Origin of the sequence: Bradyrhizobium sp. 139, from assembly GCF_023074175.1 — a bacterium.
In the GTDB taxonomy this organism is placed as follows: domain Bacteria; phylum Pseudomonadota; class Alphaproteobacteria; order Rhizobiales; family Xanthobacteraceae; genus Bradyrhizobium.
This window is the reverse complement of record NZ_JADPKS010000158.1, coordinates 1-98901: the sequence shown is the minus strand read 5'-3', so window position 1 is coordinate 98901 and position 98901 is coordinate 1. Positions and strand designations below refer to the sequence as shown.

At 64.4% G+C, this 98901-nt stretch carries 106 protein-coding genes, 1 pseudogene and 1 riboswitch; of the genes and pseudogenes, 45 read left to right on the top strand and 62 right to left on the bottom strand.

What is annotated here, in order from left to right; genetic code table 11:
- Window positions 1–189: 189 nt before the first annotated feature.
- On the bottom strand, window positions 190–2400 hold the full coding sequence (gene purL, locus IVA80_RS34165; protein ID WP_247439519.1) for a phosphoribosylformylglycinamidine synthase subunit PurL: 2211 nt from the start codon (window positions 2398–2400) through the stop codon (window positions 190–192).
- A gap of 183 nt (window positions 2401–2583) precedes the next feature.
- Between purL and IVA80_RS34160 the strand changes: the two genes are divergently transcribed.
- Both IVA80_RS34160 and IVA80_RS34155 read left to right on the top strand, forming a co-directional pair.
- Window positions 2584–3063 (top strand): PaaI family thioesterase, encoded by a 480-nt coding sequence (locus IVA80_RS34160; RefSeq protein ID WP_247439518.1) that lies wholly within the window; start codon window positions 2584–2586, stop codon window positions 3061–3063.
- Between the two features lie 76 nt (window positions 3064–3139).
- Window positions 3140–4105 (top strand): DMT family transporter, encoded by a 966-nt coding sequence (locus tag IVA80_RS34155; RefSeq protein ID WP_247439517.1) that lies wholly within the window; start codon window positions 3140–3142, stop codon window positions 4103–4105.
- A gap of 10 nt (window positions 4106–4115) precedes the next feature.
- Here the strand turns inward: IVA80_RS34155 and IVA80_RS34150 are convergent, their stop codons facing one another.
- A complete protein-coding gene (locus IVA80_RS34150) occupies window positions 4116–5471 on the bottom strand; it encodes a Gfo/Idh/MocA family oxidoreductase (protein ID WP_247439516.1) in 1356 nt (451 codons plus the stop codon).
- A gap of 138 nt (window positions 5472–5609) precedes the next feature.
- Window positions 5610–6515 carry a LysR substrate-binding domain-containing protein gene (locus IVA80_RS34145; protein WP_247439515.1) on the bottom strand — a complete coding sequence of 302 codons (906 nt, stop codon included), beginning with the start codon at window positions 6513–6515 and terminating at the stop codon, window positions 5610–5612.
- 285 nt (window positions 6516–6800) lie between these two features.
- Here IVA80_RS34145 and IVA80_RS34140 point away from each other — a divergent pair, with 285 nt between their 5' ends.
- Both IVA80_RS34140 and IVA80_RS34135 read left to right on the top strand, forming a co-directional pair.
- The gene (locus IVA80_RS34140; RefSeq protein WP_247439514.1) at window positions 6801–7823 is read left to right on the top strand and encodes a TRAP transporter substrate-binding protein; all 1023 of its coding nucleotides are present in this window, start codon (window positions 6801–6803) and stop codon (window positions 7821–7823) included.
- Window positions 7820–9700: a TRAP transporter large permease subunit gene (locus IVA80_RS34135; protein ID WP_247439513.1), complete on the top strand. Its 1881-nt coding sequence runs from the start codon at window positions 7820–7822 to the stop codon at window positions 9698–9700. Before IVA80_RS34140 ends, IVA80_RS34135 begins: the two co-directional genes overlap by 4 nt.
- A gap of 38 nt (window positions 9701–9738) precedes the next feature.
- Here the strand turns inward: IVA80_RS34135 and IVA80_RS34130 are convergent, their stop codons facing one another.
- The 3 genes from IVA80_RS34130 to purQ form a co-directional block, all read right to left on the bottom strand.
- Complete coding sequence (locus IVA80_RS34130; protein WP_247439512.1) at window positions 9739–10482, bottom strand: tetratricopeptide repeat protein; 744 nt, start codon at window positions 10480–10482, stop codon at window positions 9739–9741.
- Window positions 10483–10659: 177 nt separating this feature from the next.
- A complete protein-coding gene (locus tag IVA80_RS34125) occupies window positions 10660–11649 on the bottom strand; it encodes a tripartite tricarboxylate transporter substrate binding protein BugD (protein ID WP_247439511.1) in 990 nt (329 codons plus the stop codon).
- On the bottom strand, window positions 11646–12347 hold the full coding sequence (gene purQ, locus IVA80_RS34120) for a phosphoribosylformylglycinamidine synthase subunit PurQ (protein ID WP_247439510.1): 702 nt from the start codon (window positions 12345–12347) through the stop codon (window positions 11646–11648). The genes IVA80_RS34125 and purQ overlap by 4 nt, the downstream gene beginning before the upstream one ends.
- Window positions 12348–12515: 168 nt before the next feature.
- Between purQ and IVA80_RS34115 the strand changes: the two genes are divergently transcribed.
- Window positions 12516–13532 carry a magnesium and cobalt transport protein CorA gene (locus tag IVA80_RS34115; protein ID WP_247439509.1) on the top strand — a complete coding sequence of 339 codons (1017 nt, stop codon included), beginning with the start codon at window positions 12516–12518 and terminating at the stop codon, window positions 13530–13532.
- A 12-nt stretch (window positions 13533–13544) separates the two neighbouring features.
- On the opposite strand, the gene IVA80_RS34110 is transcribed toward IVA80_RS34115, so the two are convergent.
- The 3 genes from IVA80_RS34110 to purC are packed head-to-tail and all read right to left on the bottom strand — an operon-like array spanning window position 13545 to window position 14834.
- On the bottom strand, window positions 13545–13799 hold the full coding sequence (locus IVA80_RS34110) for a hypothetical protein (protein ID WP_247439508.1): 255 nt from the start codon (window positions 13797–13799) through the stop codon (window positions 13545–13547).
- 11 nt (window positions 13800–13810) lie between these two features.
- On the bottom strand, window positions 13811–14053 hold the full coding sequence (gene purS, locus IVA80_RS34105) for a phosphoribosylformylglycinamidine synthase subunit PurS (protein ID WP_247439507.1): 243 nt from the start codon (window positions 14051–14053) through the stop codon (window positions 13811–13813).
- Between the two features lie 13 nt (window positions 14054–14066).
- Window positions 14067–14834 (bottom strand): phosphoribosylaminoimidazolesuccinocarboxamide synthase, encoded by a 768-nt coding sequence (gene purC / locus IVA80_RS34100; protein ID WP_008974302.1) that lies wholly within the window; start codon window positions 14832–14834, stop codon window positions 14067–14069.
- Between the two features lie 309 nt (window positions 14835–15143).
- Here purC and IVA80_RS34095 point away from each other — a divergent pair, with 309 nt between their 5' ends.
- Complete coding sequence (locus IVA80_RS34095) at window positions 15144–15467, top strand: DUF1476 domain-containing protein (RefSeq protein ID WP_247439506.1); 324 nt, start codon at window positions 15144–15146, stop codon at window positions 15465–15467.
- 66 nt (window positions 15468–15533) lie between these two features.
- Here the strand turns inward: IVA80_RS34095 and cynS are convergent, their stop codons facing one another.
- The 7 genes from cynS to IVA80_RS34060 form a co-directional block, all read right to left on the bottom strand.
- A complete protein-coding gene (gene cynS / locus IVA80_RS34090) occupies window positions 15534–16022 on the bottom strand; it encodes a cyanase (RefSeq protein WP_247439505.1) in 489 nt (162 codons plus the stop codon).
- A 15-nt stretch (window positions 16023–16037) separates the two neighbouring features.
- On the bottom strand, window positions 16038–16961 hold the full coding sequence (locus tag IVA80_RS34085; protein ID WP_247439504.1) for an ABC transporter ATP-binding protein: 924 nt from the start codon (window positions 16959–16961) through the stop codon (window positions 16038–16040).
- A gap of 4 nt (window positions 16962–16965) precedes the next feature.
- A complete protein-coding gene (gene ntrB, locus IVA80_RS34080; protein ID WP_247439503.1) occupies window positions 16966–17808 on the bottom strand; it encodes a nitrate ABC transporter permease in 843 nt (280 codons plus the stop codon).
- Between the two features lie 169 nt (window positions 17809–17977).
- A complete protein-coding gene (locus IVA80_RS34075; RefSeq protein WP_247439502.1) occupies window positions 17978–19360 on the bottom strand; it encodes a CmpA/NrtA family ABC transporter substrate-binding protein in 1383 nt (460 codons plus the stop codon).
- A gap of 117 nt (window positions 19361–19477) precedes the next feature.
- The gene (locus tag IVA80_RS34070) at window positions 19478–20356 is read right to left on the bottom strand and encodes a sulfurtransferase (RefSeq protein ID WP_247439501.1); all 879 of its coding nucleotides are present in this window, start codon (window positions 20354–20356) and stop codon (window positions 19478–19480) included.
- Between the two features lie 47 nt (window positions 20357–20403).
- Complete coding sequence (locus IVA80_RS34065) at window positions 20404–21579, bottom strand: acyl-CoA dehydrogenase family protein (RefSeq protein ID WP_247439500.1); 1176 nt, start codon at window positions 21577–21579, stop codon at window positions 20404–20406.
- A 36-nt stretch (window positions 21580–21615) separates the two neighbouring features.
- The gene (locus tag IVA80_RS34060) at window positions 21616–22158 is read right to left on the bottom strand and encodes an OsmC family protein (protein ID WP_247439499.1); all 543 of its coding nucleotides are present in this window, start codon (window positions 22156–22158) and stop codon (window positions 21616–21618) included.
- A 260-nt stretch (window positions 22159–22418) separates the two neighbouring features.
- Here IVA80_RS34060 and IVA80_RS34055 point away from each other — a divergent pair, with 260 nt between their 5' ends.
- Window positions 22419–23084, top strand: coding sequence for a TetR/AcrR family transcriptional regulator (locus tag IVA80_RS34055; RefSeq protein ID WP_247439498.1), 666 nt, complete (start codon window positions 22419–22421; stop codon window positions 23082–23084).
- Window positions 23085–23189: 105 nt separating this feature from the next.
- On the opposite strand, the gene IVA80_RS34050 is transcribed toward IVA80_RS34055, so the two are convergent.
- Window positions 23190–24737 carry an alpha/beta fold hydrolase gene (locus tag IVA80_RS34050; RefSeq protein WP_247439497.1) on the bottom strand — a complete coding sequence of 516 codons (1548 nt, stop codon included), beginning with the start codon at window positions 24735–24737 and terminating at the stop codon, window positions 23190–23192.
- 148 nt (window positions 24738–24885) lie between these two features.
- On the opposite strand from IVA80_RS34050, the gene mddA reads away from it, so the two are divergent.
- Genes mddA through IVA80_RS34035 form a run of 3 tightly spaced genes read left to right on the top strand, consistent with a single transcriptional unit; the run spans window position 24886 to window position 27423 of the window.
- Window positions 24886–25665, top strand: coding sequence for a methanethiol S-methyltransferase (gene mddA, locus IVA80_RS34045; RefSeq protein ID WP_247439496.1), 780 nt, complete (start codon window positions 24886–24888; stop codon window positions 25663–25665).
- The gene (locus IVA80_RS34040; protein ID WP_247439495.1) at window positions 25662–26639 is read left to right on the top strand and encodes an NADPH:quinone oxidoreductase family protein; all 978 of its coding nucleotides are present in this window, start codon (window positions 25662–25664) and stop codon (window positions 26637–26639) included. Before mddA ends, IVA80_RS34040 begins: the two co-directional genes overlap by 4 nt.
- A gap of 28 nt (window positions 26640–26667) precedes the next feature.
- Window positions 26668–27423, top strand: a complete 756-nt coding sequence (locus IVA80_RS34035; protein WP_247439494.1) for a hypothetical protein — start codon at window positions 26668–26670, stop codon at window positions 27421–27423.
- A gap of 85 nt (window positions 27424–27508) precedes the next feature.
- On the opposite strand, the gene IVA80_RS34030 is transcribed toward IVA80_RS34035, so the two are convergent.
- Window positions 27509–28717 (bottom strand): TrmJ/YjtD family RNA methyltransferase, encoded by a 1209-nt coding sequence (locus IVA80_RS34030; RefSeq protein WP_247439493.1) that lies wholly within the window; start codon window positions 28715–28717, stop codon window positions 27509–27511.
- Window positions 28718–29054: 337 nt separating this feature from the next.
- On the opposite strand from IVA80_RS34030, the gene IVA80_RS34025 reads away from it, so the two are divergent.
- Together IVA80_RS34025 and IVA80_RS34020 are read left to right on the top strand one after the other, a co-directional pair.
- Window positions 29055–30269, top strand: coding sequence for an NADP-dependent isocitrate dehydrogenase (locus IVA80_RS34025; RefSeq protein ID WP_247439492.1), 1215 nt, complete (start codon window positions 29055–29057; stop codon window positions 30267–30269).
- Window positions 30270–30373: 104 nt separating this feature from the next.
- A complete protein-coding gene (locus IVA80_RS34020; RefSeq protein WP_247439491.1) occupies window positions 30374–30868 on the top strand; it encodes a DUF3455 domain-containing protein in 495 nt (164 codons plus the stop codon).
- Window positions 30869–30888: 20 nt separating this feature from the next.
- Here IVA80_RS34020 and alaS read toward each other — a convergent pair whose 3' ends face one another.
- Entirely contained in the window at window positions 30889–33567 is a 2679-nt protein-coding gene (alaS, locus tag IVA80_RS34015) for an alanine--tRNA ligase (RefSeq protein ID WP_247439490.1), read from the bottom strand.
- 223 nt (window positions 33568–33790) lie between these two features.
- Window positions 33791–33881, top strand: a riboswitch (glycine riboswitch).
- Between the two features lie 142 nt (window positions 33882–34023).
- Between alaS and gcvT the strand changes: the two genes are divergently transcribed.
- The 3 genes from gcvT to gcvP all read left to right on the top strand — a co-directional run bounded on the left by gcvT (window position 34024) and on the right by gcvP (window position 38588).
- Entirely contained in the window at window positions 34024–35172 is a 1149-nt protein-coding gene (gene gcvT / locus IVA80_RS34010; protein ID WP_247439489.1) for a glycine cleavage system aminomethyltransferase GcvT, read from the top strand.
- A 10-nt stretch (window positions 35173–35182) separates the two neighbouring features.
- Window positions 35183–35551 (top strand): glycine cleavage system protein GcvH, encoded by a 369-nt coding sequence (gene gcvH, locus IVA80_RS34005; protein WP_247439488.1) that lies wholly within the window; start codon window positions 35183–35185, stop codon window positions 35549–35551.
- Window positions 35552–35708: 157 nt separating this feature from the next.
- Entirely contained in the window at window positions 35709–38588 is a 2880-nt protein-coding gene (gcvP, locus tag IVA80_RS34000) for an aminomethyl-transferring glycine dehydrogenase (protein WP_247439520.1), read from the top strand.
- 129 nt (window positions 38589–38717) lie between these two features.
- On the opposite strand, the gene IVA80_RS33995 is transcribed toward gcvP, so the two are convergent.
- From IVA80_RS33995 to recA, 5 genes are all read right to left on the bottom strand, one after another.
- Complete coding sequence (locus IVA80_RS33995; protein WP_247439487.1) at window positions 38718–39323, bottom strand: hypothetical protein; 606 nt, start codon at window positions 39321–39323, stop codon at window positions 38718–38720.
- A gap of 5 nt (window positions 39324–39328) precedes the next feature.
- A complete protein-coding gene (locus IVA80_RS33990; RefSeq protein WP_247439486.1) occupies window positions 39329–39682 on the bottom strand; it encodes a hypothetical protein in 354 nt (117 codons plus the stop codon).
- 63 nt (window positions 39683–39745) lie between these two features.
- Window positions 39746–40744 carry a hypothetical protein gene (locus tag IVA80_RS33985; protein ID WP_247439485.1) on the bottom strand — a complete coding sequence of 333 codons (999 nt, stop codon included), beginning with the start codon at window positions 40742–40744 and terminating at the stop codon, window positions 39746–39748.
- Window positions 40745–40755: 11 nt separating this feature from the next.
- The gene (locus IVA80_RS33980; protein ID WP_247439484.1) at window positions 40756–41742 is read right to left on the bottom strand and encodes a hypothetical protein; all 987 of its coding nucleotides are present in this window, start codon (window positions 41740–41742) and stop codon (window positions 40756–40758) included.
- A 104-nt stretch (window positions 41743–41846) separates the two neighbouring features.
- Window positions 41847–42935 (bottom strand): recombinase RecA, encoded by a 1089-nt coding sequence (gene recA, locus IVA80_RS33975; RefSeq protein WP_247439483.1) that lies wholly within the window; start codon window positions 42933–42935, stop codon window positions 41847–41849.
- A 230-nt stretch (window positions 42936–43165) separates the two neighbouring features.
- On the opposite strand from recA, the gene IVA80_RS33970 reads away from it, so the two are divergent.
- Window positions 43166–43354: a hypothetical protein gene (locus tag IVA80_RS33970; RefSeq protein WP_247439521.1), complete on the top strand. Its 189-nt coding sequence runs from the start codon at window positions 43166–43168 to the stop codon at window positions 43352–43354.
- Between the two features lie 695 nt (window positions 43355–44049).
- On the opposite strand, the gene IVA80_RS33965 is transcribed toward IVA80_RS33970, so the two are convergent.
- A complete protein-coding gene (locus tag IVA80_RS33965) occupies window positions 44050–44289 on the bottom strand; it encodes a DUF2798 domain-containing protein (RefSeq protein WP_247439482.1) in 240 nt (79 codons plus the stop codon).
- Window positions 44290–44902: 613 nt separating this feature from the next.
- Between IVA80_RS33965 and IVA80_RS33960 the strand changes: the two genes are divergently transcribed.
- The gene (locus tag IVA80_RS33960) at window positions 44903–45136 is read left to right on the top strand and encodes a hypothetical protein (RefSeq protein WP_247439481.1); all 234 of its coding nucleotides are present in this window, start codon (window positions 44903–44905) and stop codon (window positions 45134–45136) included.
- 8 nt (window positions 45137–45144) lie between these two features.
- Here IVA80_RS33960 and IVA80_RS33955 read toward each other — a convergent pair whose 3' ends face one another.
- Both IVA80_RS33955 and IVA80_RS33950 read right to left on the bottom strand, forming a co-directional pair.
- Window positions 45145–45399 carry a hypothetical protein gene (locus tag IVA80_RS33955; protein WP_247439480.1) on the bottom strand — a complete coding sequence of 85 codons (255 nt, stop codon included), beginning with the start codon at window positions 45397–45399 and terminating at the stop codon, window positions 45145–45147.
- 104 nt (window positions 45400–45503) lie between these two features.
- Entirely contained in the window at window positions 45504–45800 is a 297-nt protein-coding gene (locus tag IVA80_RS33950) for a hypothetical protein (RefSeq protein ID WP_247439479.1), read from the bottom strand.
- A 364-nt stretch (window positions 45801–46164) separates the two neighbouring features.
- On the opposite strand from IVA80_RS33950, the gene IVA80_RS33945 reads away from it, so the two are divergent.
- Complete coding sequence (locus tag IVA80_RS33945) at window positions 46165–46659, top strand: PaaI family thioesterase (protein ID WP_247439478.1); 495 nt, start codon at window positions 46165–46167, stop codon at window positions 46657–46659.
- Between the two features lie 76 nt (window positions 46660–46735).
- Here the strand turns inward: IVA80_RS33945 and IVA80_RS33940 are convergent, their stop codons facing one another.
- Entirely contained in the window at window positions 46736–47029 is a 294-nt protein-coding gene (locus IVA80_RS33940; protein ID WP_247439477.1) for an HdeA/HdeB family chaperone, read from the bottom strand.
- A gap of 181 nt (window positions 47030–47210) precedes the next feature.
- Here IVA80_RS33940 and IVA80_RS33935 point away from each other — a divergent pair, with 181 nt between their 5' ends.
- Window positions 47211–47471, top strand: a complete 261-nt coding sequence (locus IVA80_RS33935) for a PilZ domain-containing protein (RefSeq protein ID WP_247439476.1) — start codon at window positions 47211–47213, stop codon at window positions 47469–47471.
- Window positions 47472–47499: 28 nt separating this feature from the next.
- Here the strand turns inward: IVA80_RS33935 and IVA80_RS33930 are convergent, their stop codons facing one another.
- Complete coding sequence (locus IVA80_RS33930) at window positions 47500–49548, bottom strand: pyrroloquinoline quinone-dependent dehydrogenase (RefSeq protein WP_247439470.1); 2049 nt, start codon at window positions 49546–49548, stop codon at window positions 47500–47502.
- Window positions 49549–49779 carry a hypothetical protein gene (locus tag IVA80_RS33925; RefSeq protein ID WP_247439469.1) on the bottom strand — a complete coding sequence of 77 codons (231 nt, stop codon included), beginning with the start codon at window positions 49777–49779 and terminating at the stop codon, window positions 49549–49551. It abuts the gene before it with no gap.
- A gap of 153 nt (window positions 49780–49932) precedes the next feature.
- On the opposite strand from IVA80_RS33925, the gene IVA80_RS33920 reads away from it, so the two are divergent.
- Entirely contained in the window at window positions 49933–50337 is a 405-nt protein-coding gene (locus tag IVA80_RS33920; RefSeq protein WP_247439468.1) for a hypothetical protein, read from the top strand.
- Between the two features lie 109 nt (window positions 50338–50446).
- Window positions 50447–50779: a hypothetical protein gene (locus IVA80_RS33915; protein ID WP_247439467.1), complete on the top strand. Its 333-nt coding sequence runs from the start codon at window positions 50447–50449 to the stop codon at window positions 50777–50779.
- Between the two features lie 57 nt (window positions 50780–50836).
- Here the strand turns inward: IVA80_RS33915 and IVA80_RS33910 are convergent, their stop codons facing one another.
- Window positions 50837–51304, bottom strand: a complete 468-nt coding sequence (locus IVA80_RS33910) for a DUF6691 family protein (RefSeq protein ID WP_247439466.1) — start codon at window positions 51302–51304, stop codon at window positions 50837–50839.
- A gap of 5 nt (window positions 51305–51309) precedes the next feature.
- A complete protein-coding gene (locus IVA80_RS33905) occupies window positions 51310–51738 on the bottom strand; it encodes a YeeE/YedE family protein (protein ID WP_247439464.1) in 429 nt (142 codons plus the stop codon).
- A 179-nt stretch (window positions 51739–51917) separates the two neighbouring features.
- Between IVA80_RS33905 and IVA80_RS33900 the strand changes: the two genes are divergently transcribed.
- A complete protein-coding gene (locus IVA80_RS33900; RefSeq protein ID WP_247439462.1) occupies window positions 51918–53087 on the top strand; it encodes a GNAT family N-acetyltransferase in 1170 nt (389 codons plus the stop codon).
- 4 nt (window positions 53088–53091) lie between these two features.
- Here IVA80_RS33900 and IVA80_RS33895 read toward each other — a convergent pair whose 3' ends face one another.
- From IVA80_RS33895 to IVA80_RS33880, 4 genes are all read right to left on the bottom strand, one after another.
- Window positions 53092–53298, bottom strand: coding sequence for a type II toxin-antitoxin system HicA family toxin (locus tag IVA80_RS33895; RefSeq protein ID WP_247439460.1), 207 nt, complete (start codon window positions 53296–53298; stop codon window positions 53092–53094).
- Complete coding sequence (locus IVA80_RS33890) at window positions 53295–53498, bottom strand: type II toxin-antitoxin system HicB family antitoxin (RefSeq protein ID WP_247439458.1); 204 nt, start codon at window positions 53496–53498, stop codon at window positions 53295–53297. Before IVA80_RS33890 ends, IVA80_RS33895 begins: the two co-directional genes overlap by 4 nt.
- Window positions 53499–53555: 57 nt before the next feature.
- A complete protein-coding gene (locus IVA80_RS33885; protein ID WP_247439457.1) occupies window positions 53556–54221 on the bottom strand; it encodes a DsbA family oxidoreductase in 666 nt (221 codons plus the stop codon).
- 66 nt (window positions 54222–54287) lie between these two features.
- Window positions 54288–55109 (bottom strand): helix-turn-helix transcriptional regulator, encoded by an 822-nt coding sequence (locus IVA80_RS33880; protein ID WP_247439455.1) that lies wholly within the window; start codon window positions 55107–55109, stop codon window positions 54288–54290.
- A 101-nt stretch (window positions 55110–55210) separates the two neighbouring features.
- Here IVA80_RS33880 and IVA80_RS33875 point away from each other — a divergent pair, with 101 nt between their 5' ends.
- Both IVA80_RS33875 and IVA80_RS33870 read left to right on the top strand, forming a co-directional pair.
- The gene (locus tag IVA80_RS33875; RefSeq protein WP_247439454.1) at window positions 55211–55441 is read left to right on the top strand and encodes a hypothetical protein; all 231 of its coding nucleotides are present in this window, start codon (window positions 55211–55213) and stop codon (window positions 55439–55441) included.
- Between the two features lie 36 nt (window positions 55442–55477).
- Entirely contained in the window at window positions 55478–55876 is a 399-nt protein-coding gene (locus IVA80_RS33870) for a hypothetical protein (protein ID WP_247439452.1), read from the top strand.
- A 48-nt stretch (window positions 55877–55924) separates the two neighbouring features.
- Here IVA80_RS33870 and IVA80_RS33865 read toward each other — a convergent pair whose 3' ends face one another.
- Complete coding sequence (locus tag IVA80_RS33865) at window positions 55925–56500, bottom strand: SET domain-containing protein (RefSeq protein ID WP_247439450.1); 576 nt, start codon at window positions 56498–56500, stop codon at window positions 55925–55927.
- A 115-nt stretch (window positions 56501–56615) separates the two neighbouring features.
- Here IVA80_RS33865 and IVA80_RS38805 point away from each other — a divergent pair.
- Window positions 56616–56823 (top strand): annotated as a pseudogene (locus tag IVA80_RS38805) (hypothetical protein); the annotation flags it as partial.
- Between the two features lie 45 nt (window positions 56824–56868).
- Here the strand turns inward: IVA80_RS38805 and IVA80_RS33860 are convergent.
- Window positions 56869–57576 (bottom strand): WHG domain-containing protein, encoded by a 708-nt coding sequence (locus IVA80_RS33860; protein WP_247439448.1) that lies wholly within the window; start codon window positions 57574–57576, stop codon window positions 56869–56871.
- 106 nt (window positions 57577–57682) lie between these two features.
- Here IVA80_RS33860 and IVA80_RS33855 point away from each other — a divergent pair, with 106 nt between their 5' ends.
- The 6 genes from IVA80_RS33855 (at window position 57683) to IVA80_RS33830 (ending at window position 61474) form a co-directional block, all read left to right on the top strand.
- A complete protein-coding gene (locus IVA80_RS33855; RefSeq protein ID WP_247439446.1) occupies window positions 57683–59080 on the top strand; it encodes a carotenoid oxygenase family protein in 1398 nt (465 codons plus the stop codon).
- A 115-nt stretch (window positions 59081–59195) separates the two neighbouring features.
- Complete coding sequence (locus IVA80_RS33850; protein ID WP_247439444.1) at window positions 59196–59453, top strand: hypothetical protein; 258 nt, start codon at window positions 59196–59198, stop codon at window positions 59451–59453.
- 75 nt (window positions 59454–59528) lie between these two features.
- The gene (locus IVA80_RS33845) at window positions 59529–60104 is read left to right on the top strand and encodes a hypothetical protein (protein WP_247439443.1); all 576 of its coding nucleotides are present in this window, start codon (window positions 59529–59531) and stop codon (window positions 60102–60104) included.
- A 12-nt stretch (window positions 60105–60116) separates the two neighbouring features.
- Entirely contained in the window at window positions 60117–60671 is a 555-nt protein-coding gene (locus tag IVA80_RS33840) for a septation protein IspZ (protein ID WP_247439441.1), read from the top strand.
- 102 nt (window positions 60672–60773) lie between these two features.
- On the top strand, window positions 60774–61070 hold the full coding sequence (locus tag IVA80_RS33835; protein WP_247439439.1) for a hypothetical protein: 297 nt from the start codon (window positions 60774–60776) through the stop codon (window positions 61068–61070).
- Window positions 61071–61090: 20 nt separating this feature from the next.
- Window positions 61091–61474, top strand: a complete 384-nt coding sequence (locus IVA80_RS33830; protein WP_247439436.1) for a hypothetical protein — start codon at window positions 61091–61093, stop codon at window positions 61472–61474.
- Here IVA80_RS33830 and IVA80_RS33825 read toward each other — a convergent pair.
- Complete coding sequence (locus tag IVA80_RS33825; RefSeq protein ID WP_247439435.1) at window positions 61452–63107, bottom strand: fumarate hydratase; 1656 nt, start codon at window positions 63105–63107, stop codon at window positions 61452–61454. The two genes, IVA80_RS33830 and IVA80_RS33825, sit on opposite strands and share 23 nt — an antisense overlap.
- 209 nt (window positions 63108–63316) lie before the next feature.
- Here IVA80_RS33825 and IVA80_RS33820 point away from each other — a divergent pair, with 209 nt between their 5' ends.
- The 3 genes from IVA80_RS33820 to IVA80_RS33810 all read left to right on the top strand — a co-directional run bounded on the left by IVA80_RS33820 (window position 63317) and on the right by IVA80_RS33810 (window position 65048).
- Entirely contained in the window at window positions 63317–63790 is a 474-nt protein-coding gene (locus IVA80_RS33820; RefSeq protein ID WP_247439433.1) for a hypothetical protein, read from the top strand.
- Window positions 63791–64082: 292 nt separating this feature from the next.
- Entirely contained in the window at window positions 64083–64256 is a 174-nt protein-coding gene (locus tag IVA80_RS33815; protein ID WP_211385317.1) for a hypothetical protein, read from the top strand.
- 117 nt (window positions 64257–64373) lie between these two features.
- Complete coding sequence (locus IVA80_RS33810; RefSeq protein ID WP_247439431.1) at window positions 64374–65048, top strand: isoprenylcysteine carboxylmethyltransferase family protein; 675 nt, start codon at window positions 64374–64376, stop codon at window positions 65046–65048.
- A 54-nt stretch (window positions 65049–65102) separates the two neighbouring features.
- On the opposite strand, the gene IVA80_RS33805 is transcribed toward IVA80_RS33810, so the two are convergent.
- The 10 genes from IVA80_RS33805 to flgB form a co-directional block, all read right to left on the bottom strand.
- On the bottom strand, window positions 65103–65810 hold the full coding sequence (locus tag IVA80_RS33805; protein ID WP_247439428.1) for a glutathione S-transferase: 708 nt from the start codon (window positions 65808–65810) through the stop codon (window positions 65103–65105).
- A gap of 77 nt (window positions 65811–65887) precedes the next feature.
- Entirely contained in the window at window positions 65888–66568 is a 681-nt protein-coding gene (locus IVA80_RS33800) for a lectin (protein WP_247439427.1), read from the bottom strand.
- A 146-nt stretch (window positions 66569–66714) separates the two neighbouring features.
- Window positions 66715–67707 carry a TIM44-like domain-containing protein gene (locus IVA80_RS33795; RefSeq protein ID WP_247439425.1) on the bottom strand — a complete coding sequence of 331 codons (993 nt, stop codon included), beginning with the start codon at window positions 67705–67707 and terminating at the stop codon, window positions 66715–66717.
- Between the two features lie 252 nt (window positions 67708–67959).
- Window positions 67960–70542: a PAS domain-containing protein gene (locus IVA80_RS33790; protein WP_247439423.1), complete on the bottom strand. Its 2583-nt coding sequence runs from the start codon at window positions 70540–70542 to the stop codon at window positions 67960–67962.
- 154 nt (window positions 70543–70696) lie between these two features.
- The gene (flhB, locus tag IVA80_RS33785) at window positions 70697–71776 is read right to left on the bottom strand and encodes a flagellar biosynthesis protein FlhB (RefSeq protein WP_247439421.1); all 1080 of its coding nucleotides are present in this window, start codon (window positions 71774–71776) and stop codon (window positions 70697–70699) included.
- 173 nt (window positions 71777–71949) lie between these two features.
- Window positions 71950–72720 carry a flagellar biosynthetic protein FliR gene (fliR, locus tag IVA80_RS33780; protein ID WP_247439419.1) on the bottom strand — a complete coding sequence of 257 codons (771 nt, stop codon included), beginning with the start codon at window positions 72718–72720 and terminating at the stop codon, window positions 71950–71952.
- A gap of 17 nt (window positions 72721–72737) precedes the next feature.
- Complete coding sequence (gene fliQ, locus IVA80_RS33775) at window positions 72738–73001, bottom strand: flagellar biosynthesis protein FliQ (RefSeq protein WP_247439417.1); 264 nt, start codon at window positions 72999–73001, stop codon at window positions 72738–72740.
- A gap of 166 nt (window positions 73002–73167) precedes the next feature.
- Window positions 73168–73476, bottom strand: coding sequence for a flagellar hook-basal body complex protein FliE (gene fliE / locus IVA80_RS33770; RefSeq protein ID WP_247439415.1), 309 nt, complete (start codon window positions 73474–73476; stop codon window positions 73168–73170).
- Between the two features lie 16 nt (window positions 73477–73492).
- On the bottom strand, window positions 73493–73918 hold the full coding sequence (flgC, locus tag IVA80_RS33765; protein ID WP_014494020.1) for a flagellar basal body rod protein FlgC: 426 nt from the start codon (window positions 73916–73918) through the stop codon (window positions 73493–73495).
- A gap of 18 nt (window positions 73919–73936) precedes the next feature.
- The gene (gene flgB / locus IVA80_RS33760) at window positions 73937–74341 is read right to left on the bottom strand and encodes a flagellar basal body rod protein FlgB (protein ID WP_097658028.1); all 405 of its coding nucleotides are present in this window, start codon (window positions 74339–74341) and stop codon (window positions 73937–73939) included.
- Between the two features lie 348 nt (window positions 74342–74689).
- Between flgB and IVA80_RS33755 the strand changes: the two genes are divergently transcribed.
- Together IVA80_RS33755 and fliP are read left to right on the top strand one after the other, a co-directional pair.
- Window positions 74690–75670, top strand: a complete 981-nt coding sequence (locus tag IVA80_RS33755) for a flagellar biosynthetic protein FliO (protein WP_247439413.1) — start codon at window positions 74690–74692, stop codon at window positions 75668–75670.
- Entirely contained in the window at window positions 75667–76425 is a 759-nt protein-coding gene (gene fliP / locus IVA80_RS33750) for a flagellar type III secretion system pore protein FliP (RefSeq protein ID WP_247439411.1), read from the top strand. Before IVA80_RS33755 ends, fliP begins: the two co-directional genes overlap by 4 nt.
- A gap of 174 nt (window positions 76426–76599) precedes the next feature.
- Here the strand turns inward: fliP and IVA80_RS33745 are convergent, their stop codons facing one another.
- The 6 genes from IVA80_RS33745 to fliL form a co-directional block, all read right to left on the bottom strand.
- Window positions 76600–80310: a tetratricopeptide repeat protein gene (locus tag IVA80_RS33745; protein WP_247439409.1), complete on the bottom strand. Its 3711-nt coding sequence runs from the start codon at window positions 80308–80310 to the stop codon at window positions 76600–76602.
- Between the two features lie 222 nt (window positions 80311–80532).
- On the bottom strand, window positions 80533–80763 hold the full coding sequence (locus IVA80_RS33740; RefSeq protein ID WP_247439407.1) for a hypothetical protein: 231 nt from the start codon (window positions 80761–80763) through the stop codon (window positions 80533–80535).
- Between the two features lie 390 nt (window positions 80764–81153).
- Window positions 81154–81915 carry a flagellar protein FlbB gene (locus tag IVA80_RS33735; RefSeq protein ID WP_247439405.1) on the bottom strand — a complete coding sequence of 254 codons (762 nt, stop codon included), beginning with the start codon at window positions 81913–81915 and terminating at the stop codon, window positions 81154–81156.
- A gap of 9 nt (window positions 81916–81924) precedes the next feature.
- Entirely contained in the window at window positions 81925–82371 is a 447-nt protein-coding gene (locus tag IVA80_RS33730) for a DUF6468 domain-containing protein (protein ID WP_247439403.1), read from the bottom strand.
- A complete protein-coding gene (fliM, locus tag IVA80_RS33725) occupies window positions 82368–83570 on the bottom strand; it encodes a flagellar motor switch protein FliM (protein WP_247439400.1) in 1203 nt (400 codons plus the stop codon). The genes IVA80_RS33730 and fliM overlap by 4 nt, the downstream gene beginning before the upstream one ends.
- Window positions 83571–83589: 19 nt before the next feature.
- Window positions 83590–84090, bottom strand: coding sequence for a flagellar basal body-associated protein FliL (gene fliL / locus IVA80_RS33720; RefSeq protein WP_247439399.1), 501 nt, complete (start codon window positions 84088–84090; stop codon window positions 83590–83592).
- A gap of 382 nt (window positions 84091–84472) precedes the next feature.
- Here fliL and flgF point away from each other — a divergent pair, with 382 nt between their 5' ends.
- Genes flgF through flgH form a run of 4 tightly spaced genes read left to right on the top strand, consistent with a single transcriptional unit; the run spans window position 84473 to window position 87960 of the window.
- Entirely contained in the window at window positions 84473–85234 is a 762-nt protein-coding gene (gene flgF, locus IVA80_RS33715) for a flagellar basal-body rod protein FlgF (RefSeq protein WP_247439398.1), read from the top strand.
- A gap of 16 nt (window positions 85235–85250) precedes the next feature.
- Window positions 85251–86039 (top strand): flagellar basal-body rod protein FlgG, encoded by a 789-nt coding sequence (gene flgG, locus IVA80_RS33710; RefSeq protein ID WP_247439397.1) that lies wholly within the window; start codon window positions 85251–85253, stop codon window positions 86037–86039.
- A gap of 10 nt (window positions 86040–86049) precedes the next feature.
- Entirely contained in the window at window positions 86050–87189 is a 1140-nt protein-coding gene (flgA, locus tag IVA80_RS33705; RefSeq protein WP_247439396.1) for a flagellar basal body P-ring formation chaperone FlgA, read from the top strand.
- Window positions 87190–87192: 3 nt separating this feature from the next.
- On the top strand, window positions 87193–87960 hold the full coding sequence (gene flgH, locus IVA80_RS33700) for a flagellar basal body L-ring protein FlgH (RefSeq protein WP_247439395.1): 768 nt from the start codon (window positions 87193–87195) through the stop codon (window positions 87958–87960).
- A gap of 282 nt (window positions 87961–88242) precedes the next feature.
- Here the strand turns inward: flgH and IVA80_RS33695 are convergent, their stop codons facing one another.
- The 3 genes from IVA80_RS33695 to IVA80_RS33685 form a co-directional block, all read right to left on the bottom strand.
- Window positions 88243–89022 (bottom strand): fumarylacetoacetate hydrolase family protein, encoded by a 780-nt coding sequence (locus IVA80_RS33695; protein ID WP_247439394.1) that lies wholly within the window; start codon window positions 89020–89022, stop codon window positions 88243–88245.
- A gap of 522 nt (window positions 89023–89544) precedes the next feature.
- On the bottom strand, window positions 89545–89910 hold the full coding sequence (dksA, locus tag IVA80_RS33690) for an RNA polymerase-binding protein DksA (protein ID WP_247439393.1): 366 nt from the start codon (window positions 89908–89910) through the stop codon (window positions 89545–89547).
- 215 nt (window positions 89911–90125) lie between these two features.
- A complete protein-coding gene (locus IVA80_RS33685) occupies window positions 90126–90737 on the bottom strand; it encodes an NAD(P)-dependent oxidoreductase (protein WP_247439392.1) in 612 nt (203 codons plus the stop codon).
- Window positions 90738–90885: 148 nt separating this feature from the next.
- On the opposite strand from IVA80_RS33685, the gene IVA80_RS33680 reads away from it, so the two are divergent.
- Window positions 90886–91257 (top strand): helix-turn-helix domain-containing protein, encoded by a 372-nt coding sequence (locus IVA80_RS33680; RefSeq protein WP_247439390.1) that lies wholly within the window; start codon window positions 90886–90888, stop codon window positions 91255–91257.
- Between the two features lie 3 nt (window positions 91258–91260).
- Here IVA80_RS33680 and IVA80_RS33675 read toward each other — a convergent pair whose 3' ends face one another.
- Window positions 91261–91674 (bottom strand): flagellar assembly protein FliX, encoded by a 414-nt coding sequence (locus tag IVA80_RS33675; RefSeq protein ID WP_247439388.1) that lies wholly within the window; start codon window positions 91672–91674, stop codon window positions 91261–91263.
- A 270-nt stretch (window positions 91675–91944) separates the two neighbouring features.
- Between IVA80_RS33675 and IVA80_RS33670 the strand changes: the two genes are divergently transcribed.
- The 4 genes from IVA80_RS33670 to IVA80_RS33655 all read left to right on the top strand — a co-directional run bounded on the left by IVA80_RS33670 (window position 91945) and on the right by IVA80_RS33655 (window position 94465).
- Complete coding sequence (locus tag IVA80_RS33670; RefSeq protein ID WP_247439386.1) at window positions 91945–93069, top strand: flagellar basal body P-ring protein FlgI; 1125 nt, start codon at window positions 91945–91947, stop codon at window positions 93067–93069.
- Window positions 93069–93437 carry a flagellar assembly peptidoglycan hydrolase FlgJ gene (flgJ, locus tag IVA80_RS33665; protein WP_247439384.1) on the top strand — a complete coding sequence of 123 codons (369 nt, stop codon included), beginning with the start codon at window positions 93069–93071 and terminating at the stop codon, window positions 93435–93437. Before IVA80_RS33670 ends, flgJ begins: the two co-directional genes overlap by 1 nt.
- An 11-nt stretch (window positions 93438–93448) precedes the next feature.
- Window positions 93449–93946 (top strand): hypothetical protein, encoded by a 498-nt coding sequence (locus tag IVA80_RS33660; RefSeq protein WP_247439382.1) that lies wholly within the window; start codon window positions 93449–93451, stop codon window positions 93944–93946.
- A 159-nt stretch (window positions 93947–94105) separates the two neighbouring features.
- Window positions 94106–94465: a hypothetical protein gene (locus tag IVA80_RS33655; protein WP_247439380.1), complete on the top strand. Its 360-nt coding sequence runs from the start codon at window positions 94106–94108 to the stop codon at window positions 94463–94465.
- A gap of 158 nt (window positions 94466–94623) precedes the next feature.
- On the opposite strand, the gene flaF is transcribed toward IVA80_RS33655, so the two are convergent.
- From flaF to IVA80_RS33640, 3 genes are all read right to left on the bottom strand, one after another.
- Complete coding sequence (gene flaF / locus IVA80_RS33650; RefSeq protein ID WP_247439379.1) at window positions 94624–94992, bottom strand: flagellar biosynthesis regulator FlaF; 369 nt, start codon at window positions 94990–94992, stop codon at window positions 94624–94626.
- A gap of 289 nt (window positions 94993–95281) precedes the next feature.
- Window positions 95282–97564, bottom strand: a complete 2283-nt coding sequence (locus IVA80_RS33645; protein ID WP_247439378.1) for a DUF1522 domain-containing protein — start codon at window positions 97562–97564, stop codon at window positions 95282–95284.
- Between the two features lie 244 nt (window positions 97565–97808).
- On the bottom strand, window positions 97809–98901 hold a 1093-nt coding region (locus tag IVA80_RS33640; protein WP_247439376.1), incomplete at its 5' end, for a DUF1522 domain-containing protein.

Here is a 98901-nt window from a genome sequence, read left to right as displayed (position 1 = left end):
CCATCGCGTTGATCCCGTACAGAAGCAGGTTCCCGGCAAGCGGATGACGCAAAAAGGGATTGACTAACCAAGGCCCGTTACAGAAGCCCGGATGGAGCGAAGCGAAATCCGGGGTGTCTTGCCGTTGGGCATAGTCCCGGATTGCGCTTCGCTCCATCCGGGCTACGGGTCTGAGCTTGCAGAAGCGCCTCAGGCCGCCTTCCCGCCCATATACTCCGGCAGCCAGCGCTCGAACGATTTCCGCAGCGTATCGATCGCGACCGGCGGTTCGCCCGCGATCGCGATCGCATCGCCCCCGGTGGTGCCGATCCGCACGCAGGGCACCTCGCAGCCGCGCATCTTGGCGAGCACGCGGCCGGCTTCCGTTTCCGGCACGGTGACGAGATAGCGCGCCTGGTCCTCGCCGAACCAATAGGCCTGCGGCACGAGCGCGGTGGGCGCCGCGAGCAGCTTCGCACCGATGCCGCTCGCCATCGCCATCTCGGCGAGCGCGGTCAGGAGACCACCGTCGGAGAGATCGTGCACGGCGGTCGCGGTGCCCGCATGGATCATGCCGCGCACGCAGTCGCCGTTGCGCTTCTCGGCAGCGAGATCGACCGGCGGCGGCGCGCCCTCCTCGCGACCGCAGATGTCGCGCAGGTAGACGGACTGGCCGAGCCAGCCATGGGTCTCGCCGACCAGGAGAATCGCCTCGCCCTCGGCCTTGAAGGCCAGCGAAGCGGATTTGGTGAAATCGTCGAGCAGGCCAACGCCGCCGATCGAGGGTGTGGGGAGGATCGCGCGGCCGTTGGTCTCGTTGTAGAGCGAGACGTTGCCGGACACGACCGGGAAGTCCAGCGTGCGGCAGGCTTCCGAGATGCCCTTCAGGCAGCCGACGAACTGGCCCATGATCTCGGGCCTTTCAGGATTGCCGAAGTTGAGATTGTCGGTGATCGCGAGCGGCTTGCCGCCGACCGCGGTAATGTTGCGCCAGGCTTCTGCCACGGCCTGCTTGCCGCCTTGATAAGGATCGGCCTCGCAATAGCGCGGCGTGACGTCGACGGTCAGCGCCAGCCCCTTCGGCCCGTCCTGCACGCGCACGACGGCGGCATCGCCGCCGGGACGCTGCATGGTGTTGCCGAGGATGACGTGGTCGTATTGCTCCCAGACCCAGCGCTTGCTGCACATGTCGGGCGTGCCGATCAGCTTCTCCAGTGCTGCGCCGACACCCATCGGCGCCGGCACCTCTCGCGCGTGCACGACCGGCAGCGCCGCAGAGGGAATATGCGGGCGGTCATAGAGCGGCGCTTCATCGCCGAGCTCCTTGATCGGCAGATCGGCCATGACGTCGCCGCCATGCTTGACGACAAAGCGCTTGCTCGGCGTGGTGTAGCCGACGACGGCGAAGTCGAGCCCCCATTTCCTGAAGATCGCCTCGGCCTCCTGCTCCTTCTCGGGCTTGAGCACCATGAGCATGCGCTCCTGGCTCTCCGAGAGCATCATCTCGTAGGCGCTCATGCCGGTCTCGCGCGTCGGCACCGCGTCCAGATCGAGGTCGACGCCGAGGTCGCCCTTGGCGCCCATCTCGACCGCCGAACACGTGAGCCCCGCCGCGCCCATGTCCTGGATCGCGATGACGCAGCCCTTCTCCATGATTTCGAGACAGGCCTCGAGCAGCAGCTTCTCGGCGAAGGGATCGCCGACCTGCACGGTCGGGCGCTTCTCGTCGGACTTGTCGTCGAACTCGGCCGAGGCCATCGAGGCGCCGTGGATGCCGTCGCGGCCCGTCTTGGAGCCGAGATAGACGATCGGCATGTTCACGCCGGAAGCGGCCGCATAAAAGATCTTGTCGGTGTCGGCGAGGCCCACGGCCATCGCGTTGACGAGGATGTTGCCGTCATACCGCGTATGGAAGCGCACCTGGCCGCCCACAGTCGGCACGCCGAAGGAATTGCCGTAGCCGCCGACACCGGCGACAACGCCGGAGACCAGATGCCGGGTCCTGGCATGCTCGGGCGCGCCGAAGCTCAGCGCGTTGAGGCAGGCAATCGGCCGCGCGCCCATGGTGAAGACGTCGCGCAGGATACCGCCGACGCCGGTGGTCGCGCCCTGGTATGGTTCGATGTAGCTCGGGTGGTTGTGGCTCTCCATCTTGAAGACCACGGCCTGGCCGTCGCCGATGTCGATCACGCCGGCGTTCTCGCCGGGGCCCTGGATCACCCAGGGCGCCTTGGTCGGCAGCCCGCGCAGATGGATGCGCGAGGATTTGTAGGAGCAGTGCTCGTTCCACATCGCCGAGAAGATGCCGAGCTCGGTGAAGGTCGGCTCCCGCCCGATCAGCTTCAGGATGCGCTCGTACTCGTCGGGCCTGAGCCCGTGGGCGGCAACCAGTTCGGGAGTGATCTTGGGTTCGTTCTTCATGGATTCGGGGCTTTCGGCGGGCTTTGGCCGTTCTTAGGAACATCGGGGGCTCACGAAAAGCCCTTTATGGCGCATTTTCCCGCTGTCCCACATTTTGCAGCCGGGGAGTGCGGGAACAGGAATTGCAAGGCGCAGACGGATCGGATTTAAGGACTAAAGACCCGTAATTGAAGGCCCATTTCCTTGCACGAATTGACCAAAGCGCCCCCGCCCCGCCGTCCCGACCTCCACATCGCCGCCGAGGGGGAGTTCAAGGGCTGGCGAACCTGGATTCGCGACAGTTTCGAGAGCCATATCGGCCCGTTCTGGCACAAGATCGAGGACGATGGCAGCGTCCGCAGTGCCTTCCGGGTCGAGAAAAAGCACCTCAACGGCTCCGGGAACGTCCATGGCGGCTGCTTCATGGCGTTCGCCGACTATTGCCTGTTCGCGATCGCCACCCACGAGTTGGATGGCCCGGCCGTGACGACGAATTTCGCCTGCGATTTCCTCGATGCGGCACGCGAGGGCGAAATGATCGAATGCGTCGGCGAAGTGTCCCGCGCCGGCGGCTCGCTGATCTTTTTGCGCGGCAAGCTGACGTCAGGCGGACGGCCACTGTTCACCTTCTCCGGCACGATCAAGCGGGTGAAGCGGAAGCCCGCACTCCAGGCAAACGCATAGCTCGACGCCTTCCCTTTTCGCGGCCCCTCGCCCAGAATTGCAAGAAGCGCCGTCGCGCCGGGGAGCAGGAACAAAGGTGCCGCAGAGCACATCAAGGGCGGGCCGCACGGCGGCCTCCGCAGCATCGCCGTTGCTGTCCATGGCCGCCACCGGCGCACGCAACTGGCGCGACTATGCCCTGCTGTTGGCGCTCGCCTGCTGCTGGAGCTCGACCTATCCGCTGGCCAAGCTCGCGCTCGACACGATCCCGCCTGTTACCTTCATCTCGGTGCGCTCGCTGATCGCGGCCGCGTTCCTGTTCGCGATCCTGTGGATGCGCGGAATCAGCCTGCCGACGGATGTGAAGGCCTGGAAGCTGTTCGCGATCCAGCAGCTGATCAACTCGACCTTTCCGTTCCTGATCATCACGTGGTCGCAGCTCTATGTGCCGGCATCGAACACGGTGGTGCTCGCCTCGACGACGCCGATCTTCGCCTTCCTGATCACCTCGCTGATCACGCGGCACGAGCCCGCGACGTTGCTGAAGCTCGCGGGCGCGATCCTCGGCCTTGCCGGTACCATCGTCATCGTCGGCCTCGACGCGCTGCGCGGCTTCGGCAGCGAGATCGTGGCGGAGATCGCGATCCTGCTCGCCACCATCTCCTTTGCCTGTGCGACGATCTTCGGCCTCCGCCTCTCCGAATACGATCCGATGGTGGTGGCCACCGGTTCGCTGCTGTTCGGCGGCCTCGTGCTGCTGCCGCCCTCGCTCATCATCGACCAGCCCTGGACCCTGCACCCGACCCCGACGGCGATCGTCGCCACCATCGTCATGGGCATCGTCTCCAGCGCGCTGGGGCTGATGCTGTTCTACGTCTGCCTCGGCCGGCTCGGCACGCTGACCACGAACGCGCAAGGGTACCTGCGCATCCCGATCGGCGTGGGGCTCTCCGTGCTGCTGCTCGGCGAGAGCGTGCCGTCAAACCTGGCACTGGGGCTATTGCTGGTCATGGCCGGCGTCGCCGCGATGACGGTGCCGGCCGAACGACTGAAGCTGCGCTAGCGAGCGCCGATCAGGCAGCCATGTTGGGTTGCCGGAAAGCCGCTTCCATCTCGCGGCGCACCCGCACGGCGAGACTGTTGGGATCGTACTCCACGTCCTCCCATCTCAGGCGCTGACCTTCCGCAATGTCGGTCTTGAGCTTGACCTGATGGGCGAGGCCGAGCGGCAGATAGCCCTGCTTCAGAGAGGCGTCGGCCGGGGTCTGCTTACCCCACACGCAGAATCCGCCCTCACCGTCGAGCATCTCGCCGGCTTTTAGCTTGCGCTTGGCGGTCGCCACCACGTCCGAATTGAACGCGATCGGCGCACCGGTCGGCTCCTTGCGCAGCGCAGCGGAAGCCACGGAGATACCGAGCTCGAGCCCGATCATATGGATCGGCCGGTACAACGAGGCGTATTTGCCGGTCTTGTCCGGCAGCATGCTGTATTCGCGGAAGCATTCCTCGGAATAGGCGCTGTCGGTCTCGAACACGACATAGGTGCCCATCACGAGGCTCTGAGGGACGTCGGTGCCGTCACGATAGACCGAGGAAGTGACCTCGGTGACGCCCGACTTCTCCAGCATGCCACCGTCGGATTTCGGCTTGCAGATTTCGGCGTGCTCGAACCGCGTTGCCGGCGGAAACGACAGGCCCTCGCTCTGCGCATGCAGCCCGGTCGCATTGCACACCGCCGTCATTTCGATGCCCGACTTGGTGCCGTCGACGAAGGAGTTGAACATCTTCGGGTTGATCGAGTTGCGATCCTTGATCTTCATGTATTTGTCGAGGATGTCCCAGACCGCATCCGGCGTCGACTGGTGATAGGTCGGGTGATAGCGCGTACCCTTGCCGGCGGCGACGACCTTGAAGCCGGCGGCACGCGCCCAGTCGACGTGATCGGCGATCAGCGCCGGCTGGTCACCCCAGGCAAGTGAATAGACGACGCCGGCCTGCTTCGCCTTGCGCGCCAGGATCGGACCCGCGACTGCGTCCGCCTCGACATTGACCATCACAATGTGCTTGCCGTTCTCGATCGCCTTCATCGCAAAGCGGATGCCGGCGCCGGGATCGCCGGTCGCCTCGATGATGACCTCGATCGCCGGATGGGTGATCAGCGCGTCGGCGTTGTCGGTGACGACGGTGCGGCCATGCTTGAGCGCGTCGTCGATCGTGGCAGCCGCGTATTGCTCTTCCGGCCAGCAACCGAGCTTGAGCTGCGCACGGGCGCGGGCGGTGTTCAGGTCGGCAACGCCGACGAGATGCATGCCGTCGGTCTGGCGCACCTGCGACAGGAACATCAGGCCGAATTTTCCGGCCCCAATCAGGCCGATGGTAACAGGCTTGCCGGCTGCCTTGCGCTCCAGCAGCATGCGATGGAGATTCATCTGGATTTCCTTAAGCGTTCCTCGGGTGACAGCGTTGTTGCGGCCATGACGTCCGGCCGCGCCCGCCTTGCACGGAAACGTTAGGCAGCGGCGACTCCGAGGGCAATTCAGATTATCTGCCGCGACGATGTAGGCGCGCTAAACAATCCGTGCGCTTTGCCCCGCGCTCCAGGCGTCGCGCTCCGCGCGCAGCCAGTCGAGGAAGATGCGGGTCTTGCGGTGGCGCAGATGGCCGTGCGGGCAGACGATCCATTGCGTGGTCAGCGCGACTTCCGGGGGGTCCTTCACGGGGCAAACCAGGCGGCCGTCGCGTAATTCGCGCCAGGCCAGCAGCTCGCTTTCCAGCCCGATGCCAAGGCCGTCGACGGCAGCGTCGATCGCCATGTGGCTGCGGTCGAACAGCACGCGTTTCCAGCGCTCCGCAGGCTCGATGCCGGCCTCCATGAACCAGCGCGGCCATTGCATCTGCGATTTCACCGAATGGATCAGCCGGTGCTCGAGCAGGTCCTGGGCTACGAGGCTGCCCGCCGCAAAGGACGAAGGCGCACACAGCGGAAAGAATCGCTCCTTGCCCAGGCTTTCAACGAACAGACCGGCCCAGCCGCCTTCGCCGTGGCGGATCTCCAGGTCGACATTTTCCTTGCGGAAATCGGTCGGCTCATTGGTGCCGTCGAGCCGCAATTCGATGTCCGGATTGGCATCAACGAAGCTCGCAAGCCGCGGTAGCAGCCATTTGCTCGACACGCTCGGGGCTGCGCGCACCGTCAATGTGGTGGCGGAGCGGATGCCGCGGACATGCTGCGTCACGTCGGTGACGTGCTCGATCTCGCGGCTGATCATCTCGAAATAGCGCTCACCGGCCTCGGTCAGCGTGATGTTACGCCCGACCCGCGAGGTCAGCGCCGTGCCGAGGTGCAGCTCGAGAGCCTGGATCTGCTGGCTGACGGCCGAAGGCGTCACCCGCAATTCGTCCGCCGCACGGGAAATGCTGCCCGCGCGCGCCACCGCGTGGAAGACAATGATGGCGCGGAACGGTATCTGCATCAGGAAACCTTTTAGGCCAGCTAAAGTGACGGCGAATATAATTCAATTGTCGTGCATGACCAGCGATCTAGGCTTCAGGTTCAAGGCAGCCCGCGACAGACGGGTGCTGATAGAGGAAACAAGACGGGCGCAGAGCGTCGGTCCGCCCGGGGGGAAGGAACGCAAGGCGAGGCCCTTTCACCAGCTACAGCGATTTTGACGACACCGGCGCGGCAAAGCCTGCGCGCGGCAACGAGCACGTGCGCCGAAAAAGGCGCCGCCAAAGACCATCAGGGAGGACCAACGATGTCGGGCAAGGGCCACAGGATTTCACGGCGCAACTTCATGGTCGCAGCTGCGGCCGTTCCACTGGTCGCGATCCGCACCCGGCCGGCGCAGGCCGCGGAGTTCGAATACAAGCTCGCCACCGGCCAGTCGCTGACGCAGCCGATCAACACCCGCCTCGATGAGGCCGTAAAGCGGATCAGGGAAGCGAGCGGCGGCCGGCTGGAGATCAAGTTCTTTCCCGCCTCGCAGCTCGGCTCGGACACCGATCTCCTGACCCAGATCCGCAGCGGCGGCGTCGATTTCCTCAACATCGCGGGCTCCGTCCTCTCGACGGTGGCGCCGATCGCCGGCATCGCCAATGTCGGCTTCGCGTTCTCGGATTACGGCCAGGTCTGGAATGCGATGGACGGAGACCTCGGCAAGCTGATCGCAAGCCAGATCGAGAAGACCGGCGCGCTGGTGATGGCCAAGCCCGCCGACAACACGTTCCGGCAGGTTTCGTCGTTCACCAAGCCGATCAAGACGCCCGCCGATCTCGCCGGTTACCGCATCCGCGTGCCGGTGTCGCCGATCTTCACCTCGCTGTTCAAGTCGCTGGGCGCCAACCCGACCTCGATCAACTTCAACGAATTGTACACGGCGCTCCAGACCCATCTCGTCGACGGCCAGGAGAACGGTCTCGTTACCATCGAGGCCGGCAAGATCTACGAGGTGCAGAAATACATCTCCGAGACCAACCACATCTGGGATCCATTCTTCATTCTCGGCAACCGCCGCTCGGTCAAGGCGCTGCCCGACGAGTTGCAGGCGATCGTGCGGCGTGAATTCGACCAGGCCGCGATGGAGCAGCGCGCGGATACCGCAAAGCTCAATCTGACACTGAAGGATCAGCTGACCGCCAAGGGCATCACCTTCGAGGTCTCGGACAAGGAGGCGTTCCGCAAGGGGCTGTCGGCCGCAGGCTTCTACAAGGAATGGCGCGGCAAGTTCGGCGAGGACAATTGGAAGATTCTGGAGGCCGCGGCCGGAGCGCTGGCATGAGCGCGGTGATCGGCATCCCGGAAACGGTGACGCTCGGCGAGGCGCGGCCGTTGCGCGGACGCTGGCTGGAGCAGTCGCTGCGCTGGCTGGTGGAGGTTCCGGCGGCGATCGCCGTGGTCGCCGAGGTCGTCATCCTGTTCGCTGGCATCGTCGCACGCGGAATCTTCCACCGGCCGATCATCTGGTCGGACGAGCTCGCATCCATCCTGTTCCTGTGGCTGGCTATGCTCGGCAGCGCGATCGCCGTGCAGCGCTCGGCGCATATGCGCCTGACCTTCTTCACGTCGTACCTGTCGCCGCGTGCGGAGGCCTGCGCCTCGACGCTCGCGGCCGGCGGGGTTGCGCTGTTCCTCGCGATCATCCTGCATCCGGCGCTGGACTATGTGGAGGATCAGGCCTTTGTGGAGACGCCGGCGCTGGGCTGGTCCGGCATGGTTCGTGCTGCCGCCATCCCGGTCGGGTGCATCATCGCGCTCGCCAGCATCTGCCTCACCCTCGTCAAGCGATCCGCGAAGGACCTGCTTGCCGTCGCAATCCTGTTTGCGGCGATTGCTGGCCTGCTCTATTTCGTAGGTCCCTCGCTGAAGTCGCTTGGCAACTGGAACCTGCTGATCTTCTTCGTCGGTCTGCTTGGCTGCGCCGTGATGGCGGGCGTGCCGATCGCGTTTTCCTTTTGTCTTGCGACCGTCGCTTTCCTGCTGACCACGACACGGACGCCGTTGCTGGTCGTGGTCGGGCGGATCGACGAGGGCATGAGCTCGCTGATCCTGCTGGCGGTGCCGCTGTTCGTGCTGCTGGGACAACTGGTCGAGCAAACCGGCATGGCGCGCGTCATGGTCGCGTTCCTCGCCTCTGTGCTCGGCCATGTCCGGGGCGGGCTCTCCTATGTGATGCTGGGCGCCATGCTGCTGGTCTCGGGCATCTCCGGCTCGAAGACCGCCGATATGGCGGCGATCGCGCCGGTGCTGTTTCCCGAAATGCGCAAGCGCGGCATGAAGGATGGCGAGCTGGTCTCGCTGCTCGCGGCATCAGGCGCGATGAGCGAGACCATTCCGCCGTCGATCGTTCTGATCGCGATCGCCTCCGTCACCGGCGTGTCGATCGCGGCACTGTTCACCGCCGGCATCCTGCCGGGGATCGTGCTGGCGATCGTGCTCGCCTTCGTCGCGCGCTACCGGGCGGGCGCAGAGGAGAACGCCGCGCTCAAGGTCGCGCGGGCACCGATGTCTGTCGTGGCGAAGACGTTCTGGGCGGCGCTGCCGGCATTGGCCTTGCCGTTCCTGATCCGCAGCGCGGTGGTCGAGGGCTATGCGACCGCGACCGAAGTCTCGACGATCGGCATCGCCTATTGCCTCGTGCTCGGCCTGGTCATCTATCGTGGCAGCCTGACCTGGAAGAATGTGCTGCCGATGCTGGTGCAGACGGCCTCGCTGTCCGGCTCGATCCTGTTCATCGTGGGGGCTGCGAGCGCGATGGCATGGGCGCTGGCGCAATCCGGCTTCTCACATGATCTGGCGGCGCGTATGGCCGGCGTGCCCGGCGGCGCCTGGGGCTTCCTGTTGATCTCGGTCGTCGCCTTCATCGTGCTCGGCAGCGTGCTGGAGGGCATCCCGGCCATCGTGCTGTTCGGTCCACTGCTGTTCCCGGTGGCAGCAACGTTCGGGATCAACGAGGTGCACTATGCGATGGTGGTGATCCTCGCCATGGGCCTCGGCCTGTTCGCGCCGCCGTTCGGCCTCTGCTATTACGCCGCCTGCAGTATCGGCGGCGTGTCGCCGGACGCCGGCATGCGCCGAATCTGGATCTATCTCGCCTGGCTGTTCCTCGGCCTGCTGCTGATCACCTTCGTGCCCTGGATATCGCTGGTGTTTCTGTGAGATTCTCAGGCTGAAGCCATTCGGCCTGGTCCACCTCTTCAGGTCGAGAGCTGCTTCTCGGCGATCGACAGCCACTCGGCCTGCGCCTCGCGCAGATATTTTGGCGCGCGCCGCATCTGGATCAGGAGCTCGTTGAAGACCATTCGCGCCTCGGCGCTGCGGCCGACCATCTGGAGCAGCATGCCGTAGCGCACCCGCGCTTCGGCGCCGGGGAAATAGCCGGAGACGGCGTGGTATTCTTCCAGCGCCTCGTCGAGCCGGCCGACCTCGGCAAGCGCGCGGGCGTAGAGCAGATGCGCGTCGGCGGAGTCGAAGTCCGGCCACTGCTTCTGGAGATCGTCCAGCGTCGCGAGCGCGTCGGCCGGACGCTTCGCGGAAAACTCGGCTTGCGCCTTGCCGAGCGCATAAGCGGGATCGTGGCCCATCGGCAGCTTCAGGACGTGGTCGTAATGCGCTTCCGCTTCACTGAATCTGCCGATCTTCGCGCACTCTTCCGCCAGCGCGGCGCGGTTGGCGATGGTGTCGGTGGCCGCCAGCCGATCGGAAAGCTCGCGATAGCGCTTCTCGGGATCAAGGCGATTGGCAACGCGCTGCCGCGCCTGCCGTGCGCCGGGGCTGGAAAACCATTCCGGGATGAGCTCGACCGCGATATAGGCGGGCGCCCCCATCATCGGCACCAGCAGGATGATGAAGGCCCAGGGCCGTAACCGCCCGGTTCGCGAAGCGTGATAGATCAGCGTGATATCAAGCAGCAGAACGACCAAAGCGACGGCATGTGACATCCAGGAGCACAACGACAACGCACGCTTCCTGATATCGCAACTGACGCGGTGAAACAACTTTTAGTTGTCTACACCGGCAGAAATCAGCGAACCCGGACCCGCGCGCCTTGATGACGGCGAGGAGTCAGTCGCTTCAAATGCGATCGAGGTTCATGAGATCACAGCCAAAGGCTGCAACTACTTGGCGTCGTCCGCCAGCATCTTCCGGTATTTTCCGACGTCGCGCGTCACCAGCTTCTGGAGCACCTCAGGCGAGTGCTCGTCGGGATCGGGCGCAACGGTCGACAGATCGGCAAAACGCTTCTTCACCGCGTCGGTTTCCACGGCGGTGCGCGCGGCGGCGTTCAGCCTGGCGATGACGGCCTGCGGCGTGCCCTTGGGCGCGAACAGGCCGTTCCAGCCCTGCGCCTCGAATTCCGCAAGGCCCGCCTCGGCAGACGTCGGCAGGTCGGGCAGCGTGGCCAGCCGCACGGTCGAGCCGACGACGAGCCCTCTCACCAGCTTCTCGTTGATCGATTGCGAGACGGAGGCGGCGGCGTCGCAGACGCCGTCGATCTGGCTGCCGACCGCATCGGTGAGCGCAGGCGCAGCGCCGCGATAGCCGACCAGCGTCGCATCGATGCCGGCGGCCGTCACAAAGCTTTTGCAAATGAGGTAATTTGACGAGCCGACGCCGGCATGGCCGAGATTGATCTTGCCCGGATTGGCCTTGGCGTAGGCGATGAACTCTTTCAGGTCTTTCGCGGGAAAATCCTTGCGGAGCGCGATGATGCCGAACGTCTTCGCCACCATCGCGATCGGCTTGAAGGAGTCCGGCGTGAACGGCAGCTTTGGATAGATCGTGTAGGTCGCGGCATTGGTGCCGGCATTGCCGATCGCGATGGTATAGCCGTCCGGCTCGGCGCGGGAGGCCCGCGCCAGCGCGGTCGAGCCGCCGGCGCCGGCGACGTTCTCGATCACGATGGTCTGGCCGAGCGCGATGCCCATCTGCTCGGCGACCGTGCGCGCGATCACATCCGAGGTGCCGCCGGCCGCGAACGGCACGATCATGGTGATCGGGCGCTTGGGGAAGTCCTGCGCGAACGCGGCACCAACCGTAAGCGAAACGCTCGCGAGCGACAGCGCCGCGATCGCGGCGAGAGAACGCTTCAGCACGAACGAGATCACGCGGCCTTTTCCAGATGCTGGACCAGGCCCGCGAACAGGCCGCGGCCGTCGGTGCAGCCCATGATGTCTTCGACGTGGTTCTCGGGGTGCGGCATCATGCCGAGCACGTTGCCGCTGTCGTTGACGATGCCGGCGATGGATTGCGCCGCGCCGTTGATGTTGCTGATATCATCGATCGCACCGTCGGCCGAGCAGTAGCGATAGAGCACCCGCCCCTCGCCTTCGAGCCGCTTGATGGTCTCTTCGTCCGCCGCGTAATTGCCCTCGCCATGGGCGATCGGCACGCGGATCACCTGCCCCGCATTGTAGCCGCGGGTGAACGGCGTGTCGGAACGCTCGACGCGCAGATGCACGTCGTGACAGATGAATTTCAGCCGCGCGTTGCGCATCAAGACGCCGGGCAGCAGGCCGGACTCGCAGAGGATCTGAAAACCATTGCAGACACCGAGCACGAGGCCGCCCTTGGCCGCATAGTCGCGCACCGCGTCCATCACCGGCGACCGCGCCGCAATCGCACCACAGCGAAGATAATCGCCATAGGAGAAGCCGCCCGGCACCACCACGAGATCGGTGCCGCCAGGCAGCGAGGTCTCGGCGTGCCACACCATCGCGGGCTCATGGCCCGAGATCAGCCTCAGTGCGCGCGCCATGTCGCGCTCACGGTTGATTCCGGGAAAGACGAGGATGGCGGCTTTCATGGCAGAGGTTCCGACGGTGGCGGGAATCGGGGTTGGCAGCGGGCCAATTCGTGAAGAGACATAACCATTTGACGGGGATTTTACCAGTGCTAGCCTCGTGAGAGGGCCTTGTACACAGGCCATGGCCGCACGCCGTTTGGCCCGATGGATTTGCCCGGGATTGAAGCCATGAACGTCCCGTCGCTGCCCACATCCCCCTCCGAGCCGGTGTCCGCCGACGGCGTCGTCGCCGCCGGCGCCTATGTCGACGGCCGACGCGTCGCCAACATCGTCATCAGCGAGGCCTCGAGCTGGCGGGCAAAACCTGGGCACGTGGTCTGGATCGGACTGCATGAGCCCGACATGGCGCTGCTCGGCGCGGTGCAGAAACAGTTCGACCTGCACGAGCTCGCGATCGAGGACGCCAACCACGCCCACCAGCGTCCCAAGATCGAGCAATATGGCGAGGCCCTGTTCATCGTGGCGCGCACCGCGCAATTGATCGAGGGCCGGATCGCCTTCGGCGAGACCCACATCTTCGTCGGCGAAGGCTACCTGGTCTCGGTGCGCCACGGCGCTTCGACGTCCTACACGCCGGTGCGCGAACGCTGCGAAAGCTGCCCGCGGGCGCTCGCGCGCGGCGAGGACTACATCCTCTACGCCATCCTCGATTTCATCGTCGACAACTACTCGCCCGTGCTCGAGAGCATTCACGAGGAGGTCGAGGGCATCGAGGACGACGTGCTCTCTAAGCCGATCAGCAAGGGGCAGATCGAGCGGCTTTACATGCTGCGCCGCGACCTGCTGCGGCTCAGAACCGCGATCGGCCCGCTGGTCGAGGTCTGCCGCCGGCTGGAGCATGACGAGCTTGCGATGGTGCGGCAGGCCATGCAGCCGCTGTTCCGCGACGTCACCGACCACGTGCGGAACATCCAGGAGCGCATCGATTCCATGCGCGAAGTGCTGGCCTTCGCGTTCGAAGCGAGTCTCCTGGTCGGCCAGGCGCAGGAGACGGCGGTCTCCAAGAAGCTTGCCTCCTGGCTCGCCATCATCGCGATCCCGACCGCGCTCGCCGGCATCTACGGCATGAACTTCAAGCACATGCCGGAGCTGGACTGGGAGTACGGCTATTACATGCTGCTCGGCGTGATGCTGACGGCGTGCGGCGCGCTGTATTGGCAGTTTCGTCGTGCCGGATGGCTGTGAGCCAGGCCGATCTCACCGAACCGCTGCATCGCTGAGTTCAAACCGCTGCTCGATACGATCGAGCCGCCCTTCATGCCTCACCAGCGTGGCATGAATTCCGGAAATCTCCTGAAAGACGCTGGTGATCTCCTGACGAGCCGCGTTCTGAGAAGTTCGCAGCGCCGACATTTCCTGCTTCATTTCATCGATCTTGCCATCGACCTGCGCCAGCCGCGCCTGGATCGATTTCAACACCTCGAACATCAGCTCTGCCGCCACGTCCGGCATTTTGCCTACTCTTATGCTTTCACCTCGATCGCATAATTTTCGATCACGGTATTTGCCAGCAGCTTGTCGGCGGCGTCCTTCAACGCCGCCTCCGCCTTGGCCTTGTCCGCGCCGGCAAGCTCGATATCGAACACCTTGCCCTGACGGACGCTGGCGACGCCGTCGACGCCGAGCGACTTCAGCGCGCCTTCGATGGCCTTCCCCTGGGGGTCGAGGATGCCCGTCTTCAAGGTAACGGTGACACGTGCCTTCACGTCCAAAACCCCTTTAGCTCTTCACCAGCACCGGGCCGGAGCCCGCCGGACGCTCGTTCTCCATGAGGATGCCGAGGCGCTTTGCGACTTCCGTATAGGCCTCGAGCAGGCCACCGAGGTCGCGGCGGAAGCGGTCCTTGTCGAGCTTCTCGTTCGACTTGATGTCCCAGAGACGGCAGGAGTCCGGGGAGATCTCGTCGGCGACGATGATCCGCATCATCTCGTTTTCGAACAGCCGGCCACACTCCATCTTGAAGTCGACGAGGCGGATGCCGATGCCGAGAAAGAGGCCGGTGAGGAAGTCGTTGACGCGGATGGCGAGCGCCATGATGTCGTCGATCTCCTGCGGCGTGGCCCAGCCGAAGGCGGTGATGTGCTCTTCCGACACCATGGGGTCGTTGAGCTGGTCGTTCTTGTAGTAGAATTCGATAATCGAACGGGGCAGCTGCGTGCCCTCCTCGATGCCGAGGCGCTGCGACAGCGAGCCGGCGGCGACATTCCGCACCACCACTTCGAGCGGCACGATCTCGACCTCGCGAATCAGCTGCTCGCGCATGTTGAGGCGGCGGATGAAATGGGTCGGCACCCCGATGTCGTTGAGGTGCTGAAACAGGTACTCCGAGATCCGGTTGTTGAGGACACCCTTGCCCTCGATCACCTGATGCTTTTTCGCGTTGAACGCGGTGGCGTCGTCCTTGAAGTGCTGGATCAGGGTACCGGGCTCGGGGCCTTCGTAAAGAACCTTTGCCTTGCCTTCATAAATGCGACGCCGACGGCTCATGGGGATGTACCGTGTTTTGTTGAAATCCATATATTTGGTGTGCTCCGGTTTACGAGAACTACGACCCACGGCGGAGCTGCCGTGAATGGCCTGGAACCCACGGAAACAGAACGGGAACCACGCCTTCAGGCAACCTATCCGATTGGCTGTCCCAGCACAATCGATCCGGTCCATCCGATGCCAACTTATACCGCCTTGCCTGCGGCTTAACGGCCCGTTGTCTTGCCGATTCGTGCTCCTTATCTAGGCATGCGCCGGGGCTCTCGCAACGAGGTCTCGGGATCCAGTCAGCAGGGAATTGAAAAAGGCATGAGCGAGATCAACAAGCGGCAGGAAGGCTTTGAGAAGAAGTTCGCCCTCGACGAGGAGCAGAAATTCAAGGCGGAAGCCCGCCGCAACCGGTTGCTCGGCCTGTGGGCGGCCGAAAAGCTCGGCGTCACCGGCGACGCCGCCACCGCCTACGCCAAGGAGGTGATCGCGGCCGATTTCGAGGAGGCCGGCGATGCCGACGTCCTGCGCAAGGTCATGGCCGATTTCGCCGCCAAGAACGTCGCCGTCACCGAACAGGCGATTCGCGCCAAGATGAGCGAGCTGCTCGCGGTGGCTGCGGCCGAGGTGAAGGCGGGGAAATAGGCCCATAGAGAGTGGCGAATGGCGAATAGCCCCTATTCGCCACTCGCAATTCGCCACTCGCTCCGATCATCCCTCCTTGAAGCCGTACTCCGGCACGTTGCCGCTGGCGCCATAATATTTGTACGGCAGGAACTTGCCGCTCATCGTGATTTTGACGCGGTCGCCCTTCGGATTGGCAACGCGCTCGATTCCCATGTCGAAATCGATCGCCGACATGATGCCGTCGCCGAATTCTTCCTCGATCAGCGCCTTCCAGGCCGGGCCGTTGACCATCACCATCTCGTAGAAGCGGTAGATCAGCGGGTCGGTCGGCGGCATCGGCGTGCCGGTGCCGCGCATCGGCACCTCGTTGAGCATCGCCGTCTCGGCCTTCGACAGGCCGAACAACTCGCCGGCGTTCGCGGCCTGCGGTTTTGTCAATTTCATCTGGCCGAGAATGGCGCCGACGATCAACACCTCCGCGTAACCGCCGACCTGGTCGCAGATGTATTTCCAGCTCCAGCCCTTCTCGCGCTTGATGTCGAGCAGCTTCTCGGTGAGGTCTTCGCGTTTCATGTCAGGGTCTCCCTTTTAGGCAGTCATACCGGGGCTGGCCCCGGGTATCCGCGTCTGTCGTTGCTCGTCGCCGCTGACTGCGATCGTCAATCCCGGCTTGCCAATGTGTACCACGGGCACGTTGCGCGGATCGTGATCGGGCTTCTCGGCGGCGAAATTCTTGCTGCGGCTGACCAGAAAATCGATGATGTGGTTGCGCAGCGCGTAATAGAGCGGATGGCGGTGCAGATCGGTGCGGCCGCGATCCTTCGGCAGCGGATTTTCGACCACCTCCGCCAGCACCGCGCCCGGACCGTTGGTCATGAGAAATATCTTGTCGGCCAGATAGATCGCCTCGTCGACGTCATGGGTGATCATGAACGCGGTCTGCCCGGTCTCCAGACAGATGCGCCGCACCTCGTCCTGGAGCGTGCCGCGCGTCAGCGCGTCCAGCGCCGAGAACGGCTCGTCCATCAACATGATCTTCGGCGTGATCGAGAGCGCCCGCGCAATGCCGACGCGCTGCTTCATGCCGCCGGACAGTTCCGAGGGACGCTTGTGCTCGGAGCCGGTCAGGCCGACCAGATCGATGTAGGTCTGCGCATGCGCCTTCACCCTGGCGCGATCCCAGCTGCGCCATTTCGAGCTGACGGCATAGCCGACATTGCCGAGCACGGTGCGCCAAGGCAGCAGCGCATGGCTCTGGAAGATCACGGCGCGGTCGAGGCTCGTGCCGGAAATCGCCTGCCCATCCACGATCACGGCACCCTCGCTCGGCGCATCGAGGCCGGCGAGGATGTTGAGCACCGTGGTCTTGCCGCAGCCGGAATGACCGATCGCGCAGGCGAACTCGCCGCGCGCCATCGACAGCCACAGGTTCTCGAACACGGCGATGGTCGCGCCGCCGGCGCCCGGATAGCGCCTTGCGATGGCTTCGATGGAGATGAACTTTTCGGTCACCGGCCTACTCCGGAAACGTGACCATGCGCGTGAAGCGCGCGAGGATCTGGTCGAGCAGCATGCCGACGATCCCGATCAGCAGGATCGCAATGATCACGTTGGTAATCGAGAGGTTGTTCCACTCGTTCCAGACGAAGTAGCCGATGCCGGTGCCGCCGACGAGCATTTCGGCGGCGACGATCACGAGCCAGGCGATGCCGATGGAGATGCGCATCCCCGTCAAGATCGTCGGCGCCGCCGCCGGCAGGATTACGGTGAAGGCACGCCTGAGGGTGCCGACCTCGAGCGTCCGGGCAACATTGATCCATTCCTTGCGCACGCCGGCGACGCCAAAGACGGTATTGAGCAGCATCGGCCAGATCGAGCAGATGAAGATCACGAAGATCGCGGAGATCGAAGAATCCTTGATGGTGTAGAGCGCGAGCGGCATCCAGGCCAGCGGCGAGATCGGTTTGAGCACCTGGATGAAGGGATCGAGCGCCTTGCTCAGCAGCGGCGACATGCCGATGATGAAGCCGAGCGGGATGGCGACGAGCACGGCGAGCAGATAGCCGGCGCCGACGCGCGCAATGGAATAGACAAGCTGGATGCCGAGCCCCTTGTCGTTCGGTCCGTTGTCGTAGAACGGCCGTCTCAGATGCTCCCAGAGTTTTGCACCGACATCGAGCGGCCCCGGCATGGCGGATTTGCCCTGCGTCGCGGTCAGCCCCATCAGCTTGGCGTATTCCGGGCTCATCGTCGCGACGGTGCCGGTCGAGCGCGTGGCGAGATGCCAGATACCGAGAAACGCGGCGAGCAGCACGATGGAGACGAGGCCCGCGCGGAGGCGGAGGGAGGTATTGGTCATCTCCCTCTCCCCGTTCTTACGGGGAGAGGGTTGGGGTGAGGGGCATGCTTCCGCAAATTCGGTAAAAGACGGACTCGCGGAGGCTCCCCCTCACCCGGATTGCATCTGACGATGCAATCCGACCTCTCCCCGCAAGCGGGGCGAGGTGAAGCGAGAGCGCGCATCATCCTCACGACGCCTTCCTGATCTTGAAGCTCGCGACGTAGTCCTCCGGCTTCCCCGGATCGAATGTCTTGCCCATCACCGCAAACGACTTGTAGGCGCTCGTGGGCGGCGTCAGACCCATTTCGGTCATCAGCTTCCTGGTGTCGGTCGCCAGATACACCTGCTCGGCGACCGCCTTGTAGTCGACGTCGCCCTTGATTTGGCCCCAGCGCTTCATCTGCGTCAGCATCCACACTGCGAAAGACTGCCAGGGGAACGGGTCGAAATCGACGCGCTTTTCATCCGTCTTCACGCCGCCGAGGCCGTCGGCATAGGTGCCGGTCAAGACCTGCTCCAGCACGGTGACCGGCGCGTTGATGTAATTCGCCGGCGCGATCGCCTCCGCAATCTGTTTGCGGTTCTCCGCCTTCGACGCATAGGCGGTCGCATCGACGATCGCGCGCGTCAGCGCGGCAAAACTGTTCGGCGCCGTCGTGATGAACTCGCGGCTCGCGGCGAAGCTGCAGCAGGGATGGCCGTCCCAGATCTCCTTGGACAAGAGGTGCATGAAGCCGGCGCCGTCATAGATCGCACGCTGGCAGATATTGTCCGGCGCAAGGAAACCGTCGATGTTGTCGGCGCGCAGGTTCGCGACCATTTCCGGCGGCGGCACCGAACGCAGCTGTACGTCGGTGTCGGGGTCGATGCCGTGCTCGGCGAGATAATACCGCAGCAGATAATTGTGCATGGAGTAGTCGAACGGGATCGCGAATTTCAGGCCCTTCCAGTCCTTCGGATCGCGCTTGTCCTTGTGCTTCATCGCCAGCACGATGCCCTGCCCGTTGATGTTCTCGATCGCGGGCACGGCAAAGGGAATGGCGTTGGCCCCTAAGCCGAGTGAGATCGCGATCGGCATCGGCGCCAGCATGTGGGCGGCGTCGTATTCCTTGTTGATGGTCTTGTCGCGGATCACGGCCCAGCCGGCGGTCTTGACCACGTCGACATTGAGGCCGTGCCTGGCATAGAAGCCGAGCGGCGCCGCCATGATAATCGGCGTGGCGCAAGTGATCGGGATGAAGCCGACCTTGAGATCCTTTTTCTCGGGCGTGCCGGCCTGCGCAAACACTTCGGTCGCCGTCTGAAGCGGAAAGAACTGCGACAGCGCGGCAAGCGCGGTCGAGGCCCCGACCGACTTGAGGAACGCGCGCCGCGCCACATCCTGCGGAAATATCGCGCGCATCACGGCGGACGCCACCACGCCCTCGTAACGCTTCTCCTCGCTCTCGACCGGTTCGCAACGGAACGCCAGCGAGGCCTGCTCATGCTCCGCCGCTGAATTGTGCCGGCCGCAAACACAGCCCGACTGAAGGTTGCGGTTGGCATCGAACGGATCGTCGAACGTGGACATGCTGCTGCCCCCTTTGTCACACGGCGCGAGGGACGTCGTTGTCCGCCGCGTCAGGTCAAAATTCCATCGTGGCCCGGCTACGTCTTGCGCAGCCGGGCCACGGGAAACATGCAGGTTCTATGCCGCCTTGCCCGTTACCTGGGCAGCCACCGGCAGCCCCTGCTCGATCGGCAGCGACGGATCGCGCGACCATTCGTTCCAGGAGCCGAAATACATCCGCACGTCCTTCACGCCGGCGTTCTTGAGCGCGAGGAAGGTGTTCGAGGCCCGCGCGCCCTTGAAGCAGTAGAGATAGACCGGCGTGGTCGTCGAGATGCCAACGGTGGCGCATTCCGCCAAGATCTCGTCCTTGGACTTGAAGCGCGGGCCCTCGGCGGTCGGCTTCATCATGCGATACCATTCCAGCCACACCGCGCCGGGGATGCGGCCCTTGCGCGGGCAGAAATCCCTGCCATAGGGCGACGAGCTGTCGCCGATCCACTCGTCGACATCGCGCACGTCGAGGATGGCGATGCCGGGCTTGCCGACGGCCCCCAACATGGTCTTCGCATCGATCAGGATCTCGCCGGCTTCAGGCACGACCGCGAACGAGGCCTTCGCCGGCGCCGGGACATCCTTCGTCACCGGGAATCCCGCGGCCGACCAGGCGTCGAATCCGCCATGCAGCACCTTGATCTTGGGATAGCCGAGCATGGTCAGGAGATAGTAGCCGCGGCAGGATTGGCCGAAGCCGGAATTCATCGACTGCTCGTAGATGACGGCCGTTTCCATGCCGGAGAGGCCGGCGCCGCCGAAGGCGTCGGCGAATTTTGTCTTGAGTTCGCTGATGCCCTCCGGCGTCGAGGTCGCCAGAAAAGTGAAAATCTCATGCACGTTGACGGCGTTGGGCAAGTGCCCGGCGGCATAGGCGTCGGGATTGCGGGTGTCGACGACGACACACGGTTCTAGCTTCAAGAGATCGGCAAGTTCGACGGCGGTAATCAGGACGTCAGTCATGGCAGCCTCTCGGTTGAGGTTGGGGTCTTCGGGGTGGACTCGCAAAATCAGGAATCGGCGAGCATCTTGCGCAGCTGCTTGGTGGCGGGCGTGACGATCGCGACGAAATAGGCTTCGCGCAGGCGCCGCTGCACGCGGTGGCTTTTGAGATAGCCGCGCGCGCCACAATGCAGCATCGCCGCATGCGCCGCCGCGACGCTGGCCTCTCCGGCGCGCAAGCGCAGCGCGATCACCTTGCGCCAGTAGGTCTCCTCTTGATTGTAGGGATCGCGCGCCAGCGCCATCGTCTCCGTCTCCAGCTCCGCGGCGAGATCGCGGAGATGCACCGGCTGCTGCGGCAGATAGCGGTTGATGTGGCCGAGGGGGCCACCGACCTCGTCCATGATGTTGATGCAGTCCCTGATGACGCCGAGCGCCATGCCGGCCTGGAGCAGGATGAAGCCGGCGCGGATCTTCTTCACAAAAGGCCCCGCGGGATCGGCGAGGATCAGCTCATCCGGCACGAAGACGTCGCGAAACTGCACGCCATAGGTGCCGGTGCCGTCCATGGCGAGGAACGGCTTGCACGGCGTCAGCGTGATCGCGGGATCGGAGCAGTCGGCCAGGAACATCACGGTGCCGGGCTCGTCCCTTACGATGCCGGGCTCGTCCCTTACAATGCCGGGCTCGTCCGTTACGATGCCCGGCTCCTCCTCGCGCTCGAAGATGGTGCCGAAATAATGGTCGGCGCCGAGATTGGAGACCCAGGGCAGCGCGCCGCGCACGATGTAGCCGCCCTCGACCTTGCGTCCTTTCAGCTTGAGCCTCTCGATCCCGAAAAAGCTCTTCATTGGGTTGGAGAGCCCGGTGCCGCCGAGCAGCCGGCCGGTCGAAAAGCCGTCGCCGAAGCGTTTTGCCAGCTTCATGTTGGTCGAGTTCGCCGCGTACCAGACCAGCGTGTTCTGGCACCAGGCCATGAACGCCGTGGCGCCGCAGACCTCGCCGATCGCCGCCATCGCCTGGATGGCGCAGCGCAGATCGGCGGGACCTTCGTGGGCCATGTGACTGCCCCAGGCGCCGACCTCGCCGAAGCGGCGCAGCACCTCGGCCGGATAGACCGAACCGTCGTCGATGCCTGCGGCGAGCGGCGCGAGCTGTTCGCGCGCGATCCGCGCCACCTCGCCGGCGATGGATGGTGCGGGCTGATCCAAAACTTCGGCCCGTGATAAAGCCAGTGAACCCATGATCGTCTCCCGCACCTTTTCCACTGCCGCCGACCGCTAGATGCCGACCTCGAGATTGACCGGTCGGGTGAAGGTGTTGGCGACCGGCGACCATTGCTTCACATGGGCGACCAGCGCGTTGATCTCGTCCTGCGAGATGCCCTCGCATTCCATGTCGACCTTGACGCGGACGTCCGTAAATCCAACCGGCTTGTCAGAGACATCGCCGGTGCCCCAGACTGCGGTGATGTTGAGATCGCCTTCGAGCTCGAGCTCGAGCTTGTTGACGATCCAGCCGCGGTGCACGGCGTTGGCGTGCAGGCCGACGGCGAGACATGAGCCGAGCGCGGCGAGCGAGGCCTCCGACGGATTTGGCGCGGTGTCGTCGCCCAGGAGCCCCGGCGGCTCGTCGACGATATAGGGCGGCAAATTGCGGATGTAGTTGGCGTGGCGGAATTTTCCTTCCGCGACCGTCTTGCACTTCAAGGTCTTGATGATCTTCGGATTGGCCTTGCCGCTCGCGATCAGTTGCTCGAGCCCATTCTTGTCGATGGGCGCGAGGCAGCCCGTCAGCACTGTTTTTTGAACGACGGCAGTCATCATTTTCTCCCTGGCAGCCGTGGAAAACGGCAGGATACCGAACGGTCTGTTTTCTTGCATGGACCGTGCCAGACCCGGCCAAAAACAAAACGCAAGGCATTGGAGCCGCTTAGCGAGCCCTGCCTGCGGATTGATCAGCCGACCTTTGCTCAAAGGCGATGCAGATGAGCTTTGTCTTGCGAATCTTTTCAGCGCCGAACAGATGCGGCTTGCTGATGCGGCGCGGCTGCGGGTAAGTTGGACTCATGGCCAGGCCTTCAATGAACAAGTCCTCACTGAACAAGACGTCAAGGAAGAACTCCCATTCGCTCCACGCCGTTGCCGGCGAAGACGAATCCGCGCGCGGACGTCTGCTGAGCGCCGCGACGCATCTGTTCTGCAAGTTTGGAATCAACGCCACCGGCATCGATGCGATCATCGAGGAGGCCGGCACCGCAAAGACCACGCTCTATAAATTGTTCGGCTCCAAGACCAATCTCGTCAACGCGGTGCTGGAGAGCGAAGGCAGGCAGTGGCGCGAATGGTTCATCGGCGCCATGGAAGATGGCGGCGGCGACGCGCAAGCCAAACTCACGCGCATCTTTCCGGCGCTGAAGAGCTGGTTCGGCGAAGAGCGCTTCTACGGCTGTCCCTTCATCAACGCAGTCGGCGAGCACGACAAGGACGCCAAGCAGTTCCGCAACATCGCGCTGAAGCACAAGAAGATCGTGCTCGGCCACATCGAGAAGCTCGCCGGCGAGCTCGGATCGAACGAGCCCGTCGTGCTCGCGCACCAGCTCGGCCTCATCATCGACGGCGCCATCGTCGCCGCGATGATCTCGCGCGACCCGGGCGTGGCGGATACGGCGGCGCTGACTGCAGGCCCCCTGCTCGGACAGTGGAAAGCGAAGAAGAAGCGCGCAGCAGATCAGCTCGAAGCGGTGTGAGGTTGTACGCGGGCCTCGTAGGGTGGGCAAAGGCGCAAAGCGCCGTGCCCACCACTTCTGTCTCGGAACGCTTGAAGATGGTGGGCACGCTTCGCTTTGCCCACCCTACAAGATCCGTTTCATAAATCCCTTGATCGCCTCCAGCACCGGCTGCTGATCGCCCGCAAAAAACCAGTGATCACTGCCGTCGAGCTCGACGAACTCCGCGCCGCTGATCCGGCTCGCCATGTCACGCCCGGCCGCGATCCTCACGGCGTTGTCGTCCCGCCGGTGCAGCACCAGCGTCGGCATGGCGATGTGCGCCAGAAGGTGTCGCACGTCGGCATCGCGAAATGCCTCGAGCACGGCCGAGATGCCGCCGGGACTGGACGCCGCACGCAATAATCCCGCCCACCAGGCGCGTGCCTGGGGATCACCAGCAAGGCTCGGTGCGAAGGTCTCGATCCCGGCCGGACCGCCCCATTGGGCGATGAGCTGGCGGCTCCAGGCGTCATACTGGCTGGCGCGCAAGGCGTGCGGATAGTCCTGTGACCAACAGCCCTTGGCCAACGCGCCGAACAGGATGAGCCCGGCCACGCGGCGCGGCTCATCGACCACAAACTTGATGCAGGCCGGCCCGCATTCGGATGCGCCGAACAGCACGACGCGGCGCGAGTCCGCCGCCCGCAGCACGGTGCCGATATCCTCCGCGGTAACATCGATACCAGGGGCTGATCCGACCCGGTCGGACAGCCCGATCCCGCGACGATCGAAAACAATCAGTCGCCCAAGCTTCATCAATGACGTCAGAAACGTGCGGCTCGCCGGATGCTCCCAGGCGCGCTCCACATGCGAGACGAAGCCGGGCATGACCAGGATATCGAGCGCGCCGCTTCCATAGGTCTGATAGGCGAGATGCACGCCGACGCCCTTCACATAGCGCGTCGCCGGAACGGCATCGCGCAGGAGCGCCGCCGCAGGAGTCATGAGCGCCTTGGTCTCGGCTTCCGGCGCGACGCCAAGCTCATCGCGCAGCCGCTGCATCAGCGCCGCGTAGTGCCGCTCCGCCGCGCTTCGGTCTCCGGCCAGCAGCAGGCTACGGATCAGGTGCCGGCCATACAATTCGCTGAGCGGATCGAGCTCGACCAGACGTCCCGCATGCGCGGTCGCTGCAAAATGATCGCCGGCGGCATTCTTGTCCTGCACGAGGCGCTCCAACGCGTTCACGAGCCGTCCCCGCAGCGCCTCCCGGCGAAAGAACGCCCAATCGTCGAATTCGGGACAGTCGTCCGGAGCGAAGCCCGCCAGGAAGTCACCCCGATAAATCAGGCAGGCTTCTTCGAAGGCACCGCGGTCGCAGGCGCTCTCGAACAGATGCGTGTCGATCTCCAGTTCGACCTCTGAAGACCATCGCATGCTGGTTCGGTCGGTCTCGAACACCGGCTGGCCGAGTGTGAGCTCAACGCGGTGAAGCAGGCGCCGCAGTCGCGCAAGGCCGGTCTCGCGGTCGGTCTCGGGCCACAGCAGCGTGGCCATGACGTCCCGCGCGACCGCGCTCTTGGTTTCCGCGAGATAGACCAGCAGCGCAAGACCCTTGCGCAGGTTCAGCTTGATCGGGCGGCCGTTGGCATGGACCTCCGGGAACCCGAACGTCCCGAGCGAGAAAGCCGTCATGAAAATCCTCTCTCCCCGGCCGGCGCCCCCGGGGGACGCACAGGGGACGGTCCAGCGCTAACGGTCGGGGCAGATCGAGCCCGCTCGCCAGCGAGCGATTCAGGCTCCTGCATGCGGCACCGCTGCATCAGGCACAATAGGAAAAACCATGGTCGCGCGCCTCGCAATCCCGCTCTACGCCATCGTGAGCTACGGCGTATTCACGGCTTCATTCCTCTACGCGCTCGGTTTCGTCGGCAATTATGTCGTGCCGAAGTCGATTGACGTCGGCAGCCACACGAATTTGAGCGAGGCCATCGTCGTCGACCTGCTGCTGCTCGGCCTGTTTGCAATCCAGCACAGCGTCATGGCGCGCCCGGCCTTCAAACGATGGTGGACCAAATTCCTTCCCGTGGCCTGCCAGCGCAGCACCTACGTGCTGCTCTCCAGCCTGATCCTGCTGCTGCTGTTCTGGCAGTGGCGCCCGATCCCGACGCCGGTCTGGCAGGCGAGCGGAATTGCAGCCTGGGTGCTGACCGGCGTGCATTGGCTCGGCTGGCTGATCGTGCTGGCCTCGACCTACATGATCGATCATTTCGATCTGTTCGGCCTGCGTCAGGCCTTCTTCGCGTTGCGCGGGGCCGAGATGCCAGGTCAATCCTTCAGGACGCCGCTGCTTTACAAGATCGTGCGGCATCCGCTCATGCTGGGCTTTCTGCTCGCCTTCTGGGCCACGCCCGAGATGACCGCCGGCCATCTGCTGTTCGCGGTCGCGAACACGGCCTACATCCTGGTCGCCCTGCAGTTCGAGGAACGGGATCTGGTCACCGAGTTCGGCGCGACCTACCAGCAATATCGCCGCCGCGTTCCCATGCTGGTGCCGCGCATTTTCGGTCACCGCCGTACGGAAGATCTCGAGCCGCCTCGGCCTGTTGGAGTGCCCCGATGAGAGCAGTTCTGTGCAGTTCGTTCACGGGCCCTGCGGACCTGCGCGTAAGCGAGATCGAACCGCCCAAGCCCGCCGGCGACGAGATTCTCATCGACGTCCATGCGGCCTCAGTCAGCTTCATGGACCAGTTGCTGGTGTCGGGGCTCTACCAGATGCGGCCGCCGACGCCCTTCGTGCCCGGCACGGAAGCATCCGGTGTCGTTGTCGCGGTTGGGGACAAGGTCAAGGCATTCGCGCCCGGCGATCGCGTGGCGTGCAGCAGCTGGATCGGCGGCTACGCCGAACGGATGACTGCCAAGGAATCGAAAAGCGTACGGCTGCCCGATAGCGTCGCCTTCGAACCCGCGGCGACGGTCCTGCACAATTACGGCACGGCCTGTTATGCGCTGGTCGAGCGGGCACGGGCGCAACGCGGCGAAACCCTGTTCGTCACCGGCGCCGCCGGCGGAGTTGGCCTTGCCACCGTCGATCTCGGCCGCCATCTGGGCCTGTGTGTCGTCGCCGGTGTCGGCTCCGATGACAGGGCAGCCCTGGTGCGCGAGTACGGCGCCAGCGAAATCATCAATTATCGCAGCGAAGATCTGCGCAACCGTATCAAGTCGATCGCATCAGGAGAAGGCATCGACATCGGCTTCGACAATATCGGCGGCGCGATCTTCGAGCAGATGGCCCGGTCGATGAGGTGGGGCGGACGGCTGATGCCGATCGGCTTCACCAGCGGCGAGATTCCACAGATTCCGATGAACCTGCCGCTGCTGAAGAACTATTCCATCCTCGGTGTCTTCGCCGGCGCCTGGACGGAGAAATTTTCCGCCGATGCCGCGCGTATGAACGCGACGCTGATGCAATTGCTGGCCGGCGGAAAAATCCGTCCGCACATCGATCGCGTCCTCCCTTTGGAGGAGGCCGGAGATGCCATGCGCGCCGTAGCCAACCGAACGGTTCAGGGGCGAATTGTCCTCAAGATCAGATAAAGTGCACCGGGAAGAGAGAACAAAACCGATGACACCGATCATCATCGACAAACGCTTTTGCGGTCCTCCCAACTCGGGCAACGGCGGCTATGTCTGCGGCCGGCTGGCCCGCCACATCCCCGGCGGGGCGGAGGTGACGCTGCGCGCACCGCCGCCGCTGGAAAAGCCGCTCGATGCGATCGCGACGGATGACGGCACATGGGAGCTTCGCGATGGCTCCCGTGTCGTCGCAACCGGGCGGGCGGCAAGTATCGAGCTTGCGCGGCTGGAGACAGCCAGCTTCGAAGAGGCATGTGCCGCCGAATTGCTGGCGCGGGTCAAGCCGCACGAGCACCCCCTGCCGACATGTTTCGTGTGTGGCCCGGCAAGGGCGAAAGGCGATGGCCTGCGCATTTTCGCCGGGCCGCTCGGGCGTTCTGCGCACAACGCCGTTCTCGCAGCGCGTTGGGCTCCGAATTCGAATCTGGCCGCCGAAGACGGCTTGATCGCGCCAGAATTTCTCTGGTCGGCGCTCGATTGTCCCACCGGCTTTGCCTGCAATTACAACCAAGAGAGCGGCAGCTTCGACCGGACGCCGCTCCTGCTCGGACGAATGTCGGCCCGGATCGAAGTCCGGCCGCGCCCCGGCGAACGCTGCGTCATCACGGCCTGGTCAACCGGCCGCGACGGCCGCAAACGCACGGCCGAGGCCGCCGCTCATGATGAAGCCGGGAAATTGCTGGCCGTCGCTCGGGCGACATGGATCGCGGTCGAACGCGACGTGCAACTCGGCCGCACTTCGTAGGGTGGATTAGCGTTAGCGTAATCCACCACTTTGGTCGTCGCGCGAGAAGAGGTGGGTTACGCTAACGCTAACCCACCCTACAAAACTACGAAGCGTCCGGTCCTTCCGCGATCATCCCCTGCAACCTCTCCAACTCCGCTTCCAGATCGCGCTCAACATCTGCCGCCCGCATCTCGATCACGCGATAGTCCCGCGCCTCCAGCCACGCCCGCCGCGACGCGCGGTCGGCGGCGATGGTCTCGCCCTCGCCCGCGTTGACCAGCTCGATCGCGATCCTGTGCGCGAACGAGACAAAATCCGGGATGTGCCGCCCCACAGGGGTCTGACGCTTGAACTGACCTGCGAAGCGGCGGTCGCGGGTCAGCGCCTGCCACAGCAGGCGCTCGGCATCCGTCGGGTTGCGGCGGAGCAGGCGGGCGAGACCGCGCACCGTGCTGCCGCTGTCAGGCACCCCGCCGCCCTGGCCGTGCTCGGCCAGCAGCGCGCGCAGGCGCGTCGCCTGCTCGCCGTCGAGCACGCCGCCCTTGGCCGGGCCCTTGCGCCCTTCCGCGATCGCCATCACCACGCCGTGCAGGGTGTGCATGTCCTGCTTGGTCGGCTCCATCCGGCTGAAAATGTTGCGCAGGTTGACCAGCATGGTGTCGCGCTTCTCGGCCGGGCGCAAAAATTCGACCCGGTCGAGCTCCCGGATGAGATTGTCGAAGAAGGCCTGCATCTGGTGCTGCGAGGCGCGCTCGGAGCGTTCCGGCATGGCATGCGGCAGCTCGCCGGACGTCGCACGCTTGAACCATTCATAGCCGACCAGCAGCACGGCCTGGGCAAGGTTAAGCGAGGCAAAGCCCGGATTGACTGGGAAGGTGATGATGCGGTTGGAGAGCCCGACCTCCTCGTTGGTCAGGCCCCATCGTTCCCGGCCGAACAGGATGCCGGCCTTGCCTCCTGTGGCGAGGTGCCCGGATATCTCGCTTGCTGCGGCTTCCGGCCCCACCACCGGCTTGGCCTGGTCGTGGGGGCGCGCGGTGGTGGCGAACAGCAGGTCGAGGTCGGCGACGGCCGCGCCGACCGTGTCGAACAATTCGACCTTTTCCAGAATGTAGTCGGCGCCGGCCGCAGCCCGCTGTGCCGCGATGTTGGGCCAGCCGTCGCGGGGGTTGACGATGCGCAATCGGCTCAGCGCGAAGTTGCCCATGGCGCGCGCGGCCATGCCGATATTCTCGCCGAGCTGCGGCTCGACCAGGATCACGATGGGGCCGTCGAGGGAAAGGCCCGCCTTGCTCTTGTCAGTCCCCGACATCTCGTTTCGCTTTCACGCTGGTTCACAAGGCCTTGGAGAGGCCGCCTCAGGAGTTGATTCAAGCCGGCTGCCCGGCCGCTTTGCCCGCTCGCCTGTCGTTTGCCTGTCCTGACAAAATTCTCAAGGGAAATAACGGGTTGGAATCGACTTTTGAATCTCGCCGGAAACTTGACGCGGACCCGGCCGAGGGGGTGGGCCGCGGCCCCCCATCTGCGGAAGCTGGATGAGCTAAAAGTGCATAATCCCTTGGCTTTCGCCCGCTGCAGTCAGGTGCTAAGAGGCGGCGGATATTCCCGTGGCGCGCCAAAAGCGCCGTTCCCAAGAGGCTTCCCCGATCATGGCAAAAATCAAGGTGTCCAACCCCGTCGTCGAACTCGATGGCGACGAGATGACCCGGATCATCTGGCAGTACATCAAGGACAAGCTGATCAACCCGTTCCTTGACGTCGAGCTGCTCTATTTCGACCTGGGGATGGAGTACCGCGACGAAACCAACGATCAGGTCACGATCGATGCCGCCGAAGCCATCAAGAAGGTCGGCGTGGGCGTCAAGTGCGCCACCATCACCCCGGACGAGGCCCGGGTGAAGGAGTTTGGCCTCAAGCAGATGTGGAAGTCGCCGAACGGCACCATCCGCAACATCCTCGGCGGCTGCATCTTCCGCGAGCCGATCATCTGCAAGAACGTGCCGCGCCTGGTTCCCGGCTGGACCAAGCCGATCATCATCGGCCGCCACGCCTATGGCGACCAGTACCGCGCCACCGACATCAAGTTCCCCGGCAAGGGCACGCTGACGATGAAGTTCGTCGGCGAGGACGGCACCGTGATCGAGAGGGAAGTGTTCAAGACCCCGGGCGCCGGCGTCGCGATGCAGATGTACAATCTCGACGATTCCATCATCGACTTCGCCCGCGCCTCGCTGAACTACGGCCTGCTGCGCAACTACCCGGTCTATCTCTCGACCAAGAACACGATCATGAAGGTCTATGACGGCCGCTTCAAGGACATCTTCCAGGACATCTACGACCGCGAGTTCAAGACAGAATTCGAGGCCAAGGGCCTGACCTACGAGCACCGTCTGATCGACGACATGGTGGCCTCGGCGCTGAAATGGTCCGGCGGCTATGTCTGGGCCTGCAAGAACTACGACGGCGACGTGCAGTCCGACACCGTCGCGCAGGGTTACGGCTCGCTCGGCCTGATGACCTCGGTGCTGCTGACCCCCGACGGCAAGACGGTGGAAGCCGAAGCCGCCCACGGCACCGTGACCCGCCACTACCGCGAGCACCAGAAGGGCAAGGAGACCTCGACCAACTCGATCGCGTCGATCTTCGCCTGGACGAGAGGCCTGTCGCACCGCGCCAAGCTCGACAACAATGCCGAGCTCGCCAAGTTCGCGAACACGCTCGAGAAGGTCTGCGTCGACACCGTCGAGGAAGGCTACATGACCAAGGACCTCGCCCTGCTGGTCGGCGCCGACCAGCGCTGGCTGTCGACCACCGGCTTCCTCGACAAGGTCGCCGAGAACCTCGGGAAGGCGCTGACGGCGTAAGCTGCCAACCGCAATTTCGCCCGACTGGGCCAAACATCATCACGGGCCGCGCCTTTGAGCGCGGCCCGTTTCTTTTTTGAGACCCCCCGCACGGAGATGCGACCATGTCGATCAAGCTTGCCGTCCCATGCCTGATGCTGCTCGCTGGACCGGCTGCGGCCGCAGAGCCGCTCTCGGAAGCCCTTGCCGCGCCCGGCGAGACCATCGTGCTCAGCGTCCACGCCGAGGGTGCGCAGGTTTATGAATGCAAGGCCGGCACCGACGGCAAGCTCGCCTGGACATTCCGCGAGCCAATCGCCACGCTGCTCGCCGACGGCAAGACGATCGGCCGGCACTATGCCGGGCCGAACTGGGAGCACACCGATGGCAGTGCCGTCGCCGGCAAGGCCATCGGCAATGCGTCCGGCACGACCGCCGCCGATATCCCCTGGCTGAAGCTGGAGGTCGCCGCACATCGCGGCAGCGGCGTCCTGACGCCCGTCACTACCGTCCAGCGCATCAACACCCATGGCGGCAAGCTCGACGGCACCTGCGACAAGGCCGGCGAGTTCAAAAGTGCGCCCTACTCGGCCGACTACGTTTTCCTGCGCAAGAGCTGACGAACGAGGCGCACTGCGCTTTAAGCGCCGGTCATGGCTTTTTCGATCGCTGTGAGCGCGGCCGCCGCGTTGGCGCCATCGGGGCCGCCGGCCTGCGCCATGTCGGGCCGGCCGCCGCCGCCCTTGCCACCCAGCGCCTCGGAAGCGACGCGCACGAGATTCACGGCATTGAAGCGCGACGTCAGGTCCGCGGTGACGCCGACCACGATTCCGGCCTTGCCGTCCTCGGTGACGCCGACGATGGCAACCACGCCGGAGCCGATCTGCTTCTTGCCGTCATCCGCAAGGCTCTTGAGGTCCTTCATCTCGATGCCCTCGACCGCGCGCGCCATCAGCTTGACGTCACCGACCTCGCGCACGGCCGCGGCCGCGCCATTGCCGGCGGAGGCACCGCCGCCCATCGCGAGCTTCTTGCGCACGTCGGACAATTCGCGCTCGAGCTTCTTGCGCTCGTCCATCAGCGCGACGATCCGCGCCGGCACGTCGTCGATCGAGGTGCGCAGCTCGTTTGCCGCGGTCTTCGCCAGCGCCATGGTGTCGTTGGCATGCTTGCGCGCATAATTGCCGGTCAGCGCCTCGATGCGGCGCACGCCGGAGGCGACCGCGCTCTCGCCGGTCAGCGTGATCAGGCCGATATCGCCGGTGCGCCTGACATGCGTGCCGCCGCAGAGTTCGACCGACCAGCCGAGCGCATTGGTGCCGCGCTCGCGCGCAGTCCTTCCCATCGAGACGACGCGAACCTCGTCGCCATACTTTTCGCCAAACAGCGCGCGCGCCCCCGCTTCGCGGGCCTCGTCCACGCCCATGACGCGGGTCGTGACTTCGTCGTTCTCCAGCACCACGTCGTTGGCGATGTCCTCGACGCGGGCAAGCTCCTCCGCCGTGATCGGCTTCGGATGCACGAAGTCGAAGCGCAGCCGGTCGGGCGCGACCATCGAGCCGCGCTGGGCGATGTGGTCGCCGAGCACCTGGCGCAGCGCCTCATGGATGAGGTGGGTGGCCGAGTGATGCGCGCGGATCGACGAGCGGCGCGAATGATTCACCTCGAGCTGCAGCGCGGTGCCGAGCTTCACTTCGCCACTCTCCACCGTGCCGATGTGGACGAAGAAATCGCCGAGCTTCTTCTGGGTGTCGGTGACGCGGACCTTGATCCCGCCCTCGCCTAGCAGCACGCCGGTATCGCCGATCTGGCCGCCGGACTCCGCGTAGAACGGCGTCTGGTTCAGCACGATCGCGCCAGTCTCGCCGGCCTTGAGGCTGCCCGCTTCCTTGCCGTCCTTCACCAGTGCGGCGACGACGCCCTCGGCGCTCTCGGTCTCGTAGCCCAGAAATTCGGTGGCCCCGAGCTTCTCGCGCAGCGGGAACCAGATCGCTTCGGAGGCCGCCTCGCCCGAGCCCTTCCAGGACTCGCGCGCCTTGGCCTTCTGACGCTCCATCGCGTCGGTGAACGAAGCCTGATCCACGCCGATGCCGCGCGACTTCAGCGCGTCCTGCGTCAGGTCCAGCGGGAAGCCATAGGTATCGTAAAGGGTGAAGGCGACGTCGCCGTCGAACATGTCGCCTTTCTTCAGGGACACGCTCTTCTCGTCGAGGATGGCAAGGCCGCGCACCAGGGTCTTGCGGAAGCGGGTCTCTTCCAGCCGCAGTGTTTCCTCGATCAGGTTTTCCGCGCGCATCAGTTCCGGATAGGCCTGGCCCATCTCGCGCACCAGCGCCCAGACCAGGCGATGCATCAGCGGCTCTTTCGCACCCAACAGCTGCGCATGGCGCATCGCGCGGCGCATGATCCGGCGCAGCACATAACCGCGGCCCTCGTTCGAGGGCAGCACCCCGTCCGAGACGAGGAAGGCCGAGGACCGTAGATGGTCGGCGATGACGCGGAACGAGGCGACGGTCTTCTCGTCCGGGCCGCTTCCCAAAGCGGACGCGGTCGCATCGATCAAATGACGGAACAGATCGGTCTCGAACACGCTGTCGACACCCTGCATGATGCAGGCCATGCGCTCGAGGCCCATGCCGGTGTCGATCGAGGGACGCGGCAGCGGCACGCGCTCCTCTTTCGTCACCTGCTCGTACTGCATGAACACCAGATTCCAGAATTCGAGAAAGCGGTCGCCGTCCTCCTCCGGCGAGCCCGGGGGACCGCCCCAGATGTGCTCGCCGCGATCGATGAAGATCTCCGAGCACGGACCGCACGGGCCGGTGTCGCCCATCGCCCAGAAATTGTCCGACGTCGGAATCCGGATGATCCGGTCGTCGGAGAAGCCGGCGATCTTCTTCCACAGGCCGGCCGCCTCGTCGTCGGTGTGGTAGACGGTGACGAGCAGCTTGTCTTTCTTGAGCCCGAATTCCTTGGTGATCAGCGTCCAGGCGAGCTCGATCGCGCGCTCCTTGAAATAGTCGCCGAACGAGAAATTGCCGAGCATCTCGAAGAAGGTGAGATGGCGCGCGGTGTAGCCGACATTGTCGAGGTCGTTGTGCTTGCCGCCGGCGCGCACGCATTTCTGCGAGGTGGTGGCGCGCTGGTAGGGACGCTTTTCCATGCCGGTGAAGACGTTCTTGAACTGCACCATGCCGGCATTGGTGAACATCAAGGTCGGGTCATTGCGCGGTACCAATGGCGAGGACGACACGATCTCGTGGCCGTTCTCGGCAAAGAAGTTCAGAAAGGTCGACCTGATCTCGTTGACGCCGCTCATGTTCATCCAATCGGGTGTGCTTGGACCCGCTTCCCAGCCATCCAAAGCGCAAGTTTGGGCTGATATCTGCGGGCCAAAGCGCTTTTAGACAAGGCCAGCTTCGCTGTCCAGAAACTGTGCAGGCAGATCAGAGGGTTGCCGCAGGCGCGCAATCACGGTTGAAAGGCGAAGCCGCCGCGTTGACAGGCTTGGCCGGGCTGTGGTCTGTACCTATCTGTATCGTACGGCCACGTCGGGAGAGACCGGCTTTAGGCAGCCGGCGCCGAAGGAGCAACCGCCCCGGAAACTCTCAGGCAAAAGGACCGCGTGGCTTTGACAGCATCTGGAAAGAGGCGCCGACGGGCTTAGGCCCGGACAGCGTCCGCCGACGGGATAATACTCTCAGGCACAGCGACAGATGGGGCTTCTGGTGGTGTCCGTGGGGAATTGTCCCCGGGAACCGCCGAGGGCCCTGTGATGCTTTCGCGCGACGACCAATATTCCCTGAAAAAGACGCCCCTTCACGGGCTTCATGTCTCCCTCGGCGGCAAGATGGTGCCGTTCGCGGGCTATGACATGCCCGTGCAATATCCGGCCGGAGTCCTGAAGGAGCACCTTCATACCCGCAGCGCCGCCGGCCTGTTCGACGTCTCCCACATGGGCCAGCTCGCGCTCCGCCCGAAATCCGGGAGGATCGGGGACGCCGCCCGCGCGCTGGAGCGGCTGGTGCCGCAGGACATCGTAGCGATTGCACCGGGCCGGCAGCGCTACGCCCAATTCACCGGTGCGGATGGCGGGATCCTCGACGATCTCATGGTCGCCAATTTCGGCGATCATCTGTTCCTGGTCGTCAACGCCGCCTGCAAGGAAGCGGACGAAGCGCATCTGCGCGCACACCTCTCGGATGACTGCATCATCGATTCGCTGACGGAGCGTGCGCTGATCGCGCTGCAGGGCCCGAAGGCGGAAGCCGTGCTGGCGAAATTGTGTGCGGAGGCGCCGGCCATGAAGTTCATGGACGCCGGCCCGCACAAGGTTGCCGGCATCGCGTGCTTCGTCTCGCGCTCGGGCTACACCGGCGAGGACGGGTTCGAGATCTCGGTTTCTGCTGGCGACGCCGAGCGCCTCGCCAAGATACTTTTGGAAGATCCCGACGTGCGGCCGATCGGGCTTGGCGCCCGCGACAGCCTGCGGCTGGAAGCCGGGCTCTGCCTCTACGGCCACGACATCGACACCGCGACCACGCCGGTCGAGGCCTCGCTGGAATGGTCGGTGCAGAAGAGCCGCCGCACCGGCGGCACCCGCGCCGGCGGTTTTCCCGGCGCCGAAAAGATCCTCGCTCATTTCGACCAGGGCGCGTCCCGCCGCCGCGTCGGCCTGCGCACCGAGGGCCGTGCGCCGGTGCGCGAGGGCGCGCTGCTGTTTGCGGATGCGACTTCGGTCGAGCCGGTCGGAAAGGTCACATCGGGCGGCTTCGGCCCGAGCCTGAATGCGCCGGTCGCGATGGGCTACGTGCCCACGAGCCAGAGCGCGCTCGGCATAAAACTCTTCGCCCAAGTGCGCGGCCAGCGCTTGGCCGTCCAGGTCGCCGCCATGCCATTCGTGAAAAACACTTACAAACGCTGAGGACAAGAAAATGACCACGACGCTGTACACCTCCGACCATGAATGGCTCGCCATCGACGGCGATGTCGCCACCGTAGGGATCACCGATTACGCGCAGTCCCAGCTCGGCGATGTCGTGTTCGTCGAACTGCCCAAGGTCGGCCGCACCCTGAAGAAGACCGAAGCCGCCGCCGTCGTGGAATCGGTGAAGGCCGCCTCCGATGTCTACGCGCCTGTTACGGGCGAGGTGACCGAGACCAACGCCGCGCTCGCCGCCGAGCCCGCGCTGGTGAACTCGGATGCGCAAGGCGCAGCCTGGTTCTTCAAGATCAAAATTGCCGACAAGAGCGAGCTCGGCGGCCTCATGGACGAAGCCGCCTACAAGGCGCACACGGCGTGAGGATATGACCCGAGCAGCCGCCCCACACTCACTGTCATCGCCCGCGAAGGCGGGCGATCCAGTACGCCGCGGCCCATCGGCTCAGTCACGAACGCCTGCATTTACTGGATGCCCCGCCTTCGCGGGGCATGACAACGGAATCTAGCGAGGACCCATGATGACCGCGCACCGCAAATCCAACGGCGACACCGCCAGTTTCGTTCGCCGCCATATCGGCCCCTCCGCGCGCGATGTCGCTGCGATGCTGGAGACTGTCGGCGCGAAAAGCGTCGACGCACTGATGGCGGAGACGCTGCCGGCCTCGATCCGGCAGGCCGCCCCGCTCGATCTCGGCAAGCCGCTCAGCGAGACCGAGGCGATCGCGCATATGGGCGAGCTCGCAGCCCAGAACCAGGTCTTCACCTCGCTGATCGGCCAGGGCTATTCCGGCACGATCCTGCCTGCGGTGATCCAGCGCAACATCCTCGAGAACCCGGCCTGGTACACGGCGTACACGCCCTACCAGCCCGAGATCAGCCAGGGCCGGCTGGAGGCGCTGCTCAACTTCCAGACCATGATCTGCGATCTCACCGGGCTCGACATCGCCAACGCTTCGCTGCTCGACGAGGCGACGGCGGCGGCGGAAGCGATGGCGCTCGCGGAGCGGCACTCGAGGGTCGAAGCGAAAGCCTTCTTTGTCGACAAGGACGTGCATCCGCAGACGCTCGCCGTGATGCGCACCCGCGCCGAGCCCTTGGGCTGGACCCTTATCGTCGGCGATCCTCTCACCGATCTCGACAAAGCGGACGTGCTTGGCGCGCTGCTGCAATATCCTGGAACCTCGGGCACCGTGCGCGACCTTAGGCCCGCGATCGCAACGCTGCGCGCCAAGGGCGCGCTCGCGATCATTGCCGCCGATCTCCTGGCACTGACATTGCTCGCTTCGCCCGGCGAGTTAGGGGCCGACATCGCGATCGGCTCGGCGCAACGCTTTGGCGTGCCGATGGGCTATGGCGGACCGCACGCCGCCTATATGGCGGTGCGCGATGCGCTGAAGCGCTCGCTACCGGGCCGCATTGTCGGCCTTTCCGTGGACTCGCGCGGGATGCCCGCCTACCGCCTTGCGCTGCAGACCCGCGAGCAGCACATCCGCCGCGAGAAGGCGACCTCCAACATCTGCACCGCGCAGGTGCTGCTGGCCGTGATCGCCTCGATGTATGCGGTCTATCACGGCCCCGAAGGGCTGGCGCAGATCGCGCGCAACGTGCATCGCCGTGCGGCCGTGCTCGCCGCCGGCCTGCGCAAGCTCGGCTTTGCGCTACAGTCCGACAGCTTCTTCGATACGCTCAGCGTGGACGCCGGCGCCAAGCGCGCCGAGATCATTGCGCGTGCCGCGGCCGAAACGATCAATCTCGGCATCGGCGAGACGGCGTTACGGATCGCGCTCGACGAGACCACGACGCCCGCCACCGTCGAGGCGGTCTGGCGCGCGTTCGGCGGCCAGCTCACTTACGCCGAGATCGACGCCACCACGCGCGAGGCGCTGCCGGAGGCGCTGAAGCGCACCACCGGCTTCCTCACCCACCCCGTGTTTCATGCGCATCGCTCGGAGACCGAGATGCTGCGTTACATGCGCAAGCTCAGCGATCGCGACCTCGCGCTCGACCGCGCGATGATTCCGCTCGGCTCCTGCACGATGAAGCTGAACGCGACCACCGAGATGATGCCGCTGACCTGGCCCGAATTTTCCAGCCTGCACCCGTTCGCCCCGCGCGAGCAGGCCAAGGGCTACCACGCGTTGTTCGCGCGGCTGGAGAAATGGCTGTGCGACATCACCGGCTATGACGCGATCTCGCTGCAGCCGAATTCAGGCGCACAGGGCGAATATGCCGGCTTGCTCGCGATCCGCGGCTATCATGCCGCGCGCGGCGAGACGCACCGCAAGATCTGCCTGATCCCCTCCTCCGCCCACGGCACCAACCCGGCTTCGGCTGCGATGGTCGGCATGGACGTGGTGGTGGTGGCCTGCGAGACAAACGGCGACGTCGACGTCAATGATCTCCGCGCCAAGGCAGAGAAGCATGCGAGCGATCTCGCCGCGGTCATGATCACCTATCCCTCGACCCACGGCGTGTTCGAGGAGCACATCCGCGAGATCTGCGACATCGTGCACGGCCATGGCGGCCAGGTGTATCTGGACGGCGCCAACCTCAACGCGCAGGTGGGTTTGTCGCGGCCCGGCGATTACGGCGCCGATGTCAGCCATCTCAATCTGCACAAGACCTTCTGCATCCCGCACGGCGGCGGCGGCCCGGGCATGGGCCCGATCGGCGTCAAGGCGCATCTCGCGCCGTTCCTGCCAGGTCATCCGGAAAATTGTCATCCGGCGACGCAAGCCGAAGCGCCGGTGGGTCCGGTGTCGGCCGCGCCGTTCGGCTCGGCCTCGATCCTGACCATCTCCTACATCTACATTCTGATGATGGGCGGCGAAGGCCTGAAGCGCGCCACCGAGATCGCGATCCTCAACGCCAACTATGTCGCCGCAAAACTCGATGCGCATTTCCCGGTGCTCTACAAGAACGAGAAGGGCCGCGTCGCACATGAGTGCATCGTTGACCCCCGCGCACTGAAGACGACCAGCGGCGTCACCGTCGACGACGTCGCAAAGCGCCTGATCGATTACGGCTTCCACGCGCCGACCATGAGCTTCCCGGTGCCGGGCACGCTGATGATCGAGCCGACCGAGTCGGAATCGAAGGCCGAGCTGGATCGCTTCTGCGATGCCATGATCGCGATCCGGAAAGAAATCGCCGAGGTCGAGGCCGGCCGCTTTGAGATCGCGGCCTCGCCGCTGCGGAACGCCCCGCACACCGTGCACGACATCGCGGACGACAACTGGACGCGCGCCTACACCCGCGCCGAGGGCTGCTTCCCCGCCGGCACCTCGCGCACCGACAAATACTGGAGCCCTGTGGGGCGCGTCGACAACGTCTATGGCGATCGCAATCTGGTGTGCTCCTGCCCGCCGGTGAGCGATTACGCGGAGGCCGCGGAGTAAGACGCGACGGAGGTTTCGTAGGGTGGGCAAAGCGACGCGTGCCCACCACCTTTGTCTGAATCGAGATTTGGTGGGCACGGCGCTCGTGCGCCTTTGCCCACCCTACGGACCCTGCACTCTGGATGCATGTCAGGGATTGACCAGCGAGCGCGTCTCGCGGTCCCACCGCCAGAGCCGCTCGTTGGTCAGTTCAGTACCGCCCCACCAGCGGTGGATCGGGTTGTGACGCCACACATCGTCTTCGCGAGCGAGAAGGGAACGCCCGAGTACAGTCAGCGTGACCTTCCACTCGCTCCTGCCGAAGTAGCGGTCCTCGTTGTCGAACGACGGATCGCCCAACAAGACTGGCGGCGCCGAATGTTCCGCCAGTTCGATCAAGGCTTCGCGCGCTTCGTGTTCTTCGAGCGTATTGCGAAGCCATCTCGCTTCTTCGACACGCCTCGGGTCGGTGTGCCCGTCGTTCACAAAATCCAGCAGATCCATTTCGCTCGTCCCAAGTCCCGTCAAGCTGTCCGGAAGCTCTTCAAGCATCGCAATGAGCGCCGTTCGAAGTCTCGGCAGGACCATCAGATCCGTCATCAGCAGATCGAAACAGGGTTCTGGCGTTTCAGCCCGATAGGCTCGCCAGGCGCGGCTCGCAGCGGCCAAATGGGCGTCGGCCACTTTGAAGGCCGGCAGCTTCCATTTTGCGACAGACTCCGGAGCATAGTTCGCAACACGGTCATCCGTGTGCACCAGGCTCAGCTTCGTCGTGATCTCCTTGTAAGGGCGAGCAGGTCGAGCAGCCAGACGAGCACAAGCTGATCATTCGGTTGGGGATCGACCCACACTTCGATCGAGTCGAACTTCGTACACAGTTCGAAGAAACCGATATCGCGCGTGCCGAAACCTTCCAGCCAGTCTCGACAAACCTCGTCGAGCCAGTGATCGCCTGGATTGCAGTGCTTTGTCGACCGCCGCTCCAGCCCCATCAAAAGCTGCGCTGCGGAGGGCAATTGGCCGAACACGAAGCGCATGCAGAAGCCGAGCGCGATATTCGCCAATCTGGCTTGCCGAAGCGTTGCAGCAGCAAGATGGTTCGTGGTCAGAATCAAATGTGACACGGTCGCCTCGCAATTAACAAGCGACACCAAGACACCTCGAGCAGCACACATGCATCAGACAGGGACAACCAATGCCCGGCTGTCACGATCCCACCGCCAGAGCCGGTCGCTGGTTAGGTGGGTGCCGCCCCACCAGCGACTGATCGGGTTCTGGCGGCAGAAATCCTCTGATCCCGTCAACACCGCCTTCCCGAAATCCGTGAGCGACACGCGGGATTGCTTGTATCGTGCGTGCCGGTCGGGATCGTGATGCATATCCAGCGAGAACGGCCCCTCATCGAGTCCTGACACGGCCGGCGACGGACACCGCGCCAGCCCATCGAGCAGAGCGCCGACTTCCCAGTATTCGAAAACGCGCCGTTCGTTGGGCTTCTGATCGCCCGGGAAAACTTCGAACGGCCGCACCTTGCCTGGCGCGACCAGCTCCAGTATTCGCGTTTCCGTGGCTCCAAGGCCGCTGGTGACGCTCGGAAGCTCTTCGAGCAGGCCAACTGCGGATCGCTCAAGCTGCGGAAGCAGACACAAATCCGTTTTGAGGAGGTCGAGCCATGCCTGCGGCGTCGGCGTACGATAGGCCCGCCACGCACGACCGGCCAGGTCGAGGTGGTCTTGCGTCAGTCTGCCAGCTGGCGGGGCGAGCATCGCAAGTCGCTGCGAATCGATGTTGCCCACGGTGATGTCCAGGTGACGCATCACGACTTCGGAGGTCGCTACGCCTTCACTGCGACAATGGTCGAGCAGCCAGAGCAGGATCAGTTGCGCATTTGGCTCGGGCCCTGTCCACAATTCGACAGAGTCACATTCCGCGAACAGCTCGATCAATCCACGATCCTTCACACCCGATTTTTCGAGGCGCCAGGCTGGCGTATCGTCCAGCCAATGAAGGCCATGTGGCTGCTTCCCACGCGGCGCGAAGAACGCATCGAGCTCCGCATTGGACGGCAGCGGCCCCCAAACCAGCCGGCGCTCGATAGCAATCACGAGGTCGGCCAGGCCGGCGCGCTGGATGGCGCCGGCGGTGGACGAGTCTGTCGTGACAATGAGCTGCGTCATATTCGCCCGCCTCAAGGCTTCGTTAGAACAGAGCCATAGCGCCACAGCCGATCGTTGGTCAGATGCGTGCCGCCCCACCAGCGGTCGATCGGGTTGTGGCGACTGAAATCCTCTCGACGGGCCAGGACAGCTTCCCCGAACTCGGTCAATGACAGCCGGCTGCGCAGATATGCGGCGTGCCGATCCCTTAGGTTTTCCCGGTCGATTGTGCGCAGTTCATCGTCCAACCCTGCCACCGCGGGCCTCGGACCATGCGCCAGCCCTTGAAGCAACCATCCTGACTCAAATTCAAGGAATATCCGCGTGCCTCGGAGTGAGCGCAGGTGAAACAGCGCATTTGTGAGCGTGAACCCTCGCGCAATAAGCTCCAGAAACCGCAACTCAGTTGCACCAAGTCCTGTCAAAGGCGACGGAAGCTCGTCCAACAGATCGAGCAGAGCCAGCCTCAACATCGGCAATGCACTAAGGTCCTTGTGGACCAGATCAGCGCAAGCCTCGGGTGTCGGTGCGCCATAGGCTTGCCAGGCCATCTTGGCGGTCGCAAGCTCATTGGCCGTGACGCTCACGACGGGAATATGTGACGTGGAATTTCCGAGCCTTTCGATGCTCATGTCGAAAAAATCGGACGCTAGCAAACGCAATCGAAGCTTTTCCAGCAGCTGGGGGCATGAATCGAAATAGTCGAGCAGCCAAATCAACTGCAATTGATCTTCGGGGTTCGGGTCAAACCAAAGTTCAATCTCGTCATAGCGCTCGCAAAACTCGGCAAAGGGCAGGTTGCTGCGATCCTTGAAGGCGCGAGGCCAGACCGCGCCCCAATGCGACCAGTGATCGCCCGTCCTGAGCGTTCCTGAGCGCGCTCCGAAATAAGCTGCCAAATATTCGGGTGAAGGCAGCGGATCCCACGCGAAACGAAAAAAGAAAAAAATGACAATCTCAGCCAACTCCGATTTGGCAAGATCAGAGCCGGACGAACTGGTCAAGATCAGACGCTTCATCGCACCACCTGATCAACGCAACGCAAAACGAAACGGGCACTGACGACGTCGGCAACTCAACGTCCTCAGCGCCCGCTCCTCGCGAAAACTCTCCGCGTTTAGGCTTACTCGTCCGCCGGCTCGTCGCCGTCGGCGTCGCGCTCCGGGGTGCCGGCGAGAATTTGCTCGGCGATCAGGCCCGAGTTCTGGCGGATCGAGGTCTCGATCTTGGCGGTGATGTCGGGGTTGGCCTTCAAAAACGCTTTCGAGTTCTCGCGGCCCTGGCCGAGGCGCTGGCTGTCATAGGAGAACCAGGCGCCGGATTTCTCGACGATGCCGGCCTTGACGCCGAGGTCGAGGATCTCGCCCATCTTGGAGACGCCCTCGCCGTACATGATGTCGAACTCGACCTGCTTGAAGGGCGGCGCCAGCTTGTTCTTCACGACCTTGACGCGTGTGGTGTTGCCGACCACCTCGTCGCGCTCCTTGATCGCGCCGATGCGGCGGATGTCGAGGCGGACCGAGGCATAGAATTTCAGCGCGTTGCCGCCGGTCGTGGTTTCCGGCGAGCCGTACATCACACCGATCTTCATACGGATCTGGTTGATGAAGATCACCATGGTATTGGACTTGTTGATGGAGGCGGTCAGCTTGCGCAGCGCCTGGCTCATCAGCCGCGCCTGGAGGCCCGGCAACGCATCGCCCATCTCGCCCTCGAGCTCGGCCTTCGGCACCAGGGCCGCGACCGAATCGATCACCAGCACGTCCACCGCGCCCGAGCGCACCAGCGTGTCGCAGATTTCCAGCGCCTGCTCGCCGGTGTCCGGCTGCGAAATCAGGAGTTCGTCGATGTTGACGCCCAGCTTGCGCGCATAGACCGGGTCGAGCGCGTGCTCGGCATCGATGAAGGCGCAGATGCCGCCCTTCTTCTGCCCTTCCGCCACCGTGTGCAGCGCCAGCGTGGTCTTGCCCGAGGATTCCGGCCCGTAGATTTCCACGACACGCCCCTTCGGCAGGCCGCCAATCCCGAGCGCAATATCAAGCCCCAGCGAGCCCGAAGAGACCGACTCGACATCCATCGACCGGTCGTTCTTGCCGAGCTTCATCACCGAGCCCTTGCCGAACTGGCGCTCGATCTGGGAGAGCGCGGCGGCCAGAGCTTTACTCTTGTCCATGGAAGATCCTTCGACGATACGCAGGGCATTGGTGGACATTGGGTCGTGCTCCTTATGGCGGGGATTCGCTAGAGGGACAAACGGCTGGCGCGGCGGGTCGTCGATAAAAGCAATGTACCCCATTTGTTCTAGGTTCGCAATATGTTCTTTGCGGATTTTGGTGATGCACGTGACGCGCATCAAAGACGCCGCCGCCGCGCGCCGTCATCATTCGTAATCCTGCGGCACCGAACCTTTCCGCCGTGTCCGGCTTTCTCCGGGATGGGACCGTGACGATGGGGACCTGGAACATGACGGAAAACACGCACCACGATGCTACCTGGCGCACTCACCTCCTGGAGGCGGCGCAGGAGGAGATGGTGAAGTTCGAGCGGAAGGAAAACGAGTTTCGCAAGAAGGACCGCGCAGAGCGCGCGGCCGAACTCCATATTCCCTTGGGCGAGATCAAGGTCCACTAGGCCTGGCGACGGCTTCGGATCTGACCGAGGCGGCGCCGGCAATGGCAGACAGCGCCCGGGAATGCGCGTCGCAGCGATGTGATGCGCACCTTAAGGTATCTAAACACCTCAGTTAAGCCATTGATCGCGCAACAAAATCACGCAGCACGCTACTGTGCATGGGGTTGTTTTCCAATTTTTTGGAAAGACGCGGCGGCGTCCTAAATGCCACCCAGGGATCGGAGCGCCTTGTTGGCCCGGCGCTCGCCGCCGTCTCCCGGCACGCTCCCCGGCCCGCCCCTACAGCAGCGCCAGCAGCACGATGCCGATCACCAGCACGACGAAGCCAGCCGCCGTCGCGGCGGCGAATGACCGCTCTACGTTGTCCATGATGCCACCCCGCTGCCGGCGCGCCACGTTTCCCCCATGGCGTCGCCGAACGATGCGGAATCTCGCCTGCGGCTGTGGCTCAAGTGGTGCGACCAAGCGGCCAAATTGGGATGAGTGCGGGGCCAGTCTGCGGCTGTTCCGACGCGGATTGCGGCAGACACGCAGCCGGGCCGCAAGCCGATCTGCCGACCCTGTCAGGCTGTCGTAAGCTCAAACGGCTAGGCTTGTCCGGCTATGGTGTTGCAGCCCAGCACCTCAGCCTCCAATAACCTTCCACCCGCTTGGCTCTCCCCAAGCGGGTTTTTTCATGCCTGCCGCCGGCCGCTTCACGGAGCCCTCTCCTCTCGCGTCAGCCGCAGCGAGAAGGCGCGGATCGCGGGCGCCGCGAGCAGCACGATCGGCAGCATCGCGGCCCATGCGATCAGCCACGACACCATCCAGTGCCGCAGGAAGACCAGCGCGCTGCCTGCGGGAAAGCTGGCAATGCCCGCCGCGATCAGCGAGGTCAGACCGGACTGGACGACACCGAAGACGAAATGAGAGTAGCGGCGGGGAATGCCGAGCATGACGCGCCCATGTTGTTTGTCGTGATGGGGCCCAAGCAAGGCACATGCCGCAGCTCGCATGGAGTGGGCTTCGACGCACGCCGCGGGATCGCGCCGCCGGCATCGAATCAGTGCCGCGAGTCGGACAGCGGCGCGCGCCGCATCGCTTCAGTGCAATCGGACCGGCACGATACTCCTTCGAAACGCCAGAACGTGACGACACTGCTCGCGCCGGGATGCGCATAGTAACGTGGCGTTGGCGCCATGGGCATGACGGCTCGTCCCAGAAATCGGGAACCCCGGAATAGTCAATGTCGATCATCCCTCCGAACTGTCCCGTGGTTCTCCGACCATGAACAGAGTTCCTCGGCGCGGGCGGTTTGCACAGCAAGACCGGATGAACGCGTGCAGCTGCGTATTGATCGGGAGCCGAAGGCGATCGGGCGCAAGACATCATAAACGAGACATCATGAACAAGATCGCCTGAACAAGACCGCCTGAACCGGGTCCGCAGCGGCGGCTCCCCGCAAGGGGTCGTCCGTAGCGGCCCGGAATTGATCTGTCCCTGGTTTAGGACTGCACTGCGCGCTCCCATGGTCCAGGCGACGGGACCATCACGCGACCGGTGCCAGCCATGCCGCTCTACTTCTTTCGAATTCGCAACGGCCGTTATTCCGGCTGCGCGGACCAGGCGACGGAATTTGCCGATCGCAACGCGGCCTGGAAGGAGATGACCAGCGTCTGCGCCGACATGGCCGCCGGCATCGCCCGCAAGCTCCACGAAAATTCCGAATGGCACATGGAGCTGCTGGACGAGGCCAAGGAGCCCGTGTTCCGGATCCGTATCGTCGCGGAAACCCTCGAATAGGTCCGGTGCTAGTCCGCACTGGGCAAGCGCCGCATGGTGAATTCGATATCGCCGCCGGGGAGCTCGCGCCAAGTCTCGACCGCGCTCATATAGCCGGCCTTGGGATAGCGGGCGAAGAAAGCCTCCGCCCTCGCCCGCGCCGCCGCGCGCGGCAGGGTGAAAGTCTCACGCAAAAAGCCGTCGCCGCCGCGCTCGCCCGGCTTGCCGCCGATCTTGCGCCGGCGCGCCATTCGCTCGGCAAGATCCCGCGGGCGATCGGCCATGCCGTTCCTCCTCGACGCAATACGTTCCCGAAAGATGTAGCAAGAACGCCCGCCAAAGAGGAGTCCCGGCCGGAGGCGTCAGCCGCCTCCGATCGGGCAGAAGGTCAATTGGCGGTCGTGCCGGACTTCTTCTTGGGCGCGCTGGTCGCGGCCGACGCCTTCGGCGCAGCCGGCTGCTTCGGCGGATCGGAACGCATGCCGCCCCAGGGATCGTTGGAGGCCTTGGAGTCCGGAATCTTCTTCAGCGTTTCCTTGTAGGCCTTGTCACGCTCGGCTTCCGCGGCCTTCTCCTCCGGAGTCTTGCCCGGGCCCTCCTGCAACAGATTGAGATTGGGCATTTGCGCGTAGGCCGGTCCCGCCAGCACGGCCAGCAGCACCGCCGCCATACGGAAAAGCTTCATCATCGACTCCTCGATCATCCATGAAGGGCAGGTCAACCGCGCCTTGTCGTCCTTGTCAACGGCCCACTCAGGGCTGAATAGCGCGTTAGAGCCGGTCCGATCTGCACGATTTCGGCGCGTGCAGCCAGTCGTCCCAGATCGGGCCGCATCTGGTGCACCCGTCCAGCGCGACACCAAGCGTCACCAGCCAAAACACGAGGACATACCGACGCAACATCGTCCACCCGCTCCCAAGCCCGGTATCATATCGGGCCAAGTCAGGCATTTTCAAGCCGGCGGAGCCGACGGAAGACCGGGTGACTTTGCCGCGTCGATGCGCGCAGAATGGGCGAAACATCCGGCAACACGGGAGGGACCGACAGCAATGCCATCGCAGCCAGAAGCCGAGTTCGGCATCGCCGACGCCAGACGCATACTCGGCGAGGTGTTTGCGCCGTGGGTCCAGGATCTCAACCTCTCGGTCGAGCGCATCGAGCACCTGCCGCCGCCTGACGTGCCGGACTGGCAGCCGGCAGCGCTCTTGCGCATGCCATTCTCGGAGCGATTGTGCCGCAACGGCGGCGTGGTGTGCGGCCAGGCGCTGATGGCGCTTGCCGACACCGCGATGGTGATCGCGAACCTCGCCGCCAACCGCGGCTATCGTCCGATGACGACGATCGACCAGACCACGCATTTCATGCGCGCAGTCTCCTCGTCGGATGTGCTCGCCGACGCCCGCGTGGTGCGGCTCGGACGCACCATGAGCTTCGGCCGCGTCACGCTGCTCTCGGCCACCGACAACAAGCCGGTGGCGATGGTGTCGAGTGCGTTCGCAATGTTGCCGGGTGATGCGAAAAGAGGAGAGCCGCGTCAGCGCTAGGCGCACCGCGGCTCTCGAGCGTATCGAAGCGAGTGACCGAGGCGCAATTGCGATCGCGCTCCGGCCGGCACGCTAGTTACTTGCCGAGCACTTCGTCGGCCGCGGTGACGATGCTGACATTCGGATTGCTTCCGCAATAGGTGCCGAACTTCTTGGCGTTGTCGACGAACACATCGGTGTCGATGATCGCGTTATCCTCGTCGCCCTTGTACCACCCGTCCATCCAGGTCAGCACCAGCTTGATCGTGTCGTCGCCGCTCTCGAGGAACTGCTTGCAGCTCATGGTCGAGAGATCGAGCTTGGTGGCGTGGGCGGGAACGGACGCCAGCGAGAGCGCTGCGGCGAACAGAAGCGAAAGCGTGGTCTTCATCGATATCTCCATCGGCGCGTAACGCCATAAAGGAAAGGTTATGGGAAAAGTCGGCGGAGCGGCTCTCCGCTTCAACGTCGTAAACGAAGTCTGAAGTGCTGTGCAAGTAGCGCCAGTATTGAATTTAGTTCAACGTAATTTCTATGCACTATTTCACAATCGTCATTATGGATGAACGTGGATGATCGAGAAGCGCACAACGCACTGTCACCGTGTTTTCAAGGGTGGAACGATCACCTCGGAGAACAGGGGCATCGCATGCACGGTGCGAAACATGTCGGAAGGCGGCGCGGCGATCGACCTCGATCACCCTGTCACATTGCCGCAATCATTCACGCTCTCGATCGCGCGCGACAATTTCGTGCGGAATTGCCGCACCGTCTGGCGCAATGACAGGCGCATCGGCCTCGCTTTCGTACAGCAGTGCATACGATGTGAATGATTGTTCGCATCGTGCACACGATGCCGCGTCATGTTCGCCCGATACGACGGCGGAGGCGCCAGCGCAGGCTTGCGACCATGAGCGCAATGACCGCGAACGCAATTGCTGACGACGACATCCAAAATCGTCCGCCCGGGCGATCGATGGTGCGCGACCACAGCGACGGCCCTTCGCCCGGCCGCGCCAGGCGAAACGCAACGACGCTGTCGCCGATCGAGGTGCCTGCCTCGGAGTGGCCGCCGGCGCCGATCGCGACATACTGCTCGCCCTTCCAAAGATAGGTCATGGGATTGGCGACCCCGGGTACGGGCAGCCGGCCTTGCCACAGCTCCATGCCGCTTCGCGCATCGAAGGCGCGCAAATAGGCGTCCATCGCGCCGGTGAAGACGAGACCGCCTGCGGTGACCGCGAGCCCGTTGACGAGCGGCGCGCCCCAGGGCAGCGGCAGGCCGAGCGGCGCGAGGTCCTCCGTGGTGCCGACCGTCGAACGCCAGAGGATCTTGCCGGCCTTCAGATCGACTGCGACCATCTCGCCCCAAGGCGGCTTGTGACAAAGAAACCCGAGCGGCGATGTCACCATCGAACGCGACATCGCAAACGGCGCGCCCTTCTGCTGGCCGAAATCATGACCGGGCGGCGGATCGAATCCGGCGGCCTCCGCACGCGGGATCAGCTTGATGAGCTGAGCGGCGCGGCCGGTGTTGGCATAGAGGATCTGGTTGACCGGGTCGAAGGCTGCGCTACCCCAGTTGGCGCCACCGCCGCTGAAGGGAAACTCCAGCGTGCCTTGCGTCGAGGGCGGCGTGAACAGCCCCTCGTTACGTGCCTCCGCGAACTGCCTTTCGCAAGCGGAGCGGCGCAGGCCAGGCAAGAGCGAGGGCGCATCCTCCGTCGAGATTTTCTGCGACGTCAGTGGCGGCACATGCGTCGGGAATGGCTGCGTCGGCGACAGCCGTTCACCTTCCGCGCCGCCCTGCGGCACCGTGCGCTCCTCGACCGGCCACACCGGCTTGCCGGTATCGCGGTCGAGCACGAAGACAAAACCCTGCTTGGTCGGCTGGATCACGACTTCGCGCGGCCCCTCCACGGTGTCGAGGCGCGTGAGCGTCGGCTGCGCCGCCAGATCGTAGTCCCAGACGTCGTGATGCACGGTCTGGAACGCCCATGCGACTTCCCCAGTGTCGATGCGCAGCGCGACAACCGAATTGGCATGCTCGTTGTTACCCGGCCGCTTGCCGCCCCAAAAGTCCGGCGATGGTGAGGATGTCGGCAGGAACACCAGCCCGCGCGCGGCGTCGACCGACATCGGCGCCCAGACATTGGCGTGACCGGCTTCGATACCGTCGCGCTTGAGCGGCTCGAACGTCCAGCGCGGCTGACCGCTGCGCGCATCGAACGCGCGCACAACGCCGCTCGGCGCGTCGACGCGGCGGTTGTCGCCGATCGCGGAGCCGACCGCGACGACACCGCGGCCAACCGCCGGCGGAGAGGTGATCTGGAATTCGCCGGGCCAGTCCAGCTTCATGCCGATATCGGGCCTGACCTCACCGCCAGTGCCGAAACCGGCACAGGGAATCCCCGTCTTTGCATCGAGCGCGATCAGGCGGACATCGTTCGTGCCCATGAAGATGCGCGATCGGCAGGCGGCATTCGCAGGCGCCTCATCGTCGATCCAGTAGGTCACGCCGCGGCAGACGTAGCGATTGGCGGGCCGCTGGTTGACCGCGATCTTCGGATCGAAGCGCCACTTCTGCGCGCCCGTGCCGGGATCGAGCGCGATCACCTCGTTGAAGGGCGAGCAGAAGATCAGGCTGTCCTCGACGAACAATGGCGTCGCCTGGAATTTGGTTCGCCGCATCACCTCGGGCGGCCGCGCTGCGAGATCGCCGGTATGGAATTCGAAGGCCCGAACCAGCTTGCCGACATTGTCGGGCGTGATCTGTCGCAATGGCGAGAAGCGTGAGCCGCCGGGATCGCCACCCCAGCTCTCCCAGGCGATGCCTGGCCGCGACGAAAACAAGAGGAGCCCGATGACAGCGGCCGAATGGCACCGGCGGGTCGCCAAGGCCCGCCTCACTTATTTCGGTTTTTTGGCAGGTTCAGCCGGACGGGCTCCGCTCCAGGGGTCGTACTTCTCCTTCGGCTCCGGAATGCGCTCGAGCGCGGCCTTGTAGGCCCTTTCGTCGACTTTGGGCTTGTTGTCCGACTTCTGGCCACTTTCATTCGGCTGGCCTGTGCCGCGGCCCTGCGCCTGCGCGGACGCAACCGTCAGTGCGAGCACTGCGGCCGCTATGACCAAAATCCTCATTGGTGCAATCCCCCTCGTCTGGGGTACAAACTAGCCTGCAATCCCGTAATAGCAAATGCCGCGGGTTCCCAGGCCTCAGCAAATCTTGATCGGCCGGGACTTCGCCGGCTCGCATTCCTTGCCTATCTGTTGGCCCGCAGGGGACCTTCACGGATGTTGCGGATTATTGCTTGTGCGGCGCTGATAGCCGGCGCTCTCGCGCTCGGTTCTTGCGGTTTTGCCGACAGCCGCGCGCCGGTGCCCGAGTTCATGCGCATGAAGGAAGCCGAGCAGCCGCCACCCGAAGCGCCCCCCGATGTCAAGCGCATGGTACGCGAGCAGATCAACGTAGTGTTCCTCAACACGTCCTATCCGCGCGAGGTGCACGTCGCCCCGCCCCATCGAGAAGTGCGGGGACCGGGCTGGACGGCCTGCGTCCGCGCGCAGCTCACCTCCGCGACCGGCTCCGCGCTCGGCACGCAGATCTACGTCGTGACGATCAACGGCGGAAAGGTGGTCGACCGCCGCCGCGCGGAAGCGGACGACATCTGCGGGTCGGAAAGCTACGAGCCGATCTAGGAACAAATCACGCCGGCACCCGCTCCGGTTCCGGGAAAAACATGTAGATCGACCGGAACGATCGCCGCCTCCCATTCTTGTTACCGCCGAGGGCAGTTTCGAGGAGGACATGATGAGGACATTCACGATTGCATTGCTGGCTGGCGTCGGGGCCTTGGCCGCGGCGAGCGGCGCGAAGGCTGCCGACATCTACACGACCAGCGAATATGCGAGCCCTGATCTCGTCCAGGAAGTCCGGCTTGTCTGTGACGATGCCGGCAATTGCTATCGCACCCGTGGCGGCTCCCGCGTAATCGTGCGCGACTCCTACGCGACCATGCCACGCGACCGCTACTATGAGCGTCGCACCTATCGCGACTGGGACGACGGCCCGCGTGGCGGCGTCGGCATTCGCACGCCCGGCGTCAGCGTGGGCGTCGGTGTCGGCGGCGACCGCTGGTAGTCAATGAAGCTGTCATAGGACAGGACCGGGCGAGATCACTCGCCGGTCCTGTCCATGTCAAGTTTCGAGCGGATCGGACGGCATGACGAAGCGCGTTGACGGCGGTAGCTGCGCGATGAAGCGGGCGAGCACCATGCCGGCACACATCGCGGCGACGAAGATGAAGGCGGACGCCGAGCCGAATCCGAGTGCGGTTAGCGCTGGGCCTGGACAAAAGCCTGCGAGCCCCCATCCGATGCCGAAAATGGCAGGACCGGCGATAATTCTCGAGTCGATGTCCTTTCGCGTCGGAACGTAGAATCGTTCGGCGAAGACCGGCCGCGCGCGCTTCAAGACACGGCTGAAGCCGACGAAGGTGACCGCGACTGCACCTGCCATCACGAAAGCGAGGCTCGCATCCCACGTTCCGGCGGGAATTCCGCCGACGTCCAAAAAGTTCAGCACCTTTGCCGGATTCGACATGCCGGAGACGATGAGCCCGATGCCGAAGACGAGGCCGATCGCGAATTGAATGAGGATTGCCATCGTCGTCAGCCCCAGTGCCGCATCAAAAAAACGGTGGCGATGCCCGCCGCCATGAAGGTGACGGTCGCGACCAGCGATCGCAGCGACAGCCGCGACAGGCCACAGACGCCATGGCCGGACGTGCAGCCGCTGCCCCATACTGCACCGAAGCCCGTGAGCAATCCGGCGACAATCAGAAGCGGCGTTCCTGCCGCGATGGTTTGCGCCGGCAGGCTTCCGCTGACAATGCGCACCAGGATGGGCGCGGCGACGAGGCCGGCGACGAACGCTAGCCGGCCGGCGAACTCGCGATCCTCGTAGGGCGGAAACAGCCGCGCCGCGATGCCGCTGACACCGGCGATCCGTCCCGTCGCCCACATCAGCAGCACGGCGGACAGGCCGATCAACGCGCCACCAAGGAGCGACGCAATCGGCGTGAAAGGTGTGGCGATCATTGTGATCCTCCAGGTCGAGAGCTTCCATCAAGCAATCCTGCGGCTTGCGGCCGGATGCTCAACGGAACGTTAATACTACCACTCGAATTGAAGCGGCGTCCCAACGGTATTTTCCAATCTTTGCGCTAAGCATGACCACGTAACGCGGGCGTAGCCCGCCTGAACGAGGACGACGGGACGTGGTCGATATCGCGCACCAGGCAGCGATCAATCCGGCAGCGGCAAGGGGTGCCGCAGCAGCGCGCGCGCTCGTCCCGCTCACGGCGATCGAAGCCGGCCAATGGCGCGCGCTCGCGCAGCGTGCGATCGAGCCGAACGGCTACTACCTGCCGGGCTGGGAGCTCGCCGTGAGCGCAGCCGCACGCGGCCGCACGGATGCCTCGGCGCTTGGCGCATTCGACGGCTCTTCGGCACGGCTGATCGGGCTGATGCCGGTGATCTCGCTCTGGCGGGCCTGGAAGATTCCCCTGCCCGCGCTGGTCAGCGCGCATCCCTATGGCACGCTGTGCAGCCCACTGATCGATCGTGCCGCCCCGATCGAGGCAGCCACGCGTCTGTTACAGCAAGCGCGGGAGGCCGGAGCGCATGCGCTCGTGCTGAACGACGTCGCGCTCGACGGCGCGGCAATGAACTCGTTCAGCCAGGTTCTCGATCGCGACGGCCTGAAGCCGCGTGTCCTCTCCTCCTACATCCGCGCCAGCCTCGATGCGATGCAGGATGGTGAAACGCTGTTGCATGAGGCGCTCGGCGCCAAAAAGCTCAAGGAGCTGCGCCGCCAGCGCCATCGCCTCGAAGAGCATGGGCCCGTCGCGTTCGAGGTCGCGCGCAAGCCAGACGAGATCAGGCCGGCGCTCGAAACATTCCTGCGACTCGAAGCCAGCGGCTGGAAAGGCAAGCGCGGCACTGCGCTGATCCAGCATGCGGGTGATGCGACCTTCATCCGCCGCGCCGTTCCGACCCTCGCCGAGACCGCACAATGCGAGATCGTCACGCTCCGCGCCGGCGCGGCACCGGTCGCCGCCGGCATCGTGCTGCGCCACCAGGATCGCGCCTTCTTCTTCAAACTCGGCGTTGACGAACGCTTCGCAAGATATTCGCCGGGCGTGCAGCTCACGCTCGACCTCACGCGGCATCTCTGCGCCGATCCGTCAATCGCCAGCGCAGATTCAACCGCGAGCGCCGACCACCCCATGATCAACCCGATCTGGCGCGGGCGCTTTGCCATCGGTGACGTGCTGATCCCGTTACGGCGGAACGATCCAACCGTGACCTTGATTCGCGCTGCTTTGGTCGGCCTCAACGTTGCGCATGAGACTGCACGATGCGTGGTGCACCTGATCAGAAGATGACCAACTACAAGTCCGCGTCAGACAGTTCAGCTAGCTTGACGAGATGACGCAGCAGTCCAGCTTTCAGAGGCTTGTTGCCGTGGATGGGGACCGAGAGCCGCACGATGCTGCCGGTTTTACCATAGATGTAGTGGCTGCCGCTGACTCGAAGCAAATTCCAGCCGCGGCGCTCGACAATTCGTGCGAACTCCCGACCAGAGACTGACTTCACGCAGGCAGTTCCAGAATCCGCTCAACGCCACCCGGTTCGGGTGGTGCGACTTCGACGGATAGACAGCCCTCGATCGCATCTCGGAGATTGGCCATCAGCTCATCCATGGTATCGCCTTCGGTGGCACAGCCAGGAATAGCCGGGACCTCAGCCCAAAAGCCTCCCTCTTCAGCCTCGTGTACAACTATCTTTATCTTCATGACGGCCTCGCAACGCGGATAGTCGCTCAAGCTACTGACATATTCAACCTCAAGAGACTACTCCGCCGCTTGCGCGTTGATCTCCGCGGAGACCTCGCGGATCGCGCGTGCGAGCATGTTGGGATCCTGAGCGCCGGAGACGGCGTATTTCTGCGCAAACACGTAGGTCGGCACGCCGGAGATGCCCTTCTCGGCGGCTTCCTGCGCGTCGGCCGAAACGCGCGCGACGTCCTCGTCCGTGGCAAGGCGCTTGCGCATGTCATCGGCATCGAGGCCGACATCGGCGGCCGCCTGCACCAGCACGTTCACGTCTGTGAGGTCGCCGCCGTCGCGGAAGTATAGCTCCATCAGGCGCTGCTTCATCTCAGGCGCCTTGCCGATCATCTCGGCCCAGAGGATCAGACGATGACAGTCAGTCGTGTTGGGCTGACGCGCGACCAGCTCGGGCCGGTAGACCAGCCCCTCCTCGCTTGCCGCGGCGACGACACGACCGGCAATCCCCTTATAGGCCTCGACCGAGCCGAACTTGGTGGTGAGATAATCCTCGCGGCTGATGCCCTCGCGCGGCACCCAGGGATTGAGGAAGAAGGGACGGAAGTTGAGCCTGACCGGAACGTCTGGAACGAGCGCAAGCGCGCTCTCGATCCGGTGCTTGCCGATATAGCACCACGGGCACACCACGTCGGAGACGACATCGATCTGAAGCGGTTTCAACGTGCTCATGAGCGCCTCCTTCGGGCGATGCGGGTTTGACCCAAGATAAGCCGAACCCGCCCCGAGGCAAGGGCGCTAGGTCATAGCTGCCGCCATCTGCCTGAGCCGCTCGGCGGTGCGCTCATCGGCCGGAAAGAACGTCTCGAGCGCCAGCTCGGACAGGGTGATGTCGACCGGTGTGCCGAACACCATGGTGGTGGAGAAGAAACTTAGTATCTCCCCATCATGGCGAAGCTTGAACGGGATTGCGACATTGTCGCTCGACAGCGGCGCCGCGCGCGCCGGAATTGGGTAGCTCTTGAGATCGTTATAGAGCTTGATCAATTCAGGATCGGCCGTGGCCTCGCATTGCCGGTGCAGCCGCTCCAAGAGATGTCCGCACCACTCCGCGAGATTGACCGTGCGCGGTGCCAGCGCCTCGGGATGAAATGCGAGCCGCAGTATATTGAAGGGCTGGCCGAGCAGCCGCTGCGGGATGCCCTCGAGCAGCGGCGCCACCATGCGGTTGGCGGAGACCAGATTCCAGTGCCGGTCATACGCCAGCGCCGGATTGGGCTCGTGCGCCCTGAGGACGAGGTCGATGGCCTGGCGGGCTGATTTCAAGGCGGGATCCTCCAGCGGGCGCTGCGGATAGGCCGGTGCGTAGCCGGCCGCAACCAGCAGCACGTTGCGTTCGCGCAAGGGCACGTCGAGACGTTCGGCGAGCCTGAGCACCATGTCGCGCGAGGGCGCGGCGCGGCCGGTCTCGACGAAGCTCAAATGCCGCGCGGAGATCTCGGCCTCGCCCGCCAGATCGAGCTGGCTCATGCGGCGGCGCTGCCGCCATTCGCGCAAATGGTCGCCGATATGGACCGGCTGGCTGCGTTCGGCATGTGCCGTGGATGCATGTGCGTTCATGGTCGAAAACCTAGCATGCGAATTTCAGTCCTTCCATTACCCGCGAGGTAATCGAATTGGTGCCCGCCACGGCGCATCCTTGGTCGCGACAGGAGATGACCATGATCGCGCTGCTGCTCTACCGGACCATCGCAGACCACTTTTTTCCCTGGGCCGTGACGCTCGCGACCCGCATGCTGGCACGCAGCCTCAACATGCCCGAGCCGCTGGTGCATTCGACCGGCGACTATGTCGTCGCGCAGGTCACAGCCTTCGAGCACGGCGTCGGCAAGAGCCTCTGCCCGTTCCGCCTCGCCCGCCTGCTCCGCGCCTGGTGGCGCGGATTGCATTGAGTTCACCGCAAGCCAACCCCAACCATGGAGACCATGATGATCGATGCATCCACCTTCCTGCGCCGCGCGCTTCTCGCCGACGCCATGTTCAGCGGCGTCGCCGCCCTCGGCTTCACCTTCGGTGCCGGCGCGTTCGCCTCGCTGTTCAACCTGCCCGAAGCGCTGTTGCGTGAGACCGGCCTGTTCCTGATCGCCTACACCGCGCTGGTCGGCTGGCTTGCCTCGCGCGCCTCCGTGGCCAGGCCGCTGGTGCTGCTGGTCGTGGTCGGCAACGCGGCCTGGACCGTCGGCAGCATTGCTCTGCTGTTCTCGGGCGCGGTATCGCCGAACATCAGCGGCGAGCTCATGGTCGTGGCGCAGGCGATCGCGACCGGCGTATTCGCGGAGCTGCAATATGTGGGATTGCGGAAGAGTGGGCGTGTGGCTGGGGCCTGAGGCAGCGACTTACTGGGTGCCCCGCTTTCGCGGGGCATGAGCGCAGTGCTACGCCCGCGCGCGCCCGTTCCTCTTGGCAACGGCATAGCCGTTGAGCTTCTTCTTTTTGGCGCCCTTGTTATTAGGACTCTTGGCGCCCGCCTTCTTGGCCTTGCGCTCCGTGCGCGCCTTTACTTTGGCGCGATCGGCGCGGGCCTCGGCGCGCAGCTTCTTGCGCTTCTTCTCGCACGACTCGCACTTGCAGCCGATCGGCTTCAGATAGGCTTTGAAATAGTCGGTGCCGTAATCGTAGTTGATCTCGTCGCCCGGCTCGATGTTCTTGATGGCGCGGATGAAGACCTTGCGCTCGCGCGGCCGGACGTCGGACTCGGCGTTCGGGCGGCAGGAATGATTGATGTAGCGCGCGAGGTTCTTGCGTACCGAGCCGTCGATGGTCCAGCGGCCATTGAGCTCGAACAGGTACTTGTTCTCGATGTCGTCCTGCTCGGGAATACGCGAGTCCAGGATCGGTCCGTGATAACGGATGATCCGGGTTCCCTTTTTGATCGGCTTGGTGGCGAAGAGGCCGAGCCCGGTTTTCGAGCGGCCGACGCGATAGGATTTGTTCGACGAAGTGGCTGGCATGATCAAGAGAATGGAGGACGCGAACGAGGCCGATAGGCCCAAGCGAAGCCGCTCTTCTAGAACGATTCCGCGCCGCTGTCAGGTCTATCCCGCCTCTGTTTGAACCTTGCCCACAATGAAGACGTCTGATGGTACGGAGTTCCCGCTCTGTCAAAGGCGTCATCATGATCCGCATCACAGGCTTGGCCGTGTTGCTGACATGCACCGGTCTCGGTCGGGCCGACGCCCAATTCGTGGGCAGCACCTATACCTCGACAGCGCCGAAGGATTGCCGCCACATCGGCAAGCCCAGCGAGCTCGACGGCAGCACGACGCGGGTATGCGGTCGAACTCGTGACGAGGCGCTAGGGCCGCGCGGTCCGAAGGCGCTATGCCGGCAGCTTGCCCGCGATCGGCGCCATCAGCATCGTCTCGAACAGCCGTTCGGGCGTCGTGCCCTCGGGCAGCCGCCCCAAAATATCCTCGAGCCGTCCGTCGAGCAGCAGCATGGTGAAGCCGTGCACCATCGACCAGGCGCGGGCAATCGCGGCGCCCTGGTTCAGCGTCAGCGCATCCTCGCTGATCTGCTCCTGCCGCATCATGCCGATGGCATTGGCGAGACCGGCGAAGGAGGCCTCAGCCGCCTCGTGCAGCGAAGGCCTGGAATAGTCGAGGCGCTCGGTGCGGAACATCAGCCCGTACATGCCGGGATGGGCCTGCGCATAGGCGACATAGGCTTTCGGTCGCGCCAGCGCGCGCGCGAGCGGCGTGGCGGCGGCGTCACAGGCCGACACCATCGCCGCGTTGAACTGGCGAAAGCCAATGGCGGCGAGTTCGCTGACGAGCCCGGTCAGGTCGCCGAAATGATGCGTCGGCGCAGCATGCGAGACGCCCGCCTCGCGCGCCACCGCACGTAGCGTCAGGCCGGCGAGCCCATCGCGCTCCAGCACCCGCTCGGCGGCCTCGAGCAGCGCCTCGCGCAGGGCGCCGTGGTGATAGGGCGGCTCGGTCTTCGCGCTTGCGGTGCGGGAAGACGCAGATGCCGGCGTTGTTTTTTTCGGAGCGCGCGGGCGGCGCGCTGTTTCGGACTTGGCCATGAACCCAGCTATAGGACGCAATATTGACAGTGTAAAGATTTCACTTGACGAGACGGACCAGCGGCCTTATTTGATCTTTACGATGTAAAGATAGGAGGGATACGCCATGCAGCAGGACACCGTTGCCGACCGCCACCATAATCTCGGTCCGATTCCGTTCGAGGCCGACGCGCCATTCCTCAAGATCGTCGGGGAATTGTCGCGCGAACTGAACGGCGTGCTCTACCGCAACGGTCCCAATCCGCAGTTCGATTCGCCCGGCGCACACTGGTTCGTCGGCGACGGCATGCTGCACGCTTTCCACCTGGAAAACGGCCGCGCCAGCTACCGCAACCGCTGGGTCCGCACGCCGAAATGGGTGGCCGAGCACGATGCGGGCCGCGCCTTGTTTGGCGGCTTCGGTCGGAAGCTGCCGGATGCGCCAGCTGACCTCACCGACAGCGGCGTCGCCAACACCAACATTATCTTCCATGCCGGCAAGCTCCTGGCGTTGGAAGAAGCGCATCTGCCGACCGAGATCGAGCCGGGCACGCTGGCGACCCGCGGCTACCACAGCTACCAGGGCCGCGTCGCCGGCAGTTTTACGGCGCATCCGAAGATCGACCCCGTCACCGGCGAGTTGGTGTTCTTCGGCTACAACGCCGCGGGGCCGCTGACGCCTGCCCTCTCCTACGGATCGAGCGACGCGTCAGGAAAGGCGACGCGCTTCGAGCGCTTCGAGGCGCCCTATGCCAGCATGGTGCACGACTTCATCGTCACCGAGAACCATGTGCTGTTTCCGATCCTCCCGATCACCGGCAGCATGGAGCGCGCGATGAGCGGACGGCCGCCTTATGCCTGGGAGCCGGACAAGGGCGCCTATGTCGGCGTGATGAAGCGCAACGGCACGGCGAAGGACATCGTCTGGTTCCGCAGCGAGGCCTGCTACGTCTTCCACGTCATGAACGCGTGGGAAGACGGCGAGCACATCATCGCCGACGTCATGCAGTTCGAGGAAGCCCCGCTGTTTCCGCATCCCGACGGACGGCCGACCGATCCGGAAAAATCGCGCGCCCGACACTGCCGCTGGACGTTCGATCTCTCGGGAAATAGCGACCGCTTCCAGCAGACCTATCTGGACGACCTCACCGGCGAATTCCCGCGCATCGACGACCGCCGCGCCGGATTGAAAAGCCATCACGGCTGGTACGCCTGCGCCAATCCGCGACTGCCGATGTTCGGCGCGCTGTCGGGCATCGTGCACGTCGACGGCAACGGCAGACGGCTCGGCCATTATCTGCTGCCGGCCGGCGACACCATCTCCGAGCCGGTGTTCGTCGAGCGGTCAAAGGATGCAGCGGAAGGTGACGGTTGGCTGCTGGCGGTGGTCTGGCGCGCGCGGGAAAACCGCAGCGACCTCGCCGTGTTCAACGCCATCGATGTCGAAGCCGGCCCCGTGGCGCTGGTGCAGCTCGGCCACCGCGTGCCGGATGGCTTTCACGGCAATTGGGTGGGAGCGGCGTAGCCGTCATTCCGGAGCGCGACGAAGTCGCGAGCTATGATGCGCAATTGCGCATCATAGCTCGACGCCTTCGCGTTGCCCCGGAATGACGTTGCGGATGCCACCAGAGAGGCCTCCCATGCACATGTCCTCGATCACCGCCGACTGCCTCGCCGTCCTCGCCCTGATCTGCGCCGCGCTCGCATTCCAGATGATCCGGCAGCGACGGAGCGGCAAGGCCGCCGGCGGCATCTTGCTCTCCATCGGCCCCTTGATCGCCTGCGCGCTGCTGATCCTGTCGTTCCTGCCCTGGGCGGCATTCGCCGAAGAGATATCCGACCAAGCCATTGCAGCAGCTCATCTTTTGCAGGCCGCTTACACCATTATGACACTGTAAAGATTCCGCTTGACGCAGCCTCGCCGCCAAACTACTAATCTTGACATTGTAAAGATTTGCTGACCGAGGCGGCCCATGGCGATTTTCATGATCCTCGCGCCTTACGGCGCTTACAGCTTCCTGATGCTGGTGACGTCGGCCGCGATCAGCGTGTTCGCAGCCTCCGCGATCTGCCTCGCCACCATCGCTGTCGATATCGCGCGCGGCCGCTCGGTAAAGATCCTGGCCGCGGGCTCAGCCGTCGTGTTCGCCACAATCGGCCTCTACGTCGCGCTGGTCGACCCGAAGCTCGGCACGCTCGGCGTCAAGCTGTCGGTCGATATCGGCATCTTCGTCATCTCGCTCGGCTCGATGCTGGCCCGCCGTCCGTTCACGCTGCAATATGCGGTTGAAACGGTCGCGGCCGAGACGGCGGCCATTCCCGGCTTCCTCACCGCCAATTACATCATCACCGGCGCCTGGACGGCGGCCGCGCTGTTGATGATGGCCGCCAACATCGCGCTGCTCTACTTCCCCGGCCTGCCGCTCTGGTCGAGCCTTGCGGTCGCCTTCGCCGCCCGCAACACCGCGATCTACTTCACAAAGTGGTATCCCGAGTATTGCCAGATCAAGTACGGTGCGCCGGCTGGTGCGCTGCCCACCCCTCGCTAAGCAGGATCGACGATGAAGGACGTATTTGCCCGCCTCGCTTCCGACTTCCTCTCAGCCATCATCTTCCTGGTCATCTACCTCATCACCGACAATGTGATCCTGGCGACGTCGGTGGCGATTGCTGGTGCGATCGCACAGGTGATCTATGTGCGCGTCAAGGGGCAGCAGCTGAGCTACATGACCTATGCGAGCCTCGCGCTCGTCGTCGTGCTGGGCACGATCACGCTCCTGACCAACGATCCCCGCTTCATGCTGGCAAAACCGGCGATCGCGCATTTCGCGATCGGGGTCATCATGCTCAAGCGCGGTTGGATGCTGCGCTACATGCCTCCGATCGTCACGGAGACCGTCCCGGAATATGTAACGGCCGCGGGCTATGCCTGGGCCGCGCTGATGTTCGCAATCGGCGCCGGCACGATCGCGGTCGCCTCCACCGGCGATCTGAAGCTGTGGGCGCTCTACATCTCCGTCGTCGCGGGCGGTGCCAAGATTCTGGCTTTTGCCGTGCAGTACGTCGTGCTTCGGCTCGTCGTCACCAGCCGCAGGCGTGCGGCGGCCCGCGCCTAAATGCCCTATCGGAGCGTTAGGCAGGAGCTGCGAGTTGGGCTATAGGCTCGTTCAGGACCGACCGCGGATCGTCGCGGCCAGCCGGGATTTTGGGAGACGCGAATGGCCGTGGACGGCAACTGGAATCTGATCATGACGACGCCGATGGGTGAGCGCCAGGCGACGCTGACCCTGCTGAGCTCCGGCGGCACGCTGACGGGCACGCAGGGCGCCGACGGTAATTCCGCCGAGATCTTCGACGGCGCCATCAGCGGCGACGCCGTCAACTGGAAGGTCTCGATCACCAATCCGATGCCGTTGACGCTCGAGTTCATCGGAAAGGTCTCCGGCGACAGCATGAGCGGCGAGATGGGCATCGGCCCGATGGGCAGTTTCCCGTTCACCGGCACGCGCGTGTAAGCCGCGCGGCAACCGTGCGAGTGGTCCGTCTCATCGCGGCAACGATCCTGTGTGTCGCGACACAAGCGGCGCGCGCGGCCGACACCGAACCGGCGTGGCGCGCGAGCGCGCTCGCCATGGTGCCGCCAGGCTATCTCGCCGGCACAGCCTACCGGACCGACGGCGCGACCGGTTACCTCGCCGTTTATCCCGTGACATCGAACAGTCCGAAGACACCGGCAAGCGTGTTCGCGGCGCATCAGGCGCTCGCGGTCGCACTCACAACGGATGCGACGCGCGCAGTTTCAGCCGCGTTGAAGCCGCGCACCGAACGCGATCCTGATCACGACGACCCTGACTTCGCAAAACTCCATGCCGCCGCAAGCGGGGTGAGGTTGAGACCTAGCCGAGGTTCAGCTCCTTGAAGAAGTCGTTGCCCTTGTCGTCGATGATGATGAAGGCCGGGAAGTCGACGACTTCGATGCGCCAGATCGCTTCCATGCCGAGCTCGGGATATTCGAGCACTTCGACCTTCTTGATGCAGTGCTCGGCAAGGTTCGCCGCGGCACCGCCGATCGAGCCGAGATAGAAGCCACCATACTTCTTGCAGGCCTCGCGCACGGCAGGCGCTCGGTTGCCCTTGGCGACCATCACCATCGAACCGCCGGCGGCCTGGAACTGGTCGACGAAGGAATCCATGCGGCCCGCGGTGGTCGGGCCGAAGGCGCCGGAGGCGTAGCCCTCGGGCGTCTTGGCGGGACCGGCGTAGTAGACCGGATGGTTCTTGAAATAGTCCGGCAGCGGCTCGCCCCTCTCAAGGCGCTCGCGCAGCTTGGCATGCGCGGAGTCGCGCGCCACGATCATGGTGCCTGTCATCGAGACCCGCGTCTTGGTCGGGTATTTCGAGAACGTCGCCAGAATGTCCTTCATCGGCTGGTTGAGGTCGATCTTGACGACCTCGCCGCCGAGCGACTGTTCGACCTGCGGCAGGTATTGCGCCGGGTTGTGCTCGAGCTCTTCCAGATAGACTCCATCCCTGGTGATCTTGCCGAGCACCTGGCGGTCGGCGGAACAGGACACGCCGAGGCCGATCGGCAGCGAGGCGCCATGGCGCGGCATGCGGATCACCCGCACATCGTGGCAGAAATATTTGCCGCCGAACTGCGCGCCGACACCGAGCGACTGCGTCATCTTGTGGATTTCCTGCTCCATCTCGACATCGCGGAAGGCATTGCCGTCGGGCGAGCCGTGGGTCGGCAACGCGTCGAGATAGCGCGCGGAAGCGAGCTTCACCGTCTTCATGCAGAGTTCGGCCGAGGTGCCGCCGATCACGATGGCGAGGTGATAAGGCGGGCACGCTGCGGTGCCCAGCGTCAGGATCTTCTCCTTGAGGAACGCGAGCAGCCGGTCCTTGGTCAGCACCGAGGGCGTGGCCTGGAATAGAAAACTCTTGTTGGCGCTGCCGCCGCCTTTCGCCATGAACATGAACTTGTAGGCGTCATCACCCTCGGCGTAGATCTCGCATTGCGCCGGCATGTTGTTGGCGGTGTTCTTCTCCTCGTACATCGAGAGCGGCGCGACCTGCGAGTAACGGAGGTTGCGGCGCAGGTAAGCATCGCGCGCGCCTTCTGACAGCGCCGCCTCGTCGTCACCATCGGTGATGACGTTGCAGCCCTTCTTGCCCATGATGATCGCGGTGCCCGTGTCCTGGCACATCGGCAGCACGCCGCCAGCCGCAATGTTGGCGTTCTTGAGGAAGTCGAGCGCGACGAACTTGTCGTTCGGGCTCGCCTCGCCGTCCTCCAGGATCGCACGGAGTTGCTTTAGATGGCCGCGCCGCAGATAGTGGTTGATGTCGCCGAAAGCCGCCTCCGACAGCGCCCGCAGCGCCTCGCGCGAGACCACCAGCATGTCCTTCCCCAGAACCTTCTCGACCCGGACGCCCTCGGCCGTGATCTTCTTGTAGGGCGTCTCGTCCTTGCCCAGCGGGAACAGCGGGGTGTGCTTGTAGGGCGGAACGGGCTTTGACGGGTCGGGAAAGGCGGTGGGAGCGTTCATGGGCGAATCTCGGGGTTTGGCCCTGGCGGGCCTCTAAGCGTAGAAGCGTTCTAAGCCCATTTTGGACGGAAAAGGAAGGGACCGGTACGCATGAGAGCGGGCGGCCGGGGCTTGGGAAGGCATTGGCGCAGCACGTGGAAAGGCCAGACCCCACCCTTGCACTCCGCGTCCGCCGACGCTTGAATGCGCGCCCTAAGGGGCTTTTCATCATGACATTGAACTTGAACGTCCGCGGCGCGATCCTGGTCGCCGCCGCCATCACCGGCCTTGTGACCCTCGCTTCGCCTGCCCGCGCCGACCGCTGCGACGACAGCGCCAAGGAGCTGGCGAACCAGGTCGATCGCCTCAAGGTGAACTTTCGCGCCGCCAACGTCGTTTACCTGACGCACCCGGCGGCCAAGGAGCTGTCGGTCGGCTGCCGCGGCGACAAATATTCCATCGAGCTCTACGCCAAGAGCGATCGCAAGCCCAAGCCTGAGTTCCTTGCACTGGTAGGCTCGATGGCGGCGATCGTCTTCACCGTGACCAAGGACGACACCACGACGGGCGCGACACGCTGCCTGAAGCGGATGGGCCTGCTCCGCGGCGACAAGGTCATCATGCGCTACCGGCGTCTCAACATGGAATGCACCCGCACCAAGACGGACGCGTCGATCGCAATCACGCGCGGCAAGGACGAGTAGATACGCCGCAACTTCGTTCTTTCCATACGCGCGGCGGCGCCCACACACTCCGTCATTGCGAGCGCAGCGAAGCAATCCGGGTTTGTCTCCGCGGAGGCAGATCGGATTGCTTCGTCGCAAGGACCTCGGCAATGACGAGGAGAGATCAGTCGTCGCTCACGATCAGCGCGAGGAGGCGCGAAAACAGCGCATCCCATCGCACCGGGATCCCTCGCATTTTAACGATTGTCTTGACGGAAGTTTCGCTCCTCGCAGCGCAGGGTCAATTGTTTCCATGTGTGAGGATTTGTGGATGAGCGTTTCTACCGTTGCGCCGCCGCCGATCGCGATCGTGGTGCCGAGCTACGACACGACCAGGCAGCAGGACGACCAGACCAAGACCAAGGACAACGACCCGACCTATAAGCCGCCGCCGCCCGCGCCGCTGCCGCCGGGTCAGGGCACGCGGATTGATCAGCTCGCCTGATCAGGCCGGTCAAAAATGAAACGCCCGATCCGGTCGATCGGGCTTTTCGCGTGTCCGGCCGTATCTTCGCCGGATAGCGGGACCAATATCGTGCGCGGCTGAGCCTGAGACCTGCGCATGATCGCAAAACTGCTGTTGCAGAACACGATCTCCACCGTCGCGATGGGCGCGCTGCTGTTCGCGTCCGCCGGGACCTTGCAGTGGCCTTCAGCCTGGGTGTTCCTCGCCACCTGCGCCTTGCTCGGCCCGCTTTGCGGCTGGTGGCTTTATCGGGTCGACCCGGCGCTGCTCGCCGAACGTCTGCGGCCGGTCCTGCAAAGGGACCAGCCTGCCGCCGACAAGGTGTTCATGACCGTATTCGTTTTTGCGATGCTGGCCTGGCTGGTCGCGATGGGGCTCGACCGGCGCACTTTAGCCTCGGACATGCCGGTTGCGTTCCAGGTGCTCGGCCTCGTGCTGTTCCTACTCTCGATGCTGTTCGTCCTCTGGGTGTTCCGCGAGAACTCGTTCGCCGCGCCCGTGGTGAAGCTCCAGGCCGAACGCGCGCAGCGCGTGATCTCGACGGGGCCTTACGCGCATGTGCGCCATCCCATGTACAGCGGCGTGATCCTGTTCTTTGCCGGCGTGCCGCTGCTCCTGGGCACGTGGTGGGGCCTTGTGATGGTGCCACTCATCCTCGTTTTGTTTGCTATCCGCATCGGCATCGAGGAGCGTACGCTGCGCGAGGGCCTGCCGGGCTATTCCGACTACGTCACGCGCGTGCGCTATCGCCTGCTGCCTGGCATCTGGTGAGGGCGCATCACTCTCCCGTGCATTGCACGGAAAAGCACTTCGCTCGAAAACGCTTTAGCCGTCCAGCTCGCGATAGCGGCGGAAGATGCCCTGCTCATTGAAGGGAATCCGGCGCTCGCTCGCCAGATAAGCCTTGATGTTCGGCCGCGACGCGACGCGGTCGTGCAGACCGACGAGGTCCGGGATATCTCCCTCGAATGCCTTCATCCGCTTCGGAAACGCATAGCGCAGCCCCGCGACGATCTGGAACAGCGAGAGATCGACATAGGTCAGCCTGCGGCCGGTCACATAGGCACCGCCATTGTCCTGAAGGAGCTGCTCGAAATAGCCGAGAAATTTCGGCACGCGCTCGCCCCAGAAGTCGGCCGTGCGCTTCTTCGCCGGCGGCTTCTGATTTTCGTAGTAGAGCGAGGGCCCGAGCGGATGATGGGTGTCGTGGATCTCGACCACAAGGTCGGTGATCGTGAGCTGCAGCTGATGCAGCCAGAGTTGGCTCGCTTCCGTTTTCGGCGCTAGCCCGTGGCGGGCGCCGAGATAGAGCAGGATGTTCGCGGTCTGCCCGATGACGAGCTTGCCGGCTTTGAGGAACGGTGGCGCAAAGGGCGGCGTGCCCTTGTGCGCGTCCATCATCTTCATCATCGCGCTGGTGCCGCGCGGGCCACGCGCCACGTCGACATAAGCCGCGCCCGCCTCCTCCAGCGCCAGCCGCACGTATTCGCCGCGGCCCTGGATCTCGGGCCAATAGTAAAGCTCGTATTTCATGGAAACTGTCCGTGATTGCGTTGCGGCGGGTGTGGCACGCAACCACGAACTCATGACGGTGGAGAGAGTTCCGCGCCTCAATTCGCCGCAAAACAATACAGCAGGCCGTCGCCGCCGGTGCTCTTCAGATCGGCCTGCGAGCAGCCGCCATCGGGACCGCGCGAGGGATGCGAGCTGTTCCACGATTTCGATGGCTCGTCATCGCGCAGGCCTTGACGATCGGCGTGGCCGACGACCGCCGCGCCTTGCGTGCTCGACGTCCAGTTCTTGCAGGTCTTGTCGTCGCCCGCGGAAAATGCGGTGCCGTCAGCTTGCGAACCCGTGAGGATGTCGTGCCGGTTCGGCGTGTCGCCGCGGCCGTTGATGACCTCGCCCTTCTCGCTGAGCGCAGTCTGCTTCGTGAGGTTGTTGGCCGCGCCGTGCAGGTCGGCAACGTCCTTGGCGATCACCGCGCCCTTGGCGTTCTGCCACGGTCCCTTGCCGATGCGGTCGCGCGCGTTGACGGCCGGCTTACCGTCGGCTGCCTGCGTCGAGAGATAGGCGCGCCAGGTCTTGGTGCCAGCGCCGCCGGCCTGTGCCAGCTTCTGGCATTGCGCATCGGCCCCCTCCAGGCCGCCGAGATCGGCGCCCTTGCCCGGTCCATTGGACGTGACGAAGAACGTCGTTTCGGCCGATTGCGCCTGCGCCGATGGCGCCGCAAGCGAGGCCAAAGCGAACGCTAGAGCTGAAATGGTCACGGATCTCCCGATACGGATCATCTTGTCCTCCAGTTGTGTTTTATCGTTGGCCGCCAGATTTCAACCCGACGGGCGCCCGCTTATTCCGATGCCGCGATGCGAGATGCCCAAAAAGAAAAAGGCGCCGTGCAAAAACCACGACGCCTTGTTTTCCTTGTCGTCTGCGATCAGTTGGTCTGCTGGATCGCCGACAATTCCCAGCCGCTGCCCGGACGACGGGCAAAGGTCCAGACCTCCGTGGCCTCGCCCGGCTGCTCGCTACCGGCGACAACCGTACCGCTGTTGCGGTCGAGCGTCTTGTCGATGAGCGCGAAGCGCAGCGCCACCGTGGCGTATTCGGTCTCGCCTTCGCGCCAGGCTTCCGCGAGGTCGCCCTGCAACAGTTTCACATCCGTGACCTTGTTGACGACGTTGCGCGCACGGTTCTGGCCGAGGTCCTGCTCGAAATAAGACACCATTTCCGGCGTCGCGAGCGTGTGCAGCTTGGCCACGTCCTCGTTCGACCAGGCGGCCTGGACATCGCCGAGCAGACGCTCGAATGCCTCATAGTCGTCCGGCTTGATCTCGAGCGGCGCGTTGTTGGCGCCGAAACCGAAGCCGCCACCAAGACCGCTGCGATAGTTGGGCTGCGGTCCAGAGCCGGCACCGGCATCAGCATTGGCGTAGGCTGGCTGCGGCGTGTGTCGGCGCTGCCACCACGACATCGCCAGTCGCACCACGACCACCACCAGCGCGATCTGGATGAGCAGGCCCAGGATTGACGACAGGCCGCCGAGACCGCCGAACAGGCCGCCACCGAACAGCATGCCCAAGAGGCCTGCACCGAGGAAGCCGGCCGCAAGGCCGCCCAGGAAACCGCCGCCACGGCCGAACAGGCCGCCGCGTGCGGGTGCGGCGGCAGCCGAGTTCATGCCTGCGCCCGGCTGGGTGTAGGTGCGGTTGAACTGCGAGGCCGAGCCCGGCGCGGTCGTGGTCGACGGCGGAGCGGAGTAGGTGCGCGAGCCGCGCGAACCTGACGAGGCGCCGCCACCGACGCGCGCGTCGGCGGACGAGATCGCCAGCGCGGTCGGCAGCGCAAGCGCCAGCACGACGGCGATCGTCTTGAAGAGGCTGCGGGAGCGTTGCGAGAAATTCATGTGCTTTTCCCAAATCCCCGGCATGGGGACGTGCTCCTAAGATGGGCAGACTTCTCGAAAAGTGAAGCCGGTTTCGGAACCTATGGCTGCGGCCCTCAGTCGCGGGGACGTGGCAAAAGCCCATATTTGGCGGGGGCTTGGCCGGGCGCGGGGGGAACCGCGGTCGCGGGTTACCGGCGGCATTGGAGCGAAAACTCCGCTTGTCCTCGTCGTTGCGAGGAGCTCTTGCGACGAAGCAAATCCGACGAAGCAAATCCAGAGTGCCGGTGGGTAACCCTATTCCGCCTTCGCCATCGTCTCCTTCACGGCCGCCACAAGCTGGCTGAGCGTGAACGGCTTCGGCAAGAAGTCGAACTGCTGGCCCTCGGGCAGGCTCTTCTCGAAAGCGTCCTCGGCGTAGCCGGAGACGAAGATGAACTTGATGTCGGGATTCTTCTCGCGCATCGCCTTCAGCAGCGTCGGGCCGTCCATCTCGGGCATCACGACGTCGGAGACGACGAGATCAATCGCGCCGCTCTGCCCCTCGAGCGCCTCCATGGCCTCGACGCCATTCTCGGCCTCGACCACGGTGTAGCCGCGCGAGCGCAGGCCGCGTGCGTTCAGCGCGCGCAGGCCCTCTTCGTCCTCGACGAGAAGGATGGTGCCCTGTCCGGTGAGATCGGTGCGCGGTTTGGCCTCCGCCGCCACAGATGCGGCCTCCTTCGCGGCGCCATTGGTCGCGCTGAGCCCTGCTGCGGGCTGCTCCTGCACCTCCGGCTCGGCGTGATGGCGCGGCAGGAAGATGTGGAACGAGGTGCCCTGCCCCGGCTGGGAATCGACATAGATGAAGCCACCGGTCTGCTTGACGATACCGTAGACGGTGGAGAGCCCGAGGCCGGTGCCCTTGCCCACTTCCTTGGTCGAGAAGAACGGCTCGAAAATCTTGTCGCGGATTTCGGCGGGGATGCCGGTGCCGGTGTCGGCGACCTCGATCCGCACATAGTCCGCGGCCGGCATCCCCTTATAGGCAAGCCTGGCCGCCTTTTCCGCGGTGACGTTGGCGGTGCGGATGATCAGCTTGCCGCCATCCGGCATGGCGTCGCGCGCGTTGACCGCGAGGTTGACGATCACCTGCTCGAACTGGGAGACGTCGACCTTGACCGGCCAGAGATCGCGGCCGTGGATGGTCTCCTGCTTGACCTTCTCGCCGATCAACCGCCGCAGCAGCATGGCGAGATCGGACAGCGCATCGCCGAGATCGAGCACCTGCGGCCGCAGCGTCTGCCGCCGCGAGAACGCCAGCAACTGCCGCACCAGGGTCGCAGCACGCGTTGCGTTCTGCTTGATCTGCATGATGTCCTGGAACGAGGGGTCGGTCGGCTTGTGCGCGTTCAGCAGGAAGTCGTTCGCCATCATAATGGCGGAGAGCACGTTATTGAAGTCGTGGGCGATGCCGCCGGCGAGCTGGCCGACCGTCTCCATCTTCTGCGACTGGTTGATCTGGTTCTCCAGCGCGCGCCGCTCGGTGGTCTCGAGCATGTGCACGATGGCGGCTTCCGCGTCGCTCTCGGCGCCATCCACCGGCGTGACGAAGAACTGGCCCCAGCGCTCCTTGGTCCCTTCCAGCGCAACCTCGACCGGCGCGATGTCGGCCTGGTTTTCGGCGGCCTGGTTGATGGCCGCGATCAGCAGGTGCCGGTCGCGTGCATTGACCGCGCGGAAGATCGACTTGCTGGCGCTGTCGAGCCCTAGGGCCTGCCCGAGCTTGGCGTAGCGCGCATTGGCGCGCACGACGTTGCCGCCGCGGTCGACGGTCGCGATCGCCATCGGCGTATGGTCGAAGAAGCGCATGAAGCGCACTTCGGCCGCGCGATCCGGATCACTGCGCTCGTCGCGGGCGCGGCTGATGACGAGCGTGCGCGACGGCCCCGGCGCGCCGTCGGCCCCGAACGCGAGCTTGTGATAGAGCCGCACCGGCATGGTCTTGCCGGTGCGCATGCGCAGGTCGATGTCGAAGACTTCCGTCTTCACCTCGCCCGGCACCGCCACGATCGACGTGAGCAGCGAGGCGCCATCGCCGGAGACGATGTCGGTGAGCTTCAGCCCGCCCGACCCGATCTCGGCGAGATCGTAGTCGAGCCAGTTCGCCAGCGTCGCATTGACATAGGCGAGTTCGCCGGCCGGATTGACCGAGAAGAACCCGCAAGGCGCGTGATCGAGATATTCGATCGCATGCTGGAGCTCCTGGAACACGTCCTCCTGGCGCTCGCGGTCGCGGGTGATGTCGGCGATCGACCACACCGCATATTTCGCCTCGCGTTTTCCGGTTCCGAGCGGGCGCACCCGCATGCGCAGCCAGCGGCCCTGGCTGCCGTCCTGGCCGGAGATGCGCACCTCTTCCTGCTGCCGTTTTCCTTCGCGCGCGGCTTTCAGCAGGCGGAACACGGCTTCGGAGACATCGGGGTTGCCGATGAAGACGCGCTCCACGGGGCGCACCTCCTGCGGGCCGGTGGCGCCGGTCAGCGTCAGATAGGCCGCGTTGGAATAGACCACGTGGCCGCGGGGATCGGTCACCGCGAGGCCGTCGAAGGCGTGGTCGGCAATGCGCCCCATGACGGGATCGTCGAGATTGCGGTCGACGAAGCGGATGATCCCGGCGGCGAAGGCGAACAGGTTGAACAGGCCGACCATCGCCAGCACGGCGAGGATGCCGAGGATATAGGGCTGCGCCTGCGCGCGCCCGAGCGTCATCAGCCCAATGGCGACGGCGACGAGGCCGGCGGCCACCAGCAGCACCAGCGCAATGCTCCCCGAGCGCGGCGACGGCTCGTGCGCCGCAACGGGTTCTCGCGTGAGGTCGTGGTCGGTTTCGGCGGTCATCTCAAGCTGGCGCAGCCTGTCGGCAGAGAATCAACGCGCTACGGAGCGCGCCGGGTCCTCCCTGCCTGAATCGGACCCGCAGGCGCAAGGGCAGCAGGGGCGAAAGGTACGCTGATTCCCAGATTACGGCCATGTCCGGTACTTTTCGGGCATTTTATCCGCGCCCGGCGCCGAATCCGCGCTTCAGCCGCATGACGTATCCGATGACCTCGGCGACCGCATGGTAGTGCTCGGTCGGGATTTCCTGGTCGATTTCGACGGTGGCGTAGAGCGCGCGGGCGAGCGGCACGTTCTCCACGATGGGAATGTCGTGCTCGCGCGCGACCTCCCGGATCTTGAAGGCGAGATTGTCGACGCCCTTGGCGACGCAGATCGGCGCCTGCATGCCGCGCTCGTAGGACAGCGCGATCGAATAGTGGGTCGGGTTGGTGATGATCACGGAGGCCTTGGGAACCGCCGCCATCATGCGCTTCTTGGAGCGCTGCTGGCGCAGTTGCCTGAGCTTGCCCTTGATGTGCGGGTCGCCTTCGGACTGCTTGAACTCTTCCTTGATCTCCTGGAGCGACATCTTCTGCCGCTGGAACCAGCTGCGATACTGGAAGAAATAGTCGCCAATGGCGATGATCGCGAGCGCTGCAACCACCGCGCCGAGCAGATGAACGGTCAGGCTGGTGGTGACGCCCAGCATGGCGGACGGATCGAGCTTGACCATCGCCTCCATGCGATGCCGCTCCGGCCACAGGACAGTAGTCATGACCGCGCCGAGCACGATCAGCTTGCCGAGACCCTTGAGGAAGTTCGCGGCCGCTTGCTTGCCGAAGATGCGCTTGAGGCCCTCGGCAGGCGACAGCTTGCTGAATTTGGGTTTCAGGGATTCGGCCGACCAGACCAGGCGGTGCTGAAGCATGTTGCCGGCAATCGCCGCCAGCACCAGCATCAGCAGGGGCACGCCGATCGCTGCGAGGACGGCGACTTCGATCTGCTGCATCAGCGCGAGCAGAGCCCTACCGTCGGTCTTGATCATCCAGGAATTGGCAAGCAGGTTGCGCATCGGCGTCGCCAGCCCGCTGCCCACCGAGCCCGAGAAGGTGGAGACCACGAGCGTGCCGCCCGCGATCATGAACCAGGTGTTGATCTCCTGGCTCTTGGCGACGTCGCCGCGTTCGAGCGCCTCTTCGAGACGCTTTTGTGTCGGGTCTTCTGTTTGACTCTCGGGATCTTTGTCTTCCGCCACGTAGCGCCCGCTTTCCGAAGTTCGTCACTTTCGCGGCCCCTGTGCACGAACTTCGGAAAGCACAAGGGCGCTACAAGATTCCAAATTTGGCCAGTGCCGCTGATCGATTTGAATTTCCTGATCGGACGTGAGGCTTGCACTGCAGGAACTTCAAATCGGCGGCACTAGCTCACCTATTTGAGCGGCATCATCTGGTGCATGACACCGATGAAGTAATCGAGATACGTTCCCATCATGGCCGTGAGCACCACTGCGAGCACCAGGAAGCCCGCGAAGATCGACAGCGGCACGCCGACGAAATAGACCTGCATCTGCGGCATCAGCCGCGCCAGCACGCCGAGCCCGATATTGAAGACGAGTCCGAACACCAGGAACGGGCCGGAGAGTTGCAAGCCGAGCAGGAACGCAGCAGAAAAAGCACGCGTCGCCAGCGAGGCGACGTCGCCGCTCGACACGGTCTCGCCCGGCGCGAAGATCGCATAGCTGTCGTTCAGCGCCGCAATCACCAGATGATGGCTGTCGGTGGCAAACAGCAGCGTCACCCCGAGCATGGTCAGGAAATTGCCGACCAGCACGCCCTGCTGTCCCTGCGTCGGATCGACCGAAGTGACGAAGCCGAGCCCCATCTGCTGCGCAATGACGGCGCCCGCAACCTGAAGCGCCGACAACGTCACGCGCGCGGTCGCCCCGAGCACGATGCCGATCACGATCTCATGCAGCATCATGACCAGGAGCGGCGCGATCGAGCCCATGTCGACCTGATAGGCATTGCGATGCAGCGGCAGGATGATCAGCGTGAGCATCAGCGCGATCGACAGCTTCACCCGCGTCGGGATGTTGGTCTCGCCCAGCCCCGGCAGCAGCATCACCATCGCGCCGACCCGGGCGAAGGCGAGCATGAAGGAAGCCGCAAGGGCCGGCAGCAGCGAGACGTCGATGCGCATGATGGGCGCATTGTGCCTCAGCCGCCGATGATTCGCGACGAGATCCGCAGCATGTGGGAATGGAGTGCGTCGGCCATGAACGGCAGCGCCAGCAGCATGGTGGCGAACATGGCCAGGATCTTCGGCACATAGATCAGCGTCTGCTCCTGGATCTGCGTCAGCGCCTGGAACAGCGACACGACGACGCCGACCACGAGGCCGACCACCATCAGCGGCGACGACACGATCACGATGGTCCAGATCGCATCACGCGCGACGTCGAGGGTTTCAGGTCCGGTCATTGCACATTCCTTTGTTCATTCTCGCCTCCCCACCGCATTCCAAGCGATGCGAAGACTATCCCGGTCATTGCGAGCGTAGCGAAGCAATCCAGAATCCTTCCGCTGAGACAGTCTGGATTGCTTCGCTGCGCTCGCAATGACGATTGGGGCGTGCGGTGAGCGCCAATCAGATCGGCATCTTCATGATGTCTTCATATGCGGCGATCACGCGGTCGCGGACCGAGACCAGCGTGGACACCGCGACGTCGGTGTCGGCGACCGCCGTCACCACGTCCATCACGTTGGCTTTGCCGGCGGCCATCGCCACCGTCTGCGCATCGGATTTGCGGCCGGACTCCATGACGCTGCCGACAGCGTCTTTCAGGAGCGAAGCGAACGACTGCCCGTTCGGCTCGCTGCCTTTGCCGGCGCCGCTGCTCTCCAGCACGCGGGCAAGGTTGGCATAGGCATTGGCTGCGATTGACGGTGATGCCATGGCTTAATTGTCCTGTTCAGCTCTTGAGGATGTCGAGCGTGCGCTGGATCATCCGGCGCGTCGCACTGATGATGTTGAGATTGGCCTCGTAGGACCGCTGCGCGTCGCGCATGTCGGTCATCTCGACCACCGAGTTCACGTTCGGGTATTTGACGTTGCCGGTCGCATCCGCCGCCGGATTGTTCGGCTCGTATTTGGTGCGGAAGTTGGACTGGTCGGGCTTGATCCTGCCGAGAGTGACGACCTGTGCGTCGAGCGTGCGGTCGAGCGCCGAAGAGAAGGTCGGCACCTTGCGCCGGTAGGGATCGCCGCCTGATGTCTGCGACGTCGAATCCGCGTTCGCGATGTTCTCCGAGATCACCCGCATACGCCCGGCCTGCGCGCGCAGGCCGGAGGTCGCGATCGCCATCGAGCGGGCAAAGTCGCTGCTGTCATTCGCCATGATCTGTTTCCCTCAGCTCTAACCTTTGCCGATCGCAGTCTTGAGCAGATGCAGGCTCTTCGAATAGAGTGAGGTCGCCGCCGCGTAGTCCATCTGGTTGCTGGCGGCCTTCATCATCTCCTCTTCGAGATTGACGGCGTTGCCCGCGGGACGGGTCTCGAAACCCGCATTCTTGTTCTGGTCGAAGCCCGAGGCCGCGCCGGATGGCGTCATGTGGGATCCGCTGGTGCGGGTGAGCGCCAGGGGGCCCATCGAGCCGGTGACAGCACCGGCCTTGTCGAGCTTCGGCTCCACCAGGTCGCGCGGCCGGAATTTGGGCGTGTCGGAATTGGAGACGTTCTCGGACAGGACGCGCTGGCGCTCCTGGTGCCACTGCATCTTGGTGCGAAGCGCCGACAGCACCGGGAGGTCGTTGATGGACATCGTTGCGGCTCCTTCCGCCTCTCGGACCAAGGTCCCGAAGCTAGGCAGAATTTGCCGCGTGTATGGTTAACAGACGGTTAAGGATGGCATGATGAATGTCCCTTGGCGGGACAGCAGTTTCCGACTCCGTGATTCTACCTGTCCAAAAGCGGCATTAACCCAACGGTTTGGCGGAACATGCACAGGTCAAGAAGTCGTTTTGGATCGAGCGATTCATAGGTTATTAAGAGCTGGGGACGGCAAAACTTGCCGTGGGACGTTAAGAAATCGCAGTTTGGGGCATCTCACGCCGGTGGTTGGCGCATCTGACCATGGGCACGAGAATAGCGCCATTTGTCGGGGACAAGTATGCAAGGCAGCCCTATCACCTTCATCGTCGCGTTCATCGTCGTTCTGGCGTTGATCGGCGTCGCTGCATGGCTGGTTCGCCGATTCGCCACCAGCCGGCTCGGCGCCAACACCCAGCGCGGCAGGATGCCCCGGCTCGCCGTGATCGATGCCGCCGCGGTCGATGGCCGGCGCCGCCTGGTGCTGGTCCGGCGTGACAATGTCGAGCATCTCCTGATGATCGGTGGTCCCACCGACATCGTCGTCGAGCCGAACATCGTGCGGGCCGCGCCCGGTCGCGACCAGCTTCCGCAGCGTCCCAATGCCGCCGAGCCGCCGCGTCTTGCGCCCATGCCGGACACCAGCGGCTGGGCCGCCGAAGCGCCGCGGCCCGAATTGCTCGATCATCCCGAGCCGCAAATGCCCGAGCCGCCGCCGCGGCCCGCGCGGCCGTCCTTCGCCGACGAGGTGCGCCGGCCCGCGCCCGCGCTGGCCGAGCGTCGCAGCGAGCCGCCGCTGGCCGGCTTTCCGCCCGAGCCGATCGTGCCGCCCCGCCCCGAGCGCGAGCCACGCCCCGAGCCCATGGCGCCGCGCATTGGCCGTAACGAGCCGCCGCTGATGCCGCGTCCGCCGCGCCAGAGCGAGCCGGTGAAGGTGCCACCCGTGCGCGCCGAGCGCGCGGCCGCGCCGCCGCCCCCTCCGCCCGTGCCGCAGGCTCCGCCGGTTCCACCGCCGGCCCCCGCTCCAGCTGCGCCCTCGAGCGCCGAGCAGAATCTCGCCGAGATGGCGCAGCGGCTCGAAGCCGCGCTGCGCCGGCCAGCCGGCGAGCCGGTCGCGCCGCCGGTGGCGCCGGAGCCGCCCGCCGCTCCCCCGCGCGCCGCACGCAGCGAGCCGCCGGCACCACCGGCCCCGCCTGCAAAGCCGGCCACGGAAAAGACCAGCTTTGAAAACCTCGAAGACGAGATGGCCTCGCTGCTGGGCCGTCCGAAGCCGTCTTCGTGAGGCTGCCGGCCCTTCCGCGTAGAGTTCTTTTTCTTTCTGTCCTGATCGGCGCGGCTTCGCTCGCCACCCTTGCGCACGCGCAGGACATCAGCATCAATCTCGGCGGCGGCCCAGCCGGCGGCGGCGTCACCGAGCGCGCGATCCAGCTCATCGCGCTGCTCACGGTGCTGTCGATCGCACCGTCGATCCTGATCATGATGACGTCATTCACGCGCATCGTGGTCGTATTGTCGCTGCTGCGCACCGCGATGGGCACGGCGACCGCGCCGCCGAACTCGGTGATCATCGCGCTCGCGATGTTCCTCACCTTCTTCGTGATGGGACCTGTCCTGCAAAAATCCTACGACGAGGGCATTCGCCCACTCGTCGCCAACCAGCTTGGCGTCGAGGACGCGCTCCAGCGCGCCTCCGTCCCATTGCGGGGCTTCATGCAGAAGAACGTGCGCGAGAAGGATCTCAAGCTGTTCCTGGATCTCTCCGGCGAGCCGCCGCCGGCAACCCCCGACGACCTCAGCTTACGCATCCTCGTGCCTGCCTTCATGATCTCCGAATTGAAGCGCGCCTTCGAGATCGGCTTCCTCCTGTTTCTCCCCTTTCTGATCATCGATCTCGTCGTCGCCTCCGTACTGATGTCGATGGGCATGATGATGCTGCCGCCCGCAACGATCTCGCTGCCGTTCAAGCTGATCTTCTTCGTGCTGGTCGACGGCTGGTCGCTGGTGGCGGGGAGCCTGGTGCAGAGTTACGGGGGATAGCGACCCCCTCCATCATTGCGAGGAGCCCTTTCCTTGCGACGAGCAATCCAGGCTGCTGCCGCGGATCGACTCTGGATCGCTTCGCTGCGCCGCTGCGCTCGCAATGACGGAGAATGGGGCGACCAGTCCGGCTGCGCTTCGTGCGAAACTACGCTGACCGCGCCCGCAGGGTTCCTACCGCGTCATCTTGATCTGCCGCACGACCGGGATCGTCGGCAGCGAGCCGGTGTGGTCGGTCTCGTCCTTGGCCTGCGGGGCGGCCGGCGCGCGGGCGGTTGCGTCGGGGAAGCGCTGCTTCATCTCGCGCAGGAAGCCGTCGAGCGTGTCGACGCTGGCGGCGAGCTTGGCGATCTCGGCGAATTCGGCGCTGGAGGACGCTGCCGGCTTGCTGGCAATGTCGAAGGCGAGACGGTCGGCGCTCTCGCTCATCAGCGGCGCATATTTCTCGCGGAAGCGCGACAGACCAATCGAATCGTCGGCGAGCGCATAGCCGACGGCGGCGCGGATGATGTCACTCTTCTCCACCGCGTTGAGCGGCTTGAAATCGCGGAAGCGCTCGCCGTAATAGAGCTCGATCTGCTCGGCGGATTCGCGCCAGCGCCGCGCCGCCCAGAAGATGTCGGAGCGCAGGCGGAGCACCTCGCGCCCGGAAACGTTGGAGACGATGTCGAGCGCGAGATCGTGACGGCCGACGTCGCTCTGTGCCCGCGCCTCCAGCAGCAGCCGCTGCTGCCGCAGCTCGCCGGAGAGATCACTGATGCGGCTCGCGCGCAGCGCCGAGATCGCCATGTCGGGCTTGCGATTGGCGAGGTAGATCATGGAAAGGCGCGCGGCGACCTGGGCACGGGCTGCGCCCTCGAGGCGGTGGTCGACCTGGTACTGCAACAGCTCGGCGGCCTGGTCGAGCAGGTCGATCGAGGCGAGACGGTCGGCGAGGCGGCGGATCAGCTCGTCGCCGCGGCGGCCGATCGGCGTCAGCTCGCGGAACTCGTAAAACATCCCGAGCGCCTCGACCGGCGGCAGCTCGTCGCCCTTGGGCCCTAAGAATATCTGCGTGAACAGGTCGGAGGCGAGGTCCTGCGCCTGACGCGAGGCCTCGGCGTTCGGCTGGAGCTTTGTCGCGGTGCGCGCCGCACTGAGCGCGTCCCGGTAGCGCCCGTTCTCGGCATACATCTGCGACAGCATCTGGAGCGTCTTGACCTCGATCGAGTCGCCCCGCCAGGTCATCGACAGCGTCTCGAGCTCGCGCAGCGCGTCTTCCTTGGTGATCTCGTCGCGCTTCTGCCGCAGCGCCACTTCGAGCTGCTTGGCCTCGGCTGCCGCCTGACGATCGTTCGAGGCGACCGCAAACTTGTAGTCGTCGAGCGCATCCTTGTCGTGGCCGAGCGCCTCGGCGAGCCGGGCGCGCAGCACGGCGAAGCCCGGCGCCGCCTCGGGCGATACGCCGACCACCTCGATCTCGCTGCGGCGCTTGGAGGCGCCGGCATAATCCTTCACCTCGAGCGAGGCGCGCATCGCCTCCATCGTCACAATGCGCTGGATGTCGAGCGGGAGCGAGGCAATGGCGAATTCGACGTTCTTGAACTTCTCGCGCGCATCAGCCCATTTGCCCTGGCGCGCATAGGCGAGCGCCTTCCAGAGCTGGGAATCGTGGCTGTTGCCGATCACGGGACTGGCGAGGTCCTTCAAGCCCTGCGCCGGCCGGCCGATCAAAATGCTCGCGATCGCATGCATGATCAGGGCGCCGCTCTCTTCCTTGTTGAGAGGATCGGCCAGCATCAATTCGGTCACCGACTTGGCTTCGTGGTACATGGCGCGCGACATGTAAAACTGCGCGAGATCAAGCCGCGGGAGCGAGCGCTGCGCCGGCTCGACGGCCGAGATCGCCGTGATCAGGTTGCTTTGGCGCGTCCAGAAATCCTCCGACTGGCCCCTGCGCCAGTTTTCGGGACTGAAGATCGGCCGCACCGCCGTCGGCGCCCGCTCGGCCGAGATGTCGACCGGCGACAGCGTCAGCCCGCCTTTCTTGCCGAGAATGACCTTGTCGGACCCGACCTCGACGCCGACCTCGTCGGAGTTCGGCCGGATCGCGATGCCGTGCGCGGACTCCAGCAGCGAAAGATCGACGAGGTCCTGCCGCTTGATGAAACCGCGCAGCGGCCGCTGCCCGGTGACGACATAGAGCGTGTCGCCGGCGTCGGGATCGGTCAGCCTGTGCAACAGGCCCGGATTGGCGAAAGGGATCGCGATATTGGCGAGCGCGGGGTCGGTGATGTTGCGCGACATCATCAGCGGCAGCGGCGTCGCCTGGATCTTGTCGGCGAGCGTCAGGAGCCAATTCGTCTCTTTGCCGACCTCCTCGCTCGTCAGCGAATAGACCAGCGGCCGGGTGAGACGAATGCGTACCGCCTGCCCCTTGTCGAGCGGCATGCGGCTGACCTCGCCGATCATCGCACCGCCTCTGGTGCGGATCGCCTCGACGTCAATCGGCTTCGGCGTATCGAACACCAGCCACACCGTGTCGCCGCGCCGGAACACCGCCGCAGGTGTTGCGACCTGAAGCGGGAAGATCACGCGCAAGCCGTCGCTGTCGCGGCGAACATCGACGCTGGCCACAGTGGGCTGCGCCGCCGCCGGCGCCTCGGCAGCCGCAGCCTTGACCGGCTCCTTCGCAGCTTCCTTCACGACCTCCTTGGGCGCTTCGGCCACCGCGGGGTTGACGGGCCCGATCACAGCTTCCGTTGCCGGCGCCGCAGGCTGCGACGCTTCCGCAGCATGCGGAGCTTCAGCCGCGGGAGCCGGCGCAGGCTTCGGTGCTTCAACGGTCGGCATCGCCGCCGGAGCTTCCGGCTTCACCTCGGGTTTGACATCGATCCTGGCTTCGCGCGCGATCGTCTCGGACGTCGGCGGAGGGATCTCGCGATGAGCGTCTTTCGACTTCTCGGCCGCTGGCTTTTCCGGTGCCGGGCCATGGCTTTGAGCTACAGGCTTTGCCTGCGCGATCACCGCTTCAGGCGTCGCGGCGGTCTTGCCCTTGTCGGGCTGGAAGGAGATGTCGACGACGTAATTCTTCTCGTCGCGGAAGGAGTGTACGTCGGAATCGCCGATCAGCGCGATCTCGACACTGGTCTGGTCGATGTCGCCCTTCTGCTTGATCGAGGCGACGTTCGGCGGCGCCGCGACGACCGCATCCGCCAGATCGAAATTGAGGTTGGCGTTGAACGCGAGCGTGAGCTTCTGCTCGTTGAGCACGGAGGACACGCCGACGCCGTCGGGTATCTCGAACACGAAGCGCACGAAGGTTGGCTGCACCGAGGCGCGCACGCGGATCTGCGGGCGCTTCTTGGTCTCGGCGGCGGCGCGCTGGGCGCGCAAGGCACGTTCGGCGACACGCGCGCGCTCGGCCAATTCCTTGACCACGTCCATGGGCAGGCTTGGCGGCGGCCCCTTCCAGCCCTCCGGCAGCAAGTCGATGAAGGTGCGCTCGCCGGCATTCATGGTGTTGACGGTGACGCGCCGTGCCAGCGACAGGCGGATGGCGCCGCCGTCGGGATCGCGGCGAGCAGAATTGACGTAGTCGGGCGCACCTTCCGGAACGCGGTCGACGGGAACATCGACCGCCCGGTCGAAGCGGATGATGAGAATGGAGCCGGCTGTCGTCACCTCGGAGGGAACATCCTCGCCGAGCTTGATCACGAGACGGGCAAAGCCACCGCCGGCCGCGAAAGTCGCCTCGCCGCGGATCGGATCGGCAGCCCGGACAGGCGCGCCGAGGCCGATCAGAAGGCAGGCCGCCAGCACAGGCGCCTTGCGGACGTGACGCGACGGGCCTCGCGCCATGGCGCGGGCTCGCGACAACAATCCAGCGGCAGCCTCTCGCGCCATTGGCGGCATTTCTTCCGGTCCGACCATCCATGCCGGCAGTGGCGCCGGCCGCTGCTACCGACTGTAGGTCCTGCGAATTAAGGACTTGTTAATTCTATATTTTGATTTGTCTTGGCGCAGATGCCGTGCCGGACCGCGCGTGAGCCGATCCGCTGGCTTTGGATTTGAGCCTCAGGCGGTTAAGGAGTTGTTAACACCTGCGCAAGGGCCGTCTCGCGTCGGTCAGTCGCTTTGCGGCACACCGTAGCGGACAAAGTCGTCGCCGATCCGGGCCTCGATTCTCCGCTCGCGTCGGCCGCATCTGCAACGCAGGTCGACGCGCTTGATGTGCGGCGCACCCGCGGCGAGGACGTCAAACCGGCGCCGATCACCCAACTCCCCAGCGCATTTGATCTGCATGCCTTGGCAAGTTGCCGAGCGCGCCAGCACAACCCTCGAGGCGTTGCGGTCCACGCACGACTCTGAATCAGATGCAATCACGGCAATGCGAATTCGATTGGCTAGCTTGGGGGCGATCAATGAGCGGAGAAGCCGGTTGCATTGTGTGTAGCAGGGCAAGAACGGTCGTGGCCGTCGTCCCGATCGACGGAGGGTATGCCCTGAAGGTATATGAATGCTCCTGTTGCCACAGCACCCTGCATCTCGTGACTCGGGTCACGAATGCAGCGCTGATCAATCAGGAATGCGGGGCCCTCCTTCCCGTCGAGAAGCAGCTGAGTTCCACTGATCGTAGAGTTCAACTGCGGCTCACGAACTGAACGCCCAGCGCGTCCGGCCGCGTTCTGGCTGAACGACCGCACGACCGTGCGCAGGTTGCCGAACTGCGCCGCGGCTCTCGAGCCCTCAATTCGGCTTTTGCGTCGGCTTGCCGTCGATCTTGGGGAGATCGCCGGCCGAGGCCGATTGATCGCCGCCGCCATTGGCCCGGCGCGCCATCTCGACCGTCAGCCGCTCGGCGGCCTCCGGCGACATCAGTCCCATGATGTCCGACATCTTTCGCGGCGCGATCTGCGAGGCGATCTCGATCAGCACGCCCATCTCGAGCCGGTCGAACACCCGTGCGGCGTCCTTGGGCTTCATGCCCTCATACATGGTCACGAGGCCCTTCATGCGCTGGGCTTCGGCGGCCTTCTGCTCGGCCTGGGTCGCGGAGATGCGGGATTCCACCGCCTTCATCTCCTCGACCTTGTTTTCGATGCGCTTCTCGGCCGACTTGAGCAGGCTCTCGCGGATGTCGATCTCGCGCTGGCGGGCCTCGATCTCCTGGCGGCGCGACTGCAGGCGTTCCAGGATAGCGCGCTCTGAGGCCGAGATCTGCGGCTGGGCCTCCTCCATCTTGACCACGGTGCCTTCGGGCTTGCTCTCGGGCGCGGCCGGCTTCGGCGCCTCCTTCGGCGCGCCATGGGTGGAGCCCGTGATATCAGGATCCTCGCGGCCGGTCGGGAAGTTCAGATTCTCCTGCGCCCAGGATTTCTTGGTCTGGCTCGGCTTGTAGTCGAAGACATAGCCGCCATTGAGCACGAGGCCCGCGACCTTCAGCGTGGCGAGACCTGCGACGGCAACCAGCACGACCGGAATGACGCGGATGTTACGGAAGGATTTCATACCCTGACTTTATGCGGCAAGACCGTTGGATCGTCGGCGCTCGGAGAAGGCTTCGGCCGCAGCCGCCACCGCCTTCGCCGACGAGGGCTTGGCTGCGGGCGCGGCGACCGTTTCCGGGCTGGTCATGGGGCGCGCGGCGATCGCGATCTTGGCCAGGCGCCGCACCACGTTGTCGGCTTCGCCGAGCTGTTTGTGGAGCTGGTCCGACATCTGGGTCGCCGCCGCAAGCTGGCTGCCGAGGTTCTCGTTGACGTCGCGCACGGCAAGCTTCAGCCCGCCGATCGCGCGCTCGGCGATCTCGGTCGCGGTGATCAGCTCGCCGATGACTGCCTTCAGTGAATGCTCGTCCGCCTTCAGCCGCGTCAGCCGCTTGTTGAGCATGACGCAATAGACGATCGTCAGCATCAGCAGGATAGCCACCAGCGTCTCGATCGCCATTCCCAGAGAGTGGTTCATGGGGCCTCCATCATCTTGTTCTGCTCGTCGACCTTCTCGAACATCGCAAGTGTCGTATTTGGCTTGCGCAGGGGTTTCGTCACCCGAATCGCGACGCGGTCGCCGACCCGGCCCATACGTCCTTCGGTGATCGTGACGTCGCCGCAGCGCACGGTGACGTTGGCGTCCGCGCGCATGTCGAGCGGCAGCGTGTCGCCGACCTTCAGCCGCATCAGCTGCTTGAGCGGAATGTTGGCCTCGTAGAGCACGGCGTCGACGGCGATCTCGGCCTGCACGATCTCGGTGGCGAAATGACCTTCCCAGATCGGGTCGCGGCCGAACTTTTCGCCCATGAACATCTGGAGCAGGACGCCCCGGATCGGCTCGATGGTCGCGTAGGGAAGCAAGAGCTCGATGTTGCCGCCGCGATCTTCCATGTCGATGCGCAGGCGCACCAGGATGGCAGCGTTGGCCGGACGGCTGATTGCGGCGAAACGCGGATTGGTCTCGAGCCGGTCGATCGTGAAGGTCACCGGCGAAAGCGGCCGGAACGCCTGTTCGGCATCGGCCAGCACCACCTCGACCAGCCGCTTGACCAGCTCGGTCTCGATCGTGGTGTAGGGCCGGCCCTCGATGCGGAGTTGGCTCGAGCCGCGGCGGCCGCCGAGCAGCACGTCGATCATCGAGTAGATCAGGCTGGAATCGACCGTCGCCATGCCGAAATTGTCCCACTCTTCGGCCTTGAACACCGTGAGTACGGCCGGCAGCGGGATCGAGTTCATGTAGTCGCCGAAGCGCACCGAGGTAATGCGGTCGAGCGAGACTTCGACGTTGTCGGAGGTAAAATTGCGCAACGAGGTCGTCAGCAACCGCACCAGGCGGTCGAAGACGATTTCGAGCATCGGCAGACGCTCGTAAGAGACCATCGCCGAATCGATGATCGCGCGAATGCCGGAATGGTCGTCGAGCGTGACGTCGCCGACGGCGAAGCCGAGGAGATTGTCGATCTCCTCCTGCGACAGCACCCGCTCGCCGGAATTCTTGCCGGTGCCGAGATCGCGGCTGCCGTCCTCGACCATGGCCGCCCATTGCAGGGCCATGGTCTCGGATAGTTCGTTTTCGGCAGCAGCCTTCGCGGCCTCCGCCGGATCCTCGGAATCGAGCGAGGCCTCCCATTGGGCGGCGATTGCATCCTGGTCGACTTGTTCGTTGCTCGCCATGATCCCTAGCCCGCCATGCTCACTGGATCACGACTTCCTTGAACAGCACCGCGCTGACCTGGATCGGGGAAACCGCCGCATTGACGCGCTTGGTCAGCTCTTCCTTGAGGCGGAAGACGCCGGCCGAACCGTTGAGGTCGGAGGAGCGCAATTCGCGCACATAGGTCTGGAAGATGTCGGTGATGCGCGGCATCGTCGGCTTGATTGCCTCGATCTGCTTCTCGTCCTTGAGCTCCAGCACGACCTTGAGCTTCAGATATTGCACGCGCTCGCCGGGGGCGCCGGCGAGGTTGACCATGATGTCGGGCACCTCGACGAAAGCCGGCGGCTTCGGAGGCGGCGCCGCCTCGGCGTGATGCTCGTCGTCGCCATGACGGAAGAAGAAGAACCAGGTCGCGGCACCGCCGCCGAGAACGGCGAGCAGGCCGACGGCCATGATGATGAGCTTGAGCTTGTTCTTCGGCGGAGCGGCTTCCGCGCCGTCGGCGGCCGCGCGGCCTTCCGCTTCATTGTCTGCCATGGTCGATAGGCTCGCTCATCTCATCAAGGGGTCGAAAGAGCGAAGCCTCCTGGCAGACAGTGACGCGATACAAATGCCCCAGCGCAGTGCGCTCCTCTTACGCGCAAACGCTACGGTAATAATGGTTAACGGAACCTTTCGATTGGGCCTCCGCTAGGAAAAATCTGCCGGGCAAACATGGCTAACAGAACCTTTCTGCCGCCTCCCCGCGCTCCTCAAAAATCGATAAGACATTGAAATTACTTGATCTTATTAGTTGGCACGGCTTTCGCTGAGAGAGGTCCGAGACAGGAGGGTTTGGGAGAACCTGATGGTCTCGTTCACGGGTCCGCCAAGGCGCTTGGGAGAGCGAGGTGGCAGGCTCACTCAGGGGAGATTTCCGATGCAGAACGCGCTTCTGATCGGCTTGTCACGGCAGATGACGTTGGAACGGCAGATGGATGTCGTCGCCAACAACGTCGCCAATGCCAACACCAACGGCTTCAAGGCCGACCATTCGCTGTTCGAGGAGTATCTCAACTCGAACGCGCGTGAGGACAATTTCATCGCATCCGACCGCCGGGTCTCCTATGTGCAGGACCGCGGCACCTTCCGCGACGTCGGCCAGGGGCCGATGGAGCCGACCAACAACCCGCTCGACATGGCGATCGACGGCAACGCCTTCTTCGCCGTGCAGGCCAATGGCGGCGAGCGCTACACCCGCGATGGCAAATTCTCGCTCAACAGCACCGGCCAGCTCGTCACCTCCGACGGCAACCTCGTACTCGGCACCGGCGGGCCGATCACCTTCCAGCCGACCGACCACGACATCAACGTCGCGCCCGACGGCACCGTCACGGTGCTCGAGGGCACCGCCAAGACCGACTCGATCCGCGGCAAGATCCGCATGGCTTCGTTCGACGATCCGGCGAAACTGACCAAGCTCGGCGCCAATCTCTACAGCGCCGGCTCCGCGACGTCGCAGGCCGACACCAAGTCGACCGTGCGCCAGGGCTACATCGAGAAGTCCAACGTGAACTCGGTGGGCGAGATGAGCCGCATGGTTGAAGTCATGCGCAGCTACACCGCCATCGCCAACCTGCTCCAGCAGCAGAGCGACCTCCACAAATCGGCGATCGAGAAGCTCGCCGACGTTCCGGCCTGATTAGGGGATCACTGACATGCAAGCGCTCCACACCGCTGCGACCGGAATGGCTGCCCAGGAACTGAACGTCCAGGTCATCTCCAACAACATCGCAAACCTCCGCACCACCGGATTCAAGAAGCAGACGGCGGCGTTCCAGGACCTGATCTACGAGCACGTGCGCCGCGTCGGCGCGCAGGCCTCGGATCAGGGCACCATCGTGCCTGTTGGCGTCGACATCGGCGGCGGCGTCAAGACCGTCGGCACGCCGCGCAGCATGACGCAGGGCACGCTGTCACAGACCGGCAACGATCTCGACCTCGCGATGTCCGGCGAAGGCTTCTTCAAGATCCTGATGCCCGACGGCACTTACCAGTACACCCGCGACGGCACCTTCCAGATGGACAACCAGGGCCGCGTCGTCACCGCGCAGGGCAACCCGGTGCAGCCGACCATCACCATCCCCAACAACGCTTCCGGCATCACGGTGAGCGAGCAGGGCCAGATCTCGGTCACGCTGCCGGGCTCGTCGAGCTCCTCGATCGTCGGCCAGATCGGCGTGACCCGCTTCATCAACAAGGCGGGCCTGCAGCCGGTCGGCAGCAACCAGTTCACCGAGACCCCGTCGTCCGGCGCGCCGCAGGACGGCACCGCGAACTCCGAAGGCTACGGCAAGATCACGCAGGGCAGCCTGGAGCAGGCCAATGTCGACGTCGTCTCGGAGATGAGCGACTTGATCGCCGCGCAGCGCGCCTACGAGATGAACGCAAAGGTCATCAGCGCCGCCGACCAGATGATGCAATCGACCACGGCGCTGTTCCGCTGAGGTGATGACGATGATCCGCACCACCCTTGCCACTATCTCCGCCCTGCTCGCGGTGGCGCTGCCGGCGCAGGCCGCCGACGATTTCATCGCAACGCCGACGTTGCGCGCCAGCGTCACCGTCACCTCGGACGTGGTGCGGATCGGCGATCTCATCGACAACGCCGGGTCGGCCGCGCTGATCCCGGTCTACCGTTCGCCAGATCTCGGCACCACCGGTGCGCTGCCGGTCGCACAGGTGCTGTCGGTGCTGCGCGCCAAGCAGGTGATTGGCGTCATGACCGGCAACATCAACGAAGTGTCGGTCACTCGTCTGGCCCGCACGCTCGCCAACAAGGACCTCGAAACCGCGGTGGCCTCGGCGCTCCACCGCCGCTTCGGCCTTGGCGATGCCGCCAACATCACCGTCACGTTCGACCGCGGCGTCGCCGACATGCGGTTAGATGCCTCCAACACTGGTGCGCTCCAGCCGATCGCAACCCGCTACGACGCGCGCAGCGGCCGTTTCGATATCGCCTTCGAGATCAACAACGACAACAATCCGACGCCGACCAAGCTGCGCTTCACCGGCACCGCGATCGAGACGGTGGAAGTGGCCGTGCTGACGCGCGACATCGACCGGGTCGATCTCCTGAAATCCTCCGACATCGCGCTGGAGCGCCGGCCGAAGGCCGAAATCACCGGCGAGCCCGCCTCGCGCGACCGCACGATCGGCATGCAGCTCCGCCGGCCGATGCGGGCGGGCGCGCCGATCCGCATCGCCGACATCGTCAAGCCCGACTTCGTTCAGCGCGACCAGAGCGTCACCGTCATTTATCAGGTCCCCGGGATCTATCTCACCACGCGCGGCAAGGCGCTCGAGAGCGGCGCCGAGGGCGACACTGTGAGCGTTCTCAATCTGCAGACCAAGCGCACGCTGGCAGGCGTTGTCACCGGTCGCGGCCAGGTAACGATCCAGGGCGCGAGCCAGTCTGCGCCGATGGCGCCTGCGGTCGAGCAGACCTCCTCGCTCAAGCGCGACGAAGCGCCGGCTCCCGTCAACACTGATGCCCTCGTCCGGAACCTGGTCCAGGCCCCTACGTCTCCGGCCCAGATCGCCCAAGCCCAGATCCCGCAAGTTCGCGTCTCGCAAGCTCCAGCCAAGTCAGAGTAAGTCATGTCCACGTTCAGTTCGGCTTCCCGTCTTCGTCACGTCGCGATCTCTGCCCTGCTGCTGGCAATTTGCGCGCTGGCGAGCGGCTGCTCCTCGATCGACCGCCTGTCGCAGATCGGCGAGCAACCGAAATTGTCAGCGATCGACAATCCGACGACGCAGCCCGGCTACAAGCCGGTGCAGATGCCGATGCCGAAGCCGGAAGTCGCCTCCTACAATCCGAACTCGTTGTGGCGCAACGGCAGCCGCGCGTTCTTCAAGGACCAGCGCGCCCGCCAGATCGGCGACCTCCTCACCGTGACCGTGAACATCACCGACAAGGCCAACCTCTCCAACGAGACCCAGCGCAGCCGTACCAATTCGGAAGATTCCGGCATTACCGACTTCATCGGCGCCAAGACGCTCGGCGCGCAGGCGCAGAAGGTGCTGCCCGGCCGCATCCTCACCGCCGACTCCTCCGCCTCCAGCGACGGCAAGGGCTCGGTCAACCGCACGGAAGCCTTGCAAACCAACGTCGCCGCGGTCGTGACGCAGGTGCTGCCGAACGGCAACCTCGTCGTCGAAGGCAAGCAGGAGATCCGCGTCAACTACGAGATTCGCGAGCTCATCGTCGCCGGCGTCGTCCGTCCCGAGGACATCCAGAGCGACAACACCATCGATTCCACCAAGATCGCGCAGGCCCGCATCGCCTACGGCGGACGCGGCCAGATCATGGACGTGCAGCAGCCGCGCTACGGCCAGCAAGTCATGGACGTGCTGCTACCCTTCTAGCTTTCTCCCGAGCTCCCACATCGTGTTCGCGAACCTAGGCGTGGACGACGATGTACGACGCGGCCTCCGGTAGCTCCCCTGCCGGAGGCCGCATGTATTTTAGCAAGGCCCGGCTGCGGGCGCACGGCCGCGCGGCCAGTTGGTGCACTCGAGCGCCGCCCCAACCTCCGTCATCGCGAGCGAAGCGAGGCAATCCAGACTCGATCCGCGGCAAGACTCTGGGTTTGCTTCGTCGCAAGGGCTCCTCGCAATGACGCAGAATGTTGGACCGCTATGCGTCCCTCACGTAAACTCCGCCTCCACCACTCCCAGCCCCTCAAGCTCCATCCGCACCTTGTCGCCGGCCTTCAGCCATAGCGTCTTGACCAGGCTCCCCGTCAGCACGAGTTGCTCCGCGTGCAGCCCCTTGCCCTCGGCCGCGAGATGGTTGGCGAGCCAGGCGAGTGCGTTGTGGGGATGGCCGAGCACGTCGGCGCCGGTGCCGTGGCTGACCTCTTCGCCGTTGACGATGGCGCGGCCCTTGACAGCCTTCAGATCCGGCACGGACGAGCGCGGCACCGATGGACCGAGCACGCAGCCGGCGGCGAAGAAATCGTCGGCGATCAATGTCGGCGCGCCCATCGTCTCCCAGTTCACGTAACGATCGTCGACGATCTCGATTGCGGGATGATAGGCCTCGACGGCCTCGCCGACCCATTCGGCCGTGAACGGCGCCTCGCCGGCCGCGAGGTCGCGCTTCAATCGCACCGCGATCTCGCATTCGACGCCGACACGGACATAGTCGGCAGCCGCGAGCTTGGCCCCGCTCTCATGCACCCCCTTCTGGAACACGCCGCCGCCGCAGGGATGCGGGATGCCAATATAGTCCTGCATCACCTGGCTGGTGCAGCCGACCTTGTAGCCGACGAGCGGCCCGACATGCGGCAGCAGGAGATCGTGCAGCGCGCGCTGAACCTGATAGCCCGCGGCTTCGTCGGCGGGCGGATGGTCCAGCGCCGCAAGCGGCGCATGGTTACGACGCGCGAGCGCAATCGCCTTTGCGGCTTTGAGAATATTGTCCATCGGCGCCGCCTCCCACGCTACGCGAGTTCTGCGCGGCAGTGGAGCATCCCGGCCCTGACCTGACAAGCCACGGTCGGGACCGTGCAGCGTCCGGCCTCGACCAAGCCAAGCCGAATCACCCGCAAGAGCAGGTCAATCACCTCGCGGAACACTTGCCGCTTCGTGCGGGCATTTAAGGAAATATTGAGCGGGGCCAGGCTTTATGGAGATGCGCGCCTTGCGGCGTCGCATCAGGCCCGATTGCAGCGATGCTTGATGCTGCTGGATCGACGCCTCAACATCCGAGTCGATCTCGTTGATGCGACTCGCAAAATCTCCCGCAACTGAAGTGAAGGCTGCTTCTCATCCGAACTCACGTGAGCTCGGAGGAGTTGAGTCTAGCCCATTGATCGCGATTCACTTTTCGCGATTGCGCCCGCGCACTGAGGCGCGCAGCGGCAGGCGACAGGCAAAATGCGGATCACGGCGCGAAACGGCGCCTTGCGTCCAAAAACAAAGAGCCGCAACTCTGCGGCTCCGACTTTATTCGTCGCGATAGACCTTCTCGCGTTTCTCGTGGCGCTCCTGCGCTTCCACCGAGAGCGTCGCGATGGGCCGGGCTTCGAGCCGTTTCAACGAGATCGGCTCGCCGGTGTCCTCGCAATAGCCGTAGGTGTTGTCCTCGATGCGCTGGAGCGCGGCGTCGATCTTGGCGATCAACTTGCGCTGGCGGTCGCGGGCGCGGAGTTCGATGGCGCGGTCGGTTTCGGACGATGCCCGATCAGCCAGATCGGGGTGGTTCACGTTCTCCTCCTGCAGGGCTTGCAGGGTGAGCTTGGACTCTTTGAGGATCTCATCCTTCCAGGAGAGGAGCTTCAAACGGAAGTACTCCTTCTGCCGATCGTTCATGAAAGGCTCTTTTTCGGTCGGTCGGTAGTTTTTCAACTTTTCCAAGGGCGGCCTATCTGTCTAAGCAACGACTCGCAAACGGAACAGAGTCCGTTGAGCGGGGCGTTATATAGCGGCGTCCTGTGACAGACAATATTTCCTTAATCCCTCGGTTACCGCCCCCAAACCCTTGCACAGGAAGGTTTATCCGCAAGGGCCCGGGGACGGCCAAAGGCCTAGTAGCCGACCGTGAAACGCTGCCTCACATGGGCCGGCCGCTCGATCTCGTCGGCGAGCGCAATGGCGTAGTCGGCAAAGCTGATCCAGCTTTTCCCGCTCGCATCTGCGAGAAGCTGGTTGGTGCCGAGCCGGAACTTGCCCGTCCGCTCTCCCTCGATGAACAGCGCCGATGGCGAGATGAAGGTCCAGTTCAGGTCTTTTTCCTGCCCCAGGAGGTCGAGAAAGGCCGAGCCCGCCTCCGCCTCGGCCTTGTATTGGGCCGGAAAACCGGGGGTTGTGACCAGTTTGACGCCGGGAGCGACTTCCAGGCTGCCGGCTCCGCCGACGACGAGATAGCGGCCCACCCTTGAGTCCTTTGCCGCGCCGATCAGCCTAAGCGGGTCGCTGGCCAGGAAGTGCACGGAACTCACGGCAACGTCGTGTCCAGCCCACAGCCTGGCGAGGCCGGCCTGGTCGAGCACGTCCCCCTTGGTCGGCGTGACGTTCGGGAGGGCCGCGATCTTGTCGGGGTTCCGGGCGATGGCCGTGACCGCGTGGCCGTGGCGGGACAATTCCCTGGTGATCTCCGACCCGGCCCGGCCCGAGGCGCCGGCGACTGCGATTTTCATGAAAGGCTCCTTTGCTTCATAGTAACCAACAGTAACTAGATATCGCAAAGGATGCTGGTGTTAAGAGCGCACTTTGTGCTTACCTGATTACGCTGGAGTAACCGGCGCGCGAGCCGCCATGCGATCAAACGGAGCCAGAGGACCGACGATGAAGCCAGACGTCTATGCAGCGAACTGCCCCACGCGCCAGATCCTCGACCGCGTCGGCGACAAATGGGCGGTGCTGATCCTGCTGCTGCTGCGCGAGGAGCCGATGCGCTTCAATCAGTTGCGCCGCACGATCGAAGGCATTTCGCAGAAGATGCTGAGTCAGGTTCTCAAGTCGCTCGAACGCGACGGCCTGATCAAGCGTCACGCCATCGCAACCGTACCGGTGACGGTGGAATATTCGATCACGCCGCTCGGCGTGACGCTTGCCGCCGCGGTCGATCCCCTGCGCGATTGGGCCGAACAAAACCTGAAAGACGTGCTCGCCGCCCAGCGCCGCTACGACGCGCAGCAGAAGGATGTCGCGGCGTAGGCGCTAAGCCTGCCCGGCCTTCGCCAGCTCGACCTCGACGCGTAGCTCGATTTCTGAGAGCACGGAATCCAGGCCGGGATCGCCCGAGGACGATTTCAGGTTGGCCGCGGCATCGCGCAGCCGCATCACGGTCGACGCGTCGAGATTTCCGGACAGGAGCCCCATCTTGAGATCGTCGAGCACGTCGAGCGCAGTCTTGCCGCGGGTGACCGAGCGCTTGCGGCGCTCGACCGGGTCTTCCTCGATGCCTTGCAGTGCGAGCAGCCCGTCGATGTTTGCGGCGGCCTTCGGTGCGGCAGCGCCCCGCGTCTCCTGCGCCGACGAGGTGTCGGGCAGCACGAAGGTGCCGGAGTTCGTCCGCCTGGCCTGGCTGGCCGGCGCTCCAAGCGTGGTGCCGTTCGGTCCATAGATGCGCATCGCAGCAATCCGGGTGATCGATGCCGTCACCTTCGCCGTGTTATGGTTAACGGCGCGTAAACAGCCCGGCAAAATCTGCCGGCAGGCGGCAGTTTCGCTCCTCAGGGAGAACCCTCCCTGACACCGCTGGAAACAGATTTATTCAACCTGTTCAGTCACGTAACCCCGCTACCTCGGGTTGGCACAGCGCTCGCAAGGAAAGCGTCGGACCAGCTCGTCATGGGAGTGTCGAGGATGGTCCGAGATTTGAGGGGCCTCGGGGAGCAGAGGATGCCAGGCGTTCGTTGGGTGAGGATTGTTGGGGTGGCCTGCGCCGCGCTGTCAGCGCTGGCGCTCTCGGTCACGTCTGCAAGCGCGACATCGCGCATCAAGGACCTCGCCAATATCGAGGGCGTGCGGCAGAACCAGCTCATCGGCTACGGCCTCGTCGTCGGCCTCAACGGCACGGGCGACACGCTCAACAACATCCCCTTCACCAAGCAGTCGCTGCAAGCGATGCTTGAGCGCATGGGGGTCAACATCCGCGGCGCCACCATCCGCACCGGCAACGTCGCCGCCGTGATGGTCACCGGCAATCTGCCGGCCTTCGCCACCCAGGGCACGCGCATGGACGTCACCGTCTCCGCGCTGGGCGACGCCAAGGATCTGCGCGGCGGCACCTTGCTGGTCACGCCCCTGCTCGGCGCCGATGGCAACGTCTATGCGGTCGGACAGGGCTCGCTCGCGATCTCCGGTTTCCAGGCCGAGGGCGAAGCCGCGAAGATCGTGCGCGGCGTTCCGACCGTCGGCCGCATCGTAAACGGCGCCATCATCGAGCGTGAGATCGAGTTCGCGCTCAATCGGCTGCCGAACGTGCGGCTCGCACTGCGCAACGCCGACTTCACCACGGCCAAGCGCATTGCGGCCGCGATCAACGACTATCTCGGCGCCAAGAGCGCCGAGCCGATCGATCCCTCGACGGTGCAGCTTTCGGTCCCGCCGGAGTTCAAGGGCAACGTCGTCGCCTTTCTCACCGAGATCGAGCAGCTCCAGGTCGATCCTGATCTCGCCGCCAAGATCGTCATCGACGAGCGAAGCGGCATCATCGTGATGGGCCGCGACGTCCGTGTCGCCACCGTCGCGGTGGCGCAAGGCAACCTCACGGTCACCATCTCCGAGAGCCCGCAGGTCAGCCAGCCCAACCCGCTATCACGGGGCCGGACCGTGGTCGCGCCGCGCAGCAGCGTCAGTGTCACCGAGGACGGCAAGAAGTTAGCCGTCGTCAAGGACGGCGTCTCGCTTCAACAGCTCGTCGATGGCCTCAATGGGCTCGGCATCGGCCCCCGCGACCTCATCAGCATCCTCCAGGCGATCAAGGCCGCCGGCGCGATCGAAGCCGACATCGAGGTGATGTGATGCAGGCTGGCATGATCAACACTGCGCATGCCGTCACCTCCTCGGCCTTCTCCGTGGAGAGCCGCAACGGCCGACCCGACTTCGAGCTCGCGAGCGCCCTGCAAAAGGTCCCGCCGCAGCAGCAGGCCAAGGCGCAGAAGACCGCCACCGATTTCGAGGCGATGTTCCTCAACAGCATGTTCTCGCAGATGACCTCGGGCCTGAAGGGCGAAGGCCCGTTCGGCGACACCCCGGGCACCGGCGTATGGCGCTCGATGCTGACCGAGCAATATTCCAAGAACTTCGCCAAGGCCGGCGGCGTCGGCATCGCCACCGAAGTCTACCGCACCCTCATCATGCAGCAGGCGAAAACGATCCGCACGGCATAAGGTCAACCGAGATGAACCACTTCAACGCCTCACGTCAGCCGATGCTAGCGCAGCGCCCGAACACCGCCCCCGGCAATGCCGAGGCGCGCAAGATCGCCGAGCAGCTGATGGATGCGATGAGCGCCCTGCTCGGCCTGATCGAGCGCGAGACCGAGTTCGTTCGTGCCGGCAAGGTCCGCGAGGCGATGACCCTCGAGAGCAAGAAGCAGGAACTGTCGCGAAACTATATCGTCGCGGTCAGCGCGTTGAAGGCGAACCAGGTCCAGCTCGCGAAATCAGCGCCCGAGCTGCTCTCGACGCTGCATCGGCACCACGATGCGTTCCGCGCGATGCTTCAGGTCAATCTCACCGTGCTTGCGACCGCACACGCGGTCTCCGAGAGCGTGGTGCGCGGCGTCAACGCCGAGATCCAGAAGCGCAACGTACCGAACACCTATACAGCTGCGGGTCGTCGCGCCGCGCCAGGCCCGCGCCACATCACCCCGCTCGCGGTCAGCCGCTCGCTCTGAGCACATGCAAGAACAAGCAACAATTTTACGAAAAACAGCGCGACGATGTCGTCGCGCGGTTAGTCACGTTTCCTAACCAGGTCTTCAATCCTGGTGTTCCATGGTTGCGCATTGAGAGGGATTGGGATTTGACTCACGTGAGGCAACCAGGAGGCTGCCATGAGTACAGATTTCAGCATCAGGCCGGTGGGGATACCGGTCCCAACGCAGATCGTAACGACGTCGAATACGGCGGCGAACGAGGCAGTGCAAACGGATTTACCGGTGAGCCAGACGGTCACCGCTAGCGATCCGAGCGCGGCCGTGCGCAATGATTTGCCGAAAAACGAGAACGTCTCGCGTCAGGTCGTATTCGACCAGGCGGCGGCGTCTTTCGTCTTCCAGGTCGTCAACGACAGGACCGACGCGGTGGTCAACCAGTTCCCGGACGAAGCGATGCTGCGCCGGCGGGCCTATTTCCATGCGCAGGATCTGAAGTCCGAGCCTTCGCGTCCGCTCAATACGGACCTCAGCGCCTGAGGATCAGGTGTCGAGCGTGACGACGGCAGTGTCGAGATAAATCGAACCGGTCGCGGGATCGGTGACGACGTTTTTGACCTGGTCTTTCCGGCACAGGTCAGCGTGAACTTCGTACATGGTCGACAGGATGCTCGGATGCCGGCCGCGGCAGACCGCGATCACGGACGGCCGGACAGACCGGCGGCAATATTTCGGTTGATCTCGATCAGCGGGCGGAAGTGATCGAACTGCGGGCTCATCTGGAGCGCCGCGGTCTGGCTCAGCACGAACACGCTGATGTTGGCGATCTTCTGCCGGACGTCGAGCGGCTGCGGATTGTTTTCGCGCATCGCCTCGCTCAGGAAGATCGTCCAGAGCTTGCGGTTGAACATCAGGGCGTGCGTGGTCCACTCGCTGAACGGGTCGGCGCTGTTGACCGCATCCTGGAGCTTGTTGGCGGCCTTGAGCAGGGTTTGCGCCTCAATGTCGCGCGGAGATGCGGTGGTCGTTGCAACGCGCGCGTAGGCCGAGGCAGCAGAATTCGACATCAATCACACCCTGGAGGTTACCTAGCCCGTTGAACGCGCTTAAGGATTTCTTTCCCGACCCTAGGCAGCACCGCTTAAGATTTGCTTACGTGTGTGCTTGGAAGCACTCCGGACTATTACGGGCCACGGAGTCCTTCATCGCAAAGCTAGATGCGTACATGCACGCTGTAAACTGCTTCGCACGATGCGCATCAAGCTCAGCTAATCCGGCCTTAGCGCTGTCCGTAAAAAGAACGGCGGAGCATTAGCCCCGCCGCGATGTTTCGAGTTGCGATCTTGAGCTGCGAAATTAGCGGAGCAGCTGCAGCACGCTCTGCTGCGACTGGTTGGCCAGCGACAGCGCGGACACCGCGATCGATTGACGGGTCGACAGCGCCTGGCTGTTGGCCGCTTCCTCGTTGGTGTCGGCGAGCGTCAGGTTGGACGAGCCGGTCTGGAGCACGTTGATCAGGTTCTTGGAGAAGTCCTGACGCACCTGCACGATCGAGAGGTTCGAACCCAGCGCGGACCCTTCCGACCGCAGCGTGCTCGAGGCCGCATTCAGACTCGCCAGCACCCTGTTGGTGGCGCCATTGTCGATGAAGTCGATGCCGTTGACGAGATTGCTGAGGCCCAAGCCCGCCGCGTTGAAGACTACCCCGTTGATGCCGAGTGTGGAGCTGCCGGTCTCGTTGAAGATCAGCTTCAGCGTGTCGCCATTGAGCAGGTTCACACCGTTGAAGGATGCATCCTGTGAAGTCGTATCGATCTGCGCGAGGATGTTGTTGAACTGATTGACCAGGTTCGAGCGCGCCGTCTGCGCGACCGGATCCTGGATCGGCGATTGCGCCGTGGTGAAGGCCAATACGCCGGTGATCGTGCCGCCGATCGCGCCGCCGGCGGTCGAAGAACCCAAGGTCGAGGAGGCATATTCGTTGACGGTGGTGACCGTGAGCACGCCGTTGGCGTCGATCGTGGCGGTCAGGTGGTTCGCCTGCAGCTGAGAGTTCAGCTGATCAAGCGTTTTCACCGTACCGTTGGTGCCGTCACCAAAAGTGACGTTCACGGGCGTCCCACCGTTGAAAGAGGTGAAGGTCAAGGTCTTGCCGCTGATACCGCCGACGCCGGACGTACGCGCGGCGCTGAAAGCGGTAGCAGTTCCCGTGTTGCCGCTAAGTCCAAACGCGCTCAGTGCGTTGCCGGTGCCGGTGATGGCGAGGTCGGCGTTGACGCCGGTGGAGAGCTGCAGCTGTCCGCTGGAATTCACCGAAGACGGGATTTGGCCGGACGTCGTCGAGAGAGCGGCGGCACCGTTGAAGATGCTGGCTGTCTTCACGCCTGTGGCGAGATCGATCGAATTGAGCACGTCAGTCAGCGTCGCGCTCTGGAGGTAAACTGTCGAGTTGCCGTTGCCGTCGGTAACGATGTTGCCGCTGACGCCGCCGGAGGTCACGCTGGCAGCCGACTGTGGCGTTTGGGCGTTTTTAAACGTGATGACGTGGCCGTCGACATTGAGAATTGAGCCATCCTGGATCAGCGATCCAAGCGAGCCGGCTCCAGTGGTCCTCGCGGCAGTCACGATTGCGCTGCCTGCGCCGGTCGCTGTGGTCAGGCCCAGAGACTTGAGGAAGTCCGCCTTGCCGGTCACGGTCAGATCGGCGCCCGTCGAGGTCTTCAGAGTGACGGTGCCAGCCGCGATCGACGATGCGGTCTGCAGGGTACCCACAGGACCACTGGAGCCGCTCACGCTGATGGTCGCAGCGCCAGCACTGATCGCAGCGCTCTTCACGCCGCTCGCCAGGTCGATTGCGCTCAACAGATCGTTGACCGTACCGGTCGGAGCGGCGCTGGTTCCCATATAGACGATCGAGTTGCCGTTGCCGTCGGTCGCAATATGGCCGCTCGGGTTGAGACCCCACCCAGCCGGCTGAGTGGCGGGTGCAGCGCCGGTCCGGAAGGTGACGGTCTTGCCATTCACCGTGATTGTGTCGCCGTCCGCGGGAGACGATGCCAACGTGCTGCTGGCCGTGCTTCCGATCAGGGTGTCGGTGCCAACCAGCGCGGTCGCATTGTCAGCGGCGTTCACAGGTGCGCCGGGAGCTGGCGCGGTACCGGCAGTTGAGCCCAGCAACGCACCCGCGGTGACGGGCGTTACGCCGCCGGCGGCACCGGTGAACAACACATTCGACAGCGCGCTCGCACTCGCATAGGAGGTCGTGCCGCGCAGGTCGGCCGGCGTTGCTCCCGGGATGGTGGTCGAGACGTTCGACTTGGTCGAGTAGCCGACCGTGGTCTGCAGTGCTTGGTTCGCGATCGATTTCGCGCTGTCGATCAGTTTTTGCAGCGAGGTGATGCCGGTGTTGGCTGCCTGGAGCACCTGCACGCCATTGTTGATGCCATCGAGCAGGTTGCTGATGTCGCTCGCTCGGTTGTCCAGCCCCTGCGCGGTGAAGAAGTTGGTGGGGTTGTCGAGCGCCGTGTTGACCTTCTTGCCCGTCGCGAGGCGCTGCTGCGTCGTGGCCAGCAGGTCGGCCGTTGACTGCAGTGACAACAGGTTCTGGCGAACCGACGCCGAGAGAACAATGTTGGACATTGGCGGGTCTTCCTCTTGAACCGGGTACGAATCGGGGGCTCGCCGATCTTGAAGGCGGGCTTTTGTCCACTTTTAGGGGCTGTCCTTTAAAGTATGGTTAACGGCGGTTTAAGAGACACGGTTAATGCCGGGTTAGCAGCCCTTCCCGCCTGAGGTGCCGGATCTGGAGGTCCCTTGTGCACGCAAGAAAGCGGCGGGGCCGAAGCCCCGCCGCTCTATTTAGTTTTGTAATTTCAGTCGCTTATTAGCGGAGCAGCTGGAGCACGCTCTGCTGCGACGTATTGGCCAGCGACAGCGCGGACACCGCGATCGACTGGCGGGTCGACAGCGCCTGGCTGTTGGCCGCTTCCTCGTTGGTGTCGGCCAGCGTCAGGTTGGACGAGCCGGTCTGGAGCACGTTGATCAGGTTCTTGTTGAAGTCCTGACGCACCTGTACCACCGAGAGGTTCGAACCGAGGGTCGAAGCTTCCGAGCGCAGCGTGCTCGAGGCCGCGTTCAGGCTGGTCAGCACCTTGTTGGTCGCGGCATTGTCGATGAAGTCCGTGCCTTGGAGCAGGCCGGCCAGACCCAAACCCTTCGAGTTGAAGGTCACGCCGGTGATGCTCAGGCTCGACTTCGCAGTCTCGTCGAACACCAGCTTGAGCTGGTCGCCGTTGAGCAGGTTGACGCCATTGAAGGACGAGTCGACGGAGGTCGTGTCGATCTGCGACAGGATGTTGTTGTACTGGGCGACCAGGTTGGAACGGGTCGCCTGAGCAACGGCATCGACGGTCGGCGTGGTCGCGTTTGTCCAGGTCAGCGACGCCGTGATCGTGCCGCCTATCGCACCACCAGCGACGGCCGAGCCGATCGTCGACGAGGCATAGTCGTTGGTCGCGGAGATTGTGAGCAGGCCATTGGCATCGATCGTAGCCGCAAGATTGTTCGCCTGCAGCTGCGTGTTAAGCTGATCGAGCGTCTTGACCGTGCCGCCGGTGCCATCGCCGAAGGTGACATTGACCGCCGCGCCGCCATTGAAGGAGGCGAAGGTCAAGGTCTTGCCCGAGACGCCGCCCGACGCTGCGGACCGGCTCGCCGTGAAGGCGGTGCCGGTGCCAGTTGAGCCGGTGAGACCGAGGGCCGACAGCGCATTGCCCGACCCGGTGACCGACAGATCCGCGTTCGCACCGGTCGAGAGGTTGAGCGCGCCGGCCACGACCGACGAGTTCTTGGCTCCGGCGGTGGTCTGCAAGGCACCCGAGGCACCGGCAGTCTTGACGGTCTGCACCCCGGTCGCGAGATCGATGGCGTTCAGAATGTCACTGACCGCGCCGGACTGCAGGTAAACCGTCGAATTG

Excerpts from the sequence above, each read along its gene's own strand:
- IVA80_RS33935 (WP_247439476.1), top strand. The coding sequence starts at position 47,211 with ATGATCGAGAAGCGCACAACGCACTGTCACCGTGTTTTCAAGGGTGGA.
- IVA80_RS33870 (WP_247439452.1), top strand. The coding sequence starts at position 55,478 with ATGATCGATGCATCCACCTTCCTGCGCCGCGCGCTTCTCGCCGACGCC.
- IVA80_RS34140 (WP_247439514.1), top strand. The coding sequence starts at position 6,801 with ATGTCGGGCAAGGGCCACAGGATTTCACGGCGCAACTTCATGGTCGCA.
- IVA80_RS34030 (WP_247439493.1), bottom strand. The coding sequence starts at position 28,717 with ATGTCGGGGACTGACAAGAGCAAGGCGGGCCTTTCCCTCGACGGCCCC.
- IVA80_RS33985 (WP_247439485.1), bottom strand. The coding sequence starts at position 40,744 with ATGACGCAGCTCATTGTCACGACAGACTCGTCCACCGCCGGCGCCATC.
- IVA80_RS34040 (WP_247439495.1), top strand. The coding sequence starts at position 25,662 with ATGAGAGCAGTTCTGTGCAGTTCGTTCACGGGCCCTGCGGACCTGCGC.
- flgF (WP_247439398.1), top strand. The coding sequence starts at position 84,473 with ATGCAGAACGCGCTTCTGATCGGCTTGTCACGGCAGATGACGTTGGAA.
- IVA80_RS33955 (WP_247439480.1), bottom strand. The coding sequence starts at position 45,399 with ATGGCCGATCGCCCGCGGGATCTTGCCGAGCGAATGGCGCGCCGGCGC.
- IVA80_RS33855 (WP_247439446.1), top strand. The coding sequence starts at position 57,683 with ATGCAGCAGGACACCGTTGCCGACCGCCACCATAATCTCGGTCCGATT.
- IVA80_RS33680 (WP_247439390.1), top strand. The coding sequence starts at position 90,886 with ATGAAGCCAGACGTCTATGCAGCGAACTGCCCCACGCGCCAGATCCTC.
- IVA80_RS33825 (WP_247439435.1), bottom strand. The coding sequence starts at position 63,107 with ATGAACGCTCCCACCGCCTTTCCCGACCCGTCAAAGCCCGTTCCGCCC.
- IVA80_RS33860 (WP_247439448.1), bottom strand. The coding sequence starts at position 57,576 with ATGGCCAAGTCCGAAACAGCGCGCCGCCCGCGCGCTCCGAAAAAAACA.
- fliM (WP_247439400.1), bottom strand. The coding sequence starts at position 83,570 with ATGGCGAGCAACGAACAAGTCGACCAGGATGCAATCGCCGCCCAATGG.
- IVA80_RS34035 (WP_247439494.1), top strand. The coding sequence starts at position 26,668 with ATGACACCGATCATCATCGACAAACGCTTTTGCGGTCCTCCCAACTCG.
- IVA80_RS34060 (WP_247439499.1), bottom strand. The coding sequence starts at position 22,158 with ATGACTGCCGTCGTTCAAAAAACAGTGCTGACGGGCTGCCTCGCGCCC.
- IVA80_RS33795 (WP_247439425.1), bottom strand. The coding sequence starts at position 67,707 with ATGCCGGGGATTTGGGAAAAGCACATGAATTTCTCGCAACGCTCCCGC.
- IVA80_RS33880 (WP_247439455.1), bottom strand. The coding sequence starts at position 55,109 with ATGAACGCACATGCATCCACGGCACATGCCGAACGCAGCCAGCCGGTC.
- IVA80_RS33660 (WP_247439382.1), top strand. The coding sequence starts at position 93,449 with ATGAACCACTTCAACGCCTCACGTCAGCCGATGCTAGCGCAGCGCCCG.
- IVA80_RS33735 (WP_247439405.1), bottom strand. The coding sequence starts at position 81,915 with ATGAAATCCTTCCGTAACATCCGCGTCATTCCGGTCGTGCTGGTTGCC.
- IVA80_RS33755 (WP_247439413.1), top strand. The coding sequence starts at position 74,690 with ATGCAAGGCAGCCCTATCACCTTCATCGTCGCGTTCATCGTCGTTCTG.
- flgH (WP_247439395.1), top strand. The coding sequence starts at position 87,193 with ATGTCCACGTTCAGTTCGGCTTCCCGTCTTCGTCACGTCGCGATCTCT.
- IVA80_RS34075 (WP_247439502.1), bottom strand. The coding sequence starts at position 19,360 with ATGTCCACGTTCGACGATCCGTTCGATGCCAACCGCAACCTTCAGTCG.
- fliE (WP_247439415.1), bottom strand. The coding sequence starts at position 73,476 with ATGGCATCACCGTCAATCGCAGCCAATGCCTATGCCAACCTTGCCCGC.
- IVA80_RS33875 (WP_247439454.1), top strand. The coding sequence starts at position 55,211 with ATGATCGCGCTGCTGCTCTACCGGACCATCGCAGACCACTTTTTTCCC.
- IVA80_RS34070 (WP_247439501.1), bottom strand. The coding sequence starts at position 20,356 with ATGACTGACGTCCTGATTACCGCCGTCGAACTTGCCGATCTCTTGAAG.
- IVA80_RS34110 (WP_247439508.1), bottom strand. The coding sequence starts at position 13,799 with ATGCCGGACGTGGCGGCAGAGCTGATGTTCGAGGTGTTGAAATCGATC.
- IVA80_RS34115 (WP_247439509.1), top strand. The coding sequence starts at position 12,516 with ATGAACGTCCCGTCGCTGCCCACATCCCCCTCCGAGCCGGTGTCCGCC.
- IVA80_RS33835 (WP_247439439.1), top strand. The coding sequence starts at position 60,774 with ATGGCCGTGGACGGCAACTGGAATCTGATCATGACGACGCCGATGGGT.
- flgJ (WP_247439384.1), top strand. The coding sequence starts at position 93,069 with ATGCAGGCTGGCATGATCAACACTGCGCATGCCGTCACCTCCTCGGCC.
- purL (WP_247439519.1), bottom strand. The coding sequence starts at position 2,400 with ATGAAGAACGAACCCAAGATCACTCCCGAACTGGTTGCCGCCCACGGG.
- IVA80_RS33925 (WP_247439469.1), bottom strand. The coding sequence starts at position 49,779 with ATGAGGATTTTGGTCATAGCGGCCGCAGTGCTCGCACTGACGGTTGCG.
- IVA80_RS34065 (WP_247439500.1), bottom strand. The coding sequence starts at position 21,579 with ATGGGTTCACTGGCTTTATCACGGGCCGAAGTTTTGGATCAGCCCGCA.
- IVA80_RS33940 (WP_247439477.1), bottom strand. The coding sequence starts at position 47,029 with ATGAAGACCACGCTTTCGCTTCTGTTCGCCGCAGCGCTCTCGCTGGCG.
- IVA80_RS33945 (WP_247439478.1), top strand. The coding sequence starts at position 46,165 with ATGCCATCGCAGCCAGAAGCCGAGTTCGGCATCGCCGACGCCAGACGC.
- mddA (WP_247439496.1), top strand. The coding sequence starts at position 24,886 with ATGGTCGCGCGCCTCGCAATCCCGCTCTACGCCATCGTGAGCTACGGC.
- IVA80_RS33840 (WP_247439441.1), top strand. The coding sequence starts at position 60,117 with ATGAAGGACGTATTTGCCCGCCTCGCTTCCGACTTCCTCTCAGCCATC.
- IVA80_RS33910 (WP_247439466.1), bottom strand. The coding sequence starts at position 51,304 with ATGGCAATCCTCATTCAATTCGCGATCGGCCTCGTCTTCGGCATCGGG.
- IVA80_RS33745 (WP_247439409.1), bottom strand. The coding sequence starts at position 80,310 with ATGGCGCGAGAGGCTGCCGCTGGATTGTTGTCGCGAGCCCGCGCCATG.
- IVA80_RS34025 (WP_247439492.1), top strand. The coding sequence starts at position 29,055 with ATGGCAAAAATCAAGGTGTCCAACCCCGTCGTCGAACTCGATGGCGAC.
- IVA80_RS34130 (WP_247439512.1), bottom strand. The coding sequence starts at position 10,482 with ATGTCACATGCCGTCGCTTTGGTCGTTCTGCTGCTTGATATCACGCTG.
- fliQ (WP_247439417.1), bottom strand. The coding sequence starts at position 73,001 with ATGACCGGACCTGAAACCCTCGACGTCGCGCGTGATGCGATCTGGACC.
- alaS (WP_247439490.1), bottom strand. The coding sequence starts at position 33,567 with ATGAGCGGCGTCAACGAGATCAGGTCGACCTTTCTGAACTTCTTTGCC.
- IVA80_RS33685 (WP_247439392.1), bottom strand. The coding sequence starts at position 90,737 with ATGAAAATCGCAGTCGCCGGCGCCTCGGGCCGGGCCGGGTCGGAGATC.
- IVA80_RS33655 (WP_247439380.1), top strand. The coding sequence starts at position 94,106 with ATGAGTACAGATTTCAGCATCAGGCCGGTGGGGATACCGGTCCCAACG.
- IVA80_RS34150 (WP_247439516.1), bottom strand. The coding sequence starts at position 5,471 with ATGAATCTCCATCGCATGCTGCTGGAGCGCAAGGCAGCCGGCAAGCCT.
- IVA80_RS33670 (WP_247439386.1), top strand. The coding sequence starts at position 91,945 with ATGCCAGGCGTTCGTTGGGTGAGGATTGTTGGGGTGGCCTGCGCCGCG.
- IVA80_RS33790 (WP_247439423.1), bottom strand. The coding sequence starts at position 70,542 with ATGACCGCCGAAACCGACCACGACCTCACGCGAGAACCCGTTGCGGCG.
- IVA80_RS34055 (WP_247439498.1), top strand. The coding sequence starts at position 22,419 with ATGAACAAGTCCTCACTGAACAAGACGTCAAGGAAGAACTCCCATTCG.
- fliR (WP_247439419.1), bottom strand. The coding sequence starts at position 72,720 with ATGCGCATCGACGTCTCGCTGCTGCCGGCCCTTGCGGCTTCCTTCATG.
- IVA80_RS33810 (WP_247439431.1), top strand. The coding sequence starts at position 64,374 with ATGATCGCAAAACTGCTGTTGCAGAACACGATCTCCACCGTCGCGATG.
- IVA80_RS33645 (WP_247439378.1), bottom strand. The coding sequence starts at position 97,564 with ATGTCCAACATTGTTCTCTCGGCGTCGGTTCGCCAGAACCTGTTGTCA.
- IVA80_RS33675 (WP_247439388.1), bottom strand. The coding sequence starts at position 91,674 with ATGCGCATCTATGGACCGAACGGCACCACGCTTGGAGCGCCGGCCAGC.
- flgB (WP_097658028.1), bottom strand. The coding sequence starts at position 74,341 with ATGTCCATCAACGACCTCCCGGTGCTGTCGGCGCTTCGCACCAAGATG.
- IVA80_RS33920 (WP_247439468.1), top strand. The coding sequence starts at position 49,933 with ATGTTGCGGATTATTGCTTGTGCGGCGCTGATAGCCGGCGCTCTCGCG.
- IVA80_RS34050 (WP_247439497.1), bottom strand. The coding sequence starts at position 24,737 with ATGACGGCTTTCTCGCTCGGGACGTTCGGGTTCCCGGAGGTCCATGCC.
- IVA80_RS33915 (WP_247439467.1), top strand. The coding sequence starts at position 50,447 with ATGATGAGGACATTCACGATTGCATTGCTGGCTGGCGTCGGGGCCTTG.
- IVA80_RS33905 (WP_247439464.1), bottom strand. The coding sequence starts at position 51,738 with ATGATCGCCACACCTTTCACGCCGATTGCGTCGCTCCTTGGTGGCGCG.
- IVA80_RS33800 (WP_247439427.1), bottom strand. The coding sequence starts at position 66,568 with ATGATCCGTATCGGGAGATCCGTGACCATTTCAGCTCTAGCGTTCGCT.
- flgA (WP_247439396.1), top strand. The coding sequence starts at position 86,050 with ATGATCCGCACCACCCTTGCCACTATCTCCGCCCTGCTCGCGGTGGCG.
- IVA80_RS33845 (WP_247439443.1), top strand. The coding sequence starts at position 59,529 with ATGGCGATTTTCATGATCCTCGCGCCTTACGGCGCTTACAGCTTCCTG.
- IVA80_RS33965 (WP_247439482.1), bottom strand. The coding sequence starts at position 44,289 with ATGCTCGGCATTCCCCGCCGCTACTCTCATTTCGTCTTCGGTGTCGTC.
- IVA80_RS33820 (WP_247439433.1), top strand. The coding sequence starts at position 63,317 with ATGACATTGAACTTGAACGTCCGCGGCGCGATCCTGGTCGCCGCCGCC.
- purQ (WP_247439510.1), bottom strand. The coding sequence starts at position 12,347 with ATGAAAGCCGCCATCCTCGTCTTTCCCGGAATCAACCGTGAGCGCGAC.
- IVA80_RS33805 (WP_247439428.1), bottom strand. The coding sequence starts at position 65,810 with ATGAAATACGAGCTTTACTATTGGCCCGAGATCCAGGGCCGCGGCGAA.
- IVA80_RS33960 (WP_247439481.1), top strand. The coding sequence starts at position 44,903 with ATGCCGCTCTACTTCTTTCGAATTCGCAACGGCCGTTATTCCGGCTGC.
- gcvP (WP_247439520.1), top strand. The coding sequence starts at position 35,709 with ATGACCGCGCACCGCAAATCCAACGGCGACACCGCCAGTTTCGTTCGC.
- flgC (WP_014494020.1), bottom strand. The coding sequence starts at position 73,918 with ATGGCGAATGACAGCAGCGACTTTGCCCGCTCGATGGCGATCGCGACC.
- IVA80_RS34135 (WP_247439513.1), top strand. The coding sequence starts at position 7,820 with ATGAGCGCGGTGATCGGCATCCCGGAAACGGTGACGCTCGGCGAGGCG.
- ntrB (WP_247439503.1), bottom strand. The coding sequence starts at position 17,808 with ATGACCAATACCTCCCTCCGCCTCCGCGCGGGCCTCGTCTCCATCGTG.
- dksA (WP_247439393.1), bottom strand. The coding sequence starts at position 89,910 with ATGAACGATCGGCAGAAGGAGTACTTCCGTTTGAAGCTCCTCTCCTGG.
- IVA80_RS33815 (WP_211385317.1), top strand. The coding sequence starts at position 64,083 with ATGAGCGTTTCTACCGTTGCGCCGCCGCCGATCGCGATCGTGGTGCCG.
- IVA80_RS33865 (WP_247439450.1), bottom strand. The coding sequence starts at position 56,500 with ATGCCAGCCACTTCGTCGAACAAATCCTATCGCGTCGGCCGCTCGAAA.
- IVA80_RS34095 (WP_247439506.1), top strand. The coding sequence starts at position 15,144 with ATGAGCGAGATCAACAAGCGGCAGGAAGGCTTTGAGAAGAAGTTCGCC.
- IVA80_RS33890 (WP_247439458.1), bottom strand. The coding sequence starts at position 53,498 with ATGAAGATAAAGATAGTTGTACACGAGGCTGAAGAGGGAGGCTTTTGG.
- cynS (WP_247439505.1), bottom strand. The coding sequence starts at position 16,022 with ATGAAACGCGAAGACCTCACCGAGAAGCTGCTCGACATCAAGCGCGAG.
- IVA80_RS33950 (WP_247439479.1), bottom strand. The coding sequence starts at position 45,800 with ATGAAGCTTTTCCGTATGGCGGCGGTGCTGCTGGCCGTGCTGGCGGGA.
- IVA80_RS33885 (WP_247439457.1), bottom strand. The coding sequence starts at position 54,221 with ATGAGCACGTTGAAACCGCTTCAGATCGATGTCGTCTCCGACGTGGTG.
- IVA80_RS33730 (WP_247439403.1), bottom strand. The coding sequence starts at position 82,371 with ATGAACCACTCTCTGGGAATGGCGATCGAGACGCTGGTGGCTATCCTG.
- gcvH (WP_247439488.1), top strand. The coding sequence starts at position 35,183 with ATGACCACGACGCTGTACACCTCCGACCATGAATGGCTCGCCATCGAC.
- fliL (WP_247439399.1), bottom strand. The coding sequence starts at position 84,090 with ATGGCAGACAATGAAGCGGAAGGCCGCGCGGCCGCCGACGGCGCGGAA.
- IVA80_RS34020 (WP_247439491.1), top strand. The coding sequence starts at position 30,374 with ATGTCGATCAAGCTTGCCGTCCCATGCCTGATGCTGCTCGCTGGACCG.
- purC (WP_008974302.1), bottom strand. The coding sequence starts at position 14,834 with ATGAGCCGTCGGCGTCGCATTTATGAAGGCAAGGCAAAGGTTCTTTAC.
- recA (WP_247439483.1), bottom strand. The coding sequence starts at position 42,935 with ATGTCCACCAATGCCCTGCGTATCGTCGAAGGATCTTCCATGGACAAG.
- IVA80_RS33695 (WP_247439394.1), bottom strand. The coding sequence starts at position 89,022 with ATGGACAATATTCTCAAAGCCGCAAAGGCGATTGCGCTCGCGCGTCGT.
- IVA80_RS33980 (WP_247439484.1), bottom strand. The coding sequence starts at position 41,742 with ATGAAGCGTCTGATCTTGACCAGTTCGTCCGGCTCTGATCTTGCCAAA.
- flaF (WP_247439379.1), bottom strand. The coding sequence starts at position 94,992 with ATGTCGAATTCTGCTGCCTCGGCCTACGCGCGCGTTGCAACGACCACC.
- IVA80_RS34145 (WP_247439515.1), bottom strand. The coding sequence starts at position 6,515 with ATGCAGATACCGTTCCGCGCCATCATTGTCTTCCACGCGGTGGCGCGC.
- flgG (WP_247439397.1), top strand. The coding sequence starts at position 85,251 with ATGCAAGCGCTCCACACCGCTGCGACCGGAATGGCTGCCCAGGAACTG.
- IVA80_RS33850 (WP_247439444.1), top strand. The coding sequence starts at position 59,196 with ATGCACATGTCCTCGATCACCGCCGACTGCCTCGCCGTCCTCGCCCTG.
- gcvT (WP_247439489.1), top strand. The coding sequence starts at position 34,024 with ATGCTTTCGCGCGACGACCAATATTCCCTGAAAAAGACGCCCCTTCAC.